This window comes from Chitinophaga sp. W2I13 (assembly GCF_050434005.1).
Taxonomy (GTDB): Bacteria; Bacteroidota; Bacteroidia; order Chitinophagales; family Chitinophagaceae; genus Chitinophaga.
The window spans coordinates 1,325,222-1,440,564 of record NZ_JBNPWD010000001.1; the positions used below are offsets into that span (position 1 = coordinate 1,325,222).

Genomic DNA, 115,343 nt, shown 5'->3' on the forward strand with positions numbered 1-115,343 from the left:
TTCCGTGGAGGTGCCTGCCACAAATTCCATGGCGTTGATCTGTGCGGAGATATTCACATTGCCGGTGGAAAAGGCTGCGTGTTGCTGGATGATGGAGTCGTTGCGTAAAAGGAATTGTCCTTTTGCCTGGGTTATCACCAGGAGCGTATCAGCCCCGATGCCTATAATGCCGGATATGAGGCCGTCTGTAAATTTATGGCCGGTATTAACGGGCTGCCATTCATTATTTTTAAACAGCATCAGTCCATTATACTTATCCTGTGCATACAGTCTATGGCCGGCCTGTTTCAGGTACAACCACTCGCTGGGATATACTTTAATACTGTTATTCCGGTATTCGAAGATGCGGTCGGAAGCCTGGAAGAAAACAGCTTCTTTATAAATTTCTATCCGCCAGATGTCCGCAAACTTATTATGTGAGGCAGGAACAAGGTCCCTCAGGGAGGTATAAACGAGATTACCGTTTGGCCCGGGTGCGAAGTAGCCGAGTTCTCCCTGGCCACCGGCATAGATCCGGTCGACCGTATCAATGGCCAATGCGCGCACAATAGTACGGTTTGGAAGCGGGTATGCTTTCCAGTGACTGCCATCATAGGTAAGCATTCCTTCGTTGTTGGCGAAGTACATGATGCCTTTGCTGTCCTGTTCAATATCCCAGGTTTGGGTGCCTGCCTGGAAGTCGCTTTTACTATAATTGATGATCCGGGGCAACCCGATCGTATTCTGACCTGCGGCCATCCGGAAACACCCGATGCATAAAAAAAACAGCCACCATCTTTTCATAAAATATAGGATTACTTCCGGTGATGTAGTAATGATGTAGTTTAAATTTATTAATAATCAATCATTTATCCAATTGTGATGCAGTATAGATGTAGTCGGAAAATTGGCTTCGTTCTGTGGAAGGTGTAATTTTAGCCCAATCAAAACAGTATAAAAATAGTACTTAGTCAACTGAAATCATCCATCCATTTAAAAAAATGCAGAACACCACGATGCTGTAAAAAAGATCACCTGCAGCCATAAAATGAAATAAACATCAACGGGATTTCACGTTTACCGCCAGCACACCGATGCTGGTGAAAGTACCCCGCATGTAAAATCGTCAACAAAAAATTCACGTATGAAAAAACTCTTACAAAGCATTCTTATCCCGCTATTGCTATTATTTGCCTCCACATTGTGGGCGCAAAACAAAACCGTTACCGGTAGGGTAACAGATGAAACCGGGGCGCCTATACCCGGCGCTTCTGTAATAGCTAAACTTTCCAAAACTGCCGTAGCAGCAGATGCCAATGGCGCCTTCTCTATATCCGTAACACCGGAAGAGAAAGTGCTGGATATCTCCGCCATCGGATATACCACCTTTCATATAGCGGTAGGAGCTTCGCCGTTAGCAGTACAGCTGGCGCTCTCCAATAAAGAACTGGGAGAAGTAGTGGTAGTAGGTTACGGCACCCAGAAGGTAACCAAAATATCCGGCGCCATCTCCACAGTGAAGGGAGCGGATATCGCCAATCTCCGGCCCGTAAGGGCAGAAGAAGCCCTGCAGGGAAGGGCTTCCGGCGTAAGCGTTATCCAAAGCGGTTCCCCCGGCGCCAAGCCTACTGTGCTGATACGCGGTATCCCCTCTTACAGCGGTTCCGACCCACTGGTGGTAATAGATGGCGTACCTCAAACGCTGGACGATCTGAATGCCGTGAACGCAGCAGACATTGAATCCATCAACGTGCTGAAAGATGCTGCTACCACCGCTATTTATGGCGTAAAAGGCGGCAACGGCGTGATTATGGTCACCACCCGCAGCGGCAGAAGGAATCAACGGCCCGAAATTACCGTGAACGCCAATTATGGCATACAGGAAGTATTCAAAACCATAGGAGTGCTGAATGCCACTGAATACGCCGGCATCATCAATGAAGGCAGCGTAGCTTCCGGCGGCAACATCATCTTTCCCGACCTTTCCAAAATGGGCGTAGGTACCAACTGGCAGAAAGAGATTTTCCACCAGGCGCCCATGCAAAATTATAATGCCAGCGCAAGAGGCGGTGGAGACAAGATCACCTATTTCATTTCCGGCAGCTACCTTGGACAGGATGGTATTGTTGGCGGCGGCAGTAAATCCAATTTCAACAGGATCAATGGTACTGCCAATATCACCGCCGATGTCACCAATCGCCTGAAATTGATCGTGAACACCAGCTTCGCCAATATTAAAAATAAAGGAATACAGGAAAATTCGTTCAATTCCATTATCGGCAGCGCACTGAACTTTGATCCTACCCTGCCGGTATATAATGAAATACCGAATACACCCGGTAAATATAGCTTCAGTAACCTCCTTACCTCCGAAATTTTCAACCCGCTTACCAAACTGGAAAATACCTACAATACTTCCAGCGGCAACAAACTGTTCGGAAAAGTAGAACTACAGTACGATATCCTGAAGAACCTAAAAGCGACCACCCGCTTTGGCTATACCAATTACGACCAAACCGGCAAGAACTTTACGCCGCTGGTGTTTTATGGTCCGCTGAACGTGGAAAACACCATGGGTGCGGATGGCAATGCCATTCCGCTCAAAAATGAACTGGGCATGCTGGCGGGTTCCACCCACAACAGCGTAAGCGAGTTTAAGAACAGCGCAGCCAGTTTTACGTCAGAAACCTATCTGAACTATAACTTCAATATCAAAAATGATCATCACTTTGATGCGGTAGCCGGTATCTCCTTTTTTAAATCTACTAACAACGGCATGACCGTTACCCGGCAGGACGTACCTTTCAACTCGTGGCAGTTTGCAGATTACAACGCCGCCACCGGTATCAATACCGCTGCTATTCCTTATATTATAGATACGGTGATCAATAATGTACCAGTAAAGATCTATAACTCCAAAGGAGATATTCCCGCCAACCTGAACGGACAAACAGCCAGCAAATACAACGGATTCCGTAAAAATTTATCTTACTTCGGCAGGATCAACTATGATTACAAAGATAAATACCTCGCCTCCGTTACCATGCGCAGGGATGGTTCCTTTGCCTTTGGTACAGATAATAAATTCGCAGACTTCCTTTCCGGTTCACTGGGCTGGGTAGCGTCTTCAGAAAATTTCTTTCACTCTGATTTTGTCAACTATCTGAAAATAAGAGGCAGCTATGGTACTGTGGGAAATGAAAACACCAACCCGGCTTTCCCCAGGATTGTAACAGGCGGTCCTAATTACGACGACGGCAATAACAACGGATATACTTTTGGCAATACTTTCCTGTCGGGATCTACGGTAGGTTCCTATGCCAATACTACGCTGAGCTGGGAAAAACAAACCCAGTTTAATGCTGGTTTTGATGTTACCTTCTTCCATAACAAGTTTAACCTCAGCGCCGATTACTTCCAGAAAAGCGTAAAGGGTTTGCTGTTCAAACCTATTGTATCCCTTTTCCTGGGAACGGCTAAAGTGCCGGATGCCAACATCGGTTCTACCAAAAGCAGTGGTATAGATCTCAACCTCGGTTACACCGATAAAATAGGCCGCGACCTTTCCATTAATACCAACGTGACTTTCACCACTTCCAAAAACGAAGTAACCGGCACCAACTCTGATAACTCCTTCATACTGTATGGTGGCAGTTATTTCAATGGTCAGTCGCAAACGGTTACTGCTTTTGAAACCGGCAAAGCGCCCGGCTATTTCTACGGATTCAAAACAGCCGGCTTATTCCAGTCGGCCGACGAAGTAAACAAAGCGCCCAAACAAAGTGGGGCGCAGCCCGGCGATATCCGCTTTGTGGATGTAAACGGCGATGGAGAAATTACGGACAAGGATAAAACAAACATCGGCAATCCCTTCCCGAAATTCACGATGGGCTGGAACCTTTCTCTGGGTTATAAAAACTTCGACCTGAACATTTTCACGTATGCTTCTGTTGGCAACGACATCTACCGGGCATACGAAAGAAATGCTACATATACCAACAAATTCCGCGATATACTCGCCCGCTGGACCGGGCCCGGAAGTACCAATGATGCCCGTCACCCACGCTACTCTTTTACGGACGCCAACAATAATGCGCGGGTATCCGACCGCTACGTGGAAGATGGTTCTTTCGTAAAACTAAAAAACATACAGCTGGGATATACCTTCCCCCGTTCTGTGCTGGACCGTGCAGGATTTAAACAGGTACGTGTATTTGCCCAGGTTAAAAACGCGTATACGTTTACCCGTTACTCCGGCTTTGATCCTGAAATCGCCGGTGGTATAATGGAATCGGGCATCGACAGAGGCGCTTATCCACAGGCCAGGACCTGGTCTTTAGGTATTGATTTAAAACTGTAATGTTCAAAGTAAAAAGACAACAAATGAAAAACATACTGAAAATAGCAGGCATATTTTATTTCACGATTGCCATGAGCTCCTGCAAAAAGTGGGTCGATTACAAACCGAGCGACAGCTTTAACGTAACAGACCAGGATTACCTGAAAAGTGAAAGCGATTACCGGACCATGGCGGTGAGTACCTACTCTCCTATCCAGTGGCTGAACCAGGCGGTACCCATTGGTGATATTGCTTCCGACAACTCCGTAAGCGGCGGTGAAAGTGCCTCCGATGTACTGGGATTACAACAGATGGATGATTATGCCATCACCACCAATAATGATTACTTAACGGAGATATGGTCTGCTTCCTATGAGGGCATTAACCGTGTAAACTACCTGACCCAGTTTAAGGACAAGAACCCCGGCGGCGGCACGGTTGATTTTCCCGGCAAAGAAGCGCTGTATGGAGAAACCTATTTCCTGCGGGCGTATTATTATTTCACGCTGGTGAAATTTTTTGGAGATGTCCCCCTGTTTGCTGATAAAAGATTAACACTGGCCGATTCCAGGACATTGCCCAGGTCTCCCAAAGCAGATGTATATAAACAGATAGAGCTGGATCTGAACAATGCCATTGCTGTATTACCTGCTACGCAGCCACAGGCCGGACGTATTACCAAATACGCCGCACAGGCATTGCTGGGGAAAGTACTGCTCTATCAGAACAAGTTCAACGAAGCCGCGGCCATGCTGGAGAATGTGGTGAATGGCCCGTTTACGCTGGTAGCTGAATTTGGAGATATTTTTCTGCAGTCAGGAGAAAATGGTATTGAGTCTGTTTTTGAAATTCAATATTCCAATCTTTCTCCCTACTACAACTGGGGCGCCGCTACCCGTGGACAGGGCAACTATGCTGTACAGCAGTGTGGAATACGGGGATTAAACGGTGGCAGTCCCTATGCCTCCGGATGGAGCACCAACTTACCCACCCAGAACCTTGCCAACGCCTACGCTGCAGGCGATCAGCGGAAAGACGTTACGGTACTGGATATAGAAGCCTACAAAAATGCACACCCGGATTTTAAAATTACTTACCAGGTAGCACCTTATAAAAATACCGGTTTATACAACCAGAAATATTTACCAAGAAAAGGAGAAACTTCCGGTCAGCTGGAACTAAACTATCTCAATAACTACAGAACTATCCGTTATGCCGATGTATTACTGATGGCCGCAGAAGCCAACAACCGTGCTACCACACCCAATGATGCTAAAGCACAAACCTACCTGAACAAAGTTCGCCGCCGTGCTTTCAGGGATAATGCGCACGATATTACCTTAACCGGCAGCGCCTTAACAGACGCCATCTGGAAAGAACGCCGGCTGGAGCTGGCCATGGAAGGCGATCGCTTCTTTGATCTCGTAAGAACAGGTAAAGCTGCTGCCTCCATCACCGGTTTCAAAACAGGTAAAAATGAGTTGTTCCCACTGCCACAAAGGGAAGTGGAAATATCCAACTTACCACAGAATCCAGGGTATTAATCGCTTATCAGTAAAACAAGAAGCATGAAAAGACTTTCATATATACTACTGGCATTTGCGCTAAGCAGTTGCACCAAGTTAACAGACGACGATCTGTCGTTTTTAAATTCCATACAAGCGCCTTCCGATGAATCGCTGTTGTTTAAAATTGCGGATGATAATTCCGGGCAGGTGACCATTACGCCCAACAGCGCAGGAGGTACCAGCTATGATATTTATTTTGGAGATGGGACTACCGCACCCGTAACGGTGTTACCCGGAAAGAACACCACGCATGTATATAAAGAAGGGACATATCCCGTGAAGGTGGTGACCACCGGTTTGAGCGGGTTAAAATCGGATACCACCGCACAGCTGACCGTCACTTTCCGGGCGCCGGAAAATGTAACCGTTACTACTACGGGCAACGCGCATGAACTCACCCTATCTGCCACTGGGCTGTATGCCACCGGTGGTTTCAAAGTATCTTTCGGCGAAGTTCCAAACGAAGAACCGGTGCTGATTGCCGCCGGCGCCAATATAAAACACACTTATGCCAAAGGCGGTGTGTATACCGTTAAAGTGGAAGCATTGAGCGGAGGAAAAGCCACCACCGTTGTTACAAAAGACGTGACGATTTATGATCCGCTCACACTGCCCATGACCTTTGAGCTGCCGACCGTTAACTATGCCTGGGGCGACTTTGGCGGCAGCGCTACTTCTGTGATCGCCAATCCCGTGCGGAGCGGTATCAATACCAGTGCTACCGTTGGTAAAATTGTAAAGACAAAAGCGGAAGTATGGGCCGGCAACTTTATTGTAATGACTGATCCCATTGATTTTACGCAGCACAAAAAGTTCAGGGTAAAAGTATATTCCTGGCGCGCCGGCATGCGGGTATTACTGCAACTGGAAAGAAACGGCGATAACACTTTCCAGGAAAACGTGGAGATGGCCACCACTGTAGCAAATGCCTGGGAAGAGCTCACCTTTGATTTCTCCGGAAAAATAAAAGATAACAGCAAACGCCTGCAGAACATCCTCTTTTTCCTGGACAACGGCGTAACGGGAGATGGCAGTAACAACTTCACCCTTTTGTTTGACGATATTACTTTAACTAACTAATCCACGGTTATGAGAATACATATAAAGCTATTAACACCGGTGCTGCTGTTTGTATTGATGGTGATGAACAGTTGTAATAAAGATGATTTCCGGTTCGGCGATATCATCACACCATCCAAACCGATCTTAAATATTGAGATCACGGGTAAAGACGCCACGCATCCAAATGGCGGCGGCGCAGGAACGATAGTGGTAAATGTTGCTGCCGACAATACCATCAACTATAAAGTAGATTTTGGTGATGGCAAACCCGCTAAAACATCTACCAGCTCTGTTTTTCAATACCAATATGATCATACGGGCATCAAAACGCTTACGGTAAGTGTAACCGTTTATGGAAAGGCCGGCAACTTCAGCACCAATGCACAGGAGATCACGGTATTCAGGGCATTTGAGCCGGATCCTGCTTTTGTGACCATGCTTACCAACAACGGCACCAAAAAATGGCGGGTGGATAAAGACAATCCCGGACACCTGGGCGTATCAGATGCGGCGGTATTTACCCCGGCGTGGTGGGCGGCTGGTCCCGATGAAAAAGCGGGCCTGGGTATTTATGACGACGTGTATACCTTCACTGCGAACGGCAATGCCTTTACCCATGAAACCAACAATGATATTTTTGGATCTAAAGAGTACCTGAAAGATTTTGATCCGTCGCTTAGCGGCGAGGGTGACTTTACCTTAACAGGGCCTAAAGCTGCCGGCTACACGGAAACATTTGGTTACGACGGCAGTGCCACTGCGGAGTATATTACTTTTTCCAGCAAAGGACACCTGGGCATGTATAAAGGCGTACATAAATACCAGGTACTTGAAAGAACCGCCACGCAGATGACCCTGCGTTGCTTACAGAGTCCCGGTGCATGGTATGTTAAAATAATAGCAATTCAATAGCGTATGAAATATATCACAGGAATGATGCTGGCATTACTGATCAGTACTACCAGCTGCGGAAAAAATGAAAAAGCGCCACCGGCGAAAACCGCGCCCACCAATCTGACACTTCATGTGGTGGTAAATACAGACAACAGCGGGGCAGTAGCTTTTACCGCTGCTGCCAATAACGCGGTTAGTTATGATTATGATTTTGGAAATGGGATCAATAAAACCGTTGCCAATGGTATTACCAACTATACCTATCCCGGCAGCGGCACCTATGCCGTAAAAGTAACAGCTAAAAGTGCAGATGGACTTACGCTGAGTAAGTCCGCCGACGTAACGGTTACTATTGCTTCCGGGCTGGTATGGTCAGATGAGTTTAACACCGATGGCGCGCCCGATCCTGCCAAATGGGGCTACGACATTGGCACCGGCGATAATGGCTGGGGCAATGCGGAGTCGCAGTACTACACCGACCGGTCGAAGAATGTGAGTATTTCCAATGGTATCCTGAAAATTACCGCCATGAAGGAAAACTATTCCGGCAGTGCTTATACCTCCGCAAGAATACTCACCCGGGATAAGTTTGCCTTTACCTATGGTAAAGTAGAGGTCAGCGCCAAACTACCTGCGGGTGGTGGCACCTGGCCTGCCATCTGGATGCTGGGCAGTAACATTACTACCGCCGGCTGGCCTGCCTGTGGGGAAATAGATATTATGGAACACAAAGGTAACGAGCCCAATAAAATATATGGTACAGTGCATCATCCCAATCATGCCGGTGCTAACGCCGACGGGGGTACGGTAATGGTACAGAATGAAACCACCGTGTTTCATAAGTATACCGTGGATTGGTCACCTGCATTACTGAGGTTTTATGTAGATGACCAACTGTTTTATACTTTCCCTAATTCAGGCAATGTGCCGTTTAATCATGATTTCTTTGTGATCCTGAATTTCGCAATGGGAGGGCATTTCGGCGGGGCCATTGATCCGGCGTTCAACAGTGCTTCGCTGGAAATAGATTATGTAAGGGTGTATAAAAATTAAGAGCTACTAAAGAAAAAAGGCGTCCGGCCTTTGTCTTTACCAGTATAAACCAGGTACCGATGCGGGTTCCCGGTTGTCTGGTAAGGGCAAAGGCCGGCGCCTTTTTTATTAACTTATCTGGCGGGAGTATCGCTCCAGTTTTTCTTTTTCTGTTTTGGTTAAGCTGTTAATCCCTTTATGATGGATTTTATCAAGAATCGCATCCACTTCTTTCTGGCGGTTGGCTTTTTCCACATTGTACAGGTCATCGATATCCGCCAGCACATGATGCTGATTATAAAAATAGTTATCGACCAGGATAATATGTGGCTTGTGAATAATGACATACATGAAGAATACACAGGGTACTGTGAGCGCGATAATAACAGCGATATTTTGTGTAATCGCTGCCGGTTCAATCATCAACCCGATGAGCATGCCCGCCATAGCGCCGCCCAGGTGGGCATCGTGGCCTATGTTATCGCGGCGTGACTTGATACCGTAAATAGAATACAATATGTATACGATGCCATACACCCATCCGGGTACGGGAAACAGTCCGAAGAAGTTCACCATCATACCCGGATACAGGACGATAGAAGCGAAAATGATTCCGCAGATGGCGCCGGAAGCGCCTACTGCACTATAGTCGTTCTCACGCCGGTGAATGTACAGGGATAGCAGGTTTCCGCCAATAAGGCTTCCGAGGTAAATGCAAACGTAAGCGACGGGACCCATATCAGCTTCCAGCATGACGCTGAAAAGCAGGAGGGAAATCATGTTAAAGATCAGGTGTTTCCAGCTGACATGCAGGAATCCGCAGGTGATCAAACGCCGGTATTCCTTGTACAGCAGGATTCTTTCTACTTCAAATTCATACTTATTGAACACGGTGCGGCTTTTAAATCCTCTCCAGGAAATAACCACATTAGTGAGAATGATTAACAGGGTGATGATACCAGTATAACTCATTTTATTTACGGGTCGTTTACAAACACCCCTGCAATATGTGAAATACTTTAAATATATCAAAATCCTTGTAATGGTTCTTTTCCGGAAATATAACCGTTCCCGTTAGGGTCATATGCTCCAAACCGTTTGCAGTAAAGGATTATGTCGATGTATATTTCACCCACAGGTTAATAAATTTCTGATTTTATTCAAAAAAATTTGGTTGTTTGAAAATAATGTTGCTACATTTGCACTCCCCAAAGGGGGATATAGATCGGCTGAAAGGCCCGTCTGTATTAAGGATCGGTAGTTCAGTTGGTTAGAATGCCGCCCTGTCACGGCGGAGGTCGCGGGTTCGAGTCCCGTCCGGTCCGCAAAGCCACTCTTAAAGAGTGGCTTTTTTTATTAAAACCCACCAGAATCGGGTTTAAGCAAGAAAAGCATATTGAGTAATAACAAACATTACCAAAGAGAAAGGGTACCTGTTTTATTTCCGAAATTGGTACCCTCAGTTAACCCTATGTTTTTGTGAGAAGGGTTTAGGAATGAGCGAATTTTTATTCGATCACCTAAAATGTGTGTTATGAAGGTCAATGAAAAACTTTCCATTCTATTACTTTTGGAAAAATCAAAGGCATCTAAAGACGGAAAGATGCCAATTACTATCCGCCTGACTGTAGACTCCAAAAGAGCGGAACTATCCCTGGGTCAAAAAATACTACCCGATTTATTCATTGCTTTTTACACTGTCGTGTGTTAACAAAAAGGCAACCTTAAAAAAATCGCTGGTTAAGGCCAGCGTGAGTCAGCTTTTTTCATAACTTTAATCGAGTCTCGCAGAGAGAACTCGCTCCGGATCTGCTAATTAGTCGCCTAACGTTAGCGGCAACCCTAAAATAGCACTAAAAATAAGATGAAACAGGAAAATGTGCAGCCAAACAAATGGGAAATATTCAACCCCTATTTCAAACAAATAGAGGTTCCGGCTAAAGCCATCCTCTTGCAAGAAGGGAAAGTATCAAAAACGATGTACTTTATTGAAAAAGGATGTTTGCGGACTTGGGTTAACAATGACGGCAAAGAAATAACCACTCAATTCTTCTTTGAAGGTGACAGTGTATCTTCCATTGAAAGTTTTAGAACTAACCGGCCAAGTTTATACAGTATTGAAAGTTTGGAGCCCTGTGTCTTACAGACCATTTCACAAAAAGATTTTCAAGATATTATCCAAAACTCACCTGAGCTAAAAGACAATCTGGTTGAACATCTATTTATGCGGCTTATAAAAAGTCAACAGATTTTCTTTTTCTATTTAAAAAATACGCCTCAACAACGCTATGCAGAATTGTTGGAACAGCATCCAGAAATTATAAAACGCATCCCACAGCACTATATAGCTTCTTACTTAGGCATTACTTCTGTATCCCTAAGTAGGATACGTAACAGAAGATAAAAAAACTTTATTAACAATTGTTATCGTCCGGCGGTTAAATCCTTCTCAATTTTACATTGTAAATGAACAATAAAAATGAGAACAGTAATCGTATATAACCATCCTTTCGAAGGAAGCTACTGCAATGCCATACTTAGCGTGGTTACCAATGGGCTTCGAAAAGCCAATCACGAAATTGACCTGATGCACCTTGACCGGGAAGAATTTAACCCCAGAATGTCTGCGGAGGATTTAAAAGGCTTTGTAGCACATCAAGCCGTAGACCCACAGGTAATCGATTACGGTAAAAGATTGGAAAAGGCAGACCATCTGATTTTTATTTTTCCGATCTGGTGGGATATTATGCCGGCTACAACCAAAGGGTTTATAGACAGAGTATTAGCACCAGCCGTTGTGTATGATCATCACCCGCGAGGTTTCGGGCTCGTTCCCCTTTTAAAAAACCTGAAAAGTATTACGCTTATTACCACAATGAACAAACCCAAAATAATGTATTCGCTGCTCATCGGAAATTTGATTCAGAAAGTAATGCTTAGAAGCGTTTTCAAAACGATGGGATATAAGAACCTAAATTGGATTAGTTATAACAGGGTAAAATCGGTTACCCAGGAAAAGAGAGTCAAATGGTTAAATAATTTAGAAAAAAGGTTTACTGATTTTAAATAGACTTTAACAAAAAAAACGAATTCCAAAAAATGAAACCAGACAGAAAATATGTAACACCATTCATCTCCTTGCTATTTATGGTCTTGGCCATTACGGGGATTTTTATGCTATTTCATCTCTTTGACGGATATACTGAAGTTGCACATGAATTAATTGGAATTGGGTTCGTACTTGCCGCAGTTTTACATATTATACTAAATTGGAAAGGCTTAAAAGTCCATTTTATGAAACAAGTATTTATGCCAGCGGCCATTGCTGTAACAGTGTTAGCTTTAACTTTTGTTTATCTGGAACGAAAGCAACTTCCATTGGATATTGTTATTGTCGACAAAACATTTAAAGCTCCTTTAAAGGAATCATGCAAAATTCTGAGCATAGACTATTCCATAGCAATCAGAAAGTTAGAAGAAAAGGGGTATAAAATAAGCGACATAAAAACGCTTGAGGATATTTGGAAAAAAAATGATACAGATCCACAGGAAGTTATTGAATTACTAATGGACTAAACTTTTTGAAATCAACAGGGCGGCAGCCTGTCAGGATGATACCAATGAGGTAAGGCCAGTTTAAACTTACTTCCGGGGTTACGTTTTAACTGTATTGGGCGGGATTTAGTCCGATAAATCAAAAATTTGTTATCCTAACTTATTCTACAATTAATGTATAACGTTTTGTTGAAAAAAGACAATTAACTCTTTTGCGATTTTTTCCGGGCTGTTGTCATTGTCGGCGGCCGTATGTCCTAAACCATGGAATTCTACACGCTTTGCCTTTGGCAAAGTGGTGCTTAATGTATCAAGTGCAAGTTTAAGGTAACGTTGGCTCCTTGTCCCTCCCATCAGTAGCACTTCAGCTTTAATTTCTTTACAACCGTCTATCAGTCCGGAAGATTCACGGACCAATATGAGATCGTAATGCATCGTTGGAATTAAGGATTTAAAGCACACGTCATCGCCCGATTGTTTCTTAGCATTTGCGCTTATAGCAATATTTAGCAATGGTGCAATTAGGAAGCCGGGCAGGGCTGTAAACAATGAGGGGTCGTCGGTGCCTTTTATGGCAGTGAACATTGCTTTTCCAAGGTTTCCGCGGGAGAGGGCTGATTCATAGCGACCACTCCAGGACGCAGGGTCGGTTCCTTTAACTGGGATCGGAGGTTCGTAGAGGACCACTTTTTTAAGCGCTGGTTCCATGATGGCCGTTTGAAGTACACCTATTGCACCGGAGCTCAGCCCGAATATCTTATCAGTTGCTGTCTTATGGATTAATGCCAGCAAATCCTCGCTTTCTGATCCAATGCCATAGTTCTGGCCAAACGGACCACTTAAGCCGCGCCCCCGCCTGTCTGGAATATATACAGTGAATTCAGCTGATAAGAAGCTAGCAAGTTTGATGAAATTTTTAGAAGTCATCATACCGCCATGGACAAGGATAACTCCAGGCCCGGCCCCAATTTGTCTATAACCGACTCTTGTTCCATCCTTTGACACCACATAGTCGGTAGTATAATTCTCTGGGAGGTTCATTGCCTGATTTATGTTTATAGATACGAAAAAGTTATGTTACCCTGGTTCATTTCTGTCTGATTAAATATCAGCTATTACACTTTACCTCATTGTGATCATTTCATCCAGTAATCAGATCCGAAATATCTATCTCCCCTTGCGACTTCGTAGCCTGTCAGTAAATAATTAAAAAGGGCGTGATAGATCAATCCTTTTTTTCCTGTTGGATAGGAATGATGTCTAAACTCCAATCCGGGAATGGTCATGTTGTAAAGACTATGTCGGACATAGTGGTACCCTCTGATCTTAAATTCAATCCCTTGCCTAAATCCGTTCCGATGGATTCCCACTGGTCTTTGTATACCTCCTCATCCGCAAAATTCACTTCAATCAATTTTCCGAGAGCCCTTTGTCCCTTAAATTGATGGTAGATTTGCCATGCCGGATCCGCGGCTTCCGGGGAATCTGGCAATATCCCAATCGGATAATAGTGATTTATTGTTTCATAAACTAGCCAATAGTCATATTTTTCTGAATTGAAGCTAAAGTTTTGTTCCCTAGTTTTTCATTTATTAAACGGTGATTCATACTATAAGGTTAACCAGAGCTTCCTTTCTTCTTCATATTTACGCCGATTTCCAAAGTTAGTAGCAGCTAAACTGCAAATGATGCCAGGCGATGCGAGGTTATCTACACATTTGCGCGTGATGTCTATTCATTTGCAAAACGAGTCGAGTCATTCTCAAATTGCATGCAGGCTATAATTAATATTGTCCTTATAAAAATCAAAAGGATGAAAAAATACGCTGCCATTCCTTTAAAAGGAAAATACATTTGGCAATAGGTTTTGCTATTCTGCTGATCTGTATGACTGACACCATGATTGCCGCCTTTAAAAGACAACCTAAAAGCACGATTATGAAAAACACAGATTCAATTAAGCTAACACATCAATATATTACCGTTAACGGAATTAAATACCATTATGCAGAAGCCGGGAAAGGACCTCTGGTTATACTGTTGCACGGTTTCCCGGAATTATGGTATTCCTGGAGGCAGCAACTGTCTGCGCTGGCTCAGGCAGGTTATCATGCTGTAGCACCAGATCTGCGCGGTTTCGGGGAGTCAGAGGTTACAACTGACGAAAGGGATTATAGTTTAATTCAGCATGCCAAGGATGTGAAGGCGCTTATTGACCATATTGGCGCTGACAAAGTTGTAATAGTAGGACATGATTGGGGAGCAAATCTATTGTGGACTATGGCACAGCTATACCCGAATACGGTAAGTGCAGTAGTCGCACTGAGCATCCCTTTTTATCCGGAACCAAGAGACCCGGCAATGATCCGGAAAAAATGGTCAAGTGTTTTCACAAATTTTGAAAAGAAAGGGATTGTGGAAACTGAATTTGAAAAGAACCCCGAGCGGTTTTTCAAACTTTTTTTCTATGCCCTTTCCGGAGATGCACCGGACGGTACCATCGAAAAACTTTACTTAAAGACACACCCAATGACAGGTTAATGACCTCCTTTCCCCCAACAGATCAGCTCCCCGCATGGCTTAGCAAGGAAGATCTTGATTATTATGTCAATGCATATAAAAAGACAGGTATAACCGGCGCATTAGGTTTCTATCGTAATACTGATGAGGACTATCCGAAACTTAAAATAATTTATAAAAGAGGAATCACCCAACCTGCACTGTTCATTGGTGGAGCAAAAGAAGCTGCTATTAAATTTGGCAGTACAGAGCAGATGAAAAACAGTCTTCCGAATCTCAGAAAAGTCGTTCTTTTGGAAAATTGCGGCCATTGGATCCAGCAAGAGCGAGCCCAGGAAGTAAACAATGAATTGATTGAGTTTTTAAAGCAGGAAATAAAATAAGCACAATAGCTCTGACCCTTCTTTTAATTGCTTTTCAACAACGAGTGCAAAAAGCAAAAGAACCCTTCGGTTTGTTGCTGCTGGAAGCTTTACATTTTCCGTCCGCGGAATAAACCCGAAAGTTTAGCAATACAAAAAAAGCCTACAGATGAATAGTCTGAAGGCTTTTTTCGTATTGTGCCAATGAAGCTATTCCGTTTTCAAACTCCGCACCGGGTTGATCATAGCGGCTCTTACTGCGTGGAAACTCACCGTAAGCACGGTGATACCGACAGTGATTATGGCGGCCAGGATGAAAACCAGTGGCCCTATGCTGATGCGATATACATATTTCTCCAGCCAGCTATTAAGAAAATAGAAGGCCAACGGAGAGGCGATCAAACAACTGATCATCACAAGAATAACAAATTCACGGGATAATAATGCCCATAACTGCATGACAGACGCTCCCAATACTTTCCGTATGCCAATCTCTTTGGTTCGCTGTTCTGCCATATAGGAGGCCAGTCCAAACAAACCAAGACAGGAAATAAAAATTGCCAACAGGGAGAACAGACCAGTTAATTTACCGATCAGCATTTCCAGTTCAAATTTCTTTGCATAAGCTTCATCGGCAAATTTGTAGATATAGGGATAAGCGGTATTATACTGTCCAAAGATCCCGGCAATCCTGTCAACTGCTTTTGTTGTACTCACCTTTGGAGACAACCGGTAGGTAATAAATCTTGCTCCATTAGGGTTGTACATAAAGACTGTCGGAGTAGGCGACGAAAAAGGAGATTCCATAATAGCATCCTTGGCGACACCTATGATCTTTAAATTATGACGGCCATTATAAGCAATAACCTGTCCTATCGGGTCTTTCAGCTTCATCCGTTTAATAGCGGCTTCATTCACGATTACATTCAACGAATCGGCGCTTGTGTTACCGGTAAAGTCCCTGCCCGCAGCCAGATCTATATCCATCGTTCTGAAGTAATTATTATCCGCAACAAACACAACTGCGGCGCCCACTTCCTCCACGGGTGTTTTTCCTGGCCAGCTTTCGATACTACTGAAGTTCCTGAGTGCAATGACGGTCTCCGAAGACATGGTAACATCCGTTACCACACCACTCTGCAGCAAATCATTTTTTAAAGCCGGATAATTTTTCTTCAGATCGCTGCTGGCGTCAGTCATCATCAATCGTTGCTGATCATAGCCTACAGGACGTTCCTGTGCATATTTTATCTGCTGATAAATAATGATGGTGCTGATGATGAGTGTTATGGAACAGGAGAATTGTATTAATACCAGCATTTTTCTCGAACGCACCGCTCCGCGATCGGCTTTTAATATTCTGACAGGTCTGAAAGAAGAAAGATAAAAAGCAGGCCGGCTGCCCGCCAATAAGCCAGTGAGCAGCAAATAGCTGATCATAATGATCCAGAAAAATACATTCGTATATGGAATGCGGATAGTTGCCTGTGTTAGTGTATTAAATGAGGGTAATGCAATTTGCACCAACAGCAGCGATACGATAAATGCGGCAAAAGTGATCACAAAAGATTCTGTCAGAAATTGTAAAATCAGTTCATATCGCTGGGAGCCCATGACTTTTCTTACGCCTACCTCCTTTGCTCTTTTTTCAGACCGCGCCGTAGAAAGGTTCATAAAATTGATACACGCAATCAGCAACACAAGTATCCCGGTAACACTAAATACCCTTACATAGCTGATCATCCCACCAGTAGCAATCCCATTTTTAAACTCTGTATAGAGATGCCAGTCTTTCATTTCCTGCATGATTACTTCAGTATGCGAATGCTTATATTCTTCGGGGTTATACCTGGCTATGATCTTCTTCAGTGCTGGTTCCACCTGCGCATAGGATACTCCGGGCTGTAATGACACATACACATTGGATGTAATCTGGCCCCACATGTTAAGGTATTCTTTTATATCGCTGTTCTGAATAAGATATTCATAAGGGATAACGTAGTTAAATTTCAAAGTAGAATTGTCCGGAATATCTTTTAACACACCCGTCACTTTCAGATTGTTCTGATTATCGATACGGACAATCTTATTCAGCGGATCTTCATTTCCAAATAATGATTTTGCGGTCGACTCCGTAAGTACGATCGAATAAGGATCATTTAACACCTGCTCTGTGCGGCCTCTTAACAAAGGATACTGAAATATTTTCAGGAAATCATTCTCCGCTATTATTCCCGGCAGGTATATCTTCTTCTCTCCTGCTACCAGCCCGTGAGGTTTTATCCAGTCCGTCATGACCGCATGTTTGATACCAGGAACGTCCCTTCTCAATGCTTCTGCCAATGGCATAGGTGAAACAAGATAGGCATATGCCTCTCCATTATTCCCTGTACCTTTTAGCCCGGCCTTATAGATCTGCTGACTATCAGGAAGGAACCTGTCATATGAATACTGATACCAGATCCACAAACCAATGATCAATGCCACCGCCATCCCCGTGGCAAGGCCCAATATATTCAGCAGACTATATAATCTATTGTGGATAAGGTTGCGCCAGGCGAGCTTAAAATAATTTTTAAACATGGAGATAGCTTTGACCCCACCACTACTAATAAAATACCAGTTTCTAATATTATAAAAACCAATGAATTAAAGTTGCCGGTATTTTTCAACCTGTCCGGTTTTGTACAGTTGATGTCCGGTTTAAAAGCTGGAATAATTCATTTAGCCTTCACTATTCTAATGCAGGCAATCGTACTTCACACCTATTTATCATCAGGTAAATTTTTCTATTTTAAAATCCTTCTCGGGAATATGAACCATTTTCCTTTTTTGCGATATTCCCTTATAGAAGAAATAAGCCATTTAGAATAGGTAGCGAAGTCTGCGTCATTATCCCGGGAAAAAAGTTCAAATATTTCACCGCCCCAGTCTACTACTATATAAAAGTAAAGGTCATCCGTTTTCCCTGTTCCCCACAAGAGACTATCGGTGGTCCGGTAAATTGGAAATCCATAGCCTTTTGCTATGTCTTGTTTAACTTTATCATCATTCCAGGTGTAATTGTCATAGGCTCTCCAAAAGAGATGTGTTTGAAAAACATCTTTTCCGTTAGAGTATCTATCATCTTCTCCCATCGGATTGTCCCCTTCTATTAATTTAAACCCTTTAGGAAAGGATGCTTGCCCTAAACCAGTCATCACATAGAGCAGGAAGAGAAAACTAAAAAAATACTTCATAAGTTCGTATAAGTTGGTAACTCAATATATAATCTCTAACTGAATTTTTAAATTATTAACCGGTATTGAGCTCCGCTTACAGGTAACCTCCTTACCGGCATTCTGATGCTCTCAGCAGTTACTTGTGCAAGGCTACCCTGGTCTATAAACCGGTAGCTTTATGATAACTGGTTTTCTTCACCAGGAAAGCATTTGGGCGGTGGTGCCTGCCGCGGCGGGTTCCTTCATTCCCAGAATGCGATAGATAGGTTTAAAGGACAGGCAGCAACTAATGATTCATTGCAATTTAAGCCGAAATCTTTCGGGGAAGAATCCTATATTTAATGTGGATTAAATCCGCCGGTCTTTAGCACATCATAAAGCCGGAATAATATGAGTGTGGATCTGTCAGCATTTTTTTGGAGGCCAGGATGTAAGCCCTTATACAAGGCAACCATTTAACCGTCACTCCGGGGTTATCAATAAAAACGATTTAAATGCGCTGTTGCTTCAGGCAAGGCGCACATCCCGGCGTTAATAGACCTATGACAATATAAATGATACAAAGTATGGAAAGACTTTTACTGACTGCCGGTTTTGTGGCATTACTGGCTGTTTTGAATGGATGCAGCAGCGGCAAGCCCAAAACGCAACATAAGGCAGCGGATTCACTGGAAATCATCAATAATACGCCCCCCGATTCCCTGCCTGCCCCCGGTGCTACTCCGTCAGTCACTAATTTCAGTCACGTTATCGGTTGGGAAGATGGCAACAAACCAATTGCCCCGGAAGGATTTGTAGTCAACAAATTTGCTGATGGCCTGAAAAATCCCCGATGGATCTACGTGGCGCCCAACGGTGACATCCTCGTTTCCGAAGCACATGCCATTAAACGATTTTCCCAGGAAGTAATCAATGCAATGAGTGGTAAATCCAAATCAGAAAATAACAACATTACTGCGAACAGAATCACCATGTTCCGGGATACCAACCAGGACGGAGTGCCTGATGAGCGGCATGTCTTCCTGGAAAACCTCAATCAGCCAATGGGAATGCTGATCCTGAACGACAAATTTTATGTGGCCAATACCGATGCGCTGGTGCAATATCCATACACTGCCGGCATGACGGAAATGAAAGCAGAAGGCAAGAAAATTTTAGACCTTCCCGCGGGTGGTTATAATAACCATTGGGCGCGTAATGTGATCCAAAGTGAAGACGGCACCAAACTGTATATATCCGTAGGTTCCGGCACCAATGCCGCTGAACATGGAATGGAAAATGAAAAAAACAGGGCTAACATTTTGGAAGTAAATCCGGATGGTACCGGCGCCAGAGTATATGCGAGCGGATTACGCAACCCGGTTGGCATGGACTGGGCACCGGGTACACATACCCTGTGGACGGTAGTTAACGAGCGTGATCAGCTGGGTAACGATCTTGTACCCGATTACTTTACCAGTGTGAAAGATGGCGCATTTTACGGCTGGCCCTATTCCTATTTTGGTCAGCATGAAGATCCTGGTCTTAAAGGCAAGGCGCCCGAACTGGTAAAAAGTGCGCTGACGCCAGACTTTGCCCTGATGGCACATTCAGCGTCCCTTGGACTGCTCTTTTACAAAGGCACTGCATTCCCCGAAAAATACCGCAACGGCGCATTTATTGGTCAGCATGGCTCATGGAACCGCGACTACCTCTCTGGTTACAAAGTGATCTATGTGCCGTTCAAAGATGGCAAACCTGCCGGTAAAGCGGAAGATTTTCTGACCGGATTTATCGCAGATGAAACTAAAAGTGAGGTTCATGGCCGCCCTGTTGGCGTTACTATGGCTAAAGATGGCGCATTGCTGGTGGCGGATGATGCATCCAATACCATTTGGCGTGTAGCTGTAAAAAAATAGTCGATGGCGTGAGCGGACGCCGGTACTATTGAAGGTATTTCTCAGCCGGTACTAACACTTCTCCCCTTGGATGCTCCACGGCTTTGTAGCTGGAAGGATCTCCCGGATCTCCTCCGGTATATTCAGGAAATTGAGGATAAGGATAAACCGGTCGTTGAAACCTGAATGCTGAATCGGCGCCGCAACAACCCAAAGCAGCGGCAATAATTTTGGCGGGAGCCACCCCTTCTTCTACCCACTTCACCAGCGCCAGCAAAACATCGTGTTCACTGTCCTATTTTACAGCGGTCCTCAGATTTTGTCCAAAATCATTGATGCCTGGTCCGCCGCCACAATGTCCCATACCCGGTATCAAAAAATACCTGAAAAAATGCTGTGTTTTTTTCAAGCTGCCCTGCAGATGTATGACGCGCTCATAGTAGTTAATCGCATCCGGATAGGGAACAAGGGCATCCGCTGTTCCGGTATACATAATAAGTTTGCCACCGGCTTTTTTAAAGCTGCCCAGATCCGGGTTATTGGCGTTAAGCAACGGGGCAAGCATGGAGTCTACCACCACCTGGTGTTTATCAAAATCAAAGCTGCGGTAATCAAAATCGGCTCCCAGCGCCCAGCGATAAGGATACAACAGGCTGGCAGCTCCTTTTGGTGTTTGCTGAAGTTCAAGTCCGCCTCCGGAATTCTCAGCTCCGGGAGGGAGCGCGGCATATATCTGCTCTCCTGTACGGGGATTCACCGGTCCCAGATATATTTTTTTTAAGGCGGTCAACTGCGCGTCGGTCAGGCGCGGGCCTTCCTCCTTTCTTCCGCGTTTAAAAAGCTCACCAGGATCGAATCTGGCAAGTCTCGGATCAGTAAGGAAGCTGTCGGATGGCGCCCCGCCATCCTTACCGGCATATGCGGAAACAATCGTTTTTGTAATATACGCCAGGTCCGCCGGTGAATACCGGTTTCCCGGAGTTTCATTGATGGCATTATAGTTTAACAGGAACCCGGTATGTAAATGCGTGCGGTTATTTGCCGGCGCTCCTGCAATGATGCCGTTATAATCGCCGGGATATCGCTGCGCCTCCATCAATGCCTGCTGCCCACCAGTTGAACAGCCAACAAAGTAGGTATGATGCGGCGCCTTACCATAATATGCTTCCACTATCTGTTTGGAAACAACCGTCATCAAATGAGTGGCGCGATAACCGAAATCCGCCCATCGTTCCGGGTGATTAACAGCGGAATCCACGCCAGGTGAGGTACCCATGTCTGTATTAGCCGTTGCAAAGCCCTTTTTTATTCCGTTGGCCAGCCTGTCATAAATAATGGTGCCACCACCTCCGCCATTGCCGGTCCCTAAGAACCGGCCGTTCCAGCTATTGCGGGGCATCCAGAGTTGAATTTTTATATTGGATACAGGCGTTGGTTTAAGTGTTATGGCAACAAGGCAAAATGCCGGTAACCCGGTAAATGTTGTTGTTGAACCAACAGGCTGGTAAGGACCATCATTGATGTATTGAATATCCGTGATAGTTAACCCTGGTATTTTTAGTGCAAGTATTTTCTGCCGCAGGCTGTCTGTTGCGGTGGCAGGATGCATGGCTTCTGCAGTTAGCAAACCCAATAAGGCCATAAGGAATATACCGGCGTGTATAATGGCTCGTAGCATAGCTTTCATAAAATTGTATAACGTGGTGGGTTGCACTATAAACACTGAAGGATGCTGGAACAATTCACGGCACCAGCGTTATTTACTGCACCCAAAATACAAATTCACGGATATTGCCGGATAATTTTTTTGTTGATGTTATTGCGGGAGTCTCTTCGACGATTCCCTTACAATCAACGTTGTTTTCAACGATTTCAGCACTGGTGAGTAGTCTTCTCCCTTTTTTATAGTGTCCAGCAATATAGCTGCTGCCGACCTGCCGATATCTGCTACCGGCTGCTGAACGGTGGTGAGCGCCGGTTCAATCACTTCTGATATAGGATCGTTGCTGAAACCAACAATGCCAAGCTCGGAGGGGATATCTATTTTCCGTTTTTTGGCAACCAGCATCAGTTGAATGGCTACCGGATCGTTCACACAAAAAACAGCATCCGGCCGCTGTTTCAGGTTCAGTAACTTTTCAGCGCAATGGATGGCATCTTTTTTTGAGAGATTGCAATGGACAACCAATTCTTCTTTAAAGGGCAGGTGATATTTTTCCAGTGCATCCCGGTATCCTCTTAGCCGGTTATGTGTTATCAGTAACGCAGGCGGACCGCCTATATGTGCAATATTGCGATAGCCGTTTTTAATAAGATGCTCCACGGCTTTAAGCGCTCCCTCGTAATCATTAACAAGCACCTTGGAGGTATTCATCTCATCGCAGATCCGGTTAAAGAAAACCACGGGAATCCCATGCCGCTCAAATGCCTTAAAATGGTCGAATTTTTTGGTTTCCCTTGTCATGGAAATCAACACGCCATCAACCCGGTTTGCCAGTAGTACATTGGCATTGGCTACCTCTGTTTTATATGATTCCTGCGACTGGCAAATAATAACGTTATAGCCCGCCTCCGCAGCAACCTGTTGTGCGCCCATGATAATGGTAGGAAAAAAATACGTCAGGAACTCAGGTACGATAATACCAATGGTGTTGCTTTTACTTTTTACAAGACTTTGAGCCAGCAGGTTGGGCTGATAATCAAGCTGCCTGGCCATTTCTAATACCGCTGCTTTTGTTTGCGGATTGATATCCCCATGTTCGTGCAGTGCCCTGGATACCGTAGACTTGGATATGTTCAGTGCTTTGGCAATGTCAACGATCGTGGTCATGTGCTTTTTAAACTGCCGCATATCCACAGAATTTTCCCCGGGAAGTGTGAAATAGATATTACAATCCTTACAATAATAGCGCTGTTTCCCTCTTACAATACCAGATTTTGTGATCGTGTGTACTTGACTGCACCGGATACATTTTATCATTAAAACAGAAGAATTTTAAATTGGTCGTACTAAATAAAGTGCTTTTGCCTGTTTGTCTGCCACGCTCCCGTTACTCCGTGACTACCGGTATCGTTTGCGGTATCGTTCCCGGTAGATTCTGTTTTCCCGGAAGCTGGAAATTCTTTCATTGTTTAATATTCTTCTCTAACATTGCTTTACCACTTATGACTAATGTTTTATAAAAGTTAAAGACGCTTACGTTATGAAAAAAACAAGCTCCTTGTTTAAATCACGGGATCTTTTCAGGATCCTGCTGCTTGTACCTTTTTCCCTTTTTGCGCTGCCAACAAATGCCCAATCCGTTTTGCCAACTGTTTCAGGCAAGGTAGCGGATGAGAATGGGCAGGCATTGCCGGGCGCCACTGTTGCGGTAAAAGGTACATCAAAAGGAACGGTCACCAGCAGCACCGGCACGTTTACATTAAAAGAGGTAACCTCCAACGCCACCATTACCGTTTCGTTCCAGGGGTATGTAAATACCGCTATTGCAGTCCGCGGCCAGTCATACCTGACAGTGATCTTAAAACCTGATATTAGTAAACTAAGCGATGTAGTGGTGGTTGGCTATGGCACTCAACGCAAAGCGGCATCTACAGGGTCCATCGCATCCGTTAAAGCGGCGGATATTACGCAAACACCTGTTACGAATGTGGCCCAGGGCCTGGCTGCCCGGGTACCCGGCGTACAAATTACACAAAATAATGCGGCCCCGGGAGGTAATATCAGCGTACGTATACGCGGTACCAATTCCATCAACGGCTCCTCTGAGCCACTCTATATTGTTGACGGTATCCAGATCTCCAACAGCGGCGGCGTAAATGATGTAAGCCCTTTATCCACCATCAATCCAAATGATATTGAATCGGTGGAAATATTAAAAGATGCATCCTCCACTGCGATTTACGGGGCCAGGGGCGCCAACGGCGTAGTGCTCATCAGCACCAAACGAGGGAAGAGCGGCGTTACGCGGGTGCAGCTGGATGTTTACCAGGGCGTACAAAACATTACCAAAGAACTCTCAATGCTCAACGCAACACAGTTTGCTCAACTTGAAAATGACGTTTATAATTCCCCGATATACACCGACCCGTCTTCCCTGGGAAAGGGAACCGACTGGCAGGATGTTGTTTACCGCAGGGCCAGCATACAAAACTACCAGGCATCCGTAAGCGGTGGTTCGGAGAAAACACAGTTCTCTTTATCCGGCAACTTCTTCAATCAGGAAGGTATTATTATTTCTTCGGATTTCAAGCGCTATTCTTTAAGGGCAACGCTGGATCATAATATCAGCAAACGCTTTAAAGTGGGCACAAGCCTGGTTAGCAGCTACACCATCAACAATAACATTCCAACGGGTATAAATAATATTGACGGGGGCACTAGTAACCCAAAGCATTATAGGCGCCACCCTTGGCGCACCCCCTACCCTGGTGCCTTACAGGGAAGACGGCAGCATTTATCCTTTTGCGGACCAGTTCAATAGCCGTTACCGGGAAATTGCCAACCCGGTTGGGCTGGTGACCATCCTTAACCGCAATACCATTAAACGCACGCTCTCCAATGTATATGCGGAGGCACAGATCATCGACGGGTTAAGCTACCGGGCCTCCTTCAATGCAGATATTGGCAGCACGCTGAACGATTATTATTCCCCCATTAGTATTCTTGGTAAAGCCGAAGTTAATGCCAATTCAGGTGTTGCTTCCAAAGGAAACATCAACACTACCAACTGGTTGCATGAAAGCATTCTTACCTATAATCGCCTCTTTGGAGACCATTCGCTCAAGTTCACGGGTGTGTATGCGATTCAAAGTAATTTATATAACGACAATATCATCAATGCAAACGGCTTTCCGAATGATGCCACCAGCAATGAAGCCGTTCAGCTGGCGGTAAACAGAACAGTACTCAGCAGCCGTACCAAAGAAGCACTCAATTCGTACATGGGCCGTATTAACTATGGCTACGCCAATAAATACTTCCTCGACATCACTGCCCGTTATGACGGCGCCTCCAAGTTCGGAGAAAACCACAAATGGGGTTTCTTCCCGGCCATAGCCGGCGCCTGGCGGATCATTGAAGAACCTTTCCTGAAAAACAGCCATTTGTTCAGCGATCTGAAATTAAGGGCCAGCTACGGCCGTACAGGAAACGCCGGAGCCATTGCACCCTACCAGTCATTGTCACTTGAAAATTCCGGAAGTAATTACCAGTTCAATCATATCTATACAGTAGGTATCAGCCCAACAGGTATTCCCAATGCTGACCTGCGGTGGGAGAAATCAACCCAGGCCAATGCGGGTCTTGACATCGGGCTATTCCAGGACAGGCTGACCATTGTGGTGGATTATTATAATAAGGAAACAAAGGACCTGCTGTTTGTGAAGAACTTACCACTTTCTTCGGGGTATAACGCCATCACCGGCAACTTTGCCAGCATCCGGAACAAAGGAGTGGAAATTGCCGCCGATGCCAGGCTGTTTACCGGGAAATTCAAATGGAACGTCAATGCAAATGTTTCTGTAAACCGCAACCAGCTTTTAAGCCTGGAGGGTGGTACAAATGAATACGTGCTGAGTCCCTACAGTGTGCTCAAGGTAGGGCAGCCGCTTGGCATCTTCAAAACCTATGTATTTAACGGCATTTATCAAACCGGCGAAACCGTGATACCAGGCAGCGGGAGCAGAACAGGCGGTGTAAAAGTAGCGGATCTGGACAAAGACGGGCAAATTACCGGGGCGGATCAAAGGATCACCGGCGATGCAAACCCTTCCTATATTTTCGGATTTTCTTCCAACTTCAGTTATGGCCATTTCGACCTGTCCTTCTTTCTTTCAGGCGTGCAGGGCAACAAGATCTTTAACCTCAGCCGCTACACTTTTGAAAACGGTTTGGGTGGAAGAAATGTGTTGTCGGGCATGGTGGACCGGTGGTCGCCCACAAACCCCGGCAATGAATATGCGAGCGGCTTCCAGGGAGGCAGAATACCGGTATCGGACCGTTTTGTAGAAGATGGCTCCTATATACGCATGAAAAATATCACCCTTGGTTATAAACTTCCTGCTGTAAAATATATCAGCAACGCAAGGCTGTATGTTAGCTGCAACAATCTTTTCGCCATCACCAACTATAGTGGCTATGATCCCGAAGTAAATTCCTTTGGCGGTTCAAACACACAGATCGGGGTTGACAATCTCGTTTATCCCATGGCAAAGTCCTTCATCGTTGGCTTACAGGTTGGTCTCTAAAAAATGATATTTATGCAAACAAAGAAGAATATACAATTCCTGCTTGCCGGTTTATTACTGATGCTTGTGCAAACATCCTGCAATAAGCTCACAGAAAGCCCTTACTCTTCCATTTTTACTGATAACTTCTATAAGACGGCATCAGATGCAGAAGCAGCGTTGACAGCAGTTTATGGGCCACTTGGCGGTATATATGGCACCGCCGGCACCGGGGCATCAGACTTCAGCGCAGACCAGATCTATCCCCGGCCCGTAGTAGGCAGGGATACCTACACGCTTTTCAGTTATGATCCAAACTATACTACTCAAAAAAGTTTTAACAGGCAGTTTGAATCTCCTCAGCAAATCTGGCAATCCTGCTATCAGGGTATTGAAAAAGCAAATTGGGTTTTGCTGCGCGTACCCGACACCAATATGGATACGGCAAGAAGATCAGTTATTCTGGGAGAAGCATATTATATGCGCGCCTTTTATTTATGGATGCTTACCAAGAACTTTCGTGATATAGTGGTTAAAACAACACCCAGCACTAATATTGATACTGCTATCATTGGCAAAACCATGCAGGCCGATGTCTTTAAACAGATATACCAGGACCTTGAGCAGGCCGTTGCCAAACTGCCTTCCTATTCTGCCAGTATCCAGAAAGGCAGGCCTTCAAAAGAAGTAGCGCTGGCACTGTACGCAAAAACAGCGTTGTATGCACAGGACTGGCCAACCGCACTGGATAAAGCAAAGCAGGTGTTGAATTCCGGCAAATACAACCTGATGCCAGACGTGTTGGATGTTTATAACGTTACCAAGGAGGACGCCGCCAGGCAGGAAAACATGTGGGCGCTTGAATGTGAAAGCACTTCGCCGGGTATTTCTACACAGATTATCAGCTTGTTTGGCCCTAAGAACAGCGACGGGCCACAATATGCTGCCTCCACTTTTGGTTCTGCATTTGCCTACCAATCTTTCTTTAACTCATTTAACCCGGCAGACCGCAGGCGGTTGTTGCTGGATACCAATTATATCAACAGGCAGGGAAAGGTAGTGGCACAGAAAGATATTACACCTATCACGCCACAAGGCGTACTGGTTAAAAAATATATGGACCCGAACTCTATTGGTGGAAATGGGGCTGTTAACATCCCTATTCTGCGCCTCGCAGATGTTTACCTGATTGCTGCAGAAGCATCGGCACAGCAAAACGGTCCATCCAGTGAGGCATATGGCTATATTAATACCGTCAGGAGCAGGGCCGGCCTTCCCGGTTTAACCACCGGATTGGGCAAGGCACCGTTTGTTGATTCTGTACTGCAGGAACGCAGCTGGGAACTCTTTGGAGAAGGCGACCGCTGGTATGACCTGACCAGGACCAATACTTTTTTACAGGTAATTCCAAAAGCAGTAAATAATGTATTCCCTGTCCGGACACCACAGGCAAAAAACCGTTACTTTCCCATCCCGCTGGATGAGATCAATGCGAACCCGAAACTCGAACAAAATCCTGATTGGAAATGAGATGGATAATAACCGCTGTTTGTTTTCTTACTTTACAGCCTGCATGGGCACAGCATAAAACGCTATTCCTGGCTGCCGGTCAAAGTAATGCCGTTGGCCAGGGAGACAGCACCGCTTCGGTACACTGCACCGCCGGAACTGCTTTTGAATATCGGTTCTCGGGAGATACCCTGCTTGCTTTAAAAGATCCTGCCGGGCATCGTGAACTACAGTTTGAAAAAGCTAACAGCGGCAGCGCGTGGCCGGCTTTCGCAAAAGCCTACCACAACCTCACAGGAAGCCAGGTGGTGATTGTGCCGGCGGCAAGGGGCGGAAGCTCCTGCCACTATAAAGCGGAATTAAATAATTACGGCACCTGGGATAACAGGGGCAGACTGCCTTTGTTCGACAGCGCCATTGTAAAGGCCAGGGCTGCTGCCCGCAAAACAGGCTTACCGGTTACCGGAATATTATGGTGCCAGGGAGAACGGGATGCCAATGCCATTAATGCACAACAGCTTTCTCCGGATGAATACGAGCAACAGCTGACATGGCTGATCAATCAATTCAAAGCGGCGCTTGGTAACCAGGTCAACTTCTATATGATACAAACCGGCCATTACCTCAACCATCCGGCTAAGGGTTTTGATATCGTACGTAAGGCACAGGAAAATGTTGCCCGAAAAATGAAGCATGTATTCATTGTGTACCCTCAAACAGACAGCTTTAAAGAAAAAGGATGGATGAAGGATGAGATACACTATAATCAAACCGCATTAAATAACATCGGAGCAGCAGTTGCAAAACAGGTTGCACTTAAAGGAAAAAAGTAAACATGAAAGGAATATTATTTTGTTTGTTACTGGTCATTCCATTCTTACTCTTTGGACAACGCCGTACTGATAACAGCTTAAACAGTGAATGGAAGTTTGCCGCAGACCCCATAAAAGTGGGGGAAAAAGAACGTTGGCAGGATACATCATTTGCAACCGGCAGCTTTGATAAAGTAAAAGTGCCGCATTGTTTTTCTACAGATACCCGGTACTTCTTTTACACCGGCACGGCATGGTATTTTAAGCAATTTGAAGCCGCTGCACCGGGCGACAACCACGTGTTCCTGAAATTTGACGCCGTTTTCTATAAAACAAAAATATGGCTGAACGGCACACTGGTGGGTACCCACGAAGGCGGCTATACGCCGTTTGAGTTTGACATCACAACGTTGCTTAAAAACAGGAATACGCTGGCAGTACAAGTGGATAATTCCTGGGATACCACCACCATTCCCGGCGCTAAAACCCCTGTTCCCTATTCAGCCGCCAATCACCGCCAGTTTTATCCATGGATCAATTACGGCGGCATTACCAGGCCGGTACATCTTGTTACACGGCCTGCTACATATATCAGCAACAGTAAAATCATTGCCATCCCTGATCTGAATAAGGGAGATGCAACTATCAGGATAAAAGCATTTATCAGGAACAACAGTGCAACCGCCATTACCTCCGCAGTGAATGCCGGTGTTTACCGTAATGGGGGCAAAAGCAGTATCCGCTTTAAACCGCAGCAGGTAAAGGTGGAACCAGACAGCGTTATTTCCGTGGAGATGACCGGCACCCTGCCCGCATCGGAAGTGGCTTTATGGAGCCCCGACGCCCCTGCATTGTATAGTGCAGCCATTGTTTCCGGTAAGGATACCGTTGAAACAACATTTGGCATCCGGAAAATTGAAGTGAGTGGCACAAAACTGCTGTTAAATGGTGAACCCATAAAAATGGGCGGGTGTAACAGGCCGCTGGATTATCCCGGCTATGGCTCCATGGATCCCAACGAAGTACTGGAAAAGGACCTGACGATGATCAAAAGCGGTGGTATGGAGCTTTCCCGTATTAGTCACTACCCGGTACCGGAAACCATGCTGGAATGGGCGGACAAACACGGCCTTCTCATTATTGTAGAAGCGGGCAACTGGCAAATGACACCCAAACAAATGAACGATCCCCTGATGCGCAATAAGTTCCGGTCGCAGATGAGGGAAATGATGGAGCGTGACTGGAATCATCCCAGCGTCATCGCTTATAGTGTAGGCAACGAATTCCAGTCACAAACGGAAGAAGGCAAAGCCTGGGTACGTGATATGAGCAGTTATGTAAAATCACTGGATGACTCACGCCTTATCACCTTCTCCACTATGCTCCTGGGACGTGAGGATATCAGGAAACCCGAAGATGAAGCATCGCAATACGTTGACTTTGTGAGCGCAAATATTTATGGTAATCATTTAAAAGTGCTGCAGCATATACATGCGCTGTATCCTTCAAAACCTGTTTATGTGAGTGAATTTGGCGTAAGAACAGATGCCGTTGGATCTGAAGAAGAGCGGATTGCCTATCTCAAAAAAGCGATGCAGGATTTCCGGCAATGTGATTATTTAATAGGCGCCTCCGTGTGGACCTTCAATGATTATTTCAGCCGCTTCCCCGGCACCAATGCAAACGGATACCGGCCGTGGGGGCTGGTAGCGCCAGACAGGACGCTGAGAGGCATGTACACGGCGTGGCAGGAAGAATTTTCTCCGGCAACCATTGAGCTTGTTAATAAAACTGCGGGGCAGGCAGGCATCCGTATTACCGCAAGAAAAGATTTCCCCTCATACACGATGAAAGGTTACCAGTTAAAATGTAACGGAACCTATATACCTGTAAAAACCCTGCATCCCGGCGAGAGCGTGGTGCTTAATGTTGACCTGGCCGGGGAAACAGCCGATGTTGCGCTGATAAAACCAGGCGGTTTTACGATCATCCAAAAAACCCTTAAATAATGATAAGATCAGAAAGCGCGGATAAACGTACATTCCCACTTGTAAAACTAAAGGCCGATCTGATCGTAACGGGCGGCGGACTGTCCGGTGTTTGTTGTGCTGTTACCGCTGCAAGGCATGGGCTGCAAGTAGTGCTTGTACAGGACAGGAGCGTGCTGGGTGGTAATGCAAGCAGTGAAATCCGTTTATGGATCCTGGGGGCCACCTCTCACATGGGCAACAACAATCGCTGGGCAAGGGAAGGCGGCATTGTAGACGAGATACTGGTGGAAAACATGTACCGGAACCCGGAAGGTAACCCGGTGATCCTGGATGCGATATTACTCGACAAAGTAACCAGTGAACCCAGTATAACATTGTTGCTGAATACTGCCGTTTATCATGTAGAGAAACAGGACAGTACAACTATCTCCTCATTAAAAGCTTATTGTAGTCAGAATCAAACGGAATACGATTTAACGGCGCCGCTGTTCTGTGATGCCTCCGGCGATGGTGTAGTTGGTTTCCTCTCCGGTGCGGCATTCAGGATGGGCGCAGAGCCTAAAGAAGAATTTAATGAACTGTTTGCACCAACAAAAACCTATGGCGAACTACTTGGCCATTCGCTTTATTTTTATTCAAAAGACACCGGCAAACCCGTAAACTTTATTCCTCCCTCCTTTGCCCTCAACGATATTACACAGATACCCAGGTTCCGGAGCTTTAACTCGCAGGAGTACGGCTGTAAACTATGGTGGATCGAATACGGCGGACGTATGGATACCGTACACGACACAGAGAAAATAAAATGGGAGCTCTGGAAAATAGTATATGGCGTATGGAACTACATCAAGAACTCAGGCAATTTTCCAGAAGCAGACACTTTAACCCTCGAATGGGTAGGTATGATCCCTGGCAAGAGAGAGAGCCGCAGATTTGAAGGCGATTATATTTTAAAACAGCAGGATGTTGTAGAACAACGCCTGCATGATGATGCCGTAGCTTTTGGTGGCTGGAGCCTCGACCTCCATCCCTCGGACGGTATTTACACTTCCGGACCTGGTTGCAACCAGTGGCACAGCAAAGGCATTTATCAGATACCTTTCCGCAGTCTTTATTCCAGGAATATCCACAACCTTTTGCTGGCAGGCCGTATTATCAGCGCATCGCACGTGGCATTTGGCTCAAGCCGCGTAATGGCCACCAGCGCATATGTTTCGCAGGCATCGGCCATGGCGGCAGTGCTTTGTACCTCGCTGGGATGCACGCCTGCTTCCCTCTATAATAATGGCAGCATTCCGAAACTGCAGCAATTACTGCTGCGCAGCGGACAATATATTCCGGGTGTGCTGTCAAAAGATGAAGAGGATATTGTACAACAGGCAGCTATTACAGCCAGCAGTGAACTGTTGCTTTCGGGACTGGAAGAAGATAGGACGCCGCTACCGCTTGATGTTTCCGTAGCGCAAATGATTCCGGTAAACGCAGGAAAACTGCCGGCCTTTCAGCTGCATGCGTACAGCGACGAAACAACTACCCTGCATGCTGAAATAAGAACCTGCTCCCGCACAGGCAGTTATACGCCGGATACTTCCATTGCTGCTTTTGAGTTCGCCATTCAGCCCGGCAGGAATTGCATACAGCTGATATCCGGTGCTACCGTTGAACAAACGCAGTATGTATTTGTTATGCTTCACAAAAACCCGCTGGTAAAGATCAGCAGGTCAGATAAAAGGATCACCGGTATCCTGTCTGTTTTTAATACGGTTAATCCCGCTGTCTCCAATTATGGCAAACAAGAGGCGCCTGACGGCATCGGCATAGACAGCTTTGAGTTTTGGTGCGCCCAGCGCAGACCGGCAGGACAAAATATTGCGCTCCGGTTTGACACCCCTTTGCAGTCATTTGGCCCTGCCAATATAGGCAATGGCTTTGCAAGGCCTACCACACAACCCAATGCGTGGGTGGCCGATCCTAATGACACAGATCCTACGCTGACCCTGACCTGGAAAGCGCCCAAGCATATTAAAAAATTGATCCTTTCCTTTGATACAGACTTTGATCACCCGATGGAATCTGTGCTGATGTCGCACCCGGAAAATGTGATGCCGTTTTGCGTCCGCAACTATGCCATCTTTGATGAAAATGGTCGCAAGGTGTATGAAAAAAAGGATAACTACCAGACAAGGAACGAGATTGATTTTCCCGACGCCATTGTCACTTCAAGCCTTACCATCAAAACCACGCATCCTTCGGCCAGCACACCCGCAGCAATCTTTGAAATACGTTGCTTTGAATAAGGTGTTCTGATGTGCGGATGATTACCTGTGAGAAAAGTTTCTTTTCTCACAGGTAATTTTTTATATCATTTTCAATTAAAAATCTTCTCCAACTCTTTATATAACTGCTCTCCACGTAAACTCTTAGCTATAATTTTTCCACTGGGGTCAATCAGGAAATTTTCCGGAATTGACTGGATCATATATTTGCTCCCGGCTTCATTCTTCCAGCCCTTCAAATCGGAAACCTGTAACCAGGGTAACTTGTCTGCCTTCACCGCCTTCAACCACGCTGCCCGGTTCTCATCCAATGATACGGATAATATTTCAAGGCCTTTTTTATTAAAAGTGTTGTAAGCTTTGAGCACATTAGGATTTTCAGCACGGCAGGGGCCACACCAGGACGCCCAGAAATCCAATAGTACATATTTGCCGGCATAATCGGACAGTTTAACGATCTTGCCATCAACACCGGGTTGATTGAACTCAATGGCCTGCTTACCGGGCCCTATTTGTAACCGCTTTCTTTGATCAGCTATAGCACTGATAATATTTTTTGCCATGAAAGATGATTGAAGTTGTTTATCGAACTGCTTCAATTCATTCTCCAGTCCCGTCAGCCCACTTTCTTCGCGGGGTATGTAGTCACTTAAAAGGTACAGATTAACAAAGCTGGCAGGATGTGTACTTGTGTATGCTCTCATATAATCAGTATACTTTTCCATCGCTGTTGTTCCTTCCTTTTCGAGGGCGGCAAGTTTCGCTGTATCATTTTTTTTCATGGCTATTTCATATTGCTTTCTTATTTCAGTTCTTCCTGAAATGTTGTTCGCATTTTCAAATAACCCGGTATATTCATCCTGCACTGCAGATCCTTTTATTTGCGGATCCTTTACTGAATTTTCATCCCAGCTGTATTTGCCGGTAACGGAGATATTTGAATTTTCAAGAAACATCGCCAGGATAACAGGGGAATTACGTTCTCCGGGCATACAGAAAATATAGGCCATGGAAGGTTCATCAACATTTCCCGTGAAAACAAAACGGCCATCAGTTAGTTTGGCGGAATCCGTTGTGTAGGCGCCGTTACGCACTATTCCTGAAAGGTAAATATATCCTGCTGTAAAGTTCTTCCCTTTAGCATACCCGGCCTTACTCACCAGGCCTTCAATATTACCGGTTAAGGTATACTGTGCATTCTTCACCTGCTGTCCGGATACGGTCAGAGAAAATAATATTAAACCAAGGAAAAAAAATAGTCTATTGCTGTTCATACTTCTGGTAAATAATAGTAAATAAAAAATTATTGCTTATCTCAGTTAGCTGATCTATAACTGAGATTTATAATCTCACCAAACCCGGTGAACTTCTTAACATAGGTGTGATTGATAATATCTCCCAGGTTATCCAGGTCGAAATAATATACTTCCCCCGCGGTTCCTGTGTTAGTTGCCGCCACAATTCTCTTACTGGTAAGGGACAACATTTTCAGGTCTTTTATTTTTACGCCATCGGGAAACGTGTATACCATTTTCGAAGAATTCGCCAGTATATCATAGAGATAAATTTTATTATCTGCGGCATAATAAAGATGCTTTACAACACCGGAAGCAGCAAAAGCAGTAGCTTTCTCTATATCCGGACTATTGCCGATCTGCTGGTTTAATGCCGGGGTTGCCCCGTTAAGCGAGTACACGTAACGGATACCGGCATCATCCTGCATAATAAAGTAGATTTCATCAGATGAAATGACAGACTGCGTTCCATAGCTCCAGCCAATCATCTTCTTTCCAACATCAGCCATATTGAAACCAGCGCCCGGAGTCGCAGATACAGGACTTAACATTCTGCCGCCCAGCGGAACAGACATAAATCGCCTGTACTTATTATCATAGAATAAAGTGACAGAAGTGGCGGAGTTTATCACAACCGGGAAAAGGGTATAATCACCTGTTAATCTTTCAGAATAAGGCTTCAACACATCCTGTGGATAAAACACAGGTCCGATGCCGGCATACAGTCCTCCGTCAGCAACAATATACTGATCGTAAGGTATTTTATTCATGGCATACGCGCATGAAGCAGTAAATTGCTTCGGCTCCGGAAAAATATCTGCTGTAGTACCATTCTGAATAAAATCGTCGGCATTAAACCTGTAAACACCCTGGTCGGTAAAAAACATCACCAGCGCAAGATTTGCATAAATACTGGTAATACCGGCACTGACCCCCACGGCCTTTCCAGGGTAAGTGGTCTTGTTCACATCTTCTGCCGGAGAAAAAAACACGGAATCGTTTGCCCGGATAAAAGACAACCGCGCCTTCCCGTCCTGGTTTGCAGCCACCAGCCACCCCTCATAAAATGCTCCGTTTACAGTAAGCGGATACAACATAAAAGAAGATATACCTGTCTTCACACTTGTTACAGTATATATCAGGTCATATGACCCTGGTGACAGTTTAACTGCCACTTTCAGGTCCTTTTTATCAGATAATATCACGGCATCTTCCCCTACCATATAGGCTTTCCACTCATAAGTATAACTATCTCCTGAAGGCATGGACTCTGTCAGTTGTGTTTGAATACTGAGTGTATCCAGTTGTGTTATCACAAATGAAGAATCAGCTGTTTTGATCGAAACCGTATTTAGTTTATCATAGACAAACCGCTGATTATCCTTCTGACAGGAAGCCCAGGCCAGCGCCAATATTGCGAGGAATGCTCTGAATATATAATTACGCATGAATTTAATTTTGAGTTGAACTAAAAGGTGACCTCGTTACCGGATTCATCTATCATTGGCCCATTGACGGCTTCATATTCAGCAAGGGCATTTTGTAATTTAACCGGCAAATTGTAGTAACCATCCACGCCGATTGCATCGTAAGAAAAATCAGAAAGGCCGGTAACCTGCACCATAAACCTGAACTTACGCTCACTGAATGCTCCGAATGCACTCTCCACGTCGTCCCAATAAGAAGGTTTAATGATCTTGTTACTCACGTCAATGATAATTTTTTCGAGGCTGGTTGTTCCTCCGATCTCACGCCCTGTAGCGCCTACCTGGAAATCTTTACCCGGTGCAACCTGGGCAACAAGCCGGAAAGTGGTGGTAGTCATCTCCGGTGAATTCAACAGTACCACAGGATACAGCACCGTTAAAGCGCCGGCCGGCAACGTAATTTCCGGTAGCTCATAATCTTTACCCTGTCTGGCCGTTGACCCCGCGCCCGCTGTTACGGAAATAACCCGGGGATAGTCAGCTGCAGCACCTACCACACGCATTTTAAGAAAAACGGTATCCCTGTTTTTGGGAACCGGGGAATACGCAAAAGAATAATTGAGGCTGTCTACTTCATACTCATCTACATAAAATGTAATCCCGTCGGGACCTTTATAGGTTGATACATTCTCCTTTTTACAGGCTGCCATCAGAAACAATATGCTGAGAAATAACAGGTACTTCATAAAAACGGGCTTTATCAGTTGTAGTTAGGATTAAATTCCAGTTCAGACGCGGGTATAGGAAGCACATACTTACTAAGCGGAATCTCAGCAGTCATAAACAGCATTTTGGTTACCTTTTTCCGTTTATAGTAAAAGAATAGCTGCCCTTCCGCGTAAAACTCTTTCTGATATTCTTTAGTGATTTCTTTCTCCAGTGTTTGCAGGGTAATGGTACCCGCCTGAAGCTCAGGCAGCGCCCTGTTTCTCCGCACTTCATTCAGATATCCGGCGCCTTCTTCCGGTGTTACAGCCGCTTCTGCCATGATATAGTACATTTCAGATAAACGAATGGCGGGTACATGCTGATCCAATCTGTTTGAATCCAGTGTATTAAACTGATATGTCTGCCAGAATTTAGAAGGAAAGGGGACGCCTCCGTCCTGTTCAATACGGTAAAGAAATCTGAAATCAGTGGCCCCGCCTGCTGCAGTTTCATAAAGTGTATTAAAGTTGGCGGCACTTCTTGTCAGCTTTATGTTGGCGCTTCCGTTAAAGCGGAAATATTGTTGTTCTGCCCAGTTCTTTATATTGCGCACACGGATACAAAATATCTCTTCATCAATGTAAAGACGATCCCGGTAACCTGCAGTGGATGAAGCGGCATAAGGGGTTACAAACGGGAATTTACCGGAGGTCACCACCACGGAAGCCGCCTGGAAAGCTCCCTGTTTGTCTCCTGCGTAAATACGGATCCTTGCCTCCAGGGCCTTTACAGCAAAATAATTCATCCTGATACGCCTGTTCTGTGAACCCGTTAAAATGGGATCAGCATCTTTCATCAGATCTGCTGCCTCGCTAAGATCTGCGAGTGCCAGTGTCACTACTTCTGATGTAATGGAAGGTATTTTTGCGTATTGGTCAGCAGTAGTTTTATAGGGGATGGCCTTCATCGCTGCGCCTGCGGTATACTCAGGACCAAACATCCGCAATACTTCAAAGTGAAGGAATGCCCTGAGTGCAAGGGCCTCTCCTCGTATAAGTGCATAGCTGTTGGCAGAGAGAACATCTTTTCTTTTTTCAGTGTTGACAATGATCTTATTTATACCGGCGATGGCAGCATATGCCGTATCCCAGATATTGTTGGTATATCCAATTACCTCTGCAGATGCAAAGTTCAATGCCCGTGTTTGAACAAATGGGGCGCCGGCTCCGGATACTGCGTAGTTTTGTGCCAGTGCCGACACAAATCCCATTGACAGGTTATCACCATATAATGCCCGGCTGGCCAGCTGGGAATATACGCCGGTAAGCGCCTGTTGAAAACCAATTTCAGAGGCGAACAGCTGATCTTCCGAAATAACGGATTTAGGCTTTACGTCCAGGAATTTTTTACAGCTGCTGAACCCCAAAGATGCGACCAGGCATATTATTATAGTCAAGCTCTTTTTCATATTCATAATTTTAAAAACCGGCTCTGAGTGAAAGGGAATAGGTACGGGCAAATGGATTGCTGGTACCACGTTCTATCTGAATACTACTTGCACGGAAAAAGTCATTGGTGATGGCTGTCACCTGTAAACTCCGCATGCCAATTCTTTTTATGAACGGACTCCTGTAAAAGTTATATCCGAAGGAAGCCGAACTAAGCGTCAGGTTGTTATCATTTTGAACAAAACGGGAGGTCAGGCGGGTGGGTTGGGTGGAAACACCGATACGGGTATATGGACTTACATCTCCCGGCCCGGACCAGCCGAGATCATATGCCCTGCGGTCTACGTTAAACGAGGGATCCACAGATTCAACCCGGTCTATCAGTGTCTGATTATAGACCTGGCCACCGCATTGATAATTGAAGATCAGGTTGACCTCAAAGCCCTTCAGCATAAAGTTGGTGCCGAAATTACCATTCCATTTAGGCTGACTAATGCCTACCGGTACTTTATCTGCTGCATCCCAGGTGAAAGTTCTTTTTCCGTCTTTTGTAAGATAGACTTCCGAACCGGTTGCCGGGTCTACACCCAGCGAACGAACCGCATAAATGGTATTAATAGATTCTCCTTCTTCAAACTGTACATTGGGAGTGACCTGATCAGTATTAGCCCCATTGAGTTTGTTATTGGAAGCCTTCAATTTATTGGATAACTCTTTCAGGATATTTTTATTGGTGAACCCGTTTACATTCACTGACCATAAAAGCCCCTTAGCGCTCTTCTCCAGGATTTTATACCGTACAGAGAATTCGAGTCCTGTATTCTGTATCTGACCTAAGTTTTCTGCATAACTGCTGAAACCTGTGGAGGGGGCAAGGGTGATCTGCGTCAGCGAGTTTTTGGTATTTTCACGATACAGGTCCAGCCGGAAATCCAGTTTCTCTCTTAATAATACGGCATCCATACCAACATTCGCCTTATACACATTCTGCCAGCTCAGGAACTCGTTGCCCAAGCCGATGAGGACTGCTCCCAGTTCTCCAAAATAGCTGGTATTCACACCAAAGTTATACCGGGATTGGGCGCTGTAAGCCGGAATATTAAGTGACCCGGTAGAACCATAACTGGCCCTCAGTTTAAGCCTGTTCACCAGGCTGCTTTTATTGAAAAATGCTTCATTATGGATATTCCAGCCAATACCGGCCGACCAGAATGTTCCAAATTTCTTTTCCGTTCCATATTGTGATGACCCGTCCCGGCGGGCGGAAACATCGGCCAGGAATCGGTTGTCATAACTATAACTTCCGCTGTACACCACACCCACTCTCCTGATGGTACTCTCATCACCGGTTGGTCGCCCGTTTGTTTCGTATTGTGCCGCAAACAACAGGTTATCCAGCTTATCAAAAGGAAATCCTTCCGTTACCACGGAGTAATAGTTGCTGTTGCTGTTGGAAACATTAAACCCAAGCATTGAAAACAACTGGTGAGGTCCCCGTGAGATATTGAGGTTAGCGGTGGTCAGACTCTCATAGCTAGAACTATTTTCATTTCTTACGGTATAACTTCCCTTTCTGCTGAGGTCCGTTATCTCTGCAAAACGGGAATCCTGGGCGGAATAAAACTGGTCTCCGGAGGCATTCTGCTTATTAAGACTCAGGCTTGTTTCCAGGTACAGGAATGGTACCGGCGTATAACGCATCTGGAAGTTATTGGAAATACCAAAGTACTGGTTGCTGTTTACAGAATGAAGACTCGCATCATACGCGGGATTCGTTTGCGTGTAATTAGTGTAATTGATCAGCAGATCCTCCAGCATTTGTTTTGGTTTCCCTTTCTCATCATAAGGCGCCCAATAGGGATTCATTGCTACATATTCACTGAAGTCGCCGTAAGGAGATTCGTTTGACTTATTCTGGAAGATGCGGACAGAGTTTTTGAACTGCAGTTTATTGACTACATAATTAAGATCAAACTGCCCGGAATAATTTTTCCGGTCTTGTCCTTTCATTACACCTGATTGCAGATCGGCGGAAAATTGTAATCCATAGCGGATTGATTGGTCTCCCCCCTGCAGATATAGTGAGCTGCGGTTACTGACGCCATCCTGAACCGGGATCCTGAGCCAATCGGTATTCACGCCGCTTTTCATGGCTTTGTACCTTTCATTGCGAAGCACATTCAGCTTGTGCTGAGCCTGCGCACTTGAGGAAGTATAAACGCCGGCGCGCTGTTCAAAATCAAGTTTTTCCGCAGCGTCTAAAAGATGATACACGGACAGGTCGGGGGTCGTAAACCGGAAATCATTGTTGAATGTTACCTGTATCCTGCCTGGTTTTGGTGTAACAGTAGTAACCACCATTACGCCGTTTGCCCCGCGGGACCCGTAAATGGCAGTAGCAGACGCATCTTTCAGCAAGGTGATACTATTGATCAGGTTCATGTCCAGGTCCACGATACGCTGAAGCGTTACTTCAAATCCATCAAGGATAAATAAAGGGGCATTAGGATTGGCAGAAAGCTGACCGGTGAGATTGGGAAATGAGTTCTGTCCGCGCATCTGGATTTCAGGAAGCTGGTTAATGTTGCCACCGGCCACATTATTGGGCACAATCCTGAGAGAAGGGTCAAGTGCAGATACAGCTGCGAATACATTATTGGCGCTCACCTTTTTCAGTTCTGCACCGGAAATTGTTTTCGATGCGCCGGTAAAATTATTGCCCGAACGCTGGAAAAGTCCCGTTACCACTACGCCTTCAATGCCTTTGATCAGCCTGGCCAAACGCACATTTACCATACCGGAAGACAGCATGCGAAAATTGCTTTGGGCATTGCCTTCGGTTTGATCTGGTTGCCCGTTGCCGGTAGTAATACGGACAGGATCCGACATAATAGTATTATTGGCCGACAGTCGGAGCCCCATTGGCATATAACCAATAGATGATATGACAATGCTGGCATTGTCCAGTATATTATTCAGCAGGAAACGTCCTTGTCCATCGGTGGAAGTAGCAATCGTTGTTTTCCATACCATTACTGTTGCCCCCGGCAGCGGGTTTCCGTCAATATCAGTTACCTGGCCGGAAAGAGAAGCGGCGGGGGCTGTTACCTCCTTCTTTGCCTCTAGCGGTGCCGGACCTTTCATCTGCAATGCGATGGTATTATCATCCAGCTCATAGGTGAACGGCGTTTCTTTAAGCAGCTCGTCCAGGAATTGCTTAAGCGGCATATTCTTCGCAGCAATGGTGATATTGCTGGTTTCCGTCAGCCGCTGAATTTCACGGCTCTTGAAAAAAGCGTAGAAGCCCGTCTGTTGTTCCAGCGCATTGAGTGCTTTTATCAGTGGTACTTTTTTAGCAGAAAAAGTAACCGATTGCGCCAGCCCGGATGCAGACACCTGTAGAAGAGCTCCTGTTAAAAGGAGAATGGTTAGTTTCATTACCAGCAATGTTTGGTTGATAATCTTTTTTTTCCGGACCGCCGCCATATGGCACGCGCCGAAAATGCTTAGCTGATAAGCAGTTTTTTGCATAATTTGCAGGTGTTTGGTTGATAAATTGAGCGGCACGCTCTTTAATAACTAAGCTTTATACCGGAAGTGGCTCCAATCACTTCCGGTTTTCTTTTGGTTGGCCTTTCTTTCTTACATATATACTTTTATCTGAAATTTATTTTCTTTCTGTTATTATCAGCTTACGGCCTTCTGCGAGGCGAAAACTAAGCCCTGTACCATCCATTAACCTGACTAACGTTTTCAGGCTGACCTTCCGGCTTATTTTGCCGCCAAACGGGACCTGCGAAATATGATGATCATAGGTCACCTCTATATCGTACCAGCGCTCCAGCTGTGTAGCTAATTCTTCTATAGTTACATTATTGAAATCAAAAGCACCGTTTTTCCAGGCAATAGCTTTATTGATATCTGCATGATCGGCAACGGTAATATCGCCGGCTATATTGGCTTCCTGCCCTGGTACCAGAATAGCTTCAGCCTTCCCGCTACGGATATTTACCTTACCTGTTACCAGCGTTGCTTTCACCCGTGGCTGATCGCCGTAAGCGTTGATATTAAAAGAAGTACCTAACACCAACACCTGGGTTTTATCATTCACCAATACCCTGAAGGGTTGGGATGAATTTTCCGCAACTTCAAAATAAGCCTCTCCTGTAAGCTGCACCTGGCGTTCTTTTCCCGAAAAGCGAACGGGAAAACGGAGTGAAGACTCCGCATTAATCCAAACCTTTGAACCATCCGGTAAAACAATGGAGAACTGTCTTCCCCGTGGAGTAAGAACAGTATTCAGCTCCTCTGCAACCACCTCTCCGGACGTGGCAGGTGCATAGGCCAGGCCCTCGTTGTTCAGCACTATGTCAACACCCGCCTGCGAAGCCACTGTTCCGTTGCCTGCGGTATCCAGCACTACTTTATTACCGTTTGCCAGTATCAGCACCGCGCCGGGGCGACCAGGGCTAATGTCCTGAACAGCGATCTGGTTTTCATGGACCGGCTTTGTTTTTAACCGGTTAACGGTGTACCAGCCGATAGCCAGCATAGTAAGTACGGCTGCCGCAACAGACAACCATTTCCGCCGTTCCGGCAGGAGCCTTTTCACAGGCGTTTCTGCCTCGATTTGCCGGAGTATTTCTTTCAACACCACCTGTTGCCGCGTTTCATCCCACTGCTGACCCGTTGATTCAAGTGAGCCCTGGATAGACGCTTTCACGGTTTCATCGTAAGCGCCCGTAGCTATGGCTTCTGTAAATGCTGACAACTCGCCGGCGGAAATTTCGTTCTTACGGTATTTCTCAAGTAAGGATTGGAAATAAATCTCATCCATAAACGGTTTTTAAAGCGATACAATATAAAGACGACCACCACGCTAAAAGTGGGTAGATGAATTGAAAAAAAATGGATGTTGCCTATTATTGCATCAGCAGTACCAACAAAATCATTAAAACTTCGGGGTCTTCTATATGGGCCATCACATATTGGCGAACTGCCCGGGTAGCCAATTTCAGATGGGTTCGCACTGTCTGGATGCTGATCTCCATTCTTTCTGCGATTTCGGCATGGGAAATGCCTGATTCTTTTGCCAGTTGAAATATAATACGTTGCTGCGGGGTAAGGGATTCCACCGCTTGCTTCAAAATTCCTGCGTATTCTTTGGCAGCCAGGATCTTAATAGGTGAATCGGGACCATCGTGAAGCAATTCGCCCAGCTGTAGCTGGTGATGTAGCTGGCGTGCACGCGCTTTAAATGTGTCGAAAATAATATTCCGGGCAAGTATGTACAGGTAATGTTCCGGTTTTTTTAATGTTCCCGGCTTTGTGCGGGTTTCCCACATACGCATAAAAACAAGCTGCACGATATCTTCACATAGTGACTGATCTCCTTTGGTAAAAACCATAGCGGTGTTGTATACTGCAGCACTATATTTATCATAAAAAATAGAAAACTGCCTTACATCTTCATCCGGTATCTTTTTATCACTGGCTGTATTGATATTAGAATGCTGATTGCCCAACCTTTCGCGTTTGGTCAAATTTAGAAAAAAACCGCGAATAGTGCTAATGGCTGGCGGATTGCTTTTGCATCACCATCATTGCATCAAACTTCTCTGCAATCACTTTTGGATCAATACCCTCCGCAAACTCACTGACCAGGTAATGCCGTTCATCGTTTGGCGCTAAACGCCACAAATTTGTTCCGTCTTCAAAAATGTGGTTATATCCGCGTTCTTCCAGCCTGAAATAAGGCAGGTGCCCTTTCACCGCCACATAAACCGCAATCAGGTCGGCGCTGTGGTGCCAATTCCTTTTCCAGCTTTCCAGGAACAGTTTGTAGGCATGCGCCATCGGCGTGTGTTTATATTGTTCCCTGAAAAAAATCCTCCCGGTTGGCACACTGTCAGCGAAAGCCCCGCCACCGGTGAAATATATGCGGGTGGGCCATGCTGCAACCACATGTTGGGTGGCGTGCGGATCGGATTTGAAATTTCCCCAGGGCCTTGGGTCCTGATCTGCCGGATACCTGCCTCCCATGCATACCAGGCGCTTCACTTTCTTCTTTACCAGGTCAATACCCTTCAATTCACTAAACTGATCTGCTTCCGTTTGCAGCAGTTTGGAAAGATTGGTCAGGTCGCCCACCGTCACCACCACCACGCTTGTATCCGGTTGTGACGACAGTATCTTCCGGTACAGCAACGTAGCTTCCGGCATATCTTCCCCCAGTTTAACATTGGGCTTAAATTCTTCGCAAAGCCTGCGTGCATATTTGGATTTATGATACACGCCAAATCGCTGCACAGCGCCAATAGGGATATCTGGCCTGCCGTAGTAGGTATTAATCACATCGGCTGCTCCCGGCGACCATGGATTAAGGCTGGATACCATAACCGCCAGTATCTCGGCATCCCCGAGATTGGCGAAACCATGGAGCATAGCCAGGGCGCCCACGTCATCGACGTCGGAGTCCATATCAGTATCAAAAATAATTCTTACGGGCTGCGCGAAGGTGAGATGACAGAGCAGCAGGCTAAGGATCAACAATCCGAGAGGCTTTATTTGTTTCATCTATTCAACGTGGTCAATTGGGTGATCGTTTTCAGTTTACATGGTACTTCCGTAAAACAGACGTTCAACCGGATAGTTAGGACCCATTGACAGCGAAAAAACTAGCTTAAATTTTCAACCTGGTCATGAAGCTGCTGATCCCAGATAAATTCTATATTGAACTTACCATCAGGCTCCAATCTGAAAATGGCCCTGTTCCATTTGTTTGCCCCTCTCTCAGTAGTAATACTGTGTAATTCTTTTATCCAATTCCTGATCTCCCGGGGAATTTTTCTGACAGACAGGTCAACGGTGGTACTACCAGCCTGGTAGTCGCCCGTGTAACCTACCACTCCATTGGCAACAACTTCTATATCCAATTTAGCATTTGTCCAGTTACTTTCGTCGATAGCATTAGCGATGCCTTTTGCTATGCTTAAATAAATTTCATCTGCTGTCATAATTTAATTTTAAGCTGTTCTTAAATAGTCCTGGTAATTTAACTATTTAATTACTTGCTTTAATGGAAAAATTATGCTTGATAACTTATAACAAATCTCCGCTATAATACTACCTGAACTTCTAAATTTTAGTCCGCTATATCGGTAAGCATTTTATTAACAATCATCCACCGGTTATTGATTTTATGAAACGAGAGAAATTCGTCATAATTAAACTCATACATTTTAACGTGAATTTTTGCCATCGCTATAGTATTAACAACATCAATCGAGATGATGGTTCCTTTAAAAGGTTTGCCGGAATCTTTCACACTTTGTCGGTTCTTTACACCATCCAGGTACTGATCAAGGGTTTTGGCGTATGGCTGGCCCTTTACATCTCCGAACAATAGGGTACCGGGATGGTAGATATTTTTCAGGATGCTGATGTCGCCTTCGTAAATTCCTTTGAAATAATATTCTTCCAGCGCCTGGGCAATTGCCAGGGAATCCTGTTGACTGGTTTCCATTTTCATTGAATTTTGTGCTTTTAATACCAGTAAGACGCCGGACAAAAAAGCGGTTAAAAAAAGTGTTTTCATGTTATTTCAGATGATGTCCTGCCGCCATTCCGCCGTCTACGGCGATGATGGCGCCTGTAATAAAGTTACTCTTAGCAACGGTATAAACCATTTCAGCAATATCTTCCGCTTCTCCAATGCGGTTCAGTAAATGTAATCCTGCGCTCTGACCGGCATTATCACCGTGCATAGGTGTGCGTATTACACCCGGGGCAATGGTGTTGACCCTGATGTTATCCTTGCCGAATTCGGCAGCCAGCTGCAGGGTGAGTGCGTGTATCGCCCCTTTTGATGCCAATGGCGCAGTAGATGGAGCGCCTCCCAACGCGTGGTTTACCAATGGCGTACCGATGTTGATGATCACGCCGTGGTGCTGCCGGAGCATTTGTGGAATAACCGCCTGGGTAGTGAAAAAAGTACCCTTCAGATTGGTATCAAGAAATTTGTCGAGATAAGCTTCATCCACTTCAAGAAATGGCTTTGTTTCATAAATACCGGCATTGTTTACCAATACGTCTGCCGAACCAAATTCCTCCATAGCCGTTGCCAGTATCTTCTCACCGGTACTTTTATGTTTCACATTACCGGCTACCATAGCCAGGTTTTCGCCTGCGCCTAACTCCTGGTAAACCTCTTCCAGTTTCCCGGCAGTTAAAGAATTAATTACTACATTATCTCCGTTTTTTAAAAAGTGCCGGGCTACCTCCTTGCCAATGCCCGATGAGGCGCCGGTAACTATTACTGTTTGCTTTTTCATGGCCTTATTTTTTTTCAGCGGTTATCCCTTTCTCTCTTAATACAGATACCTGTTCCCCGGCAACACCCCAGTCGTCCAGGTCATATTCCCGGATGACCACAAATGTCAGTTGCGGATCTTTATTCAGGGTGTCACTGATCAGGTCAGTGATACCTTTAATCAGGATTTGCTTTTGCTCTCTTGTAACGCCTTCACGGGTTACTTCTATTTTAACGTATGGCATGACTTAGGTTTTTATGCTAAAGCCGTTTTCAGGCGGCTTTAGCGGTTACAGTTACGTTTAGTTCAAAATCGTTATAGATTAAGGTATCTCCCAGGTCTTTAAAGAAATTACCTGAGCGGAACTTTATGCCGTACCTGGTACGGTCAATCACCAGCTTGCCGGTAGCAGTTACCTCGTCGCCGTTAATATTAACCGCCACATCAAAACCGACCGGATGCGTAATACCTTTAATGGTCAGATCACCTTCAACATGATTGCCCACCACGGAGGTGATTTCCAATGTTGCCTCCGGATATTTATCGGTAGAGAAAAAATCATCCGAAGCCAGGTGACCAAAGAACTGCGCATTTGTTGCAGGGTCTGTTACATCCAGTATTTTAATGGAGGTGGTGTCGATGACGAACTTACCACCGGCAAGTGTTCCGTCATTCAAAAGAAGTTCGCCTTCTTTAACGGCGATGGTGCCGTTGTGGGCGCCGGTTACTTTTCTGCCAACCCAATCAATGTTGCTTTGGGTGCTTATGATATAAAATTTTTTTGTTTCCATGTTTTTATGTTTTTATGTTACCCCAAAGTACGGTTGCATTTTCAACACGGCTGCGTGATCTACATCACATTTGAAGGGAGGCGTTACTTATGTGATCCAGGTCACTTTTCATTTAATCGAACCTTAATTGGGAAATAAAAAAAGCAGGTATTTAAATACCTGCTCCAGAAAAAGATATAGACTAGCTTATAGATTACAGCCTGCTGAGGGTTTCCCTTGAAACGCCCAGATATGCGGCAATGAGGTTCTTAGGAACCATGTTATAAAGTTCCGGATATAGTTTTAACAGCTCCTCGTAACGGTATTTCACATTATTGTTCATAAAGGACAACAACCGCTTTTGAGCAGCAACATATCCCCTGTTGGTCCTCCATCTGAAAAAATGCTCTACAGTATGCAGTTCGTTACATAGCTTTTCCCTGTCGCTGCTAGTAAGCGCAAGAACATCCGCATCGGTTATACAATCTACATTGATGGTGGCTTTGGTTTGATTATATAACGCATTGTAGTCAGAAGCCCACCATGTGGGCATGGCAAACTGCAGGATGAACATTTTCAGATCATCATTGATAAAAAAAGATTTTAAGCATCCTGAAATCACGAAGTATTCACAATCTACCGTATCGCCCTCGGCAATAATAGCCTGCCCTTTTTTAAAGCTCAGTGGCTTAAAATGTGAAAAGAAATAATCAAACTGCTCATCGGTTAAACTGACAAACTTCCCAATATGAGCTTTCAACGTTTCTTTAGCTTCCATAAGTGATTTTAACTAATGCTTTGACCTTTTCAAAGGTAAGCATTCTTCCAAAAAATATAAATATGGAAGAACATGACCACAGCGTTATTTCTCTAAAATCAATTGATTACTTTGGTTATCAATAGACCAGCGCCGGAATTTGTTAAGAAAAGTTTTGCCGAGCAAAAAGGTATCTGTTTCTTTAGAGGCACCAATAACGAGGTTATTAACGGTGAATTTACCCACCTGAACATTGTTGATCCTGTATACATCACACAAAATCTCCTTCCCGCTGGCAAGGGTATATGTTTGCTGTCCCAGGAAATCATTGTCGGAAACCAGTTTTAATTGAAGCAATTTATTGATCATGGTATCTGACACCAGCATGTCAGTGGCGCCGCAATCCAGCATCCACACGTTTACGAGCGGTCCTATTTTTACTTTCAGCTTCGTCATGGCGCTTACGGTAATTACATCAATAGAATCGATTCTCCTGTTACTGGTTACATCCAAGCTATCGGTCGCCCTCCAGGAAGTGGTAGGGGATACTTTTTTATAGGGATACCCACCGCAACGATAGGCAATTTCATTAAATAACATGGAATTGGGATCGTTCATATCTTTAATGGTTTGCGCATTTATTTTCCGCTTTGTCATAATAGATACCGCACAATCACAATATGGATTTATCCTGCTTTCATCCAGTTTCTCCTTTTGATTCCCGCGAATATAGGCGGCCATAGAATCACGATAAGCTAAAATCTGAGCGGGTGAGAAAAAAAGATTGGTCTGGGAAATATCTTTGTAACATTGATCAATGCGAGCCTGAAGCAGGGTATCTTTTTCTATAAGTTTAGCCAGTGAAAAATTAGGATACAAGCGCTCATACTCCTTTATCTTTTTCATAGGAAAATACCCGTCGATCGCGTCTACCTGGCAATTACAGATCTGAACGGCCTCTTTATTTGAGGCATCCGCTTTCATCCCATTTATGCAACGCCAGAACAGCGTACTTTTCGACCAAACAATTTTCCCCTCCCGGGAGCGGACATATTGCTCACCATCCGTAAACTGGGCAGATACACTACCTGCGATAAAAAGTAATATTAAAGTAAGAAAACGCATAAACAGATGCTATCAGTGTGGAGGCAAGTTAATTAAAAGTGTTTAAAGCAAAGAGATTCGTACTCCCCGATGCCGGGAACAAGATAAAAAGCCCCTGCAAATTTTCATTGCAGGGGCTACACCGTTTTGGCAGGCGCTTCTATTGCTGCTCCTTTCTTACATTAAAGAAGAGATAGTCTGTCCCCGGGGCATCCGTTATCCCGATACTTCTGCCGATAGTAACTATCTGTCCCCTGTGATAGGTGCCATGATTAACAAAATGTTGTATATACTCATAGCGGGATTGGTTGGCTTCAAACCAGGGACTTACCACTTTTATTTTTTCCACTAAATCATTCCGGGAAAATGATTTTATCTGGTTTGCCAGCACTTGCGACCTGTTAATGAGTCCCTGAAAAACTTCGTCCGCGTTGAGGTCTTCTATGCCATAACGATTTATAAAGTCTGTTTGCTGGCAAATAATGGAATACCAATATTCTTCCATTCCCCAAATGTGATTCAAGGTTTTGAGGATGCTGGAAAAACTTGACGGCGACTCCTGGTTCAACTGTTCCGTTGTTTTATTGGACAACCAATCCACAAACTGTTGGTTTACCGACAAATTATAGCCGGCATAATTTGTAACTAAATTTTGCAAATCCATTTTTATTCATTTAATGTTTAAGCAAAATTATGTGGGGGTATTGACAGCCCTATGTCAAGGGTAGGAAGGGGTTAGTAATATTTATCAAAATATTCCTGCAAGGTCATTTTATGAGGGGTAAACTTTTCAGACAGGGTTTCCAGTCGTTTAATCCTGTCCAGGCGAAAATACCGGAACTCTTTGCGTAAGCGGCACCACGCTACCAATAACCAGTTCTCCTTTGTGTTTAATAATGCAAAAGGCTCAATCAACCTGCTGGTCACTTTGTTGGCTTCATTGGCATATTCAATTCTTGTTACATAAAAATTGGTAAGGGCAAACTGCAGATCAGATAAGTTATTACTGTTCCTTTCCCTGTTGAGGTTCTGGTCAAACTGTGTCCGTTCTGCCAGGAGATTGGCTTTATCTTTTACATTATGTCTTAATACCGCTTTTATTTTTTCGATGGCTGCTGAATAATCTTTAATGAAAGAAGCATCCTTGTTTTTCAGGACTAACTGTTCTGCAAGAATCAAGGCGTTGGCCTGGTTCTCCGTAAACATAACGGGCGGAATCCGGTACCCTTCCATCAGGGAATAACCTCTTCCTTCTTCTGTCAGGATTGGAACGCCTGCCTGTTCCAGTGCTTTAATATCCCGGTAAATGGTTCTGTTGCTCACCGAAAATTTACCGGCTAATTCTGCTGCCGTCAAAAGCCGCTTTGTTTGCAACTGGGTTAAGATGGCAGTGAGTCGCGACAACCGCTTTGTATCATTATCAATCATTATCGAAATTTCCCGGCATTGAATTTTGTTTATGATTTCCTGTTCAGATCTGTTATCAGTAGAGGGTTATCTTTTTTCAGTTCACTGATCAGCGTAGCCACTTCGGTAGTAGTAGGATTCCGCATCAGTCTTTCCAGTTCAGCATTTGTTATGCCCACCAGTTGCAGGAAAGACACTTCGCCGTGTGGCGTTTCTATTCTTCCCAGTTCGGGGTCGAGCGCCAGCACAAAAGCGGTTATCTCTGTTTGGGTATCGAGCCGTATAGGGCCTTTAGCTGGTATAAAATGATTTTCTTCAAACCATTTTCCGCTATTAAATACATACCGCGCAAGGTTGTTCATTACATGAACGGCCCACAGCGGGTCATCCTTATCTTCCGCAAATGGTTTCAACCGGAAGGTAAATTCAAAGCCCCATTTGCTGAACTCACCACCAGCCTTGTCCTGGTCGTAGTACAGCTCCGACATGCCATAACTGATAATATGCCTGTGGTATTCATGTTTGCTGGAATCGTAAATGCTTGCGCCATCGATGGGGTCAGTACCTCCGGCCATAAAGTGTATGCCACAGAGCGGTCCGTAATGACGGGGTTCGGTTTTACCGTACACCGTTTCCAGGGCACTGTCTATTGAAAGCCATCCAACGGGATCATCTTCCCTGAATCTTTGTTTGTACTCTTCTGCTGTCATAAGAATAGTAGGTTAATGGCTCTAATATAAGCCAAGTTGTGAAAAAAGCCATGCCCGTATGTTGATTTTATTGTCGCAATTGCCCTGCAAATTGGCATTTTTGCACCCATCAGGATCGCGTGTTTTGATGTAGGTTTACCCTATCAAAATACATATCATATGCAACGCACATCCATTATTTTTATACTCTTATTAATCGTAACACATTTGCAGATAAATGCACAGCAAAAACAAACGGGCCACTATGCAGCGGTGAATGGCTTAAAGATGTATTATGAGATCCATGGCAGCGGGGCGCCGCTGGTACTGCTTCATGGCGGAGGTTCTACCATTAAGTCTAACTATGGTGCCATCCTTCCGGAGCTGGCAAAAACACACCAGGTAATTGCCATAGAACTGCAGGCGCATGGTCATACGGCCGACATCGACCGGCCGCTGAGCTTTGAGCAGGATGCGGATGATGTGGCCGCTCTTCTGGGGCAACTGCACATTGCCAAGGCTAGCTTTATGGGTTTCAGTAATGGAGGCACCACTGCGCTGCAAATTGCCATACAGCATCCGGAGCTGGTAAATAAACTGGTACTGGCCTCTGCCCTTTTCAGGCGCGATGGTACACCTCCCGGTTTCTTTGATGGCTTTAAAAACACTACTCTGGACAATATGCCTCCGCAGCTAAAAGAAGCGTACCTGGAAGCTAACCCTGATCCCAAAGGACTTGAAGCGATGTTTCACCGGGATGTGGCAAGGATGGAAAATTTTAAAGATATCAGCACTGAAGATATAAAAAGTATCCAGGCGCCGGCACTGGTGATAAATGGTTACGCAGAGCCTATACTGCCGGAACATGCGCTATTATTAGCACGCACTTTGCCCCATGCGCAACTGGCGATTCTACCGGGCGGTCATGGCGACTATATCGGAGAAATTTGCGCACCCGATAAGCAAAGTAAAATACCGCTGCTGGTTACCACCATGATTACAGCATTTCTTAAAGAATAACAGGGCGGAGAAAGAGTTACTCCGCCATACGTGCCTGCGCTGACGGTGTGAGGTAAGGATAAAACATGGCGGAGAAAATTTTACTATAATGTTTTATCGCCTGGCTTCCCCTCAGCTTCCCGGTTAATTCATTATTCGACAACCAAAAATCTCCCATAATAAATATCTGCGTTACCAACGACTCCCAGATACTTTCCGGAAAATCGGTCCGGAAAATCCCTGCTCCTTTCAACTGGCCGAAAATAATAAAGAATTCTTTTTCCCGGCGTCGTGTGAGCGCATAATAGTCTTTCCTGATGGCAGGCACGCGCAGGCTTATCTCCACGAAATGTAAAAATATAAAACGGTATTTATAGGCCAGCTCCAGCGAACGGACAGAAAAATCCTGGAGCGTATCCAGTGTAACGGGATTAATTAATTCCAGTTCCGAAACCAGGGCATCAAAACCGGCGGCCAACTGCTCATAAAGCGTCTTTACGATTTCATCTGTTTGCCTGAAATGATAATGCAGATTCCCCGGGCTGATGCCCATTTTTGCCGCAATATGCCTGCTGGTAATTGTGTTTACACCCTGGCTGTTGTAAAGTTCCAGCGCCGTTTTGAGAATATTTGTCCGCGTATCCATAATCAAATTTAGAACAATTGATCTAAAAATAATAATATTTAGTACATTTGTTCTAAATACCGATAATATGAATAATGACCCGGATGATCTGCAGGAGGAAGACAAGCCTTTACTGCAAAGATTAAGGAACAGCATTCTTCCTGTTAAATCAACAGATGCCACACCCGTAAAATTGTTGAAAGACAGTGCGTTTTACCTGTTTGCCGTAATGGCGTTACTTGTTACACTGCTGCTCGGAGGCGCTATTATGTTTGTATTGTAAAATGAAACGCTTACTTGATCCGTTATTCCTAAGTTACTGCGGACTATGGAGTATCATGCACCTCTTCCGGTATATGGAGCATCCGGTTCCGCTGCTCAACGGACACCTCACCGATTTCATGGCGGTACCTGCTATAGCGCATCTTGCGCTTGCTTTTACGCGTAGCTACATTGTCCGCGACGAAAGTTACAGCTATCCAATTTCTTACCTGCTGTTTATCGCACTATATATGTCGGTTGTTTTTGAATGGGTAATGCCACAGTTTTCTGCTGCCTACACCGGAGATATGTGGGACGTGATAATGTACTTTGGAGGAGGACTATTTTATTATTATGTACATGAAAAACGGATTACATTAAAGGGAAAGATGCTTTCCTGATACTCATCTCAAACCAATACACCCCGCCACCATCAATGCCACCGTACCTACAGCCGCCACCGTCCGCACCATATTCAACCGGTTCCATCGTTCCTCGAACGCTGCCCGCTGCTCCGCCAGCTGCCCCGCAGAAGTAGCGGTAAGATCCGCTTTGTCCAACGCATTATTGAGCGGAACATTGCCGGCGATCGTCACACCAAAAACGCCAATAAAATAAACGAATGTAGCTCCTAATACACACCAGCTTCCAGGCGACACTGAATAACTGAAATATGCCCAGGTGCAAACAGGCAATAAAGCAAGGGAGCCTAAAAAAGAAGCAAAAAATACCGGATTGAGGATAGCCCGGTTGATAGATTGCATGGCCGACAAATAACCGATATCAGATAACCGGCCAAGCCCCGGGTTAACAGAACAGGAATAGGCGTAGAAAAGGCCTCCCATCAATGCAGTGGAAACAGCCGTAATTCCCAATAAAATCTGCAGGAAAGTAAGTCCCATGAATGAAAAGTTTAAATGACGTGGACAATATATCTTACATGAAAATATAACATCCCCCTCATATAAACTATAACTGATTTACCAGCTGAGCTCCGTCAAACTCACTGTACCACTCATGTTTAGGTTCTTTATTAAATTGGGGCTACAATACAATGATCTGAGAGACCGTAATCCACGGATTTTCAGGGTCGACAAAAACATATTGTCATCGAGGTCCACCTTCTCCAGTTTTTTCAAAGATGTAAGATCAATGGAAGAAATATTATTATTGTTCAGATTCAGTTTTTTCACCCCCGATCCTTCCGCCACGAATTCTACCAGGTTATTATACTGCAGTTCTACATTTTCCAGGTTCGGCAGGTGACTGAAATTCACTTTAAATAAAGCGTTCCGGTACATCTTCAGGTCGTTCAGCTTATTAAGCCCGGTGAGATCCAGCGCACGGATCTTATTATCATTGAGGTACATGGTTTCCAGGTTGGTGAGGCCCTTCACGCGTGCATACTCCATGTTGTTATTAGCGCCGTAAATGCTTCTCAGGCTGGCCATTCCTTCCAGGTCCAGTGTTTTGATCTGGTTATCATAAAAACCAAATTCCTTGAGGTTGGTAAAACTTTTAATACCGGTAAGATTGGCAATACCAGCGCCATTTACATACAGCCGGGTCACCTTCTGGGCTTCTGTTGCCTGTATCTCCCCGTCGTTGTTGGTATCAAAGCCCTGGTTGATCAGCGCCGCTTTGAAATTGGCATCCGGAATTTTGACGGTTTGTGCCTGTATTTGCAATGCCATCAAAAGAACAGCAAATAAGAATATCTTTTTCATGGCTCTGTTTAGTTACTGATAACGGTATTCACTACTTCTCCCTCTTTATTTACTTCTACAAATCCGGCTACTTCATCTTCTGCTTGATAATAATAAGAATAGGCATTATAAATAGGTTCAGACCTGACTTCATTGCCGCTGTATACGTTGTAAAAGGTACGGGTACCGGTGCGGAGGATAAGATTCTTCTTCCGCTCATACTCAATCCAGGTAACGAGATAATACTTCCCCGGTTTGAGTTCTGTAAATTCAAAGTTACCCTGGTCATCCAGGTAGCGGCCTTCTATGCGGTAAGTGAAGGCGTCGTTAGTCATGGAGGCTTGTTTCTTTCCTTTGTTGTACTTCTTCTTCAGCTCAAGAAACTCAGTAAAATAAGGGGTTACCGGAAACAGGATGATATTATGGCCTTTTGTGGCAAAATTAACTTTGCCTTTCTTTTTCAGAAAAGCATTACCCCGGATGGTAGCAGTGCCGGGCTCCAGTAACTTGTTGGTAGCCGCCTCATCGAAGGAAGCAGCAGGGAGAATATATTCCACTCCTTTTTGCGCAGATGCCGTGATGGAAGCCGATGCAAAGTATAACATACAACCGATCAGCAGTGATTTCCGGTTCATAACAAGTTCTGTTTTTAATATTCCAGCACATGATAACCATGGGGGAAATTATACCCCAAAAGACGGAATACCATGGCAATTCAGCAATACCTGCAAACAGTCATTTAAATCTACCTGGATACAGGTATAAAAAAACCGCATGGATCCATGCGGTTATATAGCTTTCCGGAGATGACTAAGCCAGTGTTTCTGTATATTTTTTGAAATTATCCAGGATAGCCTGCCAGCCGCCCTGTTGCATTTCAACGCTATGGGTGTCTTCTGCGTCAAAGGTTTCTGTAACAGCGGTGGTGTCGCCGGCAGTGGAGAAGGTCACCCGTACTGTTCTGCCATCACCCATGGTGTAGGTAATGAGTTCGTGTTCCGTCACTTCGTCGTACACGCCACCGAAATCAAAACCAAAACTGCCGTCTTTAGCTTCCATCCGGGTTTCGAACTTACCACCCGGGCGCAGGTCATTTACAGACTTTGGAGAGTGCCAGTCCTCTGAAGCAGTATTCCACTTAACAATATGTTCGGGTGCATTCCACAACTCCCATACTTTTGCAACAGGTGCATTAATGGTTGCGCTTACCGTGACTTTCGTTGTGTTATTAGCTGTTTGCATGTTTTTAAGATTTAAATGTTAACCGTTATTGTTAATGCAAACATAGCATGAGTATTTTATTCCCGGCATGGCTGAATACGACAAAATAGTGTCGTATTTGCGACAGCCGCCGCAATACCGGTTTACTTCCAGTTTACCACCGTAAATACAATGGAAGAATAGTGGTCCTTTTCATACAGCACACCTATTTTCTTCCTGCCCAGCTGCACAATGTCAGAGTATGCCGCGTAGCCATATCCGGCTTTTTTTGAGCCATCCCCTTTATAGATGATATAGCTTTTCTTCCAGGTGCGCCCGTCGTCGAAACTGATGCGGAGTGTGAGGTTATCCCTTTCCAGTGAATCGGCAGCATTGCAAAAGGCGAGTATATTTTTGCCTTTAGAAGTACCTATGTCCAGGATGCTGCCCTGGCATACGGCGTCTACCAGCTGATGGTCAAAATAAGTGGTATCCCAGGTAGCGCCGCCATCACTGCTGACAGACACGATCCGCTCCTTCACATCCTTTGCCTGGTTACGGCTGTTCATCATCAGCTTATCGCCGGAGAGTTGAGCAGCCATCGATTCATTGCTACCGGGCAAATTAATACTGTTGCCTAAATGAAATGTTTTACCATGATCATCGGTGTAGTACCCATGTGCCACATAATGCCGGGCGCCGGGCAATGCTTTACCAGCAGTGTGATTGGCAGCAATAAAAATTCTTCCTTTAAATTTCCCCTCAGAAAACTGCATAACATGGCCAGGCGTATTGGCGTAATAGCGCCAGTCTTCCGCAAAATTAAACGCCGGGTCAATATCAGGTTGCTTAGGACGATGCACCTGCAACGTAATATCCACCGGCGCCGCCCACGTGCGACCGCCATCCGCAGAGGTGATATAATAGCAATGCTTTATTCCTTTGCCTTTAATAATATCTCCCTCCTTATGTGTACCCGTGTTGTAAAAAAGAAAGACCCTGCCCTGCGGATAGGCCGGATCGGTAAGATCAACCACCGGCGCGGGATTGGAGAGTTGCAGGTTATCGGCGCCTGCCACCACCTGCATGGGTGACCAGGTTTTGCCTTTATCCTTACTGCGTTTCATCACCATATCAATATCCCCGAAATCGTCCATCCCGTTTACACGGCCTTCTGCAAAAGCCAGCAAATCGCCATCGGGCAATGCAATAATTGCAGGGATGCGGAATGTTTTATAACCATCTGTTCCGGAAATAAAAACGGGTATTTCTTTTTGTTGTGCATAGGTAGTGCCGAGGCACATCAGCAGCAGCACAGTCATTATCTTTTTAATCATCATTATTTATTTATCAGGTCAATATCATTGGTTTTCGGACGCAAAAAACATAGTTGAATAATAATCGCCACCAGTACGATTCCCGCCAGCATGGCAAAGCTTTGCCCGAGGTTGCCCGCATCCGTGGAGCGTCCCAGCAGATCGGTGATAAAAGCGCCGGCAAATACGCCGGACATATTCAGTAGCCCATAGGCAGTAGCCCGGTATCCTGATGGTACAAACTGGCAGAGGATAGGCATGTTATTGCCATCAAACATACCAAAGCCCACACCAAACAGCACGGCCGCTCCCATTATGTGCGCCAGGCTGTGTCCCAGCCCTATCAGCAGCAATGCAGGGATGGTCAGCGATAAGCCGATGGCGCTGGTGTAAATTCTTCCCTTGTTATTTTGCTGTACCCACTTGTCAGATAATATGCCTCCGAAAATTACCCCGAGGAAAGAAGAAGCCGCGATAGTTATGGTAGATAAAGGGCCTGCGGCCGACATATCTATCTGTAAACTTTCAGAAAATAAAGTCGGCAGCCAGTTTTTGATCCCCCAGCCAGGTAGACTCGGAATGGCAAAATAAAACAGGAGTATCCAGAAAGAAATATTTGTCATCAGTAATCCAAACCCTTTCAGAAAAGGCGGCCGCTCCTTTAGCGTATCCGGCGGGCCTTTCACGGCTTCCCTCAAACATACGATCAACACCAGGGAATATACAATACCAATGATGCCAAACGTATGAAAGGTAGCATGCCACGAGAACCTGGCGGCAATAGTAGCGCCAAAACCGCCAAGCGCTTGTCCCATGTAAAGCCCGGTCATATGAATGCCCACAGCCAGCGACCGGGTGGCAGAGGAATGGAAATCTGCTATGAGCGACAGTCCGGCCGGTATATACAACGCCTCGCTAACGCCCATCACCGCGCGTAACCAATACAGCTGCTGAAAAGTAGTAGCATAGCCCATGGCAAATGTTACCCCCGACCACACAAACAGGCTGCCCACAATCAGCCATTTCCGGTTAAGCCTGTCCGCAATAATACCCGACAACGGGCTCATAAATCCATAGATCCATAGGAAGATGGCCATCAGGTAGCCAAAATTCGTGGCCGATTGCAAAGCCGCAATATCCGCCTGCATGGCGGGTTTCATGGTCGACAACATCTGCCTGTCCATGTAATTCAGCAATGCTACTACCCATAGCAATCCTACTACTACCCAGCGATAACTTCCTTTATTGGACATGATACTCAGATCAGTTGAAAAATAATTTACCCGAAATTATCACCGGCGTGCGCACTCCCGCTTTTATTTCCCCGGAAGGAATCATGATCACCCCGTTCCACAGCAATGCGGTGGTGGTAACAGGTCCTTCCATCGTTAAAGCGTTTGTTGCTTTCCATTGGCCGGTGGTGGTGTTATATAGTAATACTTCTTTTGTGAATCCCGGATGTGTATTCAGCAACGCCTTCTTTTCATTTGTCAGCGCTTCTTTCCTGATGGCATCAGTAGCCGCACTGATGGCGGCATTCAGCGCTTCCATCTTACTGAATACGGCTCCTTTGTCGCCGCTGAAACACAGGATTTCATGATCCCCCACGGCGAGCCCCGTGCCTGCGGATACAGGGTAAGGCAGCGGATTTTTCCGGGTCCATGCTTTTGTATGCAGATCATAGCGGTAAGTGGTATTAAAAATATCGCTGATGCCGTTACTGTTTTTCCGTCTGCCTCCGACCAGGTACACGCCGCCATCCTGTACCGCCATTACAGCATGGGAAACGGCCACCGGTATATCTGCCAGCGTTTGCCAGGCAGTGCCCGGCGTGGATACATCCAGCGAAAAGAATTTAGCGGAGGGACCGTTCACCGATTCGCCACCGGCTATATACAGCGTATGCTGATAACAGGCGCCCGATAAATTGGTGAGCGCTACCGGTAATGATGGCAGCGATGTGAAAGTAATTTCACCGGCAGTGTTACATGTTAGCAACGTTACTTTATCCGTGGGACCGTGATCATTTTCACCACCTGCGTAAATAAGGCCTTCCGGCATGCTCACATTGGCGCTATACGCCAGCGGTTGCGGCAATGTTTGCCGGCTTACCACACCCGGCAGCACATTCCCTTTTCCATCTTGCCGGAAAATATAAATGTCCTGTTTATAATTCTTTATACCGCCGTTCCACGGCATGGCCGCCGGGAAATTGGCGCCGCCGGCCACGATCATTATATCATTACTAATGCCTGCTACCGGCCCGGCTACGCCGGGTTGCACCGGTTGCCCGGCAGCAGGCGGAAGTACTGCCGCCACAGACCATTGCACATTTCTCACTTGGGCGTTGATATTGTTCACCGTTGTCATCATAAATATCGAATAAAGCAGGTATTTCATGAATGCTGTACTTTCTGAAAAAATGAAATGGCTTCCAGCTCTTTATACAATTTATCGTATTGCGCGGGAGTAAACGTGGTTAAAGGCAGCCGGCATGGCCCCAGGTCCCAGCCTAGCATTTTCATAATCGCCTTCTGCGCCGGTATAGGCGGGTATTTTGCAAAGATCCTGATCGCCTCTACCATGAATAAATGCTGTTGCTGCGCGGCTTTTATATCGCCTTTTTCAAAATACGCTTTTGTTTGCAGATACAGCGGTGCGGCAAAGGTATACGTGCTGCCGATAGCACCTTTCGCGCCCACAGCCAATGCAGGCAGCAACAATTCATCGAATCCGAACAGCACATCGAAGCGACCGTTCTGATAATTAAAACAGGATTGATATTCCTGGATGGTGGAAGAGGTGTATTTGATCCCTGCCAGGTTGGGGATCCTGTCGCCGGCTATTTCCAGGAACTCCATCATATCCATGCCTACACCGGTGAGCGTAGGAATATGATAATAATAAAAAGGCAGTGCAGGCGCGGCAGCGGCAATATCCGCCATGGCATCGGCGAGCACTTGTACCGAAGTAGGTTTAAAATAAAATGCGGCCACCGAGGAAAAGGCGTCTGCTCCTATGGAGGCCGCATGGGCGGCCAGCTTCCGCGATTCGGCGATGCTGCTGTGACCAACGTGCACAATGATCAGCAACCGCTTAGCGGCTGCTTTTACAAATGCTTCTGCTACCTGCATTCTTTCTTCGGTGGTCATGTTAGGACCTTCGCCATTACTGCCGCAAACAAATATTCCTTTTAAGCCGTCTTTTACCAGCTTATCGGTTAAAGCGGGTACCAGCTCCAGGTTCAGGGAGCCATCCCTGTGAAAGGGAGTAAATGCGGCTGCGATCAGTCCTTCAATATGTTCATGCTTCATGAAATGATACTTTTATATTGGGTTATTCGGGTTTCGAAGTAGCGTAACCAGGCGTTTGGTTAACGAGCAAATCGGTGGTCCATACGTTGGCATCGATCGGCCATAATATTTTATATGCCTGTGTGGCTTTATTCAGCACGCCAAAAGGATGGCCTGCATTGATAAATACCAGCGGTTCATTGCCGTATTTCATTCTGCGCAAATCGTACCAGCGTTTGCCTTCATGTACAAACTCTTTACCGCGTTCTGCGAAGATGGCAAGTTCATTGGCATCTTTAGACGAATTTACGAAAGGAGCCGGATCAATACCAGGGCCGCCGAAGGCACGGTCGCGCACGGCTTTGATATAAGGCGACGGATCGCCCCCTTCTGCATTCACTATTTCTGCCAGCATCAGCAGCCGGTCGGCCTCGCGGTAAACGGGCCAATCGTCGGAGAAATATCTCTTTTGTGTTACGGCATCAAAAGCGCCGAGGAATTTACGTAATACGGTGTTCCGCACTTTCACCACGGGGGTTCCACTGGTTTTATCTACTTTATAAAAATCGTAGAAGGTGGCCACTTTGCGCTGGTCCAGGTTATCATAAGCCTGGAATAATTTAAAGCTGTAACGGTAACGTTGAATGATCTGTTTTGAATTTACCTGTCCGATGTTCAGCGGATCCGTGAGCTTTGGCCCCGAGGCGAGTGAATCTGCGTACCAGTCCTGCGCCATACCGGGCAGGTCGTAAGTAAACAATGATACGCTGGACATTTCAGCTTCGTTTACCATGAAAGAAATCGCAAAAATGATTTCGCTATTTTTTTTGTTGGCATAAGCAAATACGTCGCTGAACTTTGGCAACAAACTGGTACCTGTTACAGCATTGAGCGCAGATTTTGCGGTGGCCAGATCCGCCGTGTTACCATACACCCTGGCTGACCATAAATATATTTCGCCTTTCAGCATTAATGCTGCCGCCGGCGACCATTGTCCTTTGGATTTTGCCGCTGCCATACCAAAATTAGTGACCGCCTTATCCACATCCGACTTCACCGACGCCAGCACTGCTGCTTCCGTAGCCCGTGGCATGCGCAGTAATACGGGATCTGTTACACCGTTAGCCACATCAGGAGTTAACCGCAGCGGCACACCGCCATAAGTACGTAACAGGTGAAAATAGTAATAGGCTCGCATGGCATATGCCTGGCCAAGCAGGTATTTCTTTTTATCATCTCCCAAAAAACTGGCTGCTTCCACTTTTTGTATAAAGAGATTTATTTGTAAGATGGGTCCGTAGAATCCGGCCCAGTTGTTCACACCGGAAACGTTTTCTTCCAACCGTTGCTCAATAAGGGGACTTTCCTGCAACGATAATGAAAAAGCTTCTTCCGTGGTAAAGCCACCACCGCGCATTTCCCCCAACCGGAAGAATTGGAACTGGTCGTTGCGAAACTCATTATGCAAGCCTGTCATAAAGCTGGTAATCTGTGCTTCATTCTTCCAGAAGTTAACATCTCCGAAAGAATCTTCCGGCGACAACTGCAATGTTTTTTTACAGGAGCTGGCAGCGGTTACTATCAGTGCCAGCAGGAAAATATATGTTGTTTTCATGAGTGCTGATTTGATTGCGTTAGAAAGTGAGGTTAGCGGAGAATACCAGTGATGTGGGAATCGTATATACGCCATCCTGCTGCCCGGTGCGTTCCGGCAGCGCCAGCATTTTATTACTGATGTATCCAAGGTTTTGCCCGGTGACCATCACCGTTAAGCCCGCAATATTTGCGTTATTAAGCATCTTCTTCGGCACTATGTAGCTCAGCGTTACTTCGCGGAAAGCGAGATAGCTGGAGTTTTTCCAGAACATATCACTGTGGCGGTCGTAGTTCTTTTTCAGCTGCTGATCCTGGTTTACGTAGATCGGGTATTTAGCGTTGGGATTTTCCGGTGTCCAGGTATCTTTTACCAGGTCGGTGCCATTGAATTCTCCCTGCATGCTGCCGAGCGCCCACATTTGTTTTACATCCATCTGCATAAAACCGATGGCGTAATCAAGACGGGCAAACAGTTGTAATCCTTTCCAGCCGGCAGCTACATTGACCCCACCGGTCCAGCGCGGAATGGTGTGACCTAATGATACACGGTCCCTGAAATCGATCGTATCGTTCCTGTCGAGGTCTTTCCATTTCATATCACCTAGACTGGTAGCCCAGAATCCGGTGAGCCCGTTTTTATCTATCAGCTGCTGACTGGCTACCGGGCGGCCGGCGGCATTGTTCAGCTGCACCTGGCCGGCAGCGAGATCTATTTTGTTGTAGGCCGCTAAATCAGCGGTTGTTCTGATGATGCCATCCGTTAAATAGCCGAATACTTCGCCTGGCTCCTGCCCTTCCTGCAAACCGCCGGCCCATATAAGCCTGCCGGTAGATGGATCATAGATCTGCACCCCGTTCTGACGGTTATTTTCATTTCCGTTGTAAGGCAGTTTCAACACCACGTTTTTATTCCACGCCACATTAGCACCCACGCTAACATTCCAGTTGCCCGACTGCAATACTTTATAATTCAGGTCTGCTTCAAATCCCCTGTTCCGCATGGATCCGTTGTTGGTGAGAATGCTGCCTACACCGGCGGATCCGGGCAGGTTTACGCTGGCAATTTTATCGGTGGTGATCCGGTTGTAATAAGCGATACTTCCGTTCAGGCGGTTATTGAATAATCCGTATTCCACGGCGCCTTCAACGGTATTTGTTTTCTCCCACCGCAAGCCGGGATTGGGAATATTACCCAATGAAAATCCGATCACACTTTCATAACGGGTGGTAGCCGGGTAACCACCCTGGAGGGAATATACATCGATAGTGCCGTCGGAGCGTTTTCCCACTTCACCGATGTTACCATTCTTTCCCCAGCTGCCGCGCAATTTCAGGAAGGATAACCACTTGCTGGTGTTCACCATAAAGTTCTCCTTGTGCAGCAACCAGCCCACTGAAGCACCGGGAAACAGGCCATACTGGTTATCGCCTATCAGCCTGGAATAGCCGTCCCTTCTGGCGGTAAACGTAGCGAGGTATTTTCCTTTCCAGTCGTAGTTAATACGCCCAAAGCCAGAGAAGATACGTTCCCGGAGATGATACGAATTTTGCCCGCGGGTGTTGGCGTCGCTGGAGGTTAATCCCAACGTCGGGAAATCATCTGTAGGCGCCAGTTTCCCGCTGGCCGACAAGCCATAATTATAAGCGTCAAAAAATTCACCGCCGATCATGGCGTCGATGTTGTGATCGTCGTGAATAATTTTGTTGTAGTGAAGGGTGGCGTTATAGGTTTGACGCACCGTGCGATCGAAGGCTGCACTGCTGTTGCGGGTGCGGTCCCATCCTGCGTTGGGATCGGTTTTACTCATTACGCCGGTACGGAAATCTTTGTTGAATGATTCGTTAAAGCTTTCGTCGTACATGAGAATGGCGCCCGCTCTGAAGTAGAGATCTTTGTACAGGTCAACTTTAAAAGATTGGGCGAGGGTAAATTTATCTGCCTGGTTTTTCCGGGAATATTTGTCCATGTTCACGGCGGGGTTACCATCGCCTGCATTCCTTCCCAGGAGCGGTTCCCCGTTGGTGTTGCTGCCACGCATGGTAGGCGCGGCCATCAGCAAACGCCCCCAGTAATTCACATCGCTGGTTTGTGCCTGATCCCGGGAGTTGGCGCGGGAAAAGGACACATTGCTTTCCGACTTCAGCCAGGTTCTTATTTTGTAATCGCCGTTGAGCGTAAAATTCAATCGCTTGTAAAACGATTTGCGTGCAATACCATCTTCGTTATAATAACCGAGGTTGGCATAGTAGGCGCCTTTTTCGTTACCACCGGTCATACTGATATTATAATCCTGTGTGAGTGATTTTTTATTAAAGGCATTGTCTCCATAACTGAAGCCTTTATAGATAAGGTCTGCATAGGTACCGTTGGGATCATACTGCCCGGCGGCATTGGTGGGGATAGCGTCTTTCATCACTTTCCAGCCGTCGTTGGTGGAGAGCAGTTCCCTGTTCTGATCGGTGAGGCGCATGGGGCTGAATAAGGCATTGAGGTTGTAGTTGCCGTCTACAATATTTCCATCGGCATCTTTATAAACGTTGCCGGTACCACGTGGACCGGAAGCATTGATCAGGCTTTGGTTACCGTTTACCTTATAGGTTTCCACCAGTGCTTTTCTTCCCCAGTATAAATATTCTTCCGGGGTGAGTAAGGTGTAGGGAGAATTTAAATAGTTGAATCCTGTTTTTACTTTCAGGTTAATTTCCGATGTCCCTGACTTTCCTCTTTTGGTGGTGATCATGATGACGCCGTTGCTGGCGCGGGCGCCGTAGATGGCTGTAGCCGATGCGTCTTTCAGTACTTCCATACTGGCAATATCTTCCGGGTTGATATCACTTAAAGAGGGGCGGAATTGTCCGTCGATGATGATGAGTGGACTGCCGGAGCCATCGAAGTTGGTACCACCGCGGAGGATGATGTTGGGGATAGCGCCGGGTTTACCGGAGTTGGTGGATACTCTCACCCCGGCAATGGTGCCGGCCAGCGCCTGTGCGGGGTTGGCGCGGATACCGGATTCGAGGATCCGTTTGTCCAGTCGCGCTACTGATGCGGTCAGGCTGCTCTTCTTTTGTGTACCATATCCCACTACTATTACTTCATCCATTTTAGAGGTAGCGGATACCAGGGAGATGTTTACCGTGGTGCGGTTTCCTGCTGCGATTTCCTGCGGCGTAAACCCGATATAGGAAATGCGTAGCACATCTTCGGGTGCAGCTGCTATGCTGAAGTAGCCTTCCGCGTTGGTGATGGTGGCCGTTTTCTTTCCTTTGATGACAATGCTTACACCGGGCAGTGGCTGCTGATCTTCTGAAGAGATGATCCTGCCGGTGATTTTCTTTGGTTGAGCTACAGCTATTGTACTGATGGCAATGGCAAGGAGTACCCCCATCAGTTTGTTGAGAGCAATTTTCATACGGGAATTTGTTTAGACAATTAACTTGTACTAATATTCTTAAATACTTATGTACTACATATTAAAATTGCCTAAAAAAATCCATACCGCAAAACATTTTTCAAAAAAAGAAAATGCCGGTGTATGGAAAGATGTATGAAAGCGAAGGCCATAGCCACTTTTGGAGCAATGGACTGGCGTAACTTATCGTGCTTACTTTTTCAACTTTTTGAAATGATGTTCAAGATGTTTCCGCATGCCTTCGCGGAATTCTTCCCGGGAGCCATTCTTCAACAGGTTTACCAAATCGATATGTGATACCTTGCCTACGATCGGCACTTTTTCTTCGTTCACCAGGTGTCCGAAAATAGGAAGCAGCATCGTCTGAAAACGTTGCATGGTGCGGTTACCGGTCATCTGGTAAATTTTACCATGAAATTCTACTTCATGTTTAATCCGGAAATTTTGTTTGGTGGGTGTTGTCTTCTGACTGAGGGCAATTTTCTCCAGTTCTTCAATATCCTTTTTTGTTTTGCGGATATACAGGATATCTGCCAGCCCCATTTCCAGGGTAAGCCGCAATTCAAAAATATCCTGCAGCGTGGTATCGTCGATGATCAGCGGATCCATTACACGTTCCATGGAGCCCAGGATATCGGGGCTGGACAGTACCATACCTCTCCGTTTCTTTGTTTCAATCATGCCCAGCATTCTCAAGCGGCTGAGGGCCTCGCGCAATACATTACGGCTCACTCCCAGGGCTTCTGTCAACTCCATTTCTTTTGGCAGGGCATCCCCGGGTTTGAACGATTTTCGTTTGAGATATTCCAGCAGCTTCATTTCCACCTCGTCTGCCATCGTTTTATAACTCACTTTTCCAATATCGATATGTAAATTCTCAATTCCCATAAAACAAGCTGATATTTTGTTTAAATGTACTACAAATTAACAGATCACCAGGATCACATCAATAATATGCGTTTACTCATGCAGCATCACCGGCTGCTCTTGTAATTGACGGCGGGTATATTCAAGCCCGGCTGTATAAATAGCCTCCAGGTGCTTGAAGTCAAACATACCGAATTTACCCAGGTCTGTTGGTTCAATAAAATAGCTGCACAGCAACTTGTTTTTCAGTACCGGCTCACGAATGGCCAGGTGAAGGGTTCTTTCCACATTGGCCAGGAAACCTTCTGCCGGGTTGTAAGGCGTAAGCGGATTTACATGCACCCCAATGATATCGTGGTATTCGGCCAGGAGTGGTTCTATGGGCAGGTTGCCGGAAAGGCCGCCATCTACATACTGTACACCATTTATCTCCACCGGCGGGAACAGCAGCGGCACAGAGGATGCCGCCAGGATAACCGGGATCAAGGGACCTTCACTGAAAATACGTTGATTGCCCGTTAAAAAATCAGTGGCGGTGATATACAAAGGCGTATTCAGTTCTTCAAATGTCTGATGCCGGAGTGTTTGCTTTAGTACTTCTGCTACTTTTTTGAGAGACAGAAAACCGGCACGCCAGTTCCGCCAGTGCATCGACAGCCCAAGCTTATGCACCCGGAATATTTCCCTCACCTCATCGGTGTTGTATCCATCACAAATAAAAGCGGCTGCTATAGAACCCGCGCTGGTAGCCGAAATTGCTTCCGGGTAAATATCCTGTTCGGAAAATGCTTTTAAAACGCCCAGGTGGGCATATCCCCTGGCGCCACCACCGGATAAAACAAACGGGCGTTTCACAGATGGGCGGGTTTGCTGATCATTCATCCGGCTAATATAAAAAAACCTTCCGCATTTTACGGGGTAGTCTGAAACATTATATAAACGGGGCTCTCCCCCACTTCTAAACGCACAGCAGTATCCCCGGTTTTCTCCCACTTTACCTGTTTTGCAGGTTCATCTGCGGTGGTCATAGCGGTAGCGCTCACCGGCAACGACGGCAGATTATCCAGTACCGCATTTACCACATGTGGCTGATAGCCTTTCTGCTGATGGGTTTTGGCGCCGGTAGGCGACCAGGCCACCCATACCAGCATCTTCGGATCATCTCCCTTTATAAATTCAAACACATACAGGGAATCTGTTTCTTTTTTTACTACACGCCGGAAACGGTAGTCTCCCAATGTCTGGTACAGTTGCTTCACCGCCCAGAACGACATCTTCGGAACAAAATTCCGCGTAAGCCCGGAAGCGGCGTGAAAAGAAGCTTCATCTTCATCATTATAGTAATACAGGTAAGCACGCCGTATGTCAAGCGTAGCGAACATCAGAAAAGATCGCACCAGGTACTGCGCCTGCTGCAGATCGCTGGCTCCCTGCCAGTTCAGTTTCAGCGCCCAGTCTTTCCGGTGCTTCATGGCCTCCGGCGTACATGCATCATACCCGAATTCCGTTACCCATACTTCTTTGTCTTTTGCATGCTGATTGCGCCATGTAATGGCATCCTCTATTACTTTGAGATATTGCAGGGAATTATCTTCAGGATAACTTCTGTTCCAGCTGTTTTCATTGCCGGCAGATTGTGCTATTGTAGGATAAGTATGTACATTGATCACATCATAAAGGGGAAGTATTTTTTTATCTATATACAAATCATTCAATCCCTGTGAATATGGATCTGCCTTTACGGCTACTGCCGGTGTAACAATTTTCATAGCCGGATCGCCGGCACGCACCCCTTCGGCCATTTTTGTAAACAGCGTTTTGAAAAGCGCGGGATCAAACCTGGTACCTGGCTCGTTATCAATTTCCAGGGAAGTACATAATTTTTCCGCTCCTGATGGCCCGTAATAAGCCGCCATTGCTTTGCCATAATCATATGCCCACTGTTCCTTACCGGCCCATAACTGTTTGTAGTTAGGACTTCCCAATCCTACCCCCAGGAATTGCATGCAGATATCTGTTTCAAACCCCGCTTCTTTCCACGGACCATAAGCATCGCGTTTCCAGTTAATATTATTGATGGTGTTAGGAATGGTGATGGGATCGCCGGGGGCATTCACATCCCAGCTGATATTATGATAACTGCGCACCAGCCGGCATACCTGCTTATATAAATCCGGTTTGAAAGTAAGATGGCCGTTGACACCCATAAAATCCCTGAATAGCGGCCGGCTGGTAACCGGTATGGAATCAGTGGTGGCGAGGCTCGTTTGTGCAGGACCATGTTCTGCACAGCTGATCATAAGAGCAGTAAAGAAGAGGATGGTGGTAAACAAATACTTCCGTGGCATAATACAATGAGCATAAGGAGTGAAACAAAAGAGGCGAATGGTAAGGGTGAAGATATATAAATATCTTTACTCTTACCATCCGCCTGTATCATTGTTCGCTATTCGCGGTTAGTTCCTCCAGCCCGGCACCTGTTTATACACGCCGTTGCTCTGCGCAATTACATCAGGATTCATGGGCCATGCCATATGTTTGGCCGGGTCAAAATTACGTGCCGGCCATACCTGTTTTATTTCATAAGACGATAATGGATTCACCTTATCGCTGTGGATACGGCCATGTAAAGGCGCATTGATCTTTGCATAATCGCCCCATCTCTTGAGATCCTGCAGGCGGTCTGTCCATTCGCAGGCCAGTTCCACGCGGCGTTCATGCTTGAGATCCTCCATCGTAGGATTTGCAATACCTGCCAGTCCTACGCGGCTGCGCACTTCATTCAGCGGTGCAGCGGCTTCGCCTGCCCTGCCCAGTTTGATCAGCGCTTCTGCTTTAAAGAGCAGTATTTCCGCATAGCGCATCAGTGGTAAATTGAGTGCGGTAGTTGGATAATCCGGGCTCTGATTGATGTTGGTATTGGTGGTAATAACACCATCTTTACCATAAGAGTAAGGCTCCATATACTTATTCATCTGGAAACCCGACAAGCTGTTGGTAGAATAGTAAGAACGCACCAGGCCAAAGAAAGTGAACTTATCACCAAATTTCAGGATGGTTACTTCCCTTCTTGGGTCATTCGCTTCATATTCATCATACAGTTCTTCTGTAGGCTGGAAATAGCCCCAGCCATTGAAAATAGCCCAGCCGGTATTTTCCAGTACTACGCCCGGAAATTCAGAGCCACCCTGCACACCGGAAGTAACAGACCACATATATTCAGAGCTCCAGTTATTGGCGATACTGAAAACAGCGCGGTAATTCTGCTGGCTGTTTTCTTTTCCTTTGATGAGGGCGCGGTGACCTTCATCCCTGATCTTATCGGCGAGTGCGGGGATCAGCGACCATTTGGAGGCATCGTACTGTGCCCAGTAAGCGTATGCTTTTACCATATAGCCCCATGCAGCGGCTCTGTGTGCGCGTCCCTGGTCGGAGGTGCTGTACGTTTCAAAGAGGGGCAGCAGGGAGGCTGCCTTTTCCATATCGCTGACGATTTGTGCATAGTTGTCCGTTACAGAAGGCAGCTGAGGCGGAATACGTTTTCCGAATTCGGGATTTTCCGGTCCGTCGAAAGGAACGCCCTGGTCTTTATGCCCCCAGAGATAAGCCACCCAGAAATGTGCAAATCCGCGCATGAAATACGCTTCGCCCAATGCCTGGTTGCGTGCCGCTTCTGTAGTATTTTTTGAAGTGGGTACATTCTGGATCACCTGGTTGGCACGGTTGATCATTTTATACAGATCGGCCCACCCGCTTTTCAGGTAACCTTCACGGCCACTTGGAATAAAGTTCTTGATATTTTCACCGTCTGCCTTTGCCCGTCCTACAATCAGGTCGTCGCTGGCGTCCTGCACCCAGAAAAGGTCACGGCCCCAGGTAGATTCATTGCGCATGGCCACGTACATGTCGTTGGTAGCCTTCCGGAGATCATTGTCACTTTGCCAGAAGTAAGCAGTGGTAGGTGCGCCGTTGGGTTTTGTATCCACCCATTTGTTACAGGCACTAGCACTCAACATCAGCGATCCCGCGAGAAATATATGTTTGAATGTTGTTTTCATAAAAGCGTTTGGTTTGATCAGAATTTAATATTTGCACCCAGGGAAAACACACGTGATACCGGGAACTGGCCACCATCCAGGCCGATACCGCCCACTTCAGGGTCCATGCCGGTGTATTTGGTAATGGTGAGCAGGTTATCACCGCTGAAGTATATGCGAAGACCCTGGTTCCAGCTCATTTTCTTAAAGGTATAGCCGATCAGCAGGTTCTTTAATCTCAGGTAGTTACCATTTTCGAGATACCAGTCGGAGTTGGTCTGAAAATTTTTATTGGGATCATTCGCGGAGATACGGGGAATGTTGGATCCTTTATTTTCAGGAGACCAGGCATCCAGGATTTTATCCCAACGGTTGTATCCCTGTTCGGAGCCGCTTAAGGTGGTCATCTTGAAAGCGTTGAACAGCTTTACGCCGCCTACGCCCTGCATAAACAGGCTCAGGTCAAAATTTTTCCAGGTGAAGCTGGCCGTGAATCCATAAGTGAGTTTTGGGAATGCGTTGCCCATGTATACACGGTCGCCATCATTAATGGCGCCATCACCATTCTGATCTACAAATTTCAAGTCACCGGCCTTGGCACTGGGCTGGATCATTTTACCATCTTTCTGATAAGCTTTTGCTTCGTCGTCTGATTGGAAGATACCGGCCGTTTTTATCAACCAGTAAGAATAAAACGGCTGCCCTACTTTAGAACGGAAAGGCGTGAGCACTCCTCTGAAAGCATCATTGTGTACCATTACAGAGGAGGGATCAGTATCGATATATTCCACATTGTTTTTTAATGTGGCAATATTGGCGCTCAGGCTATATCCCAGCTGTCCTACGTGATCATTCCAGGATACGGCAACTTCCACACCTTTATTGCCGATTTCCCCTTTGTTAATCAGGGGCGCTTCCAGTCCAAAGGTATTGGGCCAGGCAGCGGCCTGTTGTTGAATCAGGTCGTAGGTGAGTTTATCAAAGTAATCGGCGGTAATGGACAGGCGTTGTTTCAGCAGGCTGATATCAATACCGATGTCTGTTTGCTGTGAAGTTTCCCAGGAAAGTGAAGGATTGAAGGCTGCTGTCATTGCCAGGGAATTGCTTCGTGGCGCACCATCGCCGATCTGAAAGGTATAATCCGGTGTGAGTTTAGCATAACCATAATAGTGTGCGATAGAGCCCAGGTTACCTATTCGGCCCCAGCTTCCCCTGATCTTGAGCAGATCCATCCATTTTACATTATCCATGAAAGACTCTGAGCTGATTTTCCATGCGGCGGTTACACCCGGAAATCCTTTGGAGCGGTAGCCTTCTGCTAACCTGCCGGCAACATCATTACGGTAACTGGCGGTTACAAAGTACCGGTCTGCCCAGCTATAGGATAATCTTCCTACGTAGGAAACTGTCCGGTCTTTCCATTCATCATCAGCCGGCAGATTCTGATCAAAGATGGTGGCATTGGTAAAAAACTGCGCCCAGTCTGCCTCATTTTCAAATCCTTTTGCAGCAGCGGAGAAATTGCGGTTAGATTCTTCCTGGCCGGTCATAGAGGCCATCACACCGATGTTATGCCGGTTGATGATCTTATTATAGTTAAGGGTATTTTCCCAGATCCAGTTATAACCTTTGTCTGTAGAATAAGTTAACGTATTCTGGTCATTTGGTTTTCCGGGTTCTGTTCTTCTGGGCTCAAAATTCTTCCACAGTGCATTTTGCTGACGGTAAGAAAAACGGGAAAGGTAAGTGAGGCCAGGGATAATATCAGATACTGTTAATTCTGTTACCGACTGCAGATCGTTTCTTTTGTTATAGGGTTTGTTTCTCAAGAGGGTAGCTACCGGGTTGATCACATCTCCATAGATCCCGTTATACTGGGAACCTCTCGGACCTACGCCGCCAAAGGTACCATCGGCGTAATACGGCGTGGCAGAACGGGGCATATACAGCGCAGAGAGAATAGCGCCGCTGTAGCCACTGGCTGTTTCTGCATCCCTGTTATCGTTGTTATTCCAAAAAATATCCTGGCGCAGTTTAACGTTCTTAGTAAACTGATAATTTGCATTAAATCTCAGGGAAATATTTTTATTATAGGTATTGATCAGCGTACCTTCTTCCTTCTCATAACGTGCCTGGAAAAGGGTAGAAAATTTATCTGTTCCGGCGTTTACACTGATATTGTGTCGTTGTACGAGGCCAGTGCGGAAAATTTCATCCATCCAGTCGGTGCGGTTTACCAGGCCATCCGGGTTTTTAGCAGGATTCCATCCTTCGAGCGGGGGCAATCCGGCATTGGTTTGTGCGAGGTTGGATACCCTGCCTTGTTCTTCCGCGGTGAGCGACTGCAACGTACGCCATGGTTGCTTGGCGCCTACGAAGCCGGTATACTGCACACTGGGCAACCCTTGTGTTGCCTGGCGGGTAGTGATGAGGATAACCCCGGCCGAACCGGAGAAAGCGCCGTAAATAGCTGCGGAAGCCGCATCTTTCAGCACCGTGATCGATTCCACATCTGCAGGGTTGTAAGGGGCGCCGGGCACTCCATCCACCACATACAGCACATTTTCACTGTTGGCCGAACCCACACCACGAATGGTTACCTTGTTGGCATTACTGGTATGTCCACCATTACTTACCACGGTGATACCAGGCACTTTACCCTGTATCATATTGGCAACATCCAGTACCGGGCGTTCTTTGATCTGTTTCATGTCTGGCACTACTGCTACGGCAGCGGAGAGGTCACCTTTTTTTGCGGTGCCATAACCAAGTACCACCACTTCATTCAGTGCGTTGTTGCTGGTTTTCAGTGTCAGGTTTACCGTATCTGAGCTACCGGCAGGCATTTCCACGGTTTCATAGCCTACATAACTGAAGCTGAGAATTGCTTTATCGTTTTCCAGGGTGATTTCAAATTTGCCATCGGCATCTGTAACGGTTCTTGTTTTAGTGCCCTTTACCCAAACAGATACGCCGGGAATAGGTTCTTTATCTTCGGTAGTTACGCGGCCGGTAATTTTGCGGGCGACTGCCTGGCTGGTTTGTACTTCCGGATCTTTTTCCGCTTTCCTGAGCAGGATTGCTTTGTCGCTTACGCTGTACTCTATACCTGATTTACTACGGAGCATGTTGAGGGCTTCGTTCAACGTAATATTATCCGGTTTGTAATCCCTGACAATAATTTTGTCGAAGTCCTGTTTTACATAATTAAATGTAAAGCTGCTCTGGTGCCCCAGTGCGCTCAGCACCTGGGAAAGGGAGGCACGGGAAATATCCAGTTTCACTTTTTCGCTCAACCCGGTTTGCCTGGCGTATCCGAAGGTAGCTGGCAACAGGGCACATCCCATTAGCAGGAAACGTTTGATGCGGGATACAGCAGGCCCGCTGCTGCGGGTATGCTGATCAGCGGAAGTAAATGTCATTTTCATGTGTTGAAATTTTCAGGAGCGTTCACGTGTTATTTAATAGATGGTCACCTGTTTGTCGGAAATACGGAATTGTTTACGGCTGATGTAGCATAGATTCCCCAGCATTTTTACGAAGCTGTCTTTTTGGAAGAGCACAGAAACATTTTTTTCGATGCCTTGTGTGTTCTCCCATTTCACCTGATAACCGTTGCGTGTGCACAATCGCATTACGGCATCTTTGAAAGGCAGATCGGTAGCGCTGAATGCGCCTTCTTTCCAGGCGGCCACTTTGCCGGCTTCTGTAGCGGAAATATTCAGTGCTTTATCTTCATTATTATAAGCGGCGGCATAGCCAGGTTTCAGTATGGTACTGTCTTTTCCCGTATGTACTTTTACTTTACCCTGTACCAGTGATACACGGGTTAATCCTTCGCCGGCATAGGCTTCTACGTTGAACTGCGTGCCCAGTACCTGGATCGCGAGATCCCTGGTGTGGATGACGAACGGCTTGTTCCTGTTGCCCTGTACTTCGAAAAAGCCTTCTCCGGTGAGTTGTACATTGCGGCTTTGTTTATTGTAGTCCTCTTTCCATTTGAGAGAAGCGGCGGTATTCAGCCAGATGCGGGAGCTATCCGGCAGTACGACCAGTTTAATATCGCCGGTTTCATTGGTAACCTGGAATGATTTGTTATCTGCGAGGCGGGCAGGTGGCTGCTGTGAATAACGGAGCCACATAAATCCTGCACCGGCCAATAACAAGATGCTGGCGGCGGCAGCCCATTGGGCAGCACGTTTTTTCCACCAGGCCACCGGGGCAGCCGGCAACATGCTGTGAAAATTAGCCAGGAATTGCTGCCGGTAAAGGTTTGATTCCAGGGCAGACAAATCTGCTTCGTTGTTTAAACCGTCATACCAGTTGTTCCAGTAATACCAGTTCTTCCTGCGTACATTTTCCAGCATGAAACTTTTTCAACAGGGCTTCTGCCCTTGGATATTTTTGTATTGCCATCTGTTAATGAATACCCGCAACACAAAAAATGTTAACTCGATCTAAGGTTAAGGAATTGTAAACAGTAAAAAAGAGGAGATAAGGCTGGCAGACAAAGCCGGATTTGCTTTAATATGTGCCTTTACCTGTTTAAGGGCACGGCTGTATAAAACGCGCGCGGAGCCGGCATCTATACCCAATTGCTGGGCAATTTTCTGATAAGAATAGTGGTGGTTTACGCGAAGGATAAATAGTTGGCGCTGACTGGGAGAAAGGATTTCCAGCGCTTCAGAGATAATGGTTTCTTTTAGTCCGTGCAGTTCGTCGGAGGCTATTGCACCCGGTGACTCCAGGGTGTCGTTTAATAGTATTTCCAGCTTTTTCAGGTGTGCCTGGTAACGGCCATTGGTGCGATAGTATTTAAAGATGCGCAGTTTCAGTGCATGGAGCAGGTAAAACTCCAGCGTTTCATCTTTGGGCACTTCCTCCCATTTCACCCATAGCGAAAGCAGCACATCCTGTACAATATCAAATGCGTCGTGCGGATTGGTTTTGGCCACGGCAATACCGAGTAACTTATCCCAGTAGGAAGCTACAGCCGCTTCAAAGTCGGCCTGGCCGGAAACCCCGGATGCATGATGGAAAGATATTTTCTTAAGCGCAGACATAAGTTGAAATATAACAGTCCCTACAAAAGTAATTGTCTAATATTACGTGGATATTAACGTTATGAATCCAGGCTTCTTTTCTTTTGAAAATCGATTTAGCAGATCCTCACAGGAAGAAGTGGTGTTGCTCCTGTACTGTTCATTATAAAGTTGTTACTGTTCTTTGATTGATATTTTAATGTGGACTGATTGGCCTCAATCAAATATAAATTTACTTTTTCAAACGGGAAAGAATATTTATAAAGCGTACATCTTACCTCAAAAAAAGTATCTTTCTGCCTGTTTTAAAAAGTCGCCTATGCTCACCGAAGATGCAGCTATCGCCATACAGGAAGAATTGCGCCGGCAGGTAATCACCACCGATGAATTGCCGGATACCATTAAAATTATTGCCGGCACCGATGTGGAATACGACAAAGATTCCAACCTGATTGCCGGCAGCATTGTATTGCTGGATTACACCACGCTGCAGGTACTGGCCGTGGCTACTCATTGTATGGAAGTCACCTTTCCCTATATCCCCGGATTATTTTCCTTCCGGGAAATGCCTCCCCTGCTGAAAGCCTGGGAAAAACTCCCCCTGCTTCCGGACCTCATCGTTTGTGACGGCCAGGGACTGGCCCATCAGCGCCGTTTTGGAATGGCCTGTCACTTTGGGGTAGCGGTTAACAAACCCGTGATCGGCTGTGGTAAAACACGGCTATGTGGTGAATATCATCACCTCGGAGAAGAAAGAGGCAGTGTTGCGCCCTTAACAGAAGCCGGTGAGCATATCGGTAATGCACTGCGGACACAAACCGGCATTAACCCGGTATTTGTTTCCACAGGACATAAAATATCGCTGGCTACCGCCACTGACATCGTACTGAAACTATGTACACAATACCGCTTACCGGAAACCACCCGGATATCCGATCATTATGGACGACTGGCGCTGCTTGAATACAAAAAAGAAGGGTGATAGAAATATTTGGAGAAATGATTTTATTATTTATATATTTGCAACCCCAAACGGGGAATACAGAATGGCTGAAAGGCTTGCCTGTAGGAAGGATCGGTAGTTCAGTTGGTTAGAATGCCGCCCTGTCACGGCGGAGGTCGCGGGTTCGAGTCCCGTCCGGTCCGCAAAGCCACTCTTTAAGAGTGGCTTTTTTTATTAAAACCCGCTAGAATCGGGTTTTAGCAAGAAAAGCATATTAAGTAATAACAAACATTACCAAAGAGAAAGGGTACCTAAAAGGGTACCTGTTTTATTTCCGAAATTGGTACCCGCGGTTAACCCTAATGAATTCACTCCTCCCGCTGACTATCTTGATTTTATTAAGAAATATAATGGGACGGAAAGAGCAATCGGAAATAATCAAAATCTGAAATTGTGGGGTATTGAGGAACTTGTTAAATTAAATACGTACTATGAGGTGGACCGCTATGCACCTGATTATTTCATTTTTGGCTCTGATGTAGGAGGAACAGCATACGCTTTCAATAAGCAAAATTCGTCAATAGTATAAGCTGACCGACAGAAAAACTATCACGGAATATGAAAATTGAGCAACACTTATCTAAGAATGAGTTGACTGACAAGCAGTTTTTGGTGATTGCATCTGAAACGGTTAAATATCTTGGCTGGCGTATCAGATTTATCTCAGATGCCGGTGTCATCGCTTATACCAATAATGGCGAGCATTCCTGGAACGGAGAAATCACTGTTAAACTAGACACATCTGGTGCTACGGTGCAATGTGTCACCATATCAAGTCTGCTAACTGACAACGGACGCAGCGAGGCCGTGGTACGTGCATTTGTTTTCTCATTTGAAAAGCTAAAATCAGAGATCAACGAAGATGAAGTGTGTGAAAAATATAAAAGCTACAAAAAAGATTTTATTCCTGCTTACGAAGATACTCTAAAGCCCGATATCAGGCCGAAATTTCATTTTTTAGGTGGGTTGCTGTCTTTTTTTAAACCGGCAACAGGCTACTTTTTTACCCCAATTCTAATTGTGCTCAATATTTTAATCTACCTCATCATGGTATGTTCGGGTGTAGCTGTATTCGAGCCTGATGCTGCAAGCATGACCACATGGGGAGCGAACGCAACTATTTATACGCTCGGGGGTCAATGGTGGAGATTAATTACGAGCTGCTTTATTCACTTCGGCATAATCCACCTGCTGCTAAATATGTATGCCCTTGCTTTTGTAGGATTATTTTTAGAACCGTTTCTGGGAAGGGTAAAATTCATCACAGCATACCTTCTGGCTGGCATTTTTGCAAGTGTGATCAGCCTTTGGTGGCATGACAATACCGTGAGTGCCGGCGCCTCAGGCGCTATCTTCGGATTATATGGGGTATTCCTTGCACTGTTAAGCACAAATCACATCGAGCGTTCCATGCGCAAAGGTTTGCTCACAAACATCGGCCTTTTTGTGGTTTACAATTTAGTATTCGGCAGTTTTAAAAGTGGAATAGATAACGCAGCACACCTGGGGGGACTGCTTGCAGGCGTGATGATCGGATACGCCTTTTACCCCGCTTTGCAAAAACCCGGGAATGTCTTGTTAAAATGGCTTACACAGATATTGTCGGTAACTGGTGTCATTCTTGTCTCAGCGGTAATCTACGTTAACCTTGCCAAGAGCGACAAGGTTACCTACCAGAAGCAGATCCAGGAATTTTACCAAATCGATACCAATGCATTAAAAGTGCTAAGAGGGCAGGAAAACGGTACGGGCGAAGAATTATTTCGGGCACTGCAACAAGGAAAATCAGCCTGGAGCCATGGTATTGAATTGATCACCGAATTGGATAAAATGAACCTCTCTAACCGGTTACACCTGCGCAACCAAACGCTCATCAAATATTGCAGACTAAGAATAAAAGCTTGTGAACTAATCGCCCAGGACCCGGAGCAAGGTATAAATAGTTATTCATCAGAAATGCAACAGATTAATATGCAAATAGGGGAAGTTCTTGACGATCTGAAATAAGACTAAGGGTATAAATAGACTAAGGAGCTGCACCGTGGAGTAGGATACGCACTTCCTCATCCAAGGTAACCATATTTAGCTATGCAACCTTTTTATTCAACAGATTTACGAGTTCCATATTACCTACTTTTTCCGCAAAAGATAAAGGGCTTGCACCAGCGTTGTTCTTATGGTTTGGATCCGCATGATGGTTCAAAAAAAGTTCTACAATAGCATGCTTTCTTTTGTCACCCCGAACGTAAAAAACAGCTGGCCATAGCGGTTGGTTACTAAAACTATTTGTTGCGTCAAGATTAGCATGATGATTTAGCAATAAAACTGCTATATCAAGCAAATTGTTTTCTCTTTTGGTAGGAAAAAGAAGGCTGAAGCTTTGATTATTATAGAATAGGTAAATAATAGCTAAATTGCCGACGATCTCTTCTGTTCCATGATGAACATACAGGTATCAACAACTAATGAATTTAAAGTCTCTTACCGGAACGAATAACACAAATAACAGACATAATCCTATTCAAATGATAAAACAATATCGATTGTTACTTTTAGCAGTTTTGCTGATAGGTTGTAAAAAGGAACCAGCTATAGAACTGGAAGATTTTAACCTGGGCAGCAATTTATCGACATTTGTATCGGCCAAAAACAAGCACAAAACTTATACTAATTATTATCAAATAAAATCTGAAATAATTGGCGCAGACACCGTTTTAGACGGTGAATTTATAGGAAGTGAGCAGCCCATAAGAATTGACTATAAACAACAAATGTTTTCCCAGAAAGATGTTATTGCAAGATTCGGTGATTTTGAGTTTAATGCGATCAATTTTGCCACAACGGTAACCGGAAAATTGATGGTTTTCAACGCGGTTGCGGGGAAGATTTCTTTGAAAGAAACCCAACGCTTTGTGCAGCTATTGAATGACAAATATGGGAAGGCAGTTAAGACCAAGAGCGAGTTTATTAAACCATTTGATATTTATTCCTGGCAATTAAAAGACAGGATCATTAAATATTGTGTGGTAAGTGAGAATGATAGCAATGCTTTGAAAGTTGGTACTGATAAGGACCAGCAGACCATAAAAGAGGGGAAGAACGAAACTTATCTGAAAGCATTTATATATATTATTAAGAAGGAATATGCAGACCAGGTAATTGGTAAAATGAGTAGCGGCGACTTACTGTATTGCGAATAACATAACAATTCGTTATTTTTCCGGGAAATGGATTCTGTTATATGAAAAAAGTCAAAGTCAGCCGCTCCCCCTATGTTTTTTGTAGCATAATTAAACAAAGCAAAACGATAGCCCATGAAATGCGGGAAGGTATAGGCCATTTTTAATTGTGTGCCCAATGGTATCCACGTTTTCCCATCGAGACTATAAAAAAAATCTGCTACATCTTTTCTGTTTGTAAAATTGCATTCCGCCTTAAAGTATACTACCTTTTGGTCCAGGGGGATTTTTTGTGCTTCTACAGGTTGGCCGGTGCTGGCATTGATCATTACGACAGCTTTGTTATTCCCGGCTATTCTGACACCAGCCAATCCGTAATTTTTTTGCAAAAGGCCCAAACCCGCAAAATCACCATCTTTCATATTAGAAATGTCAAGCGAAACTGTTCCGGAGCATACCGGGCCAATAGTGCGTTGTGTCAATGAATTTCGTGCCATCACAAAATCGGTGTCAATCCTGCCGGTGGTGAGTCGTAAATACCCTTTCCGATCTGTAACAGACCATAAACTATTATCCGGGTTGTGGTTCCATTGCCAAACCAGTGGTAATGCCCGTTCGCCTTTTTTACGGGTAAATTCGTCCGAAGCAACAATGCCGGGGATCAAACCTTTACCGGCCGGCAGATCGATTGTATCGGGCACTTTGCCATTGGTACCCAAAACGGGCCATCCATCCTCCCACTTTACAGGGACCAAATAGGGTATCCGGCCTACAGCGCCATAATCACGGAACAAATAAGAATACCAGGTTCCATTTGGCGCTTCGACCAATCCGCCTTGCGCCACGCCCAGATCCTGTAACCCAATTCGTCCTTCGTACGGGCCGGTGATTTTATCTGCCCGGTGTATTATAACAGTACGTATGCTGCCCTTTGGCCATGTAATATTGAAAAGATAATATTTGCCGTTTATCTTAAACAGCTGAGAACCCTCTGGACCGAGGCCGCCCGAAGGAGGGCTTGCATTCTCAATGATAAGCAGGTCTGTTCCGTCTGGCTTTATGCCCGAAAGGTCCTCATTTAATTCAACTAACCTTAATTTCCCGCTTCCACTAATCATATAAACCTTCCCATCATCATCAAAAAACAAAGAGTTATCACCCAGGTCGGGGGCAAATGACCTTGCCTTCCACGGGCCTTTTTCGATATCTTTTGTAGAGTAGATATAAGTTTTGCCCGTGGTTTCCGCAAATGTGCTTACATAATAGGTGCCATTATGAAAACGAATAGAACTTGCCCACGAACCATGCCCATATGCGTTTTTGCCATTTGTGAGATTTAATGCATCAACATTTGCTAAAGTATCATATGCATAATTCACCAGCTTCCAGTTCACCAGGTCGGTCGACTTCATAATCGGTACACCGGGACTCATATGCATCGTTGTGCTGCTCATGTAATAGCTATTGCCTACACGTACTATTGATATGTCCGGTACATCCGCATAAATAATGGGATTAGTTGCTTTTTGTGCGTATAAACACGGTACTACAAGGGTGATAATGAAGGCCGTCATCCATAACCTGTAAATCTCATTTCTCATATTCAGATTTTTTTTCCTGGTACGCTTACCTGATTTTAGTTAATGTATTTATTTAAAGCACGCCAACTAAATATGGGTCGAAAGTACTTCGATAGTTCGATAGTGCTTTGAGTTCGAACATTATCCCCTAATGATAATTCGAATACTGAAATTTACGAACAAACATCAGATCTATATAATCTGTAATCAAAGACGCTAACTCATCAACTTTCTCCAGTAATTTTTCCTCCGCTGCAGGATCAATATCATTATCTCCTGATATCTTACTCTTAATTTCTTCTTTAAACAAACCTATATATAATGACCTGATATTTTTATACACCGGTAAACTGTCGACAGGATCCAGACAATAGAGATCATATTCAACATAAGCCGGTATTCTCTTGTATTGATGCCCAAAATACGTTCCTCCGTGATGTAATTCCCCGTAAATCTCATTAACATATCTATACAACCTAAGCAATCTTTCTCTTCTCAGATGCTGGTTAACATTCTTCTTTTTCCAAAAATAACCATAAAGGAGATAGAACTCATCCTGCCCTGCTTCACCACCAAAACGGGCATCTTCCGGTGTTGGATGACACCAAAGGTTTGCATAAGCTTCTGCCGGGCTGGTTGGATATTTCTCCATGAACACCGGATTTCGTTTTAAGATATCTTTTAGCTCATTTTCAGTATAGACAAGATTAGCGTCGCTATCTATTGTGATTTCAGGGCTACTATCTTCTTTTTTTGCAGTATCAACTTTTGTGCGGTGATCAGGTTTGTTTGCATGACAGGCAATAAGGCAGAACAGTAGAAAAAAAAGAAATCCTTTGTGCATATAAGTAGGGCTAGTTATGATAAAGTTACCCTTCTCTGAATTAAAAAAGTTCGAAACTTTTCCTTCCACCGCGCAAAGCCACTCTTAAAGAGTGGCTTTGCGCGGTGGAGCAGCAGTTCCCAAATATATTGCTATGCTACAACAAGGATAACTTTACCGTTTACGCCGCCAGCCGTTAAGAAATCCTGGGCCTTTGCTGCTTCTTCAAGCTTAAATGTTCTGGAAACAATTGGTTTGAATTTTCCGGCTGCTATCAGGTCCAGGCCATTTTTCAATGTTTGAAACGATAAGTCGGAAGCGATAAAACGCGCTTCCACATGGAACTGTTCTGCCAGCTCCTGTGAAGGCGGCACCACGATACTCAATAGTTTACCACCCTGCTTTAATACCCGGAAAAGCCCGGCCTGGGCTTCGCCGCCAGCCGTATCCGCAACCAGGTCAACGCCTGTAACAATGCTGGTCACATCCTGCAATTTATAATCAATCACTTCGTCGGCGCCGAGGCTCTTAGCTAAGGCCACACCTTCTCCGGATGCAGTGGCAATCACATATGCACCGGCAGCCTTTGCCATTTGCACCATAGCCCCGCCAACTGCACCGCCCCCACCCTGGATTAAAACTTTCTGGCCTTTTGCTAACTTCCCTTCCGTAAAAAGAACAGATTGAGCAGTCCCGATATCTAACACCTATCGATGCTGCCTCTTCGAAGGACAGGCTTTGCGGCTTTGGCACAACGAAATTTTCGTTTGCAACCACAAATTGCGCATACCCGTTTTTTAATGGGATAGCGATGACTTCGTCACCTGCTTTAAATTTTGATACCTTTTCGCCGGTGGCAACAACTATCCCCGCAACTTCCCCACCTGGTATAAAGGGCATTTCCACCGGACGGATCTGCTTCATAAATCCCATGCGTATTTTCATATCTATCGGGTTTACGCTTGCTGCCTTCACCTGGATTAAAACATCATTTTCATTTTGGATAGATGGTGTCGCAACCTCTACCTGTTCAATCACCTCTGAACCACCAAAGGCTTTATATTGCATTGCTTTCATATTATTTTTATTTTTTAAAATTGTAAATAGTTTTTTTACTGAAGTGACCTGTAAATTGGATAATCAATGTAACCTGTTTCGCCGGGTGTATACAATGTGTTGAAGTCAACATCATTGAGGGGGTCGTTTTTTTCGATGCGCCTCACAAAATCAGGATTAGCAAGAAATCCCCGCCCAAAGGCTACAAGGTCTGCCGAGTTGTCCTGTAGTTTTTGCTCTGCTGTCTCTAGTGTCAAGCCGTTACAGTATATGATGGTGTTATTAAATGCTGTGCGGATGGCGTCATATGTTTTTTCAGGAATTTCCGGGTTGGTTGAAAGATGAATATAGGCGATTCCTATCTTATTCAATTCACTGCTCAGATGGGCGTATGTTTGATGCACCTCTTCTGTATCGTAAGGCTGTTGATCGCTTAATTGGGAAAACGGGGAAAAACGAATCCCTATTTTATCCGGACCGATAGCAGCTGCGATGCCCCCGGTAATCTCTACAATGAGGCGGCTTCGGTTTTTAAGGTTCCCTCCGTATTGGTCTGTCCTGTTATTTACATTTGGATTTAAGAATTGCTCCAGCAAATAACCATTTGCGCCGTGGAGCTCCACCCCATCAAAACCTGCAAGGATCGCATTTTTTGAAGCGCTTACAAATTCCGCTATCACACGCGTAATCCCCTCCAGGCTAAGAGCTTCCGGAACAGAGTGTTGCTGTAAACCAAGCGAGTCGGTAAAAATCTCGCCGGCAGCCCTGATATTCGAAGGACCTACGGGCAGTTGTCCGCCTGGTATATTGGCAACATGAGCAATACGTCCGGTGTGCATGATCTGCAAAAAAATCTTTGATCCGTTTTGATGAACAGCATCCGTAACTTTTTTCCATTCCTTCACCTGTTCATCAGAATAAATACCGGGAATACGTGGATAACCAAGTCCCTGGGGGCTCGGTGATGTACCCTCGGTTACAATCAATCCGGCGCCTGAACGTTGTGAGTAATACGTTGCCATCAGTTCATTTGGAAGATTGCCAATGGCCCTGCTGCGGGTCATGGGCGCCATTACCAAACGGTTTTTGAGTTTTAGCGGGCCCTTTTCAAAAGGCGTAAATAACTTTTTCATTTTGTATGATGATTTAATTCTGCAAACAAAATTAGAAGTTATGTTATGGGTAAAATAACCCAAAAAGGCGCAAGAATAGTCCAATGCGACAGGGGCACATTTAAACTTAAAAAAGTTGTGAAGTAAAGATGGGGACTATCCTCTGTAGGAAAACTTTTTGGGGGTAATACCATATTGCCTTTCAAACAATCTGCTAAAGTGGCTCAGATTGGAGAACCCGAGCTCATAACCCACGTCAGAAACGGAGAGTTTGGCCTGTTTCAATAAAAAGGCTGCTTCTTCCATTCGTGCACGCTGATAGTAATTGTATATAGTATCGCCAAAAGTTTGTTTAAAGAGCTGCTTAAGCTTGGTTTCACTCATTGAAGCGATCGTAGCTAATTCCTTTAAAACCGGCGGAGTACTAAGATCTCGTAATATCTCGCTGCGTATTACCAGGAGTTTCTCGGCGTCGGTACTATTAATATTTTTAAATGTGGTGTTCTCCCTGAGCGACAGCTTACTAAAAAGCAAGTACAGTACTTCCTGTACCTTAATCTGCACATAGAAATTGTTCAGGGAGTTGTTCATATCGACAGACACAATATTTTTAAGCAGCAATTGCATTTCAGCATCCAAACTTTCGAAAAAGAGAAAGGAAGCATTTTCTGCTGTAATGGTTTTTATTGTACTGTTAGGGTTTTCGATAGATAGAATGCTGCGCAATCTATCTGCAGCAACACCCACTACTACATACTGAATATTGCTGCCCGCTGGGAAACGGATTTCTGTGCGCAAGTCGTTTGTAGAAAGCTGTATGGCGGAATCATTCTTTTGTGAGAACGGTATGTTTTCCTCGTTATTATATTTAAGTTCAAAATCTTCTTCATTATTGTAAAAGAAAATGGTACGTATGTTATTGTATATGATGGCCGGATTACGTTTAATAACAAAATCTTCTTTTAATTTATACCGGTGGATGGTTAACCTGAAATCATCCCCAAACCCAACTTTACGTATGTAACCTTCTCCCAGTCGCGCTGGGATTTCCAATACATTATCTCTCACAGGCACATTAATCTGTTTTGAAAAAAATGTTATAAAGTCAAAATCTGGTGACGCTGTAAATTCAAAAATCATATAACCAGGTAAGTTATTACTCACTCTAAATTAACGTAAATAACCTGTAAGAAACCGAAAAAAACGACTATTTTGTTGATTCACCCTACATCACGTATGTTCAAGAAAAAGAAGCGTTATGCTGTTCCACTTATGATAACAAGTCCCCTCTTCCTATTTACGAAGACATGCATCATCATTTTGCTGATAATGTGGTGCTCCTTGCCCGGAAAATCCCAGTCCAATCCCTTCGGCAATGCACTTATCCCCGATATGATTGCTGATGCAAGTATCCAGGAAATAAATGGCACATTCTATTGCTATGCAACTACGGATGGTTATGACGACGGCCTTCGCACATCGGGACCTCCCGTGGTTTGGAAATCTACAGATTTTGTTCACTGGAGCTTTTCAGGGACTTACTTTCCGTCTGCCGCCGGGCAGTTGTATTGGGCGCCAAGTAAGGCAATCAGCGCAAACGGGAAATACTATCTTTACCCCACTGTCAACGGATACATGTATGCAGCAGTTGCAGACTCTCCCGACGGTCCATTCCGTTTGGCTACAGGGGCCGATACTTTTATAAAGCCCTATTCACCCAATACACTGCTTAAACTAAAAACACCCAAAGGTCCCACTGGTATCGATGCAGAGATTTTTACAGACGACGACCATAAAGCTTATTTGTACTGGCAATTGAGGCATGCGGCCCCGCTTAATGAGGACATGATCACTGTTGACACCAATACTGTTACCATACAAACACCGCGCAGTGGCTATTCCGAAGGACCCATTTTTTTCAAACGGAAAGGCATTTATTATTTTCTTTACACGCTTGGCGGAGATGAAAAGTATCAATACGCTTACGTTTCAGGAAAGGCATCTCCACTGGGACCGTTCGATTCTCCCAAAAACAACGACATCATCGCTACCACAAATTACGAGCGCCAGATCTTTGGTCCGGGGCACGGATGCGTTTTCAATGTTCCAGGTACAGATGATTACTATTTTGCGTATCTCGAGTATGGAAGAGGAAGTACCAACCGGCAAACGTACGTCAACAGATTACGCTTCAATGAAGATGGGTCCATTCAACCGGTCGACCTGACAATGACAGGTGTTGGCGCACTCCATCAGGTGAAGACCGGCGCTCCAAAAAAAATCGTGCAGGTCACAGCATCGAGCACCCGGGCCGAATTAAAAATTAAACCGGCAAAAGATTCATTGCTTCACCGTGTTGAATATTTCATGCCCACCTTTGCTTTTGATGGCTCAAACGGATCACGCTGGATGGCTTCCCCCGAAGACTCCGCAGGCTGGATCATGGCCGATTTAGGTAAAGTCATGAGCATCAAACGCAGCGAGGTTTACTTTGTCCGGCCAACAGCCGGACACGCATACGTTTTGGAATGTTCCACGGATGGCACACACTGGTTGTCGTGTGGTGGTCATAATGATGTTAAAATACAATCCCCTCATTCCGATGCTGTCAATATCAGAACGCGCTTTCTGAGAATTAAAATTACTAACGGAATAAAAGGTGTTTGGGAGTGGAATATTTATTAAAAGATGGGATTTATGAATAATGTCAAGCTATTGATAGCCCTTTGGACGTGCCAGCTGCCATGCTTAAATTCATTTGGTCAGCAAACCGGGAAATGGGGAGACCAGGGAAATGGAACTTATATTAACCCTGTGCTGCCAGGCGACTTCAGCGATTTGGACGCGATTCGTGCAGGCAACGATTTTTATGCTATATCATCCACCATGCAGTATTCTCCGGGTATGGTCGTTCTACATTCAAAGGACCTTGTTAATTGGGAAATTATCAGTCATATTGTACCGGATCTTACACGCATCTCACCCAATCTCAACTGGGATAAGATGAATTGTTATGGCAAAGGCATATGGGCGGGTTCTTTACGGTATTACAAAAATAAATTCTGGGTATATTTCGGTACACCGGATGATGGCTTCTTTATGAGTACGGCAGCAAATCCTGCAGGACCATGGGAACCGGCTCATCAATTGTGGAAAGTATCCGGCTGGGATGATTGCTGCTCCCTCTGCGATGAAGATGGTCAATTGTATTTTGTTGCCACCAACTATGAAACTGATCCCAAAAACAATAAGAAATACAATATCCATGTTTTCAAAATGACACCGGACGGAAAAAAACTGATGATGGGAACGGACAGTATCATCCATCAGTCACATGGAAGTGAAGCAAATAAATTATACAAAATAAATGGCCTTTACTACCATCTCTTCAGTGAAGTAAAGTCAGAAGGCCGGGTGATCATGATGGAACGCTCGAAAAGCATTTACGGACCATGGGAGATAAAGCAATTAAACCATGTAAATAAAATGCTGGATAAAGAACCTAACCAGGGAGGGCTTATTCAATTAACCAGCGGAGCATGGTATTTTTTTACGCATCATGGTACGGGTGATTGGGAGGGCCGTGCCGCCAGCCTGCTTCCTGTTACCTGGATAAATGGCTGGCCAATTATTGGAAAGGTAGGGAATGATACCATTGGTTCCATGGTTTGGTCGGGTCGCAAACCAATTCATCTTAAGGCGCCGCTGTTAACCATACAAACCGACGATAATTTTAATTCTGCTACCCTTCTTTCACAATGGGAATGGAATTACCAGCCGAGATCAGATATGTGGTCCTTAACCGACCATAAAGGATTTTTACGATTGTATGCTTTCAGACCTGTAACCTCTGATAATAAGAATATCCTCTTACAGGCAGGCAATACCATTACCCAACGCAGCTTACGCACAAAATCCAACGCAGTTACCGTTAAGTTAGATATTGATGGAATGCGTAACGGTGAATATGCAGGGTTAACGCATTTTTCAACCTCGGGCACGAGCTGCATTGGAATAAAGCAGGTTAACAACTCGCGGTACCTGACCTACACACATAATGATCAGGACTCTACCGGACCAACCATTGCCGGGCGTACTATCTGGCTCCGATCTGCCTGGACCTACCAGGGAGAGAACAGATATTTTTACAGCGTTGATGGAAAATCATTTTCACCTTTCGGAGGCGTGGCCCGGTTAGCCTGGGGCAGTTACCGCGGAGACAGGATCGGTATTTTCAACTTCAATACTGAGTCGGATAGCGGGTTTGTTGATATAGATTCATTCCGTTACTCCGATTCCCGGTTAAAGTACTAATGTGCTTTGATGCTTAAAGCACCTTCAGATAACCCATCTGAAGTAACTGTAAGTTTAATATCACCTGTGTTCCGGCTGCTTCTGATTACAACTAATGCACGCCCACGCCATGCTTTACGTGTATCACCAACATACGGATCAGTATCTTTAACATCGGCATTATCTGTTCCGGCAATAACACCAGGCCCATCAATCCGGAAATGCAAACGGTTTGCGGCTTCAGGTTGAAAGGTTCCATCCCTATCCGTTATCTCTATTGTGACATAAACTAAATCCTGCCCGTTTGCCAATATTTCTTTTCGATCGGAAGTTAGTTTTACTTTTGCCGCCATGCCGGCAGTTTGCAGGGTGGCAGATTCAATTTCCTTATCATTTTCCATACCAACTGCTTTCAGTAAGCCGGCTGAATAAGGCACCGGAAATGTTGCTTTAAATTGCTGATCAATGGTAGTTGCCTGTTCACCGATAAGCTTGTTGTTGAGGTAAAACCGGACTTTGGGATATTTTGAATAAACTTCCACCTGAACATTCTTCCCTTTAAATCCGGGCCAAGTCCAGCTTTCCCAGGTAGGCCATACCGACCACCAGGTTTCCTTTATCTCAATTGGCTCCGGAGCCGGTTCCCTGACAGCCATATAGAGTTTTTCACCGTTATTGTACAACATGCTTCTGTAATGTGATATAGGTTTTCGCCATCCGATCAGATCTACGTCGCCACAGTAAGCACCATGCCAGGGGAAAAAATCATGTTCCCAATGTTGGCCAGGAACGTCTCCCGAGTAATACCAACGGCCTATTGACGATTCACCCAGGTAATCCATGGCGGTCCACACGAAATCACCCAAAACATAATTGTTCTCCTGTACCAGTTTCCAATTGATAAAAGCATCTTTCGGATAGGATTCCGTTTGAACAATTATACGTGAAGGAACTCTTTGATGATCAGCAGGAGCGCTATACAAATGATAATTATAACCAGCCACATCATGTACATCCATGAGTGAATCAAATGCCGCCCAATTCTTATTATTTTCTACAATGGCAGATGTGATGGGGCGGGAAATATCTATCTTCCTGAGATCATCCGCAAGCATTTTTGCTGTTTTTATTGCTTCCGGTTCACCTCTCTCTGGTATCTCATTACCTATACTCCACATAATAACCGATGGGTGATTACGATCGCGCTCCACCATTGATTCCAAATCGCGCGTCCACCATTTATCAAAATACACGGCATAATCATTTTTATTTTTTCCTCTTCTCCAACAATCAAATGCTTCGTCCATCACCAGTAGACCTAATTTATCACAAGCATTTAAAAAAGTTTCAGAGGGAGGATTATGAGAAGTTCTTACAGCATTGAAACCGGCAGCTTTGAGCAACTCCACCTTGCGTTCCTCGGCGCGATCAAAAGCAGCAGCGCCTAAGCATCCATTATCGTGATGCACGCAGCCACCATTCATTTTTATTGTTTTCCCATTCAACTGAAAACCGTTTGCGGCCGTAAATTTTATAGCGCGGATACCAAAGCCGGATCCCATTCGCCGGGAACCTGAAACGCTTTCCGGTACCATCCAATCCCTGCCGGAAAGTATCCGCCTGCACCCCCGGTCGGATTTTTGGGATTTATTTTCCCCTCAATACTCCAATCGTGTGGTAAGTCGAGCTTTCGCCAATTGTTATCATTGAAATCTTTTGTTTTCGCTTCAGGTACATCGCCTAAAAAGAATTTCCAGCTGTAGTCAAATAGTTGTTTCCGTTCAATACTGCCACCAGCACCATTTCTTCCTATCGAAGTACTGTCGTTGAATGCTTTCGAGGTAGTCACAGCATAACCTGATGACTGGTAAAAAATTGTTGCGACTAACGTAACTACTATCCTTGCAATTGTTTTCATGTGTTATAATCTTTACCTGGTGATCACATCTACTTCGGCATATCCGGCATTATTGTTACCGCCCGCCTCACGCACGGCACGAAGCTTTATGTAACGGGCTTTCACGGGCGTAAAACTACTGACCTGCCACAGGGGATTATTTTTGATATTCGGAAATTCTCCCTCATCTACCTGTTTCCACGCTGTATTGTCAGGCGAAACAAAAAACTGATACTTTGAAATTGCGCCGTTGGTGCTGCCCTGGTCTGGCAGATATTTAAACCCGGAAAGGTTTTGCTCACTCCCCAAATCGATTACCAGGTCAATAGGCATTTTCTTGTCGTTACTTTGATGCCAGGCAGTAGATGGGTTACCATCCAGTATGGCATTTGCCTTTTCATCGTTTACCCCGGTAATCTTCCAGTTCTTCCGGGAAATATCAAATTTTTCCCGTGACACAGGGCTACTTTTACCAGTAGCTGGTTCACAGGCGATGGCACTTATCTCCAATTTCCCGTCTGATTGAAAAGGGCCTGTGTACTTTTTTGATTTAGAAGTAGGGTGCCCGCCGCCGGATATGTAATAAACAACCGACTCTGCATCTGCCGGCGTTATGGTTATTTCCCCGGACTGATTTCTGGTAATAGAAGGTGCAGCGAGAATCTGGGGAGCATTATAAATGCCGATATTGGAAATTACAGGGCAGCTTTTCGAACCGGTAACAGTAAAGCGGACTTTCGTGGCTTTTACGCCAGGGAAGCGGAGAATACGCTTATACCCGATAGTTGTTGCGCTTGCCAGTTCTTTCCAGTTTCCATCAACAAGCGCTTCTACTGTGAATGCTTTCACACGTTGTCCTAACGGGATATATTCCTGTACCAGGAAGCGGTTGAAGGTAGTTGGTTTACCCAAATCTATTGTCAGTGAGGCGTTGTTTACTTCATCGTCAGTTGCCCAGTAGGTATCCTTGTCATCGTCAATCGCCATAGCCGGACCAAACTCCTTTGCATTTCCACGAGCATTTGATGCTTCTGCTTTCTTATTTACAGCAAGATTTACGGCAAATGCTTCCTTTACGGCTTTCGCTAATCCAAGTGCTGCTTTTTCGTCGTTTGGATGAATCAGGCCATTAGGCATTATCGGGAAGTTAAGCAGCAGCGAACCGTTGCGTCCTATGGAGTGATAGTAAGTTTCCAATAACCGGGGAACTGTTTTCACCTGGCCGTCTTCGTGTGGATGATAGAACCATTCCGGTCTTATAGAGGTATTTACTTCAGCAGGTACCCATGAATCCCCGTTTTCTAAACCATGATGCAACATATTCCATTCAACCTCACCTTTAGCGTTTAATAAACTCCAGTTCGTTTCACCCACCCAACCCCCTTCGGTTCCTACCCAGCGCAGATCACCCCTATCGCCGCCATCGTTCCATATTACACAATCAGGCTGCAGCTTGCGGATCAGCTTATAGGTGTTCTGCCAGTCGTAGTATGTGGTACGGTCGATGGTACGGGTTTCATTGGCGCCGCCATAAAATCCGGAACCACCGTTAGCTCCGTCGAACCACACTTCAAAAATTGGTCCGTAGTTGGTAAGCAACTCCGTAAGCTGATTTCTGAAGTAGTTGATATACTCAGGCTTTCCATAATCCGGGTGATTTCTGTCCCACGGCGACAAATATATTCCCAACTTCAGGCCGTATTCTTTACAGGCTTCGGCCATTTCCCGGACTACATCACCCTTACCATTTTTCCAGGGCGCATTTTTTACGGAGTACTCCGTATATTTTGACGGCCACAGGCAAAATCCGCAGTGATGTTTTGCGGTCAGTATTATTCCTTTCATACCGGCTTCCTTGCATATACGGGCCCACTGACGGCAATCCAGCTTTTCCGGGTTAAATAGTTTAACATCTTCATTGCCAAATCCCCATGATTGGTCGGTGTAAGTGTTTAAGGAGAAATGAACAAAAGCGTAGTACTTCATTTCCTGCCATCGCATCTGATTTGCGGTTGGCACCGGACCAAACGGAGCGGGCGCTTTAGTCTGAGCATAGTTAATACTAATTGAACACAGGGAAAGAACGAGTCCATACAGCAAACACTTCATTGCACTAATGATTATATAGTTAATTATTTATTGCCTTCTAATTTACTTTAACAATCTTAAATGTTTTTAACCATTTTGTTCCTTCCACCCTCACTATATAAGTTCCTGGTTTCAGGGCTGCTCCCATTGTATTCAGATTTGATACTGACCTGCGCGCTATCATTTCCACCTGCTTTCCCATGATGTCAAATATGAGAATACGGTCTACCTCACCTGGTTTATCCACCGATAGTCTGAATGTTGATGTAAATGGATTTGGATATAATGATACCTCCGTATCAGATGGCTCAGTTATCTTCCCGGATGACGAAGTATCTATGGCTACTGATTTTCTTGCCTGTGCAACCGGTGCTATGGTCCAGAACTGGTTATAACTGCTGCTTTCCGACCATTGACCTGCATCTGAACCATTGGCAGTTTGGCCCAAACCGTCGAGGTATAGCCCTGTAGCACGGTTTTTCAGCTTGATATAACTCCCTGAAGTAATCTGTTGCCATTGCTGGTTATAACTGCTGCCATTACTCCATTGACCCGCCACAGCCCCATTGGTGGTGCTGCCCATGCCATCGAGATACAGACCCGAAGCGCGGTTCTTTAGCTTCACATAGCTACCTGTTGTTTCCGCGGACCATTGCTGTGCATCACTGCCGCTGTTGCTCCATTGCCCCGCATTGGATCCATCGGAATACCTGTACATGCCATCCAACTGTAATCCGGTGGCACGGTTAGCCAGCGTAAAGTAAGTTGCAGGAGCGGTGGTTTTAACCAGCAGAATGGCCGTAGTAGAAAGAGCCGGCACAGTTATGGCAAGTGAATTTGAATTTACCGCCACTGTATTTTCATTCAGCGCATTTTGTGTGTGCGAGATAAAAGTTTCCTGAGCCGGTAAAGATGATAACTGTAATGTTTTGTAATTTCCATTAGCAACCGTGAAATTACTCAGGTTAATGGTAACAGTGCGGGAAGCAGTCCTGTCGCGGTTTACCAGCATTACCGTCAAAGAGTCGGCATTTTCATTTACCGAGGAGTAAGCAGATACCGTATTTTCGAGTGAAGAAGTGCTTGAAACACTATATTTTTTCGCATTTCTGCTAAAGAGATGCAATGTTTCCCACATGCCGACAGACCAGTTCCACGGAGAAAAGAATTCAACACCATTGTTCGCAAATGTACCAAGATGCGACGCATATATAACAGATTCAAGGCTTGGGTTGCTGCTCGACATGGTGCCCCATTCACTTATACCACATGTTATGCCATGGTTGGCCCCAAAATGTTCAGTTAACCAACCGTCGATACGCTTGAAAATATATTGTTTTGTAAGTGAGGCATCCCATCCGCCGGTGCTTGTTCTGATACCATTTGAACCCGGATAATCATACGTAGTATCATAATAAATCCGGTGTCCCTGCAGTGCGGCAGCATCGTCATTATTATACCAGGGGTAGTTGTGAATATCTACCACATCTACCAGTTTGATACCGGTTGCCTTATACTCATCCCCAAGGCGTTTTATAAAATACTCAATCCAGGAATAATACCTGCCGTTTATGTACAGGCTTTCATCTGACCATTTATACCATTGCCATTCAGAGGTAGCAACAGGTCCGCAAAGTTTGATGCCTGGATATAAAGCTTTCGCTTTCTTTGCTAATTCTATGTAGTGATCCATAAAAACAGCGGCCGACACTTGTGTTGGCATAGCATAGTCATGTGTGCCACTCCATATATCTACTTCATTGTCCATATTCCAGTATAAAAACTGGTTTTTGTTCAGGCCTAAACCACCGGCTCCAAACCAATGATTAAGAATACCCGCAGCAGAGTCGGCAGGCCATGGCTGTGTAAACAAATCAATATTCCCTTCCACTAACGCCTTCCCCGAAGGATTCTGCGTATTGGGTACGCCACCACCTGCTAAATTCTGGCCAACCCCGGCCCAGTACTGGGCTTGGTTGAAAGACCAATCATCGAAGTTGTTATTGGTATTTGATGCAACCCTGCCCATTAATTGAAAGGCAAACATCCCCTGCATGCCGGGATAATTGGCCGCAATGTTTTGTGCATATGCATCCCAATCGGTGCCATAAACATTATTATACCAGTCGGGATGGACCGTAATTTTCTTTCGCCAGTTATAACCTGTTGCATTATTACCTCCATTCATACGGGAGAATTGTAAACCGGCATCCTTGTAAAATTGCGCTGGTTTGTCAAAGGTTTGGTTCCGGCCATATATGTATGGAGAAATCAATCGTTTGTTTTGAGCAGAATTAACCGAAATAGTAACGTTCTGTGCAACGGCTGTATAAAGGATGATGTGGCACAACAAAAACAAAAGGGTTTTCTTGATCATTGATTTTGTTTTTATTAATTGTTTGCAATCATTACAGTTTGATAATATCCAGGAAGAAAACATCGTTCTCACGAATCTGCAACTCTTTCACAAAAGGAGTCCCGGCTTTCACAGTAACGATTTCCCTGGTAACGGGCGAACCATCATTTTGTCTTTTAATTTGCTCAACTTGTTGCTTTGTAAGTTGTGCCGGCTTCCCTATGGAGAGATAAGCAGAATAGGCATCGTTGCTGTGGTAACCTACTTTATACACTTCAAGGGCATAAGCACCATCAGGCACGTTTGCAATACTGACCTTCAATTTTCCTTTAGATTTTGAAGGGAGATCACGGACATAATATTGCTGGTTGTGTACGGAGTCGCCAGGATGGGTATTGGTAAAATCCCAAACCAACGCCTGCATATTTCCTGCCTGATCCCTGCATACCCATGAGGTGGAATCATTATTTACCAATTCAGTATTTTCAAGCCTGTTCAAAAACTGGTAGGCATAGAACACCGGTTTATTAATGCCTTGTGTGTTCAGCATGCCGAAGCCACCGTGAAACGGTGTAAAGCGGGGTCCGGGCTCTTCAAAAATATCAGTAAAAACCCAATACGACATAGAGTTGGCAGCGTTGCCTACCTGTTTTATTTTTTGCAATACATAGGCTGCTTCGTGGTAGCTGTCATGGATAGGATCGGCGGGGGTATAAGAAGCGCTCCACTCGGTGTAATGAAGTTCCAGATGAGGCATAGATGAACCGGCAATTTCCTTCCGCGATTGAAGTACTTCTCCACTAACGCTCATGGGATTTTTATCAAGTACGGTACCTGAGTTACCAAATTCATCGAGGTATCCCTGCTTTACGCCATAGGCATGCGTGCTTACAAAATCAATGGGCACATTATTCTTATGGCAGTATGCAATCATTTCGGGTTCCCATGCAGCTCCCGCTGTACCTGGTCCTCCAACGCGGTAGGATGAGTTAACACTTTTAATTGCTTTGGCACTGTAAGTGTATAATTTGAAATAGTCATCCTGCGTCCCTGCCCAAAAACCATCCAGGTTAGGCTCGTTCCAGACTTCGAAATACCAGGTTTTCACTTCCTCGGCGCCGTAACGTTCTGTGAAATGCCCGGTAAGGTCCCGTACCAATGCTGCCCATTTTTCATAATCCTTTGGAGGTGTTACGTTACCCCTCCACCAGAAGATTGTTTTGGAACCACTGGCCAATGCAGCAGGCATAAAGCCCAATTCAACAAAAGGCTTCATTCCGATACTATGTAAAAAATCGAATAAAACATCGATATAACTATAGTTGTAAACCGGGTTGCCCTTGTTATCTTCTGTGTATACAGCCATATCATCTGTTAATAGGCCGTGCATGCGAATATATCTGAAGCCGCATTCCTTTCTTACATATGCGAGCTGTTGTTGCCAGTCGGCCCGGAGCCCTTCGTTAGCGCGGCCTGCACCCACACACTCATTAAACATGGTATTGAGTTTTCCCGCTGTTTTATTGAAGTCGGTGTTAATGACCCGTTCCCCGATGGCTGGCTTCTTTTGTTTTGCCGTTTGGGCAACCAGTGTTCCTGCAATGGATAAAAGTAGGAGCATTAATAGCAATAAAATTCTTTTCATCTTCCAATATATTTACCTTTCTTACTACCGTTTAAAAATATGCCGGGAAAATAGATACAGGTTACGATCCCACTCAATGTTGTCATGCCCATTAGTATCTGCACTCCAAACGTGTGGGACAGCTATTTCGTCAAGATACTGATGGACCCTTTCACTAATCTGCCAAAGGCCGTCTTTATTACCGCATGCCACCCATAGCAGTTTCAACTTTTCCTGGGCAGCTTTAATATCCGGCACAAATTTGACATCTGTATACATACCACCGAACATATTCGTATTGGGCGCCGAAGAAAATCCACCTATATAGGCGAAAATTTCCAGATGATACAAACCTATATTTAACGACTGTCCTCCACCCATTGACAAACCCGCTATAGCACGATGTTCACGGTCACTGATAGTGTAATAATGTGAATCGATGTAAGGAATTATATCTTTCAATAAATCTTCTTCAAATGATTTTCTGTAACCTTCAAAACCATCGGCTCTCCCGGAACGGCTTGCTGTTGCCGTATCCGTCACTGTCAGCTTAGAATCGCAATTGGGGAAAACCAAAATTACCGGCTGAATTTTACTATCTGCAATCAGGTTATCTACAATGTTATCTGCCTGGCACCATTCAGTCCATTGACGATAGTCTGATCCCAAGCCATGCAACAGATACAGCACAGGATATTTCTTGTCAGCCGAATATCCCGGAGGCGTATATACACTCATTTCCCGGCGCTTTCCAAGCGTTTTTGAGTCGTATTGAACAACGGTTAATTTTCCGTGAGGTACATTATTACGCTGCACATTAAATCCGGCTGATGGATCAGGAAACGAGGTGATAGTGTCCGCGTTAAAAGAAACCTTGCCTGTTTGTGCCAGGCTGATATGACTGGCAACAATAAATACCATCAAAACAAATAAATACCTGTTACTCATTTCATACTTTTATAACGTTACTTTATTCGTTCCAAACCAATACGCCTGCTGGTTCCAATACTTTATCCCCGATCAATATTTTGGCTCCGGCCGGTATTTTCATTTCATAATTATCCGAAGAATAATTGACGGCCACATAAAAACCATCCCGCCAATAAACAAATACACCGGGAGGGTAACTCTCGGTGGTAGCGCCCGCGCTGGTATAGATCTCCTGCAATATGTTTGTCTCCAGTTTAGCATCATCGGTATCCACGCCGATATAGGTAACAGTGCCTTTACCGATTTTATGCTTCACTACTGCCGCTTTTCCTTTATAAAACTGGTTATCGAATGCCGCAAGAGTTGCTGCATTTTTATCAGGGACGAGTAAGTCGGCCCAGTTATTCCAACTGTAGTGGGTTGACCCCATAAGGATATCACCTTTGGCGCTTCCGGAAAGCATATCAGTCGCTTTTACCTGCGCTCCAATCAGCCCCGATATGGGAGCGGCCCATTCACCTTCCCAGAAATGGCCCATGCGATCTTTGGTGGCCGTGCGGCAGGTAATGATCAAATGGCCGCCGTTGGCTGTATATTCCCTCCATTTATGTACCAACGCACTATCCACCATTTCGTAGGCAGGAACAATCACAAATTTGTATTTCGACAAATCAGTGGTTTCCGGAATTACGTCTACCGGTGCGCCGAATGATTTTGCTATCTCCAGGAATTTAACCGGGTAATTCCAGGTATCCCATTGCCAGGTTTGTTTTTGCCGGTCAATCGTCCAGTAATTTTCCAGGTTCCAAAGGATTGCCGTTGAACGGGTCGCCAGTTTCTGAGGTATTGCAGTATTGGGTTTATATTGTTTTCTCAACTCTTTTATTTCCTTCATGAATTGCATGTACTCCTCGCCGCCCTGCGAAGGGGTTACGCCATCTGTTTTTATTACGCCGGCATGATACTGTTCCGCGCTATAATTAATCTGGCGGAAGCGGTAGGAGCAGGCCAGCTTTCCGCCTGCTGCGAAGGTGTGATAGAGCCACATACGTACGGTACCCGGCAAAAGCAGCGGGTTGTAGCTTCCCCAGTTTACAGGGCCGGGTTGAATTTCCATCACACCGGATACACCGCCAACTGATTTATAATATTCAGCAGCAAAAAGAATTACTTTACTATTTCCCAAGCGGAAGCCCTGGTCCCCTATATTATTGGTACCACCATTCGGATAGGCGGTATAAGTAGCAAAATCAAGTTTACCTGTACGCCTGGGATCTGCTCCTGTAGAAACGGCTGTATAATTAGTAGTGATATATTGATCTTTTGAGATGTGGTTCCGCAGTATGCCCGCCTGAAAATCGAGAAATTCACCCTGGGCATCTGCGCAGTAACGTTTAAAGTCAAGCAACGCATGAGGATTATTTCCCCACCAACCAACGAGGTTGGTATTTGGAATGATCACCTGGTCAAAATTATTGTACCACTGGCTCCAGAAGGCGGTTCCCCAGGCGCTGTTCAGTGCTTCAATTGTTTTGTATTTTTGTTGCAGCCATTGCCTGAATGCTTCCTGCGAAGACGGGCTGTAATCGGGTTTGGCATCAGGCTCATTATCAAGCTGCCAGCCAATCACGTTTTTATTTGTTCCATACCGTTTAGCCATTTCTGTTACAATGGTGGCTACAAACTTCCTGTAAGCGGGGTTAACGATTGATCCTAATCCACGTGTGCCCTGCTCCCCACGGATGTAATGGCCATCCATCACAAAAGTTTCCGGGTAATTTGCCCTCATCCAGGCAGGTGTAGTTGCGGAAGGGGTACACATCAGCACTTTCAGGTTGTATTTGGTACAGAGACCAATCACCTTGTCGAGCCACGAAAACTCAAATTTACCCTGTTCGGGTTCCATTTTAAACCAGGCAAATTCCGCCAGGTGCACAAATTCATAGCCCATGCCGGCAATCTTCTTTATATCCCGCTCCCATTGGTTTTCATTCCAATGCTCGGGATAATAATAAATGCCGGTGGTGATAAGATTTTTTTCAGGAAAGAAGTGGTTCACCTCCTGCGAGGTGGCATTCAATCCCGAAATTAAGATTGTTATAATAACAAGTAGCGAGCGTTTATTCATCTGTTGATCTATTTTACTTATTTACTACCAAGGTGTTCACCGATTTTGAAATATCATATTGGTTTCAACACCGCCGCAAAACCGCCGCGGCGAAGCATCTTAACCTCAACGGTACTGGATCTGTCCACCACCAAATACTGTGTTGTCAGCGCTTTATCGTGTATTCCATCCGTAATGAGTGTCAGCTTGTATTTAATTCCTTCCGGCAGGAAAGCGAAGCTGATCGTTTCCTTCTTCTCCCACTCCTCGCCATTCATGCCACCGATATACCATGCATCGTTTTTGCGGCGGGCAAGTATAATATCTTTACCAGGATAGCCACTAAGCAACCGAATATCGTCCCAGGCATTCGGAACTTCCTTTAAAAATGTTCTGGCGGCATCCGGTAATTCATGATAGCCTTCCGGACGATCGGCCAGGTGCTGAATCCCTGATTCAAACACAATACTGAGTGCCAGTTCATGTCCATAGGAGGTAATATGCGGGTATTGGGAATTGGTGAAGGTAACTGGTGTGTAATCCATTGGACCCACCACGTTGCGGGTAAAAGGCAGCGTGGTATTATGTTCTGGCGCAGCGGGTGTAAAATCCGGGACATTGTTGTACCATTCAGCGCCGCGTACTGCCTCGTATGTCATCAGGTTCGGATAGGTTCTTGTCCAGCCCCGTGGCACCAGGCAACCGTGAAAATATACCATCATTTGAAATTGAGCCGCATCTTCCAGGATGTCGAGATAATATTTGATCATGTCCTGCTTCTCGCTTTCAAAGAAGTCGACTTTGATGCCTGCAACGCCCAATTTCCTCAACTTCGTAAATTCTTCCACCCGGCTTTCATGCGTCAACAATTTGTCGCGGGGAGTTGAGGTAACGCCGGTATGAGGGCCACCTGAATTGTACCACATCAATGGCTTCACTCCTTTTGAATGAATGTATTGAAGGGCATCTTCCAGGCGTCCGCCATTGCTCATCGCATCCCATTCCCAATCGAGCAACGTATAAGGCCAGTTCATCTCGGCTGCCAGGTCGGCAAATGCACAAACAATTTTATAGTCCTTTGTGCCATGGTTACTTGACCAATAGTTCCAGGAGGCGATTCCCGGTTTAATCCAGCCGGTATTTTTTACAACAGACGAGGCAGACACATCATCTACCAAAGTAGAGGCTACTATATCAGCAAGGGTACCTGTAATCATCACCCGCCAGGGCGATTTCCACGGCAACGTGATCGTAGGCTGCGATGCTCCCAGTCCCTGTCCATCCCGCGGATCCGGGAAAGTAAGTTTGTATGTTGCTTCATCAGCGGCATTGCTGAGTTTAGTGCCGCAATAAGTACTGTTTACATCTGCTTCATGCAGCAGGAACCAGCAGGAATTATCCTTTAACTTAAAAAGTGCCGGGTAACACCATTCCTGTTGCTGCACTTTGTTATCGCTCATGGAAGTGTACAACCATTCATTGGCAGTATTCCATTTTTCCATCCAGCGGGTTGTTTCCTTTGGAATGGTGTAAGCAGTCAGTTCATCCTTTACAACAAACGTACCCTGCTTCTCCGGAAATTCATAACGGAAAGCAATGCCATCGTTATACACCCTGATAACAATATTCAATTTTGCTTTGGAAGGATTCTCAAAAGAAACCATCACTTCATTGGCAGCATTGGTACAAACGGATTTCTTACCATGCAACGCATTGTATTGCTCCCGGATCAAAATGGGTTTACCTGCTTTGAGGAATTTCAGTTCTTTTGAAAAATCCTGATCACTGCGCGACAGCCCTAAATCAATATGCGGAACAACTTCCGAAACCTTCCCGTTGTTATGGTAAGACGCTTTGATGTACCAGCTCCCAATATCACTATTTTGTACTGAAAACAGTTCAACACTGATTTTCCTATCCGGCGATTGCACCGTTGTCCTTTGTGCAAATAACGACAGAGAGCTAAGAGAAAAAAGGACAACGGAAACAACCGCAAATTTCATATTCAACATTTCTTCGTTTAAATTTTATTTACCGCCAGCAACAAGGGCATCAATAGTGCGTTTATCCAGTACTGTGTTATTACGTCTGTCTAAAGCACCCCCTGTATCCCAGAAAAAAGGTTTAATACCATTGGCTATTGCCTGTTTGGTTACATAAGTCAACCAATAATCCACGGCATCGTTGTGGGTAGCCAGATCTTTGGGAACGTTATTACTCCCGCCGCGTCTGTAAGCGCCATACTCGCCCATTATAACAGGGATTTGTTTGTCGACGAACTTGGTTTTCATCTTGCCAAAGGCGGTGTTTACGTCACCTTCCTCTCCCCAGGTGGAATTCCGGTCAGGTTCAATGGTAGAATGATGTCCTGCCCCCCAGTAGTAAAACATTTTACCCCAGGATGCATCGCCTTCCAATAAACAGAACTGGAACGGTGTATAATAATGTATTTCCACCATCATGCGATCTTTCACGGCGTCTGTGGGAAGTGTGTTCATCAGGGTATTGGTTTTATCAATATCCGTTGACGGCCCCTGTACCACCAACACCCTGTAGCTGTTGCGTCCACCGGTGGATCGAACGGCATTGATGAAGGTTTGATGATAGCTGGTGAGTATGTCCATCTGCTCCGCAGTTTCAGCAGGAGGCTCATTAGCGCTGGCAAACATCACGTGCTCATCAAAATCACGCATGGTGGTCGCAATTTGCTCCCAGAATGCTTTTTGTTTGGCATTGACAGAATCCTTTTTTGCACTGTTAATATTGGCATCCAGCCAGCCACCATCCCAGTGGATGTTGAGTAAAACATACATATCGTTGTTAACACAATATTGAACCACCTCTTTTACGCGGTTCAGCCAGGCATCCTGGATCTTGGCAGTAGTTTTGTCTGAATACTGGTTCCATGAAACTGGCAGGCGGATGGCAGTAAATCCCTGCTGTTTTACAGCCTGTACATAGCTTTCGCTGATCAGAGGATTTCCCCAGGCGGTTTCCCCGCCAATAGCTTCCAGGGTATTGCCAATGTTCCAGCCCAGTTTAAATTTAGCGGCCAATTGCACAGCGTTACTTACCATGCCTGTTGAATTAGCCGGCGCAGGCGAGACATTGTAACCCGGATAAATACCGCTGGCCTGCGTTACTTTAACCCTGCGCACCTGGCTACTTCCGGCATTCACCTCCAGCACCACCGACCGGGGCGCACCGGTGGTATTGGGTACAGTAGTCAACCGGATGGCAGCCTTGCTATTACCGGTCGACTGACTTACCTGCAGCCAGGAAGAAGCGGGATTATTAATATTCCAATTTACATTACTGGCAATGGTTACATTGGAAGTGCCACCATCTGGCTGAAAAATAACTTCAGATAAAGAAACCGACAATTCCGGCGTAACCGTGCTCTTTTTACTACAGTATGTAAACATTACCGCGGAAACCATTAGTCCGATAAGTCCATACAAATTTCTGGTTTTCATAATCATGATATTTGGTTAAAATTTATTGGTACTATTTTATTTTTACTACCCTGATATTATCTACAGCCGCTTGTAAACCGGAAGCAGAAGGAGAAGCAGAAAAGTTTTTGGTATGAATATTTACAGATCCCTTGGCCGAGCTGCCCAGCAAAGTGGTCAGATCGGCAGCTGCGCTACCTTTGCCTTCATTAGTCCTGAATGTGGATAACGGAATGGTGACTGTATGCCAACCCTTTGTCTTAAAGGGGATAACAGTGCCATCAGCGCCCTGCCACGGCTCATAGCGGGCCATATAGTCAAATGAGTTACCTCTTAGTACATAAATAGAGGTGCCTGACCATGCGGCGGGGACATTGATCTCAAACTTAACGGCATATTGATCAATAGGAACGCTTAAACTGTCAACAGGGATCCACTGTACGTCGTTGGTATTTATACTCCGTTGCCAGTTCCACCAGCTACCCTCGCCGGCAGGCAGAACATCATTATTTAACACTGCATAACTGCCCCTGTTGCCGGGAAAATTAACACTGCTGTTATCTGTACCGGTACCCCAACTGAAAGTATTTACATTATCAAAATTACAGAGCGCGCCGGTTGTGGGATCGTTTACATTAAAGGTGGTGGAAGCGTTACCAGATTTTGTGTTGATCACTACCGGCCCGCCTTGCGAAAGCGTTGGCAGTACAAACCCGATGGCCGTACCATCGTCGGCTGTACTATAATCGGTAATTGGTGTACCGGCAAAAGTCAGTTCATTTATAAAAAACAAATTTAGCCCATAGATATAAACGGAATCACCTGTGTTGGCATTTTCGTTGGAAATGCTGGTAATAGAAGGTGGTGGCGCCACAATGCCGAATGTAAAAGTGGTGGACCCGTGCCGGGTCACATAGCGGATCGTATTCAAACTTTCTGCCGGCACCGATGGGAATGGTATCACAGCTGGTACCAGCACGGCAGCACTGGTATCTGAAAACATGATGCTATTGATATTAGCGGGTACGCCGTTGAAAGAGATCTGCACAGCATCCTGCAGATTATGCCCCACCAGCACCACCCATTGCCCGGTAGTGAGGGAATTGACAAGCGTATCAGCAGGAGAAGCTGCATAATTTCTAACGCTGGTGATAACAGGAGCTGCTTCAGTTACATCTTTCTTGCAAGCAGATTGCATTAGTGCAAAAACAGCAGCAAGTGCAAAAAACGGTAACCTCCAATAGCGCTGGTTGAATATTATTTTATTCACGGTATAATGTTTTTAGTGGTTCTTAATAATATGACACCGGAGGTTCCAGCAATTTCGGGTTGGCGGTTACCTCAGAAGAAGGTATTGGGAATGTGAAACTTTGAATGGTGGCAGGCGTAATAATACCATATGGATCTCCGGGTGTTATAACACCATTTGAAATGGTAAATGGTGCCCGCCTTTCTCCATTTAATTTGCTGATGGCCTTGACCGGGTTATAATAAGATAGTCTAACCAGGTCGGTCCAATATTGCCCTTCTCCCGCCAGTTCAATTCTTCTCTCATTAATGACGGAGTCCATATCTATTCTGGGAGCAGGAGCCATCCCAGCCCTTGTACGAACCTGGTTAAAGTAGAGCAGCGCATCGCCGTCGGCACTCGAAGCACTGTTACCAAGTATTGATTCAGCATAAATGAGATAAACATCCGCCAGTCTTAATAAAGCATTATGCTCTGTAGAGGAAGTCAGGGTCATAGTTGGCGCACTGTTATCCTTGTTGGTTCCGATAATGTGCTTTTTCAACCCGGAGCTACCTGTATATTTAAATCCTCCGCCTGCTGCATTCAACTCGGGGTAATAGTCGCCGTTAATCATAAAAGTGGCTTTACGCCTTATGGAATCCTTTGTTTGATAAAGCTGGTACATATCAATGGTCGGACTAATAGCAAACCAGCCTGCTGAGCCATTGGCAGATATTTCCACACCTCCCGGAGAATAGACCTGCAACATATTTCCTTCCAGCCAACCTCCTCCCGGCGCCCACTGCAATGCAAACAATGACTCCGGATTGTCGTTAAACTGGGTTTTGAACAGGTCGGCGTAATTTTTTACCAGCGCGAGGCCGCTCTTCTTACACACATTTCCGGCGTATTTCTTTGCACTGTCCAGGTAAGCCTGGTTCCTCGTGCCTCCCTGCTGATTTAACCCGGCTACTGTCAGATAAACCTTGCTTAACATCCCTTGTGCCGACCAGGTAGTTACCCTTCCGGCAGCATCAGCAGCGGGGAGATGGCTGGCTGCAAAGGTGAGGTCATTGATCGCGAATTTATATACGTCTTCCGTTTTTACACGGTTGATCAACGGAGATACAATCAGTTCGCTGTTATCTTCAATAACGGGTACCGCGCCCCATAATATCGCCAGGTTATAATAGGCAAATCCACGTATAAAACGGGCTTCAGCAATAGCCGCATTTTTGTCCTTGTCAGGAATGGAAGCCGGCGCCTTTTGTGTGATGGCATTAATCGTAACATTACAGTGCGCAATGATATTATACATCCCTTTCCAGTTGGAAATCATGATGCCGTTTAATCCGGTAACTGTGAAAGTATTCAACTGCACGGCATCTCCCCAGTAACCAACCGCCATATTTCCACTCAGCACATCGCCTACAGGCAAATAACAATTGTAGTTCCAGTCAGCCCAGGGCGTACCAGCATATAATGCAGCTGTTGCCAACCTGAGATCACCAGCCGATTGATAAAAATTATCCGCACTTATCTGCGACAGGGGCGGACGATCCAAAAAACTTTTGGAGCATCCTGTTATAGCTATCGTAGCTATCAGGAAGACAATTATTTTATCCAATATTGATCTCATAACTATTTATATTAACAGATGAATATTTTATTTAGTCAGTTTAATGTTCGCACCAATGGTAAACACGCGGGGCTGCGGATAAAAGCCGCCATCAACACCAGCGCTCAGCGGGTCCCACGATCCGATCTCCGGGTCCATTCCCTTATAGTTTGTAATCATAAAGGCGTTTGAAACATTGAAATAAACTCTCAGGTATTTGATGCTGGCTTTACTGATCAGCTTTTCGGGGAAGGTATATCCCAAAGAAATATTCTTACATCTCAAAAAACTCCCATCTTCTACAAACTTGTCAGAATTCCTGTTATTATCATTGGTATTATCATTCCTGATTCCGACAATTCTTGTTTCAGGGTTAGTTACCTGTATATTATTAATATCAGTGGCGCTGCCTTTCGGGTCAATCAGGGTTAATTTCGCATAGTCGTTTAACGCCTTGAAATAACCAAAGCTGGTACCCGGAAATTCTCCATTTACGCGAAGCTGGTTAAATACTTTATTGCCAACGTTGGCCGCAAAAAATATATTCAAATCCACATTCTTATAGGAGAAGGTATTGTTGAAACCAATCTGGTATTTAGGTATGGGGGAACCGAGGTAGGTTTGATCAGATTCATTTATAACGCCGTCACCATTAAAATCCTTGAATTTCAGATCACCGTACCAGATGCTTCCACCGGCAGCTCCTACCGACAGTGGCACACCATTTTTAGTGGGCAATGCGTGCGTTTCAAAGTCTTTTCTCGTAGCAAACACACCTCCGTCAATAACATAGCCGTAAAACTCGCCGATAGATCTGCCCACTGCAGTTTTGCTGTACTGCCTGTTCAGTGAAGCGCCATCCGTATTGAGTTTAAGCACTTCATTGATATTGCGGGAAACTGTCACATCTGTTTTCCAGGTAAAATTTTTGGTTTTAATACTGGTTGAACTGATCCTGAAATCAAAGCCCTTGTTATTAACAGTACCTACATTGACATACGGAGCTTCCATTGCGCCTGGCGAGTAACCAATCGCCGTTCCGGAATACAGCGGTAAAGGGATCTGCAAAACAAGACCATCGGTTTTGCGGTTATAAAAATCAACGGAGAAATTCAATCTCCAGTTAAAAAGTGTTCCTTCCAGCCCGATGTTGGCATATTTTGTTTTTTCCCATTGTACATAAGGATTTCCCACATTCTGGGTAAGCTGGGCGATGCCCGTTAGCCCGGTAGCCACCGTAGCCAGTGTGGAGGTATAGGCATAATCCCGGATGTTCTGGTTATTTGTTAACCCATACCCCAGGCGCAGTTTCAATTCATTAATATCTTTAACAGACTGCAGAAAATTTTCCTTATTCAATTTCCAGGCAAATGCTCCTGAGTAGGTATTCACCCAGCGGTTTTCAGGGGCAAACTTTGAAGAGCCGTCTGCCCGGAGATTGGCAGTAAACAGGTACTTATCGTTGATGCCAAAATTGATACGGCCAAAGTACGATTCCTGGGCGCTTTGCCCTTTGGAGCCGCTATTGGTGGCGGTGGTTGGATCACCGCTGCTGATTACCTGCACATTATTTGAAGGGAAATTTGTTCTTGCTGCAGAAGAACCTTCATTTGTACCGAGTTGCGCTTCATGACCCAGTAACACATTTACATTGTATTTATCTTTAAACAGATGTGAGTAGGTAAGGAAGTTCCTGATGGTGGTAAACAAATTTTGCGAAAAATTATAAGACCCGCTGTTGGTATTATTTTTTACAAGACCAAATGTATAGGTAGGATTAAACCGGTCTTCCGTTGCCATGGAAAAACTTCCTGTTGCTTCATTCCGGAGGGTGAGATCTTTGGTAAAAGCAATTTCTGCATATAAATTACCATAAAGCTGGTTTCTTTTTGCCTCGTCTTTATTAATGAGGGCGATCGCATACGGGTTCACGGTACTGTTCACCCATCCATTCGGGTTATAGGCTCCGCCCCAGCTGCCATCCTCATTCTTTACGGCGATATCCGGCGTCTGGCTTAGTGCGGTATTAATTACATTGGAGCTGGTTGAATTTACATTCTCCTTGATATTCACCAGTTGGAGGCTGGTACCGATCTTTAACCAATTGGTTGTTTTATTATCGAGATTCAACCTTAATGAAATCCTCCGGAAATTGGATCCAAGCGCGATACCCTCCTGGTTAAAATAGGAACCCGACAGCAGGTATTGTGTTCTTGTATCTCCCCCGCTAATGGATAAGGTATGATTAGACATCGGGGCATTTCTGAAAAGCTCTTTCTGCCAGTTGGTCCCTTCGCCCAGGTATTTTGGATTTACAAATTCAGGCCGGGTGTCAAATCCCCATCCTAACCCTGTATTCCTCTCATTTATAAAGGTTGCATATTCTCTTAAATTCATTACAGGTAACCTTTTAGGTATTTGCTGGTAGCCTGTATACATTTCATAAGAAATGCTTGGCGGAGCGACCTGCCCCCTTTTGGTGGTGATTACTATTACGCCATTTGTTGCCTGTGAACCATAAATCGCTGTTGCAGATGCGTCTTTCAATACATCAATGGTTTCAATTTCAGAAGGATTGATACCTGCCAATGGATTCACACCTGCGCCCAATGTGGCGGTGCTGCCAATAATGATCCCATCTATTACATACATAGGCGAACCTCCTCCAAAAGAAGACAAGCCACGGATCTGTATCGATACAGCTCCACCTGGTTGACCTGATATTTGCTGAACCACTAACCCCGGCACCTTACCCTGCAAAGCCTGGTCAAAGGTTACCGGTTGTGTTTTACGGATCTCGTCACCGGAAACAGAAGATATGGCACCGGTAACATCCGGCCGTTTTACTTTGCCGTACCCGATTACCACCACATCCTCCAGTTGTGAAATATTCTCAGCCATTTCTACTTCAAGGGAAGCAGTTTTAGCCACCACTTCTTTTTTCTGGTAACCTATCATTGAAATTACCAATGTACTCCCCGGGGAAGCATCGATCGTAAACTTTCCCGCTCCATCAGTAATAGTGAAGTGGCTGGTGTTTTTTAAGGTAACAGTGGCGCCTGGAATGGGGGAATTACTTTTACTGATGATTCTACCACTTATTTTTATTGTTTGCGCAGAGAGGTTTAGGGTGGAAAGGAATCCCAAAAGAATACCCAATAGCGGTAGTATTCGCAAGCGAATCATTTTGGTTGAATTCATTTTTCTAATTTTAACGTGGGTAGATGATGATCCTCGCAGTTGTTTTCAGCGAGGATGATGTTTCATAAGGCCGGAACATTCGTGACAGGAGCCATGCAATCGATAAGTGCCAGTTCTTTTTCAGCAGCTTTCGTTGTTTCCAATAGTCACTTTCTACTGTACTGGGTGACGACCTCAAGTTGAAAAGCCTGAGGTGAAGGACTAAGTAAAGGGATTGAAAAGGTAGACAGGTGGTCAGGATCTGCAACGTAGGCAGAAGGACTTGCTAATAAGTCTCCATACGAGACATAGGCCGGCAAGTTAAGTGGCAGCAATTGTAGTTTCATATACGTGGATTGAATATTGTAAAGCTATTGTTATGTTCTCTGAATCAAGGGGGTCATTTGATTCAACCAGGAGGCCCAAATGTTACAATTCGTTGAATATCACTAGCAACTGTCAATAAACCAGGGAAAACCGGGGCCACTATGTTGCATTCATCCAACATCCGCATTGTCTCCCTGCCCGGTTCTCCTGATAATTAATTAGAACGGCCCTGGCTCATTACCAACCCGCGTTTTGTTTCAATACGTTATCCGATAAAGTGATTTGTGTATAAGGTATCTGCACCAGCCCCTTTGTTTCGATTACCTTCGATGCTAAAATGGTTTTGGTGGTATTCACGCCGCCATTTTGAACGGTCACCGACTCCGCAATGGCTGAGGCAGCAACATTGATGCCCTGGCGAAGAAGATCCCAGTAACGGATTCCTTCTCCCGCAAATTCAAGTCTTCTTTCATTTATAATATTTGCCTTGCTAACCGGAACCTGGACAAAGCTGGTACCCAATGCCCGTCTCCGCACATCATCAAAGTAGTTCTGTGCCCCACCGGCGCCTAATTCGGCCGCCATTAACAAAACATCCGCGTAGCGGATAGACACATAATCCTGGTACTGGCTGATCATGAAGCTCGCGCCCCCCATTTTTTCAGCAAGACTTCTTCCTGCCTCATCCGCCATCGGGGTATATTTTTTAATGCAGTAGCCTGTATACTCCCGTTGATCCTTTATGTTCTGAAAATTGAGCCCTTCATCCACTATTGAAATGATAGAGGCGCTTCTCCGGCTGTCACCGGCAGGGAAAGCATTCCAAAGTTTCGGGTTTACAGTGGCTCCGCCCCAGCCCATCCCATACGGATAAATGCTCTGAACGCGAATACCGAATAACACCATCCATTGGTTACCATCCACGTTTCCATTCCAATCGCTGGTAAAAGTGTATTTGATGGCAAACACCGTTTCCTTATTATCCTCTCCTACGTAATTGTTAAGAGAGGCAGCGGGCCATAAATTGGCAAATTTGTCTACCAACCCAAATCCTCCATTACTGATAACATCCTCCAGGTAAGCAAGCGCCTGCGATTTTGAAACAGTTCCCACCAGGTCGGCTTTATTGTAATAACCGGTATAGCAAAGGAACACACGGCCAAGCAGCGATTCTGCCGCCCATTTGGTTATCCGCCCACGGCTGGAGGGATCCTGAACGCCATAGCTGGTGGCAGGAAGATTGGAAGCTGCAAATACCAGGTCGTCGGCAATAAGTTTATAAACGCTGTCGGGGCTCGCCTGAGGTACATTATCCGTAGTAGGCTTTGTAATCAACGGAATATTGCCCCATAATCTGACCATATCAAAATAACAATAGGCACGTATAAACCTTGTTTCCGCTTCATACGTTCTGCGCAAACTGTCATTGCCTTTCCAATCCACCCCGTCAAGATGCGACAGAAGCATATTGGCGCGATAGATCGCCTTGTAATACAGGTTCCAGGTGTCTCCAAACATATTTTCATCAGAAGGTGAACGGAGTTTATCAAATTCGTCCATCATCTGATAACCAAACCCGTCGGCATTACCGGTGCCTCCAAATGCTTCGTCAGACATGATGGCAGACGCAACAGGAAAAGCAACGCCGCTTGCCCACACACGCTGTAATCCATCATACACGCCTACCAATGCCTTCCAGGCATCGTTCGGTGTTTTATAAAAGTTCTGCTCGGTAGCAGACGTTACATCTTCTGAGTCCAGAAAGTCCTTGTTACAGGCTATCAACGACAACAGCGCAGTAACCAGCATATAAAATTTTAAGTTTTTCATCGCCAATTCGTTTTTAATTTAAAACCGGATGTTTGCTCCAACCATAAATGTTCTGGGCCTGGGATAATATCCTAAGTCCACTCCCGATGAAAAGCCTTCATTATATCCAACTTCGGGATCCATACCATTATATTTGGTAAACAGGAAAGCATTCAGCACGGAAGCATATAATCTTACTTTGCCCAGGTAATTTTTTTTGATCAGGTTTGAGAAATCATAACCGAGGGTAATCGTATTGATACGCAGATAATTTCCTTTATGTATGTACAGATCAGAGAACTGCGCCCAGTTGGCGCCATCTTCTGTGACCCTGGGAATTTTATTGGAAGTTCCCGGGCCATGCCAGCGGTCCAGTATTTCTGAGGTATAGTTACCAAACCCGCCCGGTCCCCTGTACGACTGTACAATTTGATTACCTGTTACGCCGGAGGCCTGTACTAAGAGATCAAACCCTTTGTAATCAAGCGTTATATTAAACCCATAGGTAAAATCAGGATTGGGATCGCCGATATTTGTTTTGTCGTTGGCGTCAATAACACCATCGTTGTTTAAATCAACATACCGGACATCGCCAGGCTTGGCGGTGGGCTGAATGGGATTACCCGTTTTGCCTTTATACGCCGTTACCTCATCGTCCGATTGGAACACGCCTGCGGTTTTAAGTCCCCAGAAATAGCCTACCGGTTCACCGTTTGCCGCCCGGTAAAATTCACCTGCATTGGCATACAGCACATTGGTATTACCATGAAGCACATGATCGTTTGTAGGAATATTCCCTATCCTGTTTTTATTATAGGCGCCGTTTACGCCCACTGAATAATGGAAATTTTTGCCGATGCTGTTTCGATAATTAAGCGCCAGTTCAACGCCGGTATTTTTCACATCACCGCCATTGATCAGCGGCGCATCTGCGCCGGCAGTAGCCAGAATAGGCACGGTAATCAACCAGTCTTTTGTTTTTTTGACATAATAATCAAAGGTTATATCCAGCCGTTGTAACACAGTAGCATCAAACCCGATGTTTGTTTGCTCCGACGTTTCCCATTTTACATCCGGATTGGCAATACGGCTTGGATAAGCTCCCTGTGTACTGGCTCCTTCCACCGGTCCGAATATATAACCCGCATTACTGAAGCTGATAGGAGACACAAACTGATATGCCGCTACATTCTGGTTACCTACCTGTCCCCAGCTGCCACGGAGCTTAAGGAAATTCAACCACTGCACACCCTCCATAAACTCCTCCATAGAAGTCACCCATCCGGCGGACACGGAAGGGAAATATCCCCAGCGATGATCCGGCGCGAATTTAGAGGAGCCATCGGCCCTGAAGGTGAGGTTCAGCAGGTATTTCTCACGGAAATTATATTGCAATCGTCCGAAGTAAGACATCAACGCATTCTCAGACGGGCCACCGCCAAGACTCATATATGGCGCACCCTTGTTCACATTCTGCGCAACAGAAAGGTAAGCATGCTGCAGATCGGCAACACGCAGGTCCCAGTTGGAACCATTCATACCAACAGTTTGTGTTTTCAGCGAAGAGCTACCTGCCATTACACCAAAATGGTGATCAGCAGCAACATCAAAATCGTAGCTGAGTAAATTGTCGAACTGAATGGTACGCCCACTACCCATTGACTGGCTCACCTTCGAAGTGTCATTAAAGGAATAAATAGAAAGATGATAAACGGGTGTATAACCATGACTTTGATTCGCGTAATAGTTTAAACCCAGGCTGGAACGGAATTTTAAGCCTTTAATGGGTTCCGCCTGTATGTACACATCGCCAAATAAACCCTGGTTACTGTTGCGGTTCCGCGTGGTATAGTCCATCACTGCATAAGGATTGGCCTCTGTATTGTTCCACGCCTGATCAGGTTTTCCCGGGTACCAGCCTTTTTTATCGCTGCTGAAATAACTACCGTCCGTGTCATACGTGGGCAGGAAAGGGCTTGTAGTGAAAGCAGCACGTAATGTATTATTATACTGGCCGTCTATCGCAATTCCATGATTGTTTTGGTAATTGAACGTAAGATGTTCTCCCAGCTTAACAATATTCTGGTACAGGTTATGTTCGGAGTTTATTCTGAACGTGTAGCGGTCAAGGTAAGAAATGTCCGATCCTCCTACAATGCCGCCCTGGCTGGTGTATCCCAGTGACAGGGAATAGGTGGAATTGGGACTGCCTCCCTGCACGCCCAATACATAGTTTTGAGTCGGCACATTCTTTTTAAACATCTGGTCCAGCCAATCTGTGCTTACCGGCAAATTGTTAACTACCTCGTTGCTGAAATACGGCGCTTTACCGGAGTTGACAGCAGCTTCGTTTATGATGGTGGCATAATCTTTTGCATTCAACAGTTTAGCCTTGCGGGCAAGCTGCTGGGCGCCATAAAAAACATCCAGGGTAACCTGCGGTTTCTGGTTGACTTTTCCCGTTCTTGTGGTAACCAGGATAACACCGTTGGCCGCCTGTGAACCATAAATAGCAGCAGAGGCAGCATCTTTCAGAATGTCGATAGAGGCTATGTCTGCGGGGTTCAGGTATGAAATGTCGCTGGTTTGAACACCGTCAACAATATATAAAGGAGAAAAGTTACCAACAGTACCCTTACCACGAATAATCACATTCATTCCTGCACCTGGCTGTCCTGAATAGGAAGTGATTTGTACACCCGGCGCCTGGCCTTGCAAAGCCTGCATGGCATTGGTAGTGTTCTGTTTCTGGATGTCCGCGCCTTTTACCTGGATGTTGGCTCCTGTAACGAGTTTTTTCTTCTGGGTACCATAACCGATTACTACTACATTTTCCAATTGGCTTTCAGCTTCCAGCAATTGAACTTTCAATTCGCGTGAGGTAACTTTTACCTCCTTTTCAACAAATCCAACGGATGTAATTACTATCACATCCCCCGTTGATGCCTCAATAGTAAACCGTCCTGCATCATCGGCAACGGCGGATACACGGGTGCTTTTTACGGTAACTGATGCTGCAGGAACCGGAGCGGACGTACTTTGACTGGTGATCGTTCCACTCACCTTTGACGTTTGGGCAAAGGCGTTCTGGCTAAGGGTTAAGGCCCCAAGCATGCCCCACAGCAGCAATATTCGCAAGTAAATGATTTTGAATGAATTCATAATTGTGGATTTAACTGACTACTTTTTATATCTATTTTTCTTCCATCGTAAACCACTTCCTTGTCGCATTTGGCATCAGGATCCAGGCGCCTGGGTTCTCCGGGCGAAATGATATTAATGCGAAGGGCTCTTTTCTGTAACATGCCTTTGAACGATCCTTTCCGCTCTCCGACAGTAACAGTTCCTGTTGCCTGGGTATATTTTATTGGAATGATGGAAAATGCACCTTCTTCATAATTGTAATTGGTGCCCTCATCTTCATACAGGTTGAAAGATGCGTCCGCACCAGTGTAAATGTTCAACGTAACAGTGTCGGCCTGTTTCTCCGCTGCATATTGTAACTCCGGCCCAAAAGGCAGGATAGATCCGGCTTTTACAAATAAAGGCATCCGTTCATAAGGCGCTTCAGCAGTAATTTTCTGACCACCTGCATACCACTTCCCGGAATAGAGATCATACCATCCTGCGCACTCGGGTAAATACAAGGCACGTTTTGTTTGCCGGTATTCATACACGGGGTTTACCAGCAGTGAAGGGCCAAACATATATTGATCAGCAATGTTCAGCACGGCGGTATCTTTTGCAAAGTCCATTGCAAGTCCGCGCATGATGGTATAGTCATCATGGTACGTCCACCCTGCCAGCGCATAGATATATGGCAGTAAACGGTAACGCAGTTTATCGTAATAAAGGAAACTTTTATAAGCGGGGTGATCTTCAGGAGCTGTGTTGAATACTTCCCGGTAAGGAGATTGCCCATGGGAGCGGAATAAAGGAACAAATGCGCCAAACTGCGACCACCGGGTCATCAGCTCTCTCCACTCTTCCAGGCTCTCTGCATCCGGACTCTCAAATTTCCTCGGCACCACAAAGCCACCTATATCCATCGTCCAGTAAGGAAGCCCGGACATAGAGAAATTACTCCCTGCAGCTATTTGCGCTTTCATATCATTCCAGGTGGAACCGATATCACCACTCCATATCGCCGCCGCATAACGCTGCGAACCTGCAAAGCC

General features: G+C 45.3%; 90 protein-coding genes, 2 tRNA genes and 1 pseudogene (2 of these 93 running past the window's edge). 29 read left to right on the top strand and 64 right to left on the bottom strand.

What is annotated here, in order from left to right; all coding sequences use genetic code 11:
- Nucleotides 1-783, bottom strand: the beginning of a protein-coding gene (locus tag QFZ48_RS05315) for a ligand-binding sensor domain-containing protein (RefSeq protein WP_429061431.1). The gene continues 2,103 nt to the left of window position 1, outside the view; 783 of the gene's 2,886 nt are visible here — the first part of the coding sequence; it begins with the start codon at nt 781-783; the stop codon falls past the left edge of the window.
- 340 nt (nt 784-1,123) lie between these two features.
- Between QFZ48_RS05315 and QFZ48_RS05320 the strand changes: the two genes are divergently transcribed.
- Genes QFZ48_RS05320 through QFZ48_RS05340 form a run of 5 tightly spaced genes read left to right on the top strand, consistent with a single transcriptional unit; the run spans nt 1,124 to nt 8,895 of the window.
- Nucleotides 1,124-4,339, top strand: coding sequence for a SusC/RagA family TonB-linked outer membrane protein (locus QFZ48_RS05320; RefSeq protein WP_429061433.1), 3,216 nt, complete (start codon nt 1,124-1,126; stop codon nt 4,337-4,339).
- A gap of 23 nt (nt 4,340-4,362) precedes the next feature.
- Nucleotides 4,363-5,862, top strand: a complete 1,500-nt coding sequence (locus QFZ48_RS05325; RefSeq protein WP_429061434.1) for a RagB/SusD family nutrient uptake outer membrane protein — start codon at nt 4,363-4,365, stop codon at nt 5,860-5,862.
- Between the two features lie 24 nt (nt 5,863-5,886).
- Entirely contained in the window at nt 5,887-6,966 is a 1,080-nt protein-coding gene (locus QFZ48_RS05330) for a hypothetical protein (RefSeq protein WP_429061435.1), read from the top strand.
- A 9-nt stretch (nt 6,967-6,975) separates the two neighbouring features.
- Nucleotides 6,976-7,860, top strand: a complete 885-nt coding sequence (locus tag QFZ48_RS05335; RefSeq protein ID WP_429061437.1) for a hypothetical protein — start codon at nt 6,976-6,978, stop codon at nt 7,858-7,860.
- Nucleotides 7,861-7,863: 3 nt separating this feature from the next.
- Nucleotides 7,864-8,895, top strand: coding sequence for a family 16 glycosylhydrolase (locus tag QFZ48_RS05340; protein ID WP_429061438.1), 1,032 nt, complete (start codon nt 7,864-7,866; stop codon nt 8,893-8,895).
- Between the two features lie 108 nt (nt 8,896-9,003).
- Here the strand turns inward: QFZ48_RS05340 and QFZ48_RS05345 are convergent, their stop codons facing one another.
- Entirely contained in the window at nt 9,004-9,846 is an 843-nt protein-coding gene (locus tag QFZ48_RS05345; protein WP_429045182.1) for a rhomboid family intramembrane serine protease, read from the bottom strand.
- Between the two features lie 279 nt (nt 9,847-10,125).
- Between QFZ48_RS05345 and QFZ48_RS05350 the strand changes: the two genes are divergently transcribed.
- From QFZ48_RS05350 to QFZ48_RS05370, 5 genes are all read left to right on the top strand, one after another.
- Nucleotides 10,126-10,199 (top strand) — tRNA-Asp (locus QFZ48_RS05350).
- 209 nt (nt 10,200-10,408) lie between these two features.
- The gene (locus tag QFZ48_RS05355) at nt 10,409-10,585 is read left to right on the top strand and encodes an Arm DNA-binding domain-containing protein (protein ID WP_429045180.1); all 177 of its coding nucleotides are present in this window, start codon (nt 10,409-10,411) and stop codon (nt 10,583-10,585) included.
- A gap of 153 nt (nt 10,586-10,738) precedes the next feature.
- Entirely contained in the window at nt 10,739-11,278 is a 540-nt protein-coding gene (locus QFZ48_RS05360; RefSeq protein ID WP_429061440.1) for a Crp/Fnr family transcriptional regulator, read from the top strand.
- 75 nt (nt 11,279-11,353) lie between these two features.
- The gene (locus QFZ48_RS05365; protein WP_429045177.1) at nt 11,354-11,944 is read left to right on the top strand and encodes an NAD(P)H-dependent oxidoreductase; all 591 of its coding nucleotides are present in this window, start codon (nt 11,354-11,356) and stop codon (nt 11,942-11,944) included.
- 29 nt (nt 11,945-11,973) lie between these two features.
- Nucleotides 11,974-12,450 carry a DUF4405 domain-containing protein gene (locus QFZ48_RS05370; RefSeq protein WP_429061442.1) on the top strand — a complete coding sequence of 159 codons (477 nt, stop codon included), beginning with the start codon at nt 11,974-11,976 and terminating at the stop codon, nt 12,448-12,450.
- A 150-nt stretch (nt 12,451-12,600) separates the two neighbouring features.
- On the opposite strand, the gene QFZ48_RS05375 is transcribed toward QFZ48_RS05370, so the two are convergent.
- Complete coding sequence (locus QFZ48_RS05375) at nt 12,601-13,470, bottom strand: alpha/beta fold hydrolase (protein ID WP_429061444.1); 870 nt, start codon at nt 13,468-13,470, stop codon at nt 12,601-12,603.
- 813 nt (nt 13,471-14,283) lie between these two features.
- On the opposite strand from QFZ48_RS05375, the gene QFZ48_RS05380 reads away from it, so the two are divergent.
- Nucleotides 14,284-14,970: an alpha/beta fold hydrolase gene (locus tag QFZ48_RS05380; RefSeq protein ID WP_429061446.1), complete on the top strand. Its 687-nt coding sequence runs from the start codon at nt 14,284-14,286 to the stop codon at nt 14,968-14,970.
- Nucleotides 14,970-15,332 (top strand): alpha/beta fold hydrolase, encoded by a 363-nt coding sequence (locus tag QFZ48_RS05385; protein ID WP_429061447.1) that lies wholly within the window; start codon nt 14,970-14,972, stop codon nt 15,330-15,332. Before QFZ48_RS05380 ends, QFZ48_RS05385 begins: the two co-directional genes overlap by 1 nt.
- A gap of 189 nt (nt 15,333-15,521) precedes the next feature.
- Here the strand turns inward: QFZ48_RS05385 and QFZ48_RS05390 are convergent, their stop codons facing one another.
- On the bottom strand, nt 15,522-17,894 hold the full coding sequence (locus QFZ48_RS05390; protein WP_429061449.1) for an ABC transporter permease: 2,373 nt from the start codon (nt 17,892-17,894) through the stop codon (nt 15,522-15,524).
- Between the two features lie 206 nt (nt 17,895-18,100).
- On the bottom strand, nt 18,101-18,550 hold the full coding sequence (locus QFZ48_RS05395; protein ID WP_429061451.1) for a hypothetical protein: 450 nt from the start codon (nt 18,548-18,550) through the stop codon (nt 18,101-18,103).
- Between the two features lie 548 nt (nt 18,551-19,098).
- Here QFZ48_RS05395 and QFZ48_RS05400 point away from each other — a divergent pair.
- On the top strand, nt 19,099-20,430 hold the full coding sequence (locus tag QFZ48_RS05400; protein ID WP_429061453.1) for a PQQ-dependent sugar dehydrogenase: 1,332 nt from the start codon (nt 19,099-19,101) through the stop codon (nt 20,428-20,430).
- A 25-nt stretch (nt 20,431-20,455) separates the two neighbouring features.
- Here the strand turns inward: QFZ48_RS05400 and QFZ48_RS05405 are convergent.
- Together QFZ48_RS05405 and QFZ48_RS05410 are read right to left on the bottom strand one after the other, a co-directional pair.
- A pseudogene (locus QFZ48_RS05405) lies at nt 20,456-22,096 on the bottom strand (tannase/feruloyl esterase family alpha/beta hydrolase).
- Nucleotides 22,097-22,225: 129 nt separating this feature from the next.
- Complete coding sequence (locus QFZ48_RS05410; protein ID WP_429061455.1) at nt 22,226-23,260, bottom strand: LacI family DNA-binding transcriptional regulator; 1,035 nt, start codon at nt 23,258-23,260, stop codon at nt 22,226-22,228.
- A 352-nt stretch (nt 23,261-23,612) separates the two neighbouring features.
- Here QFZ48_RS05410 and QFZ48_RS05415 point away from each other — a divergent pair, with 352 nt between their 5' ends.
- Genes QFZ48_RS05415 through QFZ48_RS05440 form a run of 6 tightly spaced genes read left to right on the top strand, consistent with a single transcriptional unit; the run spans nt 23,613 to nt 33,246 of the window.
- Nucleotides 23,613-24,893: a SusC/RagA family TonB-linked outer membrane protein gene (locus QFZ48_RS05415; protein ID WP_429061457.1), complete on the top strand. Its 1,281-nt coding sequence runs from the start codon at nt 23,613-23,615 to the stop codon at nt 24,891-24,893.
- Nucleotides 24,778-26,658 (top strand): SusC/RagA family TonB-linked outer membrane protein, encoded by a 1,881-nt coding sequence (locus tag QFZ48_RS05420; RefSeq protein WP_429061458.1) that lies wholly within the window; start codon nt 24,778-24,780, stop codon nt 26,656-26,658. Before QFZ48_RS05415 ends, QFZ48_RS05420 begins: the two co-directional genes overlap by 116 nt.
- A 12-nt stretch (nt 26,659-26,670) precedes the next feature.
- Complete coding sequence (locus QFZ48_RS05425; protein WP_429045158.1) at nt 26,671-28,167, top strand: RagB/SusD family nutrient uptake outer membrane protein; 1,497 nt, start codon at nt 26,671-26,673, stop codon at nt 28,165-28,167.
- Nucleotides 28,164-28,979 carry a sialate O-acetylesterase gene (locus QFZ48_RS05430; protein ID WP_429061459.1) on the top strand — a complete coding sequence of 272 codons (816 nt, stop codon included), beginning with the start codon at nt 28,164-28,166 and terminating at the stop codon, nt 28,977-28,979. The genes QFZ48_RS05425 and QFZ48_RS05430 overlap by 4 nt, the downstream gene beginning before the upstream one ends.
- Before the next feature lie 2 nt (nt 28,980-28,981).
- Complete coding sequence (locus tag QFZ48_RS05435) at nt 28,982-30,967, top strand: glycoside hydrolase family 2 protein (RefSeq protein ID WP_429061461.1); 1,986 nt, start codon at nt 28,982-28,984, stop codon at nt 30,965-30,967.
- Nucleotides 30,967-33,246 carry an FAD-dependent oxidoreductase gene (locus QFZ48_RS05440; RefSeq protein ID WP_429061463.1) on the top strand — a complete coding sequence of 760 codons (2,280 nt, stop codon included), beginning with the start codon at nt 30,967-30,969 and terminating at the stop codon, nt 33,244-33,246. The genes QFZ48_RS05435 and QFZ48_RS05440 overlap by 1 nt, the downstream gene beginning before the upstream one ends.
- A gap of 71 nt (nt 33,247-33,317) precedes the next feature.
- Here the strand turns inward: QFZ48_RS05440 and QFZ48_RS05445 are convergent, their stop codons facing one another.
- The 18 genes from QFZ48_RS05445 to QFZ48_RS05530 form a co-directional block, all read right to left on the bottom strand.
- Entirely contained in the window at nt 33,318-34,499 is a 1,182-nt protein-coding gene (locus QFZ48_RS05445) for a redoxin domain-containing protein (protein WP_429061465.1), read from the bottom strand.
- 41 nt (nt 34,500-34,540) lie between these two features.
- A complete protein-coding gene (locus tag QFZ48_RS05450) occupies nt 34,541-35,968 on the bottom strand; it encodes a PKD-like family lipoprotein (protein ID WP_429045148.1) in 1,428 nt (475 codons plus the stop codon).
- Nucleotides 35,969-35,988: 20 nt separating this feature from the next.
- Complete coding sequence (locus QFZ48_RS05455) at nt 35,989-36,693, bottom strand: DUF4843 domain-containing protein (RefSeq protein ID WP_429061467.1); 705 nt, start codon at nt 36,691-36,693, stop codon at nt 35,989-35,991.
- 14 nt (nt 36,694-36,707) lie between these two features.
- Nucleotides 36,708-38,123 carry a RagB/SusD family nutrient uptake outer membrane protein gene (locus QFZ48_RS05460; RefSeq protein ID WP_429045144.1) on the bottom strand — a complete coding sequence of 472 codons (1,416 nt, stop codon included), beginning with the start codon at nt 38,121-38,123 and terminating at the stop codon, nt 36,708-36,710.
- 10 nt (nt 38,124-38,133) lie between these two features.
- On the bottom strand, nt 38,134-41,634 hold the full coding sequence (locus QFZ48_RS05465; protein ID WP_429061468.1) for a SusC/RagA family TonB-linked outer membrane protein: 3,501 nt from the start codon (nt 41,632-41,634) through the stop codon (nt 38,134-38,136).
- A gap of 136 nt (nt 41,635-41,770) precedes the next feature.
- The gene (locus QFZ48_RS05470; protein WP_429045140.1) at nt 41,771-42,940 is read right to left on the bottom strand and encodes a FecR family protein; all 1,170 of its coding nucleotides are present in this window, start codon (nt 42,938-42,940) and stop codon (nt 41,771-41,773) included.
- A gap of 85 nt (nt 42,941-43,025) precedes the next feature.
- Complete coding sequence (locus QFZ48_RS05475; RefSeq protein WP_429045139.1) at nt 43,026-43,646, bottom strand: RNA polymerase sigma factor; 621 nt, start codon at nt 43,644-43,646, stop codon at nt 43,026-43,028.
- 25 nt (nt 43,647-43,671) lie between these two features.
- A complete protein-coding gene (locus tag QFZ48_RS05480; RefSeq protein ID WP_429045137.1) occupies nt 43,672-44,679 on the bottom strand; it encodes a nucleoside hydrolase in 1,008 nt (335 codons plus the stop codon).
- A 101-nt stretch (nt 44,680-44,780) separates the two neighbouring features.
- Entirely contained in the window at nt 44,781-45,119 is a 339-nt protein-coding gene (locus QFZ48_RS05485) for a hypothetical protein (RefSeq protein ID WP_429045136.1), read from the bottom strand.
- A gap of 128 nt (nt 45,120-45,247) precedes the next feature.
- Nucleotides 45,248-45,628, bottom strand: coding sequence for a nuclear transport factor 2 family protein (locus QFZ48_RS05490; RefSeq protein WP_429045135.1), 381 nt, complete (start codon nt 45,626-45,628; stop codon nt 45,248-45,250).
- Between the two features lie 73 nt (nt 45,629-45,701).
- Nucleotides 45,702-46,436 carry an SDR family NAD(P)-dependent oxidoreductase gene (locus tag QFZ48_RS05495; protein WP_429045134.1) on the bottom strand — a complete coding sequence of 245 codons (735 nt, stop codon included), beginning with the start codon at nt 46,434-46,436 and terminating at the stop codon, nt 45,702-45,704.
- Between the two features lie 4 nt (nt 46,437-46,440).
- A complete protein-coding gene (locus QFZ48_RS05500) occupies nt 46,441-46,659 on the bottom strand; it encodes a tautomerase family protein (protein WP_429045132.1) in 219 nt (72 codons plus the stop codon).
- Nucleotides 46,660-46,687: 28 nt separating this feature from the next.
- Nucleotides 46,688-47,206: a YceI family protein gene (locus tag QFZ48_RS05505; protein ID WP_429061470.1), complete on the bottom strand. Its 519-nt coding sequence runs from the start codon at nt 47,204-47,206 to the stop codon at nt 46,688-46,690.
- 193 nt (nt 47,207-47,399) lie between these two features.
- Entirely contained in the window at nt 47,400-47,963 is a 564-nt protein-coding gene (locus QFZ48_RS05510; RefSeq protein ID WP_429045128.1) for a Crp/Fnr family transcriptional regulator, read from the bottom strand.
- Between the two features lie 84 nt (nt 47,964-48,047).
- Entirely contained in the window at nt 48,048-49,067 is a 1,020-nt protein-coding gene (locus QFZ48_RS05515; RefSeq protein ID WP_429045127.1) for a retroviral-like aspartic protease family protein, read from the bottom strand.
- A 139-nt stretch (nt 49,068-49,206) separates the two neighbouring features.
- A complete protein-coding gene (locus QFZ48_RS05520; RefSeq protein WP_429045125.1) occupies nt 49,207-49,710 on the bottom strand; it encodes a DinB family protein in 504 nt (167 codons plus the stop codon).
- A 71-nt stretch (nt 49,711-49,781) separates the two neighbouring features.
- Nucleotides 49,782-50,474 (bottom strand): helix-turn-helix transcriptional regulator, encoded by a 693-nt coding sequence (locus QFZ48_RS05525; RefSeq protein ID WP_429045123.1) that lies wholly within the window; start codon nt 50,472-50,474, stop codon nt 49,782-49,784.
- Nucleotides 50,475-50,503: 29 nt separating this feature from the next.
- The gene (locus QFZ48_RS05530) at nt 50,504-51,163 is read right to left on the bottom strand and encodes a suppressor of fused domain protein (protein ID WP_429045121.1); all 660 of its coding nucleotides are present in this window, start codon (nt 51,161-51,163) and stop codon (nt 50,504-50,506) included.
- A 159-nt stretch (nt 51,164-51,322) separates the two neighbouring features.
- Between QFZ48_RS05530 and QFZ48_RS05535 the strand changes: the two genes are divergently transcribed.
- The gene (locus QFZ48_RS05535; RefSeq protein ID WP_429061472.1) at nt 51,323-52,162 is read left to right on the top strand and encodes an alpha/beta fold hydrolase; all 840 of its coding nucleotides are present in this window, start codon (nt 51,323-51,325) and stop codon (nt 52,160-52,162) included.
- Nucleotides 52,163-52,178: 16 nt separating this feature from the next.
- Here QFZ48_RS05535 and QFZ48_RS05540 read toward each other — a convergent pair whose 3' ends face one another.
- Nucleotides 52,179-52,787 (bottom strand): TetR/AcrR family transcriptional regulator, encoded by a 609-nt coding sequence (locus QFZ48_RS05540; RefSeq protein WP_429061474.1) that lies wholly within the window; start codon nt 52,785-52,787, stop codon nt 52,179-52,181.
- Between the two features lie 67 nt (nt 52,788-52,854).
- On the opposite strand from QFZ48_RS05540, the gene QFZ48_RS05545 reads away from it, so the two are divergent.
- Both QFZ48_RS05545 and QFZ48_RS05550 read left to right on the top strand, forming a co-directional pair.
- On the top strand, nt 52,855-53,049 hold the full coding sequence (locus tag QFZ48_RS05545; protein WP_429061476.1) for a hypothetical protein: 195 nt from the start codon (nt 52,855-52,857) through the stop codon (nt 53,047-53,049).
- 1 nt (nt 53,050) lies between these two features.
- Nucleotides 53,051-53,428: a hypothetical protein gene (locus QFZ48_RS05550; RefSeq protein WP_429061478.1), complete on the top strand. Its 378-nt coding sequence runs from the start codon at nt 53,051-53,053 to the stop codon at nt 53,426-53,428.
- A gap of 3 nt (nt 53,429-53,431) precedes the next feature.
- Here QFZ48_RS05550 and QFZ48_RS05555 read toward each other — a convergent pair whose 3' ends face one another.
- The 17 genes from QFZ48_RS05555 to QFZ48_RS05635 form a co-directional block, all read right to left on the bottom strand.
- Nucleotides 53,432-53,929, bottom strand: coding sequence for a DUF1772 domain-containing protein (locus QFZ48_RS05555; protein ID WP_429061480.1), 498 nt, complete (start codon nt 53,927-53,929; stop codon nt 53,432-53,434).
- Nucleotides 53,930-54,007: 78 nt separating this feature from the next.
- Nucleotides 54,008-54,754, bottom strand: a complete 747-nt coding sequence (locus QFZ48_RS05560) for a hypothetical protein (protein ID WP_429061482.1) — start codon at nt 54,752-54,754, stop codon at nt 54,008-54,010.
- Nucleotides 54,755-54,762: 8 nt separating this feature from the next.
- Complete coding sequence (locus QFZ48_RS05565; protein ID WP_429045111.1) at nt 54,763-55,368, bottom strand: hypothetical protein; 606 nt, start codon at nt 55,366-55,368, stop codon at nt 54,763-54,765.
- A gap of 175 nt (nt 55,369-55,543) precedes the next feature.
- On the bottom strand, nt 55,544-55,975 hold the full coding sequence (locus QFZ48_RS05570; RefSeq protein WP_429061484.1) for an SRPBCC family protein: 432 nt from the start codon (nt 55,973-55,975) through the stop codon (nt 55,544-55,546).
- A gap of 122 nt (nt 55,976-56,097) precedes the next feature.
- Nucleotides 56,098-57,270, bottom strand: coding sequence for a sialidase family protein (locus tag QFZ48_RS05575; protein ID WP_429061486.1), 1,173 nt, complete (start codon nt 57,268-57,270; stop codon nt 56,098-56,100).
- Nucleotides 57,271-57,272: 2 nt separating this feature from the next.
- Nucleotides 57,273-58,502 carry an MFS transporter gene (locus QFZ48_RS05580; RefSeq protein WP_429045105.1) on the bottom strand — a complete coding sequence of 410 codons (1,230 nt, stop codon included), beginning with the start codon at nt 58,500-58,502 and terminating at the stop codon, nt 57,273-57,275.
- Nucleotides 58,503-58,512: 10 nt separating this feature from the next.
- Complete coding sequence (locus tag QFZ48_RS05585; RefSeq protein WP_429061488.1) at nt 58,513-59,649, bottom strand: kelch repeat-containing protein; 1,137 nt, start codon at nt 59,647-59,649, stop codon at nt 58,513-58,515.
- Nucleotides 59,646-60,563, bottom strand: a complete 918-nt coding sequence (locus tag QFZ48_RS05590) for a dihydrodipicolinate synthase family protein (protein ID WP_429061490.1) — start codon at nt 60,561-60,563, stop codon at nt 59,646-59,648. Before QFZ48_RS05590 ends, QFZ48_RS05585 begins: the two co-directional genes overlap by 4 nt.
- A gap of 22 nt (nt 60,564-60,585) precedes the next feature.
- A complete protein-coding gene (locus QFZ48_RS05595; protein ID WP_429061492.1) occupies nt 60,586-62,157 on the bottom strand; it encodes a RagB/SusD family nutrient uptake outer membrane protein in 1,572 nt (523 codons plus the stop codon).
- A 19-nt stretch (nt 62,158-62,176) separates the two neighbouring features.
- Nucleotides 62,177-65,551 (bottom strand): SusC/RagA family TonB-linked outer membrane protein, encoded by a 3,375-nt coding sequence (locus tag QFZ48_RS05600; RefSeq protein WP_429061494.1) that lies wholly within the window; start codon nt 65,549-65,551, stop codon nt 62,177-62,179.
- Nucleotides 65,552-65,743: 192 nt separating this feature from the next.
- Complete coding sequence (locus QFZ48_RS05605; protein ID WP_429045096.1) at nt 65,744-66,439, bottom strand: FadR/GntR family transcriptional regulator; 696 nt, start codon at nt 66,437-66,439, stop codon at nt 65,744-65,746.
- Nucleotides 66,440-66,511: 72 nt separating this feature from the next.
- Nucleotides 66,512-67,300: a patatin-like phospholipase family protein gene (locus tag QFZ48_RS05610; protein WP_429045095.1), complete on the bottom strand. Its 789-nt coding sequence runs from the start codon at nt 67,298-67,300 to the stop codon at nt 66,512-66,514.
- 29 nt (nt 67,301-67,329) lie between these two features.
- Nucleotides 67,330-68,766, bottom strand: a complete 1,437-nt coding sequence (locus QFZ48_RS05615) for a hypothetical protein (RefSeq protein ID WP_429045094.1) — start codon at nt 68,764-68,766, stop codon at nt 67,330-67,332.
- 108 nt (nt 68,767-68,874) lie between these two features.
- Nucleotides 68,875-70,476, bottom strand: a complete 1,602-nt coding sequence (locus QFZ48_RS05620) for a RagB/SusD family nutrient uptake outer membrane protein (protein ID WP_370909496.1) — start codon at nt 70,474-70,476, stop codon at nt 68,875-68,877.
- A gap of 17 nt (nt 70,477-70,493) precedes the next feature.
- On the bottom strand, nt 70,494-73,883 hold the full coding sequence (locus tag QFZ48_RS05625) for a SusC/RagA family TonB-linked outer membrane protein (protein ID WP_429061496.1): 3,390 nt from the start codon (nt 73,881-73,883) through the stop codon (nt 70,494-70,496).
- 33 nt (nt 73,884-73,916) lie between these two features.
- Complete coding sequence (locus QFZ48_RS05630) at nt 73,917-74,822, bottom strand: FecR family protein (protein ID WP_429061498.1); 906 nt, start codon at nt 74,820-74,822, stop codon at nt 73,917-73,919.
- A gap of 96 nt (nt 74,823-74,918) precedes the next feature.
- Complete coding sequence (locus QFZ48_RS05635; protein WP_429045087.1) at nt 74,919-75,518, bottom strand: RNA polymerase sigma factor; 600 nt, start codon at nt 75,516-75,518, stop codon at nt 74,919-74,921.
- A gap of 298 nt (nt 75,519-75,816) precedes the next feature.
- On the opposite strand from QFZ48_RS05635, the gene nfi reads away from it, so the two are divergent.
- From nfi to QFZ48_RS05660, 5 genes are all read left to right on the top strand, one after another.
- Complete coding sequence (gene nfi, locus QFZ48_RS05640; protein WP_429045085.1) at nt 75,817-76,479, top strand: deoxyribonuclease V; 663 nt, start codon at nt 75,817-75,819, stop codon at nt 76,477-76,479.
- A gap of 90 nt (nt 76,480-76,569) precedes the next feature.
- A tRNA-Asp gene (locus tag QFZ48_RS05645) sits at nt 76,570-76,643 on the top strand.
- A gap of 137 nt (nt 76,644-76,780) precedes the next feature.
- The gene (locus QFZ48_RS05650) at nt 76,781-77,029 is read left to right on the top strand and encodes an SMI1/KNR4 family protein (RefSeq protein WP_429061500.1); all 249 of its coding nucleotides are present in this window, start codon (nt 76,781-76,783) and stop codon (nt 77,027-77,029) included.
- A 29-nt stretch (nt 77,030-77,058) separates the two neighbouring features.
- Nucleotides 77,059-78,507: a rhomboid family intramembrane serine protease gene (locus QFZ48_RS05655; RefSeq protein ID WP_429061502.1), complete on the top strand. Its 1,449-nt coding sequence runs from the start codon at nt 77,059-77,061 to the stop codon at nt 78,505-78,507.
- 518 nt (nt 78,508-79,025) lie between these two features.
- Nucleotides 79,026-79,700 carry a hypothetical protein gene (locus QFZ48_RS05660; RefSeq protein WP_429045077.1) on the top strand — a complete coding sequence of 225 codons (675 nt, stop codon included), beginning with the start codon at nt 79,026-79,028 and terminating at the stop codon, nt 79,698-79,700.
- Here the strand turns inward: QFZ48_RS05660 and QFZ48_RS05665 are convergent.
- The 6 genes from QFZ48_RS05665 to QFZ48_RS05690 form a co-directional block, all read right to left on the bottom strand.
- Nucleotides 79,607-81,280, bottom strand: a complete 1,674-nt coding sequence (locus QFZ48_RS05665; protein ID WP_429061504.1) for a glycoside hydrolase family 43 protein — start codon at nt 81,278-81,280, stop codon at nt 79,607-79,609. The two genes, QFZ48_RS05660 and QFZ48_RS05665, sit on opposite strands and share 94 nt — an antisense overlap.
- A 127-nt stretch (nt 81,281-81,407) precedes the next feature.
- On the bottom strand, nt 81,408-82,103 hold the full coding sequence (locus tag QFZ48_RS05670) for a hypothetical protein (protein WP_429045076.1): 696 nt from the start codon (nt 82,101-82,103) through the stop codon (nt 81,408-81,410).
- Between the two features lie 131 nt (nt 82,104-82,234).
- The gene (locus tag QFZ48_RS05675; protein WP_429061507.1) at nt 82,235-82,684 is read right to left on the bottom strand and encodes a zinc-binding dehydrogenase; all 450 of its coding nucleotides are present in this window, start codon (nt 82,682-82,684) and stop codon (nt 82,235-82,237) included.
- A complete protein-coding gene (locus QFZ48_RS05680) occupies nt 82,611-83,159 on the bottom strand; it encodes an alcohol dehydrogenase catalytic domain-containing protein (RefSeq protein WP_429061509.1) in 549 nt (182 codons plus the stop codon). The genes QFZ48_RS05675 and QFZ48_RS05680 overlap by 74 nt, the downstream gene beginning before the upstream one ends.
- Nucleotides 83,160-83,194: 35 nt before the next feature.
- Nucleotides 83,195-84,334, bottom strand: coding sequence for an alkene reductase (locus QFZ48_RS05685; RefSeq protein ID WP_429061510.1), 1,140 nt, complete (start codon nt 84,332-84,334; stop codon nt 83,195-83,197).
- Between the two features lie 72 nt (nt 84,335-84,406).
- On the bottom strand, nt 84,407-85,390 hold the full coding sequence (locus tag QFZ48_RS05690) for a helix-turn-helix domain-containing protein (RefSeq protein ID WP_429061512.1): 984 nt from the start codon (nt 85,388-85,390) through the stop codon (nt 84,407-84,409).
- A gap of 201 nt (nt 85,391-85,591) precedes the next feature.
- On the opposite strand from QFZ48_RS05690, the gene QFZ48_RS05695 reads away from it, so the two are divergent.
- Together QFZ48_RS05695 and QFZ48_RS05700 are read left to right on the top strand one after the other, a co-directional pair.
- Nucleotides 85,592-86,935, top strand: a complete 1,344-nt coding sequence (locus QFZ48_RS05695; protein WP_429061514.1) for a family 43 glycosylhydrolase — start codon at nt 85,592-85,594, stop codon at nt 86,933-86,935.
- 12 nt (nt 86,936-86,947) lie between these two features.
- The gene (locus QFZ48_RS05700; RefSeq protein WP_429061516.1) at nt 86,948-88,564 is read left to right on the top strand and encodes a glycoside hydrolase family 43 protein; all 1,617 of its coding nucleotides are present in this window, start codon (nt 86,948-86,950) and stop codon (nt 88,562-88,564) included.
- Here the strand turns inward: QFZ48_RS05700 and QFZ48_RS05705 are convergent.
- The 15 genes from QFZ48_RS05705 to QFZ48_RS05775 form a co-directional block, all read right to left on the bottom strand.
- Nucleotides 88,561-90,048 (bottom strand): glycoside hydrolase family 2 TIM barrel-domain containing protein, encoded by a 1,488-nt coding sequence (locus tag QFZ48_RS05705; RefSeq protein ID WP_429061518.1) that lies wholly within the window; start codon nt 90,046-90,048, stop codon nt 88,561-88,563. The two genes, QFZ48_RS05700 and QFZ48_RS05705, sit on opposite strands and share 4 nt — an antisense overlap.
- Before the next feature lie 26 nt (nt 90,049-90,074).
- Nucleotides 90,075-90,461, bottom strand: coding sequence for a hypothetical protein (locus QFZ48_RS05710; RefSeq protein ID WP_429045065.1), 387 nt, complete (start codon nt 90,459-90,461; stop codon nt 90,075-90,077).
- Nucleotides 90,462-90,473: 12 nt separating this feature from the next.
- On the bottom strand, nt 90,474-92,441 hold the full coding sequence (locus tag QFZ48_RS05715) for a discoidin domain-containing protein (RefSeq protein WP_429045063.1): 1,968 nt from the start codon (nt 92,439-92,441) through the stop codon (nt 90,474-90,476).
- A gap of 145 nt (nt 92,442-92,586) precedes the next feature.
- Nucleotides 92,587-94,905 (bottom strand): RICIN domain-containing protein, encoded by a 2,319-nt coding sequence (locus tag QFZ48_RS05720; RefSeq protein ID WP_429045061.1) that lies wholly within the window; start codon nt 94,903-94,905, stop codon nt 92,587-92,589.
- 31 nt (nt 94,906-94,936) lie between these two features.
- Nucleotides 94,937-96,529: a GH39 family glycosyl hydrolase gene (locus QFZ48_RS05725; protein ID WP_429061520.1), complete on the bottom strand. Its 1,593-nt coding sequence runs from the start codon at nt 96,527-96,529 to the stop codon at nt 94,937-94,939.
- 24 nt (nt 96,530-96,553) lie between these two features.
- Nucleotides 96,554-97,456, bottom strand: a complete 903-nt coding sequence (locus QFZ48_RS05730) for an alpha/beta hydrolase (protein WP_429061522.1) — start codon at nt 97,454-97,456, stop codon at nt 96,554-96,556.
- Between the two features lie 22 nt (nt 97,457-97,478).
- Nucleotides 97,479-99,566: a beta-galactosidase gene (locus QFZ48_RS05735; protein WP_429061524.1), complete on the bottom strand. Its 2,088-nt coding sequence runs from the start codon at nt 99,564-99,566 to the stop codon at nt 97,479-97,481.
- 53 nt (nt 99,567-99,619) lie between these two features.
- Nucleotides 99,620-101,548 (bottom strand): glycoside hydrolase family 97 catalytic domain-containing protein, encoded by a 1,929-nt coding sequence (locus QFZ48_RS05740; RefSeq protein ID WP_429061526.1) that lies wholly within the window; start codon nt 101,546-101,548, stop codon nt 99,620-99,622.
- 24 nt (nt 101,549-101,572) lie between these two features.
- The gene (locus QFZ48_RS05745; RefSeq protein ID WP_429061528.1) at nt 101,573-103,021 is read right to left on the bottom strand and encodes a cellulase family glycosylhydrolase; all 1,449 of its coding nucleotides are present in this window, start codon (nt 103,019-103,021) and stop codon (nt 101,573-101,575) included.
- Between the two features lie 31 nt (nt 103,022-103,052).
- A complete protein-coding gene (locus tag QFZ48_RS05750) occupies nt 103,053-104,270 on the bottom strand; it encodes a glycan-binding surface protein (RefSeq protein WP_429045051.1) in 1,218 nt (405 codons plus the stop codon).
- Between the two features lie 22 nt (nt 104,271-104,292).
- Nucleotides 104,293-105,870, bottom strand: coding sequence for a RagB/SusD family nutrient uptake outer membrane protein (locus QFZ48_RS05755; RefSeq protein WP_429061530.1), 1,578 nt, complete (start codon nt 105,868-105,870; stop codon nt 104,293-104,295).
- A gap of 27 nt (nt 105,871-105,897) precedes the next feature.
- The gene (locus QFZ48_RS05760) at nt 105,898-109,026 is read right to left on the bottom strand and encodes a SusC/RagA family TonB-linked outer membrane protein (protein WP_429061532.1); all 3,129 of its coding nucleotides are present in this window, start codon (nt 109,024-109,026) and stop codon (nt 105,898-105,900) included.
- 567 nt (nt 109,027-109,593) lie between these two features.
- On the bottom strand, nt 109,594-111,186 hold the full coding sequence (locus QFZ48_RS05765) for a RagB/SusD family nutrient uptake outer membrane protein (protein ID WP_429061534.1): 1,593 nt from the start codon (nt 111,184-111,186) through the stop codon (nt 109,594-109,596).
- A gap of 18 nt (nt 111,187-111,204) precedes the next feature.
- Nucleotides 111,205-114,327: a SusC/RagA family TonB-linked outer membrane protein gene (locus QFZ48_RS05770; RefSeq protein ID WP_429061536.1), complete on the bottom strand. Its 3,123-nt coding sequence runs from the start codon at nt 114,325-114,327 to the stop codon at nt 111,205-111,207.
- Nucleotides 114,324-115,343, bottom strand: partial view of a TIM-barrel domain-containing protein gene (locus QFZ48_RS05775; protein WP_429061538.1) — the 3' end only. 1,857 nt of this gene lie beyond the right edge of the window; the window shows 1,020 of its 2,877 coding nt (coding positions 1,858-2,877); the start codon falls outside the window, past its right edge; it ends in the stop codon at nt 114,324-114,326. The genes QFZ48_RS05770 and QFZ48_RS05775 overlap by 4 nt, the downstream gene beginning before the upstream one ends.

What these genes read in the sequence shown, in the direction of transcription:
- QFZ48_RS05535 (WP_429061472.1), top strand. Translation starts at nt 51,323, where the DNA reads ATGCAACGCACATCCATTATTTTTATACTCTTATTAATCGTAACACAT.
- QFZ48_RS05660 (WP_429045077.1), top strand. Translation starts at nt 79,026, where the DNA reads ATGATAAAACAATATCGATTGTTACTTTTAGCAGTTTTGCTGATAGGT.
- QFZ48_RS05460 (WP_429045144.1), bottom strand. Translation starts at nt 38,123, where the DNA reads ATGAAAAAGAGCTTGACTATAATAATATGCCTGGTCGCATCTTTGGGG.
- QFZ48_RS05360 (WP_429061440.1), top strand. Translation starts at nt 10,739, where the DNA reads ATGAAACAGGAAAATGTGCAGCCAAACAAATGGGAAATATTCAACCCC.
- QFZ48_RS05725 (WP_429061520.1), bottom strand. Translation starts at nt 96,529, where the DNA reads ATGAAAAGAATTTTATTGCTATTAATGCTCCTACTTTTATCCATTGCA.
- QFZ48_RS05495 (WP_429045134.1), bottom strand. Translation starts at nt 46,436, where the DNA reads ATGAAAAAGCAAACAGTAATAGTTACCGGCGCCTCATCGGGCATTGGC.
- QFZ48_RS05480 (WP_429045137.1), bottom strand. Translation starts at nt 44,679, where the DNA reads ATGAAACAAATAAAGCCTCTCGGATTGTTGATCCTTAGCCTGCTGCTC.
- QFZ48_RS05540 (WP_429061474.1), bottom strand. Translation starts at nt 52,787, where the DNA reads ATGGATACGCGGACAAATATTCTCAAAACGGCGCTGGAACTTTACAAC.
- QFZ48_RS05545 (WP_429061476.1), top strand. Translation starts at nt 52,855, where the DNA reads ATGAATAATGACCCGGATGATCTGCAGGAGGAAGACAAGCCTTTACTG.
- QFZ48_RS05465 (WP_429061468.1), bottom strand. Translation starts at nt 41,634, where the DNA reads ATGCAAAAAACTGCTTATCAGCTAAGCATTTTCGGCGCGTGCCATATG.
- QFZ48_RS05410 (WP_429061455.1), bottom strand. Translation starts at nt 23,260, where the DNA reads ATGCGGCAGTTTAAAAAGCACATGACCACGATCGTTGACATTGCCAAA.
- QFZ48_RS05555 (WP_429061480.1), bottom strand. Translation starts at nt 53,929, where the DNA reads ATGGGACTTACTTTCCTGCAGATTTTATTGGGAATTACGGCTGTTTCC.
- QFZ48_RS05500 (WP_429045132.1), bottom strand. Translation starts at nt 46,659, where the DNA reads ATGCCATACGTTAAAATAGAAGTAACCCGTGAAGGCGTTACAAGAGAG.
- QFZ48_RS05755 (WP_429061530.1), bottom strand. Translation starts at nt 105,870, where the DNA reads ATGAGATCAATATTGGATAAAATAATTGTCTTCCTGATAGCTACGATA.
- QFZ48_RS05630 (WP_429061498.1), bottom strand. Translation starts at nt 74,822, where the DNA reads ATGCTGGAAAATGTACGCAGGAAGAACTGGTATTACTGGAACAACTGG.
- QFZ48_RS05440 (WP_429061463.1), top strand. Translation starts at nt 30,967, where the DNA reads ATGATAAGATCAGAAAGCGCGGATAAACGTACATTCCCACTTGTAAAA.
- QFZ48_RS05615 (WP_429045094.1), bottom strand. Translation starts at nt 68,766, where the DNA reads ATGCCACGGAAGTATTTGTTTACCACCATCCTCTTCTTTACTGCTCTT.
- QFZ48_RS05320 (WP_429061433.1), top strand. Translation starts at nt 1,124, where the DNA reads ATGAAAAAACTCTTACAAAGCATTCTTATCCCGCTATTGCTATTATTT.
- QFZ48_RS05330 (WP_429061435.1), top strand. Translation starts at nt 5,887, where the DNA reads ATGAAAAGACTTTCATATATACTACTGGCATTTGCGCTAAGCAGTTGC.
- QFZ48_RS05530 (WP_429045121.1), bottom strand. Translation starts at nt 51,163, where the DNA reads ATGACAGCAGAAGAGTACAAACAAAGATTCAGGGAAGATGATCCCGTT.
- QFZ48_RS05690 (WP_429061512.1), bottom strand. Translation starts at nt 85,390, where the DNA reads ATGATTTTTGAATTTACAGCGTCACCAGATTTTGACTTTATAACATTT.
- QFZ48_RS05470 (WP_429045140.1), bottom strand. Translation starts at nt 42,940, where the DNA reads ATGGATGAGATTTATTTCCAATCCTTACTTGAGAAATACCGTAAGAAC.
- QFZ48_RS05635 (WP_429045087.1), bottom strand. Translation starts at nt 75,518, where the DNA reads ATGTCTGCGCTTAAGAAAATATCTTTCCATCATGCATCCGGGGTTTCC.
- QFZ48_RS05700 (WP_429061516.1), top strand. Translation starts at nt 86,948, where the DNA reads ATGAATAATGTCAAGCTATTGATAGCCCTTTGGACGTGCCAGCTGCCA.
- QFZ48_RS05325 (WP_429061434.1), top strand. Translation starts at nt 4,363, where the DNA reads ATGAAAAACATACTGAAAATAGCAGGCATATTTTATTTCACGATTGCC.
- QFZ48_RS05675 (WP_429061507.1), bottom strand. Translation starts at nt 82,684, where the DNA reads ATGGTGCAAATGGCAAAGGCTGCCGGTGCATATGTGATTGCCACTGCA.
- nfi (WP_429045085.1), top strand. Translation starts at nt 75,817, where the DNA reads ATGCTCACCGAAGATGCAGCTATCGCCATACAGGAAGAATTGCGCCGG.
- QFZ48_RS05665 (WP_429061504.1), bottom strand. Translation starts at nt 81,280, where the DNA reads ATGAGAAATGAGATTTACAGGTTATGGATGACGGCCTTCATTATCACC.
- QFZ48_RS05730 (WP_429061522.1), bottom strand. Translation starts at nt 97,456, where the DNA reads ATGAGTAACAGGTATTTATTTGTTTTGATGGTATTTATTGTTGCCAGT.
- QFZ48_RS05560 (WP_429061482.1), bottom strand. Translation starts at nt 54,754, where the DNA reads ATGAAAAAGATATTCTTATTTGCTGTTCTTTTGATGGCATTGCAAATA.
- QFZ48_RS05740 (WP_429061526.1), bottom strand. Translation starts at nt 101,548, where the DNA reads ATGAAATTTGCGGTTGTTTCCGTTGTCCTTTTTTCTCTTAGCTCTCTG.
- QFZ48_RS05385 (WP_429061447.1), top strand. Translation starts at nt 14,970, where the DNA reads ATGACCTCCTTTCCCCCAACAGATCAGCTCCCCGCATGGCTTAGCAAG.
- QFZ48_RS05370 (WP_429061442.1), top strand. Translation starts at nt 11,974, where the DNA reads ATGAAACCAGACAGAAAATATGTAACACCATTCATCTCCTTGCTATTT.
- QFZ48_RS05735 (WP_429061524.1), bottom strand. Translation starts at nt 99,566, where the DNA reads ATGAATAAACGCTCGCTACTTGTTATTATAACAATCTTAATTTCGGGA.
- QFZ48_RS05520 (WP_429045125.1), bottom strand. Translation starts at nt 49,710, where the DNA reads ATGGATTTGCAAAATTTAGTTACAAATTATGCCGGCTATAATTTGTCG.
- QFZ48_RS05525 (WP_429045123.1), bottom strand. Translation starts at nt 50,474, where the DNA reads ATGATTGATAATGATACAAAGCGGTTGTCGCGACTCACTGCCATCTTA.
- QFZ48_RS05605 (WP_429045096.1), bottom strand. Translation starts at nt 66,439, where the DNA reads ATGGGAATTGAGAATTTACATATCGATATTGGAAAAGTGAGTTATAAA.
- QFZ48_RS05745 (WP_429061528.1), bottom strand. Translation starts at nt 103,021, where the DNA reads ATGAAAACCAGAAATTTGTATGGACTTATCGGACTAATGGTTTCCGCG.
- QFZ48_RS05365 (WP_429045177.1), top strand. Translation starts at nt 11,354, where the DNA reads ATGAGAACAGTAATCGTATATAACCATCCTTTCGAAGGAAGCTACTGC.
- QFZ48_RS05655 (WP_429061502.1), top strand. Translation starts at nt 77,059, where the DNA reads ATGAAAATTGAGCAACACTTATCTAAGAATGAGTTGACTGACAAGCAG.
- QFZ48_RS05570 (WP_429061484.1), bottom strand. Translation starts at nt 55,975, where the DNA reads ATGCAAACAGCTAATAACACAACGAAAGTCACGGTAAGCGCAACCATT.
- QFZ48_RS05345 (WP_429045182.1), bottom strand. Translation starts at nt 9,846, where the DNA reads ATGAGTTATACTGGTATCATCACCCTGTTAATCATTCTCACTAATGTG.
- QFZ48_RS05625 (WP_429061496.1), bottom strand. Translation starts at nt 73,883, where the DNA reads ATGAAAATGACATTTACTTCCGCTGATCAGCATACCCGCAGCAGCGGG.
- QFZ48_RS05575 (WP_429061486.1), bottom strand. Translation starts at nt 57,270, where the DNA reads ATGATTAAAAAGATAATGACTGTGCTGCTGCTGATGTGCCTCGGCACT.
- QFZ48_RS05595 (WP_429061492.1), bottom strand. Translation starts at nt 62,157, where the DNA reads ATGAAAACAACATATATTTTCCTGCTGGCACTGATAGTAACCGCTGCC.
- QFZ48_RS05580 (WP_429045105.1), bottom strand. Translation starts at nt 58,502, where the DNA reads ATGTCCAATAAAGGAAGTTATCGCTGGGTAGTAGTAGGATTGCTATGG.
- QFZ48_RS05415 (WP_429061457.1), top strand. Translation starts at nt 23,613, where the DNA reads ATGAAAAAAACAAGCTCCTTGTTTAAATCACGGGATCTTTTCAGGATC.
- QFZ48_RS05680 (WP_429061509.1), bottom strand. Translation starts at nt 83,159, where the DNA reads ATGAAAGCAATGCAATATAAAGCCTTTGGTGGTTCAGAGGTGATTGAA.
- QFZ48_RS05340 (WP_429061438.1), top strand. Translation starts at nt 7,864, where the DNA reads ATGAAATATATCACAGGAATGATGCTGGCATTACTGATCAGTACTACC.
- QFZ48_RS05450 (WP_429045148.1), bottom strand. Translation starts at nt 35,968, where the DNA reads ATGCGTAATTATATATTCAGAGCATTCCTCGCAATATTGGCGCTGGCC.
- QFZ48_RS05565 (WP_429045111.1), bottom strand. Translation starts at nt 55,368, where the DNA reads ATGAACCGGAAATCACTGCTGATCGGTTGTATGTTATACTTTGCATCG.
- QFZ48_RS05395 (WP_429061451.1), bottom strand. Translation starts at nt 18,550, where the DNA reads ATGAAGTATTTTTTTAGTTTTCTCTTCCTGCTCTATGTGATGACTGGT.
- QFZ48_RS05620 (WP_370909496.1), bottom strand. Translation starts at nt 70,476, where the DNA reads ATGAAAACAACATTCAAACATATATTTCTCGCGGGATCGCTGATGTTG.
- QFZ48_RS05505 (WP_429061470.1), bottom strand. Translation starts at nt 47,206, where the DNA reads ATGGAAACAAAAAAATTTTATATCATAAGCACCCAAAGCAACATTGAT.
- QFZ48_RS05765 (WP_429061534.1), bottom strand. Translation starts at nt 111,186, where the DNA reads ATGAAAAACTTAAAATTTTATATGCTGGTTACTGCGCTGTTGTCGTTG.
- QFZ48_RS05515 (WP_429045127.1), bottom strand. Translation starts at nt 49,067, where the DNA reads ATGCGTTTTCTTACTTTAATATTACTTTTTATCGCAGGTAGTGTATCT.
- QFZ48_RS05430 (WP_429061459.1), top strand. Translation starts at nt 28,164, where the DNA reads ATGAGATGGATAATAACCGCTGTTTGTTTTCTTACTTTACAGCCTGCA.
- QFZ48_RS05770 (WP_429061536.1), bottom strand. Translation starts at nt 114,327, where the DNA reads ATGAATTCATTCAAAATCATTTACTTGCGAATATTGCTGCTGTGGGGC.
- QFZ48_RS05490 (WP_429045135.1), bottom strand. Translation starts at nt 45,628, where the DNA reads ATGGAAACCAGTCAACAGGATTCCCTGGCAATTGCCCAGGCGCTGGAA.
- QFZ48_RS05510 (WP_429045128.1), bottom strand. Translation starts at nt 47,963, where the DNA reads ATGGAAGCTAAAGAAACGTTGAAAGCTCATATTGGGAAGTTTGTCAGT.
- QFZ48_RS05550 (WP_429061478.1), top strand. Translation starts at nt 53,051, where the DNA reads ATGAAACGCTTACTTGATCCGTTATTCCTAAGTTACTGCGGACTATGG.
- QFZ48_RS05600 (WP_429061494.1), bottom strand. Translation starts at nt 65,551, where the DNA reads ATGAAAATTGCTCTCAACAAACTGATGGGGGTACTCCTTGCCATTGCC.
- QFZ48_RS05400 (WP_429061453.1), top strand. Translation starts at nt 19,099, where the DNA reads ATGGAAAGACTTTTACTGACTGCCGGTTTTGTGGCATTACTGGCTGTT.
- QFZ48_RS05720 (WP_429045061.1), bottom strand. Translation starts at nt 94,905, where the DNA reads ATGATCAAGAAAACCCTTTTGTTTTTGTTGTGCCACATCATCCTTTAT.
- QFZ48_RS05715 (WP_429045063.1), bottom strand. Translation starts at nt 92,441, where the DNA reads ATGCGATGGCAGGAAATGAAGTACTACGCTTTTGTTCATTTCTCCTTA.
- QFZ48_RS05375 (WP_429061444.1), bottom strand. Translation starts at nt 13,470, where the DNA reads ATGAACCTCCCAGAGAATTATACTACCGACTATGTGGTGTCAAAGGAT.
- QFZ48_RS05445 (WP_429061465.1), bottom strand. Translation starts at nt 34,499, where the DNA reads ATGAACAGCAATAGACTATTTTTTTTCCTTGGTTTAATATTATTTTCT.
- QFZ48_RS05670 (WP_429045076.1), bottom strand. Translation starts at nt 82,103, where the DNA reads ATGCACAAAGGATTTCTTTTTTTTCTACTGTTCTGCCTTATTGCCTGT.
- QFZ48_RS05710 (WP_429045065.1), bottom strand. Translation starts at nt 90,461, where the DNA reads ATGAAAACAATTGCAAGGATAGTAGTTACGTTAGTCGCAACAATTTTT.
- QFZ48_RS05425 (WP_429045158.1), top strand. Translation starts at nt 26,671, where the DNA reads ATGCAAACAAAGAAGAATATACAATTCCTGCTTGCCGGTTTATTACTG.
- QFZ48_RS05455 (WP_429061467.1), bottom strand. Translation starts at nt 36,693, where the DNA reads ATGAAGTACCTGTTATTTCTCAGCATATTGTTTCTGATGGCAGCCTGT.
- QFZ48_RS05435 (WP_429061461.1), top strand. Translation starts at nt 28,982, where the DNA reads ATGAAAGGAATATTATTTTGTTTGTTACTGGTCATTCCATTCTTACTC.
- QFZ48_RS05355 (WP_429045180.1), top strand. Translation starts at nt 10,409, where the DNA reads ATGAAGGTCAATGAAAAACTTTCCATTCTATTACTTTTGGAAAAATCA.
- QFZ48_RS05610 (WP_429045095.1), bottom strand. Translation starts at nt 67,300, where the DNA reads ATGAATGATCAGCAAACCCGCCCATCTGTGAAACGCCCGTTTGTTTTA.
- QFZ48_RS05485 (WP_429045136.1), bottom strand. Translation starts at nt 45,119, where the DNA reads ATGACAGCAGATGAAATTTATTTAAGCATAGCAAAAGGCATCGCTAAT.
- QFZ48_RS05585 (WP_429061488.1), bottom strand. Translation starts at nt 59,649, where the DNA reads ATGAAATACCTGCTTTATTCGATATTTATGATGACAACGGTGAACAAT.
- QFZ48_RS05590 (WP_429061490.1), bottom strand. Translation starts at nt 60,563, where the DNA reads ATGAAGCATGAACATATTGAAGGACTGATCGCAGCCGCATTTACTCCC.
- QFZ48_RS05390 (WP_429061449.1), bottom strand. Translation starts at nt 17,894, where the DNA reads ATGTTTAAAAATTATTTTAAGCTCGCCTGGCGCAACCTTATCCACAAT.
- QFZ48_RS05335 (WP_429061437.1), top strand. Translation starts at nt 6,976, where the DNA reads ATGAGAATACATATAAAGCTATTAACACCGGTGCTGCTGTTTGTATTG.